Here is a 115343-nt window from a genome sequence, read left to right on the forward strand (position 1 = left end):
GGGTGTGAACGGGGGCGCGGGAAGGCGAAGATGTGCCGTTTGTGAGCGCGGCAAGGGTTCGCTTCGTAGGGCTCCTCACCCCGACCCTTTCCCCGGAGGGGAGAGGGCGAGGGAAAGGGAGAGGGAGAGGAGTGGAAGCGGGTTACGCCAGCCAGATCAACGTGGCGAAACGTCCGCTCCGCGCGGCATCGCGGCGATACGAATAGAAGCGCGCGTCGACCAGCGTGTCGAAGCCGCCGCCATGGATGGCGCACACGCCGGCCCGTTCGAGCCGGCGCCGCGCGAGCCCCGCGAGATCGCACAGCCAATGGCCGGGGCGCGTCGGCTCGAAACAGGCAGCCGCGGCCGCGTCGTCCGCCACGAACGCTTCGCGGACTTCGGCCCCCACTTCATACGAGGCTGCGCCGATGCACGGACCCAGCCAGGCCATCACCTGCGCGGATGGCGCGCGCATGCGGCGCAGCGTGGCTTCCAGCACGCCGTTCGCCAGGCCGCGCCAGCCCGCGTGGGCGGCGGCTACTTCCCCGCCGTCCGCGGCGCAGAACAGCACCGGCAGGCAATCGGCGGTGAGGATCGCCAGCGGCTCGCCGCGGGCGTGCGTGACGGATGCATCGGCTTCGGGCTCGTCTTCGCCCTCGCTGCCGTCGAACGGCGCGACGTCGATGCCGTGTACCTGCCGCAGCCAGCGCGGCGCCCTGGGCAGACCCAGCATCGCCGTGACGGCGGCACGGTTGACCGCGACGGCCTCCGGGACGTCGCCGCAGCGGCTGCCGAGGTTGAAGCGCTCAAACGGGGCCATGGAGACGCCCGCCACCTCGCGCGTGCTCACCGCCGCGCGCACGCCCGCCGGCGCCGGCCAATCCGGCTGCAGCCAGCCCCCGGGCACGAGCCGCGGATCAGGACCAGTCATCGGGCTCCGCCTGGGCGGCATCGGTACGCAGCACGCGGACCAGCTGGTCCAGGTCCGCCGGCCGCGGCGCGGTGAAAGACATCGGCTCGCCGCTGACGGGGTGCGCGAAGGCCAGGCGTTCCGCATGCAGCGCTTGCCGGCGGAAGCCGCGCAACGCGGCCACCAGCTCCGGCGAGGCCCCCTTCGGGAGGCGCAGGCCGCCGCCGTACAACGGGTCGCCGACCAGCGGATGACCGATGTGCGCCATGTGCACGCGGATCTGGTGGGTGCGCCCCGTCTCCAGGTTGCACTGGATCAGCATGTGCGCGCGGAAGCGCTCGCGCAGGCGGTAGTGGGTGACGGCGTGCTTGCCGTCTTCCTCGTCGCGGACGGCCTGCCGCAGGCGGTCGCCCATATGGCGGCCGATCGGCGCATCCACCGTTCCGCCGGCGACCAGCAGGCCCATCACCACGGCCTCGTACTGCCGTTCCACGTCGTGGCGGGACAGCATGTCCACCAGGGCGGTGTGCGCGGCCAGGGAACGGGCCACCACCATCAGGCCGGAGGTGTCCTTGTCCAGGCGATGCACGATGCCGCCGCGCGGCAGCTCGGCCAGCTTCGGATCGTGGTGCAGCAGGGCGTTGAGCAGGGTGCCCGCGGCATTGCCGGCGCCGGGGTGCACGACCAGGCCGGCCGGCTTGTTCAGGACCAGGATGTGGGCGTCCTCGTGGACCACGTCCAGCGCGATGTCCTCCGGCGCCAGTTCGACCTCGGCCTCCAGCTCGGCCTCCAGGCGCACCTGCTCGCCTCCCCGCAGGAGGTGACGGGGCGGCACGGGGGCGCCGTCCAGCGTGACCGCCCCGGCCTTGATCCAGGCCGCCAGGCGGGACCGGGAGTATTCCGGGAACATCTCGGCCAAGGCCCGGTCGAAACGCCATCCCGCGGCCGACAGGGGCACGGCGGCCTCGTGGCGGATGGTCGTCATGGCCGGCCGCCCGGGCGTCCGGCGGTTTCGGCTATCATCCCTTTTCGATCAAACATCTGAACCCTTTCCCATGCGCGTAACCAAGCTGCCGGTCTTCAAAGTACTGATTGTGCTCGCCATCGTCGCCTCGATGAGCGCGTGCTCGATGTTCAGGCACAAGAAGGAGACCATCGACACGATGCCGGTGGACAGGCTGTACGCCAACGCGCACGACTCCCTGGTCCATGCCGACTATGCGGCCGCCACCAAGGCCTACCAGCGGCTGATCGCACGTTTCCCGTCCGGCGACTTCAACGAACAGGCCCAGCTTGACCTGGCCTATTCGCAGTACAAGGACAACCAGCCGGACGACGCCTACTCCACGATCAACCGCTTCATCAAGACGTATCCGACCCACAAACACGTGGATTATGCCTATTACCTGCGCGGCCTGATCAATTTCGATCGCACGGGCGGCTTCATCGAGCGCGTATTCGCGCGCACCGAATCGCAGGCCCGCCGCGACCAGGGCTACAACCTGCAGGCCTTCGACGACTTCTCGGAGCTGACTCGCCGCTTCCCGGACAGCGCCTACTCCGCCGACGCCCGCCAGCGCATGATCTATCTGCGCAACGTGCTGGCCCAGTTCGAGATCAACGTCGCCGAGTTCTACCTGCGCAACAAGGCCTACATCGCCTCGGCCGACCGCGCCCAGTACGTGATCGAGCATTACCAGCAGGCGCCGCAGACCGGCGACGCGCTGGCCATCCTCACCCGCAGCTACCTGGGCCTGGAGCAGAAGAAGCTCGCCGACCAGACCCGCCAGGTGCTGGCCCTGAACTACCCCGACCATCCGTACCTGACCGACGAGAAGTGGCCGCACGCGCCGTCCACGCTGCGCAAGCTGGTGCCGTTCTCCGGCCATCACTGAGCCAGCGCAACCCGGCTCCCGAAAACGCCACGGCCCGCGCCGTGGCGTTTTCGTTTGCGCGGGTGCCGCCGCTCATCGCGTCACGCCGACCAGCTCGCCGAAGCGGCGGAAACCCGCCCGCGCATAGATGCGGTGCTCATTGCCCGCCGCGGTCATCAGGAACGGAAAAGTCACGCCCTGCACGAAGGCGTGGTCGGCGAGCAGCGCGCTCACCGCGCCGCCGATGCCGCGGCCACGTGCGTCCTCGCGGACACCGATCGCCGCGATCTCGGTGACGCCTTCGAGTGGCGGCGAATACAGGCCCGCGCCCAACGCCTCGCCCCCGCCGCGGCGACGGGCCAGCGCGACCGCGCCACCCTTCTCGACCACAGTGGCAAGGCGTTCCACGTCGGCATCGCAGGTGGCGGGCACGCCGTAGGCGGCGTTCTGCACCTGTGCAGCGGCGTGCAGTTCGTGCTCGCGCTCGGCGAGCAGCCACTCGATGCCGTCCAGATCGCCGTCGCCCGCGAGGCTCTCGGGCGTGCAGGTCATCAGCGTGAGCGGTTCCTCGCGGAAGAAGCCGGCCTCCAGCAGGCGCGGCAGCACGGCCGGCGCGAGTTCGTGGATGTACTCCAGGCGCGGCGTGCGGCCCTGGTGCTCGAAGGCGTCGACCAGCGCGGCAACCTCCGTGGCCGTCGGGGTGGCGCCGTCCGTGGGCGTGGCGTAGTTCCAGCCCGGCTCGGCGCTGGCGCGGTCGAACGTGACGTGGAAAGAAGCGAGGCGGCGATGGTCCTTCTGCAGCGCGATGCGGGCGCGCAGATAGGCGGAGACACGGCTCAGCGCCGTGCGGTCATGCATGGTCATGTGTCGGGTACTCAGTCTCGCCCCGACGCGGTCGGCGTCAGGACATGCCGGATCGCCCGAACCGAAGGCTCGGGAACGGATGCGGGGGCCGCGGACGCGGCCGTCAGATCGGACTAGGGAGACAGTCCAGGGCGGGAAAACCGGTGGACAGGATCAGCAGGCGGCGATCTGCGGGGCAGCGGCAGCGGCGAACTTGCGTGAGGCGATGACAATCATGGCGCACCTCCATTACCGGAAGGGCGCGGATCGTTCCAAAGAGTGCAGGCCGCTGTCAAGCGCGATGCGCCAAACCGTGACATCGGTTGGGTGCGAGACGTCAGCGCCACCCGGATGTAATGGGATAGCGACGCTCGCGTCCGAACGCGCGCGTGGTCACGCGCGGGCCCGGCGCCGACTGCCGGCGCTTGAACTCATTGGCCAGCACCAGCCGCACTACCCGTCGCACAGTGTCGATGTGGAAGCCTTGCGCGGCGATCTCCGCCTGCGACTGCTCGCCCTCGATGAAGCGCTCCAGGATGGCGTCCAGCTCGTCGTACGGCGGCAATGAATCCTGGTCGGTCTGGTTGTCGCGCAGCTCGGCCGACGGCGGCCGCTCGATCACCGCAGCCGGAATCACCTCGCCGCCGCCGAAGCGCTCCGCGTGCGCGTTGCGCCAGCGCGAGAGGCGATACACCACGGTCTTGTACACGTCCTTCAGCGGCGCGTAGGCGCCGCACATGTCGCCGTACAGCGTGGCGTAGCCCACGGCCATCTCGCTCTTGTTGCCGGTGGCCAGCAGCAGGCGGCCGTGCTTGTTGCTCAGTGCCATCAGCATCGCGCCGCGCGTGCGCGACTGCAGGTTTTCCTCGGTGATGTCCGCCGGCTTGCCGGCGAACGCCGGGGTCAGCGCCTCGATGAAGCTCTGGAAAGTCTGCTCGATCGGGATGATGTGGTACTCCACGCCCAGCCGCTCGGCCTGCGCGCGGGCGCCGTCCAGCGAAAGCTGCGAGGTGTAGCGCGACGGCATCATCACCGCGGTGACGCGCTCGGGGCCCAGCGCGTCGACCGCGAGCGCCACGGTGAGCGCCGAATCGATGCCGCCGGACAGCCCCAGCAGCACGCCGCCGAAGCCGTTCTTCTCGATGTAGTCGCGGATGCCGCGCACCAGCGCCGCGTACAGCGTCGCTTCCGGCGCCTCGTCCACCGGAGCCGGCCAATTGTCCGCCCGCAGCGTGCGCGAGGCAGCGTCGAAATCGGCCCATAGCAGCACGTCGACGAAGGCCGGCGCGCGTGCGGCGATGCTGCCGTCGCCATTCACCATCAGCGCGCTACCGTCGTAGACCACTTCGTCCTGGCCGCCGATCAGGTTGAGATAGATGATCGCGCAGCCGGTTTCCAATGCGCGGGCGCGCAGCACGGCCTCGCGATCGGCCTGCTTGGCGCGGTCCCAGGGCGAGGCGTTGATCACGACGATGAGCTCGGCGCCGGCCTCGGCGGCATCCGCCGCCGGCTCGGGCTGCCAAATGTCCTCGCAGATGAGCATGCCCACGCGTACGCCATCGATGGTCGCCACGGCGGACTCGTGACCCGGGCGGAAATAGCGCTTGTCATCGAACACGCCGTAGTTGGGCAGCGCCTGCTTGTGCGCGGTCAGTTCGATGCGGCCGCCGCGCAGGAGGCTGGCGGCGTTGTAGACCTCGCCCTCGCTGTGCGGGTGGCCGACCAGCGCGGCTACGCCGTTGGTCGCCGCGGCCAGTGCATGCAGCTCGCTGTCGCAGGCGGCAAGAAAGCTCGGGCGCAGCAGCAGGTCTTCCGGCGGATAGCCGCTGAGCGTCAGTTCGGGAAACACCACCAGGTCGGCGCCGCCTTCGCGCGCCTGGGCCATCACGTCGCCCACGCGGGCCGCGTTGGCGGCGACCGCTCCCACCGGAAAGTCGAACTGGGCCAGGGCGAGTCGCAGCGTGGTCATGCGTGGAGTCCGCGAGGGAAGTGGCCGCCTATGATACCCGCTGGACCGGTGGCATCACGCGCCCGGCGCTACCCCAGCGGCTGCGTCAACAACAGCGCCGCCAGCACGAACATGAAGGCTGCCACCAGCACGTCGAACACCCGCCACGCGACCGGGCTGCGGAATACCGGCAGCAGTACGCGCGCACCGTAGCCCAGCAAGGTGAACCAGAGCACGCTGGCCGTGCACGCGCCGCCGGCGAAGAACCAGCGCCCGCCGCCGTGGTAATGCGTCGACAGGCTGCCCAGCAGCACCACGGTGTCCAGGTACACGTGCGGATTGAGCAGGGTGAACCCCAGGCAGGCCAGCAGCGCGCGCCGGCGGCCGGCGGCGCCGTCTTCGGCCGGCTGCAGGCCGCTTTCGCCACGCCATGCGCGCCGCAGCGCCAGTGCGCCATAGGCAGCGAGAAATGCCGCGCCGGCGTAGCGCAATACCTGCAGCAGGCCCGGCATCTCCTTCACCAGCAGGCCCATGCCCGCCACGCCGAACAGGATCAGGCTCATGTCGGCCAGGATGCACACCAGCACCACCGGCCCGACGTGGCGGCGCTGCAGGCCCTGCCTGAGCACGAAGGCGTTCTGCGCGCCGATGGCGATGATCAGGCCCGCGCCGGCGGCGAGGCCCGCGAGATAAGCGGAGGTCTGCATGGAAGTACCGAAGGTGAGTGATGGAAGCGCGCGAGCACTCGCAAGGCTGAGTCCCGTTCCCCTCCCGGAGAGAAGCGAAGCCCGGCGGAAGCCGATGCACCCACTTCGCCAGGCCCGTGTCCGCCGGGGCCAGGGCATGCCCGGCGCCATCGGCGTCGAGACCGGAGACAGCGGTCAGGATGCGTCACGCCGAGGATTCAGTAAAACTAAATCGACTAACGCAGAATTAGCTAATCTTAAGCGCAGGAGCCTACCCATGACCCTGCTCAATCCGCAGCTCTCCGCCTTCGCCGCGGTACTGGGCGAAGGCAGCTTCGAAGGCGCGGCCCGGCGCCTGTCGGTCACGCCCTCGGCCGTGTCCCAGCGCGTCAAGGCGCTGGAAGACCGCCTGGGCCAGGTGCTGATCCTCCGGCAATCGCCCTGCCGCCCCACGGCCGCCGGCGAGCGCCTGTTGCGCAGCGTGCAGCAGATGCAGTTGCTGGAAGCCGAAACGCTGCAGGCCTTCGCGGTGGAGCGTGCTGCCGATGAAGCTCCCGCCACACTGGCGATCGCGGTGAATGCCGATTCGCTGGCGACCTGGTTCCTCGGTGCGCTCGCGGTGATGCACGAACGCCACGGGTTGCTGTTCGACGTGCGGGTGGAAGACCAGGACCACTCGCTGGACCTGCTACGCGACGGCAGCGTGCTGGGCGCGATCACCGCGGATGCGCGGCCGGTGCAGGGCTGCACGGTGCGCCCCCTGGGCAGCATGCGCTATCTGCCGATCGCTTCGCCGGCGTTCGTCGCCCGCCATTTCGCTGGAGGCGTGGATGCGGCCGCGCTGGGCGCCGCGCCGATGCTGGTGTTCAACCGCAAGGACGCGCTGCAATGGCGCTTCGTGCGCAAGATCACCCGTGCCCGCCTCGCGCCGCCCACCCATTACCTGCCCTCTTCCACCGGCTTCGTGGAAGCGGCGGCCTTGGGGCTGGGCTGGTGCATGGCGCCAGAGTCCATGCTGCACAAGCCGCTGCGCGAGCGTGCGGTGCAGGCCATCGCGCCGGAGCGCTGGCTGGACGTGCCCCTGTACTGGCAACACTGGTCGGTGCGCTCGGCGACACTGGACCGGTTGACCGGCGCCCTGCTCGCGGCGGCAGCCAAGGCGCTGCGGCAGCGCGACTGAGCCCCGCAGACTCAAGAAGGCGCCGGCACCGCCGATGCAGGAAAGGACACCCCGCCCCGCTTCCGCCGCATGTTTCGTCTGCTATCGCTCGCTGCCGCCCTGCTCCTGCCGCTCCATGCCTTCGCCGCCACCGAAACCGTGCCGCTGGATGTCAGCCTCACGGTACGGGAGAGCTGCCGCGTCGAACACGACGAAGGCGTTTCCGCACCACCGGCAGTGAGCTGTGCGCTCGATTCGCCTTATCGCGTGCAGGCCAACGCGGCGGAACGTCCGCGCGTGTCCCGTGCCGCCAACGCGATCCGGCACCCCGCGCCCGCGCAGTGGGAAGTCGAGTTCTGAGCGCTCAGAATTCGATCGTCGCGGTGATCGTGTCGCTGTAGTTGCCCGGCATCGGCGTGCTTTGCGCCGGCACCCGCCCGTACACGTTGACGGCCTGCGCCAGGCCGGTGCCGGTGCCGGTCACGCGGGTGGTGCCGCCGCTGCCATCGCCCCACGGCAAGGTCCGCGCGCTGTCGGTATAGAGCTGGTAGCCGACCGATCCCCCGCCGCCTTGTCGCTGCATCGTCCGCGCGGCGACGTTGCCGCTGCCGCCGCCGTTGAGCGAGACGCGCCACGAATCGCCGTTGGTGCAAGTGATGCTGAGGCTGCCGGCTGCGTTGATGCCCGTGCCGATCACGCCCGCCGTGCCGAAGCTGAGATTGGTCGCGCCGATGGTGCAGTTGTTCGTGACCGTGGCGCTGACGGTGAAGGGAAAAGTGCCGGCGGCGGTGAGCGACGCGCAGCTGGGCGCGACCAGCAGGTAGTACCCGTAGGCGATCGCCGTCGCCGTGGTGAAACTCTGGCTGTACACCGTGCTCGCATCGCCGGTCGTCGGCACCGTCGTCTGGCCGGCGGCGATCTGCCCGTAGAAGTTCACTGTCGCGCCAGCCGTCGTGCCGATCAGCGGTTTGGCGATGGACACCGAGAGCGGCGTGCTGCCGGTGAAACTGGAGCCCCAGGTCTGGGTGTGGCCCGCGTCCTGGTACAGGTCGTACTGCATGGTGTTGGCACCGCTAGTCATCGCGCGCGTTACCGCCGTGCTGAGATTCAGGCAGACCAGCGCGTTGGGCTGCAGCGAGATCAGCGTCCAGTCGCAGGACACGTTGATCGTGCCGCTGCGCGCCACCGCCGTGCCGCTGATCGGGTTGACGTTGCCGAAGTCGAGGTTGCTCGCGGTGGCCGTGCAGGTCTGCGCGTGCACCGCGCCGCCTCCGCACAGCGCGGCGGCGAACAACAGCAAGATGAGCGCGCGCATCATCGGCCCGGCTCCGTCTGCCGCGGACACGCCAGCGGCCCGATGCGCGGCAGCGAACCGTCCGTCGGAGAGCGATAGGCGAATCCGACGCTGCAGTGCCACCCGTCGCCTTCCAGGTCCAGCCGGTTGCGCTCGCGCAGGCCGCTGACGAAGGTGAGCCCGTCGTAGCCCACCACGGTATCGGTGCCGCTTTCCGCATGGCGCACGCGCGTGCCGGGCGGCAACGGCCGGCCGGCTTCATCGACCAGCGCGATCGAGGCCGCCGCATAGCGCGACAGCGGGAACCGCGCGAGCACGCCCGAACGTGCCTGCGGCACGACGTCCCGCGCCACCGTCTCCACGCGCGCATCCGCCGGCAGCGCCAGGCTGTCGATCGACAACCGGTTGGCTTGGTATGCGTTGAGGTCCGGCACCAGCAGGTGGCCGCTCCGGTCGGTGCGGCCGATCGGACGGTTCTCGTGCAGCACGGGCACGTCCGCCACGCCATCGGTGGAGACCAGCGCGAAACCGTCGTAGATGCGGCGCGACGGCTGCAGGCTGCCGTCCATCCAGACCAGCGCGCCGAGCGCGTCCAGCGAGGCGACCTGCCGCCCGGCGGTGTCCTGCGCGAGCCCGGTGAGCTGGCCGGCGCTGCCCAGATACTGCAGCTGCGCCTGGCGGAACCGCAGCCCGCCGCTGCGCCCGTCCTGCACGCCCCAGCCCCAGCCGCCGGCGTAGTCAGCGGGACGCAGCGCCTGCAGGTTGCGGTACGGCTGGCCGCCCTGGCTGCCGGCCAGCGCGCTCGCGGTGGTGCGTCCGTCCAGCGCGAGGTTGAGGCTGAGGAAGGCGCCGTGCGCGGAGGGCCGGGCGAAGTCGCGATAGGCGCTGAGGTTGAGCGATGCGATCCGCCCCATCGACCAGAGCCAGGTCAACGCGCCGATGCGCGAGTCGGAAGCGCCCGCCGCGCGCAGTCCGATATAGCTCAGGGCAAGGTTCTGTCCCGGCGCGAACGGCAGCGACAGGGTCAGCCGCGCCAGCCGGCGCGGCGCCGGCGAACCTTCGCGCGCGGCCAGATCCGCATAACCGGAGCTGCGCTGCGTGAGTTCGGCGTCGATCGCCAGGTCCGGCCGCACCCACTGGTAGCCGAGACTCACTTGCCTGCCCGCATCGCGACCGCCGCTCATTGCCAGCGAACCGCTCAGCACGCCGGCCTGTCCGAGCCTGACCAGCGCACCGCCACCCGCATTGGCCAGGCCGGCAGTGGCTTCGCCGTGCAGCTCCAAGGTCAGCGCATCGTCGACACCATGCCGCCACGACGCGCTGCCGGCCGGATGCGAGGCGTAGTCGAACGACGCCAGGCCATAGCGTCGGCGCACGAAACCCGCTTCCAGCCCATAGCTGTCGAGACCCTGCGCCAGCATGCGCGCATCGATGTACAGCGGCAGCGCGGTGGTCACGGTGCGGCCGAGCGCGTCACGCGTCACCAGCGTCGCCTGGCCGGCGCCGGTGATGCCGGGTGCCTGATTGAGCACGAACGGGCCACTGGGCACGTCCACGCTGGCGCGGCGCACGTTGTTGACGTAGAGGTCCACCGCCGACGGCACCGCCGCGGAACCGCCGAGCGCCGGCAGCGGAAAAGTGATCAGGTCAGGCCGCAGGGCGAAGTCGCTGCGCCATTGCAAGCCGGCGAAACGCACGGGGCGCGACCAGTTCAACGCAGAGGTCACGCCATCGCCGACCTGGAACACGGCGGTCGTGGCCGGATCGGATCGCGTCCAGGCGGTGTCGTAGCGCACGTAGCGGCCGGTGCCGCCGCCGGCGTAGTAGGTGCCGGTGTGGTCGAAGACGCCGGAAGGCGCGAAGTAGCGAAGCTCGGACCACAACGCGAGATGCGCGCCACCGCCGCTCTGCAGGTAGGCGTCGTAGTTCAGCAGCACGCCCCTGTCGCCTTGTGCCGGCGGTACGCCAGACAGCTGCCGCGTGTCCGCGACGAACGGCAGGCGCAGGCTGTCGGGCACGGTCAATTCCACGCGCTGCGCCGCGGCGTCGTAGCGATAGGACAGGCCCGGCACCTCGTCGAGCGGAATCTCGCCGGCGCGCCCGAGTCGCGCGGGGTCCAGCCCCGCCGCCGCCAGCTCGGAGACGTCGCAGGCCAGGCGATCGCCGGTGACGCGGAAGCGCAGGATCCGTCCGCTGGCGTGGCCGTTGAGGATCACTTCGAGAAAGACCTCCTGCGGTTGCGCCATATCGAGCAAGGCCGGCACAGGCAGATCGCTGCCGCGCGCCGGCGCGACCGTGGCCATCGCGCACAGCAGAAAGCAGGCCCCTGGCCGCGGCCGGGCGCGCCGCTCAACCGCTCGCGCCGGTTCGCGGGGGATGCGCGGCGGCCGCATGCGTCATCGCCGGGGCACGACGTCCAGCGCCGCCTCGGCGGGCTGGGCGTTGACGTTGGCTTTCACCTTCAGCGGGCCCTCGGTCGCGAAGCCTTCGCCCAGCGGGACAGTCCATTGCCGCGTCCTCCCTGCCAGCACGTAGCCGAGCAATCCCTGGTTGACCTCGTGCGTCACGCCATCCGCACCCACGATCCGCACGGCCGCGAGCTGCGCGCGGCGTCCACCCGCATTGCTCACCCGCAGACGCCACTGCGTACCGTCGCGCCGCAGTTCCCACGCAAGACGCGGCGAGTCGGGTCGCCCCGCCGGCTCGACGAACACCGGCACGGAGTACCGCAGGCGGATGTTGATGCCGTTGCCCGCGGCAGCCTCGGTGGCAGGAATCTCATCCACCAGTACGCGGTAGCTGCGCTCCTCTCCGACGACGGCAGCATCGCGGCGGACCAGCCGCACCAATTGCTCGCCCTGCGGCTCGACGCGGATCAGCGGCGGGCTGGCCATCAGGTCGTCGCTGGCTTCCAGCGTGTCCTCGTCCGCCGACTGGTCCCAGCGGAACACGCGCACCTGGCCGTAGATCGGCACGCTGCCGGGATTGCGCAAGGTGATGCCGCTGGCAGCCTGGCCGGGCGGCAGCTCCACCGTGATTGGCGAGATCTGCAGCGACGAGGCGTGCGCCCCCACGCCCAGGCCCAAGGCCAGGGCGAGCGCGACCCGCCGCGGCAGCCGCGTCACGAGGCGCTCAGAAGTAGACGGTGGCGGTGACGGTGGCCTGGTAGGTGTCCGGGCGCGGCGTGGCCTGGCTCGGCACCTGGCCGTAGACGGTGATCGACTGCGCCGCGCCGTTGCCGGTGCCCGCCACGGTGTCCGTGCCCTGAGTGTTGCCCCAGACCGTGCCGTGGCCCGCATCCTGATACAGCTGGTAGCCCACCGTGGTGCCGGTGTTGCCGGTCGTGGTGCCGGCCATCAGCCGGCTGGCGACGGTCGAGCCGGTCACGCCGCCGGCATCCAGGCCGACGTTATACGGCGTGGTGTTGGTGCAGGTCACCGCTACCGTGGTCTGCTGGTTGATCGCCGACGAAAGCACGCCGGTGGTGCCGAAGCTGAGCGGATTGGCGGTGATGCTGCAATTGGCCTGCAGCGTCAGCGAGACGGTGAACGTCGCCGTCGCGGTGCCGTTGTTGTAGGTGGCTGCCGGGGCCGCGGACGCGGCTGCGGCGAGGAGGAATGCGGAACACAGCTGCTGCCAACGCTTCATGACGACCCCCTGCGGTCTGCGAGCGATGCGAGTGCTGTCCGGGCCGGATCCGACCGATCGAAGCCGCCGTCCCGGGCGGTGCGCGGGCCTATGTGTAGTCCCGAACCAAACGTTTAGTCAAATGGCCATGCTTGGGGAAAGAGGGGACGGACCGCGCTGTTCGCACCTGGATCGATCCAGGCAGCCGTTTCCCGCCTCCGTCCCCATCCGCCAAAGAAAAAGGCCGCGGAAACCGCGGCCTTTTTCGTGACACCCGTCGAACCCTTACTTCTTGAGCAGGCCCGCCAGGGTCTTGCCCAGGTCGGCCGGGGACTTCACCGTGGTGACGCCCGCCTTTTCCAGCGCGGCGAACTTGGCCGCCGCGGTGCCCTTGCCGCCGGAGATGATGGCGCCGGCGTGGCCCATGCGCTTGCCGGCCGGAGCCGAGGCACCGGCGATGAACGACACCACCGGCTTGGTCACGTACTCGCCGATGAACTCGGCCGCGTCTTCCTCGGCGCTGCCGCCGATCTCGCCGACCATGATGATGCCTTCTGTCTGCGGGTCGTCCTGGAACAGCTTCAGGCAGTCGATGAAGTTCAGGCCGTTGATCGGGTCGCCGCCGATGCCGATGCAGGTGGACTGGCCCAGGCCTTCGTTGGTGGTCTGGAACACGGCTTCATAGGTCAGCGTGCCGGAGCGCGACACGATGCCGACCTTGCCCGGCTTGTGGATGTGGCCCGGCATGATGCCGATCTTGCACTCGCCCGGGGTGATGATGCCGGGGCAGTTCGGGCCGATCAGCACGGTTTCCGGATGCTGCGCCAGCACGTTCTTCACGCGCAGCATGTCCAGCACCGGGATGCCCTCGGTGATCGCCACGATCACCTTGATGCCGGCGTCGATGGCTTCGAGGATCGAGTCGGCCGCGAACGGCGGCGGCACGAAGATGACGGACGCGTCGGCGCCGGTCTCATCGACGGCTTCGGACACGCTATTGAAGACCGGCAGGCCGATGTGCTCGCTGCCGCCCTTGCCCGGGGTGACGCCGCCGACGACCTTGGTGCCGTAATCCAGCGCCTGCTGCGCGTGGAAGGTGCCCTGCTGGCCGGTGAAGCCCTGCACGATCACCTTGGTGTTCTTGTTGACGAGAACGCTCATGCTCGATTGCTCCTCACTTCGCGGCGGCCACGGCTTTCTGCGCCGCGTCGTTGAGATCGTCGGCCGGCGTGATCGCCAGGCCGGAGTTGGCCAGCAGCTCGCGGCCCAGCTCCACGTTGGTGCCCTGCAGGCGCACCACCACCGGAATCTTCAGGCCCACTTCCTTCACCGCGGCGATGATGCCTTCGGCGATGAGGTCGCAGCGCACGATGCCGCCGAAGATGTTGACCAGGATGGCCTTCACCTTGTCGGAGGAAAGGATCAGCTTGAACGCCTCGGTCACGCGCTCCTTGGTGGCGCCGCCGCCGACGTCGAGGAAGTTGGCCGGCTCGCCGCCCGCCAGCTTGATCACGTCCATGGTGGCCATGGCCAGGCCTGCGCCGTTGACCATGCAGCCGATGGTGCCGTCCATCGTCACGTAGTTGAGGTTGTGCTGCACGGCAGCCGCCTCGGCCGCGTCTTCCTGGCTCAGGTCGCGCATGGCGGCCAGGTCGGCGTGGCGGAACTCGGCGTTGTCGTCGGAATTGACCTTGCCGTCGAGCGCGGCGAGGTTGCCGTCCTCGAGGATGGCGAGCGGATTCAGCTCGACCAGCGACAGGTCCTTCTCGTTGAACAGCTTGTACAGGCCCAGCATGATCTTGGTCAGCTGGCCGACCTGCTTGGCGTTGAGGTCCATCGCGAAGCCGAGCTGGCGGCACTGGTACGGCTGCAGACCCTCGACGAAGTCCACCACGATGGTGTGGATGTCTTCCGGGGTGTCCTTGGCGACCTGCTCGATGTCCACGCCGCCGTGCTTGGAGGCAATGAACGAGATGGCCTTGGTGTCGCGGTCCACCAGGATCGACAGGTACAGCTCCTTGGCGATGTTGGTGGCGTCGGTGACCAGCACCAGGTTCACCGGCAGCGCGCGGCCGGCGGACTGGTAGGTCTCCATGTTGGTGCCGAGCATGCCCTTGGCGGCGGCGCGGACGTCATCGAGGCTCTTGCAGAACTTCACGCCGCCGGCCTTGCCGCGGCCACCTGCGTGGATCTGCGCCTTGACCATCCATTGGGAACCGCCAAGCGCCTTGGCGGCGTCGACGGCGGCGTCGGGAGAGTTGGCAACCTTGCCCGGCGGCACGGCGATGCCGTACTTGGCGAACAATTCTTTGGCCTGGTACTCGTGGAAATTCATTCGATACCTCGAGCGAACGGGGAAAAACATGGCGCCCGTGCCGGGAGCGTGCCGGACGGGCGTGAGGGGGACGGACGGCGACGGACACTCGAGTGCAGGCGCTGCCGATGCAATGCGCCGCCATGCCTCGACATGACGAAAACCGCGCAATACGGCCCGGTATTTTCGCGGAAGGCGGGCGGGATGGAAAGGGGCGGCCGCGCGCACCCCCGCCAACCGGCGAGTGACAAACCCGTGACGGGCGGGCTCCGGCGGCACCTTCGACCCCGCGAAAAGCCCGCGCCCCGGCGCTCCCGGCCGGCTCTATACTGCGCCCCACCGCGACCCGCCGAGAGTGCCAGGCCCCGTGCCCCATACCGCGCCGCCCGCCTTCGCTCCCGTCCGCACGGCCACCGAGTCGGTGCGCCACGAACTGTTCTTCCTCAACTACTTCCGGCTGGCCCAGGCCCTGGTTTACGCAGGCCTGGCCTTCAGCCCGCCCGCACTGGGCTGGCCGCATCTGAATGACACGGACACCGCCCGCCTGGTCGCGCTGTGCTTCCTGGCTTTCGCGGTGGTGGTGGCGGGGTTGACCCGCCGCGCCATGCCCTGGACGCGCCTGGTCACCCCGGCCTCGCTGGTGGTGGACATCGTGGCGGCGGTGCTGGCGATCGGCGCGATGCAGGACGCCCGCATCGGCATCTCGATGATGCTGGCGGTGAACCTCGCCGCGGGCGCGCTGCTGCTGCCGCTGCGGCTGGCCCTGTTCTTCGCCGCGCTGGCCACGCTGGGCATCCTCGGCCATTCGCTGCTCAACCCCGGCGGCGAAGTCGCCATCGCCGACCGCCAGCTGCTGGAGGCCGGCCTGTTCGGCCTGGCCTACTTCGCCATCACCATGCTGTGCTACGTGCTCAGCCGGCAATTGCGCGCCACCGAGGCACTGGCCGAGCAACGCAGCATCGACCTGGCCAATCTCGCCCAGGTCAATGAGCTGATCATCCGCCGCATGAAGACCGGCGTGCTGCTGGTCGACGACGCCAACCGCATCCACCAGATCAACGAGTCGGCCTGGATGCTGCTGGGCAATCCCAGCGCCGACCAGCGCGACCTGGGCCGCGTGGCGCCGGAGCTGTCGCGGCGCCTCTATCACTGGATGACCTCCGGCAAGCTCGACGAAACCGCCACGCAACTCGCCGACGGCACGCCGGAAGTGATCCCGCGCTTCAGCCGGCTCGCGCCGAACGACGACGCGCTGGTGCTGATCTTCCTGGACGACACCTCGCTGGTCTCGCGCCGCGCCGAGGAACTCACGCTCAGCTCGCTGGGCCGTCTCTCCGCGTCGATCGCGCACGAGATCCGCAACCCGCTCGCGGCGATCCGCTACTCCGCGCAGTTGCTCGCCGAATCGCACGACCTCGGCGCGACCGATCAGCGCATGGTGGAGATCATCAATAACCACTGCGTGCGCCTGAACGACATCATCGAGAACATCCTGCAGCTCTCGCGGCGCGAGCGCTCGCGCCCGGAGACGCTGGACCTCGGCCGCTGGGCGCAGAACTTCGTGGACGAATATCGCCAGGGCAACGACCTGGGCGGCGACACCCTGCGCGTGATCAGCAACGGCAGCGAGCCGGTGGCCGCGGTGGCCGACCCGCAGCAGTTGCAGCAGGTAGTGTGGAACCTCGTGCAGAACGCGCTGCGCTACGGCCGCATGCCTGGCGAGCCGGCGCGCGTGATGGTGGTGGCAAGGCACGGCGAACACGGCGTGCCCATTCTGGAAGTGATCGACCGCGGCCCCGGCATTGCGCCGAAGGTGGCCGCGCAGATCTTCGAGCCGTTCTACACCACGCACGAATACGGCACCGGCCTAGGTCTTTACCTGGCGCGCCAGATGGCCGAGGCCAACCAGGCTTCGCTGGAATACGTGCGCGTCGCCGGCGGCGGCAGCTGCTTCCGCCTGGTGCTCACGCCGCCGGCGCGGGTGCCGGGGAGCGATGCCGCCGGCACCGCGGTGGCGTAAGCGCGCTGCCGTCAGGTGGCGCGGACGATCAGGTCCACCGGCAGCACTTCGGATGCGGCCGGCTCGTCGTGGATCATCGCCAGCATCTTGCGCGCAAGCAGGCTGCCGCCTTCCTGCCAGTCCTGGCGCACGGAGCTGAGCGGCGGATGGAAGCTGGCCGCCAGCGGCATGTCGTCGTAACCGACGACGGAGACGTCCTGCGGCACGCGGCGCCCGAGCGCCTCTACCGCGCGCACCGCGCCCATCGCGAGCAGGTCGCTGCAGGCGAACAGCGCATCGAACGGCACGTCGCGCGCCGCCAGTGACTGCACGGCATCCATGCCCGAAGCGAGCGTGAACTCGTCGCGCCGGATCAGCAGCGGCTTCACGCCATGCTCGGCCAGCGCATCCACGAAGCCGCTCAGGCGCTCGAAGATCTCCGGATGGCCCGGATTGCCCACGAACACCGGATTACGCCGGCCCTGGGCGACGAAATGCTCGGCCACGACCTTGCCGCCCTGGCGGTTGTCGCTGCCCACCACTACATGACTGTCGTGTTCGCCGCGCGCACCCCACACCACCATCGGCAGGCCCAGCTTGTCGAAGCGGCGCACCGCGTCCTGCCGCACGCCCTGGCCGAGCAGGATCATGCCGTCGGCCGCCTGCACCGCCGCGGCGCTGGCCCCCTGGCGCGTGGTCAGCAGCACGCTGTAGCCGGCGGCCGTCAGCTCCTGCGAGATACCGCCCAGCAGCATCAGCGGGTAGGGATCGAACATGGTGCGGTCGCTGCTCGGCTTCATCTCCACGATCACCGCCACCGTGTGGCTGCGGCGCAGGCGCAGATTGCGCGCGCTGACGTTGAGCTTGTAGCCCTGCTCGCGCGCCAGGTCCTGGATGCGCTCGCGGGTTTCGCGGTTGACCAGCGGGCTGTCGCTGAGCGCCCGCGACACGGTGATCTTGGAGACCCCGGCCAGCTGCGCGAGGTCCGCCATGGTGAGGTTGGCCGGCGCGCCCGGTACGGGCTTTCGTTTGCTTCGACTCAAGACCGGGCCTCGGCCAGTTCCATCGCTTCGCTCCTGGAGTGCGGTGTCCGCGGCGGATGGTTCGCCGCAGCGCGCAGTGTGTCGATTTGCGCCCGAGGCGTCCAACGGACGGCCGAGACGCCCCTCGCGCCTGCTCGTCCGCCGTGCTCCCGGCGAGCCTGCGGCAGCACTCCTCAAAGCCGCGTGATGCCGCGCCGCAGCAAATGATATCGATATCTTGATATCGATATCATTTGCTGCGAAGCTCGCCGCCCAATGGACCGGCCAGCGCACCCCGCGCCCCGCCTAGAACAACCAAAAGATCGACTGGGGATTACATGCTCGACCGTCTCGCCACCGCGCCCGCCGCGGCCGCCGCCGCCGTGCCTTCCGCCGGGAAGGACGCCGAGTCCGTGCCCGCCGGGTCCACGCACGTCGATCCGTGGTCGCTGCTCCGCCACGGCACCGACCCGGCCGGCTTCGCGCAGGACGAGAGCCTGTTCGCCCTCGCCAATGGGGCACTGGGCGTGCGCGGCGGACTGGAAGAAGGCGACAGCCCCAGCCAGGCCAGCTTTCTGTCGGCGGCCTGGGAGCGAGCGCCGATCGAATACCACGAGCGCTTCCCCGGGTTCGCCGCCCACACCGACACGCGCATCCCTGTCGCCGACGCCACCCGCATCCAGCTGCGCCTGGGCGATACCCCCGTGCGGCTGGCCGACGGCGAATGGCTGGCCTTCGAGCGCCGCCTGGACCTGCGCGACGGCTGCTACCGGCGTTTCCTGCGCTGGCGTTCGCCGACGGGCGAAACCCTGGAGATCGAGGCCGAACGCCTCGTAAGCCTGGGTGAGCCGGGCCTGCTCGCGCTGCGTTACCGCGTGCGCTCGGTGGACTACAGCGGCCCGATCACGCTGGAGTCCTCGATCAATACCGCGCGCGACGCCGTCGAACAGGGCGACGACCCGCGCATCGGCACGCGCCTGGACGGCGGCCTGCACACGATCGACGCCGCGGCGGAACCGGACCTCGCCTGGGTCCACCAGCGCACCACCCACAGCGGCATCCGCCTGGTCTGCGCGCAGACGCACGCACCGCGCGACGGCAGCCTGGACGCGCACATGGCCAACCTCGCGCCCCACGGCGTGGTGCAGACCTATACCGGCCAGCTCCTGCCCGGCCAGGCCGTGACGCTGGAGAAATACGCCGCCTACGCCTGGACCGAACCGCACGGCGACGACGCGCAGGAGGCCTTGCTCGACCGCGCCCGCGCCATCCTCGAACAAGCCGCGGAACTGGGTTATGCCGCGCTGCTGGAACGCCAGCGCCAGCATCTGGCGCCGCTGTGGGAAGCCGCCGACCTCGCCATCGACGGCGATCCGGCCACCGAGCAGGCGCTGCGCTTCAACCTGTTCCACCTGTTCCAGTCCAGTTGCCGCGACGGCCACGGCAGCGCCGCGGCCAAGGGCCTCACCGGCGAAGGCTACGAAGGCCACTACTTCTGGGATGCCGAGGCGTTCATCCTGCCGGTGCTCGCCACGACCGCGCCGGAGCTCGCCCGCGGCATGCTGCTGTACCGCCACCGCACGCTGGACCGTTCGCGCCTGCATGCGCGCGAACTGAACCACGCGCGCGGCGCGCTGTTCGCCTGGCGCACCATCAGCGGCGACGAATGCTCGGCCTACTATCCGGGCGGCTCGGCGCAGTACCACATCAACGCCGCGGTGGCCTGGGCGATCCGCCTGTACGTGGACGCCACCGGGGACACCGATTTCCTGCGCGACCACGGCGCGGAAATCCTGTTCGAGACCGCACGCGTGTGGATCGACATCGGCCACTTCAACGCGCGGCGCGGCGACGCCTTCTGCATCCACGAAGTCACCGGCCCCGACGAGTATTCGGCGCTGGTCGACAACAACCACTACACCAACCGCATGGCGCAGCGTCACCTGCGCGATGCCGCTGCCACCGCGGTGTGGATGGCCGGTGCCGCGCCGGTGGAATACGCCGCGCTGTGCTCGCGCATCGGCCTGGGCGAGGACGAAGTCGCGCAATGGCGCCGCGCCGCCGAAGCGATGTATCTGCCGGAGGACCCGCGCCTGGGCATCTTCCCGCAGGACGACGGCTTCCTCGACAAGCCGCGCCTGCCCGACCACCTCGCGGCCAGACCCGGCGAGGGCAAGCATCCGCTGCTGCTGCGCCTGCATCCGCTGACCATCTATCGCCACCAGGTCTGCAAGCAGGCCGATACGCTGCTCGCGCTGATGCTGGCCGGCGAGCGCGTCGACCGCGCGGCGAAGCGGCGCAACTTCGACTACTACGAAAGCGTCACCGTGCACGACTCGACGCTGTCGGCCTCCACCTTCGGCGTGATCGCCGCGGAAGTGGGACTGGCCGGCAAGGCCTACCGCTATTTCCAGGATTCGCTGCGCGTGGACCTGGACGACTCGCACGGCAACGCCGCCCACGGCGTGCACATGGCCGCCATGGCCGGCAGCTGGCTGGGCCTGACCTGGGGCTTCGGCGGCTTCCGCGTGGTGGATGGCCTGCCTGCGCTGGCGCCGCGCCTGCCCGCCGCATGGAACAGCTACCGCTTCGGCCTGCGCTGGGGCAAGGCGCGGCTGCGGGTGGAAGTGGAAAGTGCCGGCGTGCGCTACACGCTCACGGCCGGCGACGGCCTGGCCTTCCGCCACGATGGCCGCGAGCAGTTCATCCGTGCCGGCGAAACGCTGCGACTGCCGCGCGCCGACGCCATCCCAAACCGCCGCGCGCCGCTGCCGCCGCTGCAGGCGGTGATCTTCGACCTGGACGGCGTAATCGCCGACACCGCCGTGGTGCACGACGCGGCATGGCGGCGCCTGGCCGAGGAAGCCGGCCTGCCGTTCGACGCCGCCGTCGGCGAGCGCCTGAAAGGCGTGGACCGCATGGGCTCGCTGGAGATCCTGCTGGAGCGCGCCGGGCGCGCCTACAGCGAGGAAGAGAAGCTCGCGCTCAGCGAGCGCAAGAACGACTACTACCGCGAACAGATCGAGCGTTTCGGGCCCGAACAGCTGCTGCCCGGCGCGCGCGATGCGATCGCCTCCGTGCGCGCCGCCGGCCTGAAGGTCGGGCTGGCCTCGGCCAGCCGCAATGCGCCGCTGCTGCTGGAGCGCATGGGCATCGCCGGTCTGTTCGACTACATCGTGGACGCCGCCCATATCCAGCGCTCCAAGCCGGACCCGGAGATTTTCCTGGCCGCGGCCGCCGGCCTGGGCGTGCCGCCGGCTGCCTGCCTCGGCGTGGAGGACGCCGCGGCAGGCATCGCCAGCATCCATGCCGCCGGCATGGCCGCCGTCGGCATCGGGCAGCCGTCCGCGCTGGCCCAGGCCGAGACCGTGCTGTCCGGACTGGGGGCATTCCGCATCGAGGATTTCGTCAGCAGTGAAGAACCATCGCTTGCCGCGGCAGGGGAAGCGGCCAGCGATATCACCACATAAAAGCCCGATACCACGGGTGGGGAGGTTTTGACCATGCAACGCCAACGCATCGCTCGACAATTGCTCGCCGCGGCCATCGCCGCATCGCTCGCGCTGGGCACGGCCCACGCGCAGGACAGCACGCAGGCCGCCGGCACCCAGACGCCGGCGCCGCCCGCGCCGGCTCCGGCCCAGGACAACGCGCCGAAGGGCAAGCCCCAGACGCTCGAACAGGTGGTGGTCACCGGTACACCCACTGTCGGCGGCATCCGCAAGATCGACGCCTCGTACAGCATCACCGCGGCCGACGCCGAGGCGATCAAGCAGGCCAACCCGAAGAGCACGGCGGACCTGCTGAAGATCTCGCCCGGCCTGTGGCCGGAATCCACCGGCGGCCAGACCGGCGCCAATATCGAAATCGCCGGCTTCCCGGGTGGCGGCGACGCGCCCTACTTCACCACGCAGATCATGGGCTCGCCGCTGTACGGCATGCCCACGCTGTCGTTCATGGAGACCACCTCGATGTTCCGCCTCGACGACACGGTCGAGCGCGTGGAGATCCTGCAGGGCGGCCCGTCCGTGGTGTTCGGCGACGGCCAGATCGGCGCCACCGCCAACTTCATGCTCAAGCAGGGCACGGCCAAGCCATCCGGCAGCATCGGCGTCACCTACGGCAACGAAGGCCTGTGGCGTACCGACGGCTTCCTCGGCTTCAAGGTGGCGGACGACTGGTTCGGCAGCGTCGGCGGCTTCTGGCGCAAGTCCGATGGCGTGCGCGACCCGCAGTTCACTGCCGATAAGGGCGGCCAGTTCACCGCCACCCTGTCGCACACCATGGACAAGGGTTCGCTGGTGCTGTGGACGCGCGTGCTCAACGACCGCAACCAGTTCATCACTCCGATCCCGCTGATCCAGCACGGCAGCGACAGCTTCTCTTCGTATCCCGGCTTCGACCCGCTCACCGACACGTACTACAGCAAGTACATCCAGCACGTGAACCTGCCGGGCTACCCGGGCGGCGGCACCAGCGCCAACCTGGCCAACGGCCGCGGCGCGAAGATGCGCTTCTTCGGCGGCAACTTCGACTACGACCTGAGCGACGGCTGGACCATCTCCGACAAGTTCCTGATCGACCAGGGCGACATGGATACCAATGCCCTGTTCTCGGGCTCCAACCCGTCGTCGCTCAACGACATGCTCTACAACACCTCGACCGACCTCGGTGGCCTCGGACTTGCGCCCGGCGCGACCGCCACCTACGTCAACGGCGGCGGCGTGGTGGATCCGAACCAAAGCGTGATCCACCAGGGCTGGTGGTTCATCCACAAGAAGCTGAAGAACATCAACAACGATTTCCGCATCAGCAAGGAACTGTTCGACGGCAACACGCTCACCGCCGGCCTGTACCTGGCGCACTACACCATGAACGACAAGTGGGCGCTGGGTAACCAGATGCTCATGACCAATACGCCGAACGCGCGCCCGATCCAGGTGGTCAACGCGGCCGGCCAGGCCGTCACCGACTACCAGGGTTTCCTGGATTACGGCGCGTACAACATCGCGCAGAACGGCAAGTCGACGAACAAGGCGTTCTACCTCTCCGATTCGTGGAAGATCGACCGCTGGCTGTTCGACATCTCCGCCCGCGTGGAGAACCAGGACTCGACGCTGCACGTGTGCAACCTGCACAACGTCAACCTGGACGGCAACGACAACACGCTGTACGACAACGCCGTGCCGGTGTGCGACGGCACCTTCGCCACCACCAAGTACGACAAGACCCACACCTCCTGGACCGTCGGCGCGAACTACGAGCTGGCCGACAACATGAGCGTGTACCTGCGCGCGAACAAGGGCGCGCACTTCGGCGACTTCGATAATGCGCTGCGCGGCAACACCACGGGCAACACGCCGCCGCTGCAGAAGGTCCAGAACTTCGAAGGCGGCTTCAAGTACCAGTCCAAGCTGCTGTACGCGGACATCAGCATCTACCACCGCCAGTTCAGCGGCCTGCCGTACCAGCCGACCAACGCGGCCGGCGCGCCGGTGGGCAGCCCGCTGCTCTACGGCTCGGACTCGAAGGGCATCAACCTCAGCGGTGCGCTGATGCCGATCGACAACCTGAAGCTGCAGCTGGTGGCGAACTACCTCGACGGCCACTACTCGCACTACTCCGCCTGTGTGCCCTACACCAACCAGGTGGTGGGCGACGGCTGCGCCTTCATCAACGGCAAGCAGCTGCAGCGCCAGCCGAAGGTGCGCTACATGTTCACCCCGAGCTACCGCTTCCTGTTCCCGTGGGGCGACATCACGGCCTTCGTGACCTACACCCACGTCGGCGCGCACACGCAGGACCAGTCGGCGCTGCAGCAGCTCGGCTCGTACGACACCATCGACTTCGGCGTGGTGGCGAACGTGGAGGAGAACTGGGAGCTGCGCCTGCAGGGCACCAACATGACCAACGAGCTGGGCCTGACCGAAAGCAACTCGCGTATCTTCGGCTCGGCGGCCGGCGCGGGCGGCGTGATCCTGGCCCGTCCGCTGGAAGGCCGCGAGGTCAATTTCCAGGTCAAGTACAAGTTCTAAGCTGCACCGGCTTTTCCCCAAAGGCGGTCCGGGCCCGCGACAGCCCGGACCGCCGCTTTTTGGCGCGTGACCCCGAACCGTCGGACGACGCAGACCGTCCGAAGACCCGATCCGTTAGCGAGGTGGCCGTGAACCGTTTCCGCATGATCGCCGCCCTGGCGCTGATCTACATGGTGTTCGCCATCCTGCTCAACAGCGTCGGCACGGTGATCCTGCAGACGATCCACACCTTCGGCATCGACAAGCCGCAGGCCAGCCTGCTGGAGCTGTTCAAGGACCTGCCGATCGCCGTCACGTCGTTCCTGGTCGCCTCCTTCCTGCCCCTGCTCGGCTACCGCCGGGCGATGATGATCGCGCTGGCGATCGTCGGCAGTGCCTGCGCGCTGATGCCGCTCTACCCCTCTTTCCACACCACCGAGCTGTTGTTCACCTGCGTGGGCATCGCCTTCGCCTTGACCAAGGTCTCGGTGTATTCCTCGATCGGCCTGCTGACCCGCGGACGGGCCGAGCACGGCCGGCTCACCAACACCATCGAAGGCCTGTTCATGCTGGGCGTGCTGCTCAGCGGCTGGATCTTCAGCGCCTTCATCGACCACGCGAATCCCTCCAATCCGGTGTGGTTCCGCGTGTACTGGCTGCTCTCGGCGCTGTGCGTGCTGGTCTTCATCCTGCTGGCCGGCGCGAAACTGGACGAGTCAGCGGCCCACAGTGCGGGTACGGAATCGCTCGGCGGCTCGGTCGCGGCAATGTTCCGCCTGCTGCTGCGCCCGCTGGTCTACGTGTTCCTGCTCTCGGCCTTCCTGTACGTGCTGATCGAGCAGAGCTTCGGCACCTGGCTGCCGACCTTCAACAACGAGATCCTGCATCTGCCCAACGCGATGAGCATCCAGCTCGCCAGCATCCTCGCCGGCGCCACCGCGCTGGGGCGCATCGCGGCGGGCCAGGTGCTGCGGAGGATGTCGTGGCACACTCTCCTGAACCTGTGCGTGGTGGGCATGGGCGTGCTGGTGCTGCTGGTGCTGCCGCTGGCCCAGCATGCCGCGCCCAAGCCGGATGCCGGCTGGTTCAATGCGCCGCTGGCCGCTTATCTGCTCCCGCTGATCGGCCTGTTGATGGCGCCGATCTATCCGGTGATCAATTCGGTGGCGCTCAGCTCGCTGCCCAAGCCGCTGCATGCATCGATGACCGGCCTGATCGTGATCTTTTCCGCGCTGGGCGGCACGCTGGGCTCGCGCATCACCGCGGTGGTGTTCGCCAGCTTCGGCGGCATCCACGCCTTCTATTTCTCGCTGGTGCCGATGACCCTGGTGCTGGTGACCCTGTTCTTCTTCAAGCGCGAAGCCGACCGCGCGGGCGCTCTGCCCGGGCCGTCCGATTTCGCGCCGGAATGACGCATGCGGCGGCATGACGCCGCCGGTAGCCACACAAGGAACCGCTGATGGGAGCAGTCATGAAACACCGCTGTCGCCGCCTGGGCCTCGCCGGCCTTTTCATTCTCGCCGCAGGCTTGGCCGGACCGGCCGCCGCGCAGGGCCCGACGAGCGACCCGAGCTTCGTGCTCACCGGCACCTCGGCGGATTTCGACAGCTACTTCCCCGGCTACCTCGCCAACGGCTACTTCTCCACCATGACCTCGCCGCGCGGCACCGAGCCGGCGATGGGCTACATGGTCGCCTTCATGGATTACGCCAAGGACGACATCGCCCGCCCCGCCGCCGTGCCGGGATGGAGCGAGATCGACTACAACCCCGGCGGCGGCTGGCTCAATTCCACGCGCCTGGGCAAGGAGATCTTCACCGACTACGCGCAGACGCTGGACATGCACGACGCCACGCTCAGCACGCGCTACCGCTTCGTCTACGCCAACAAGTCCACCGACGTGAAGGTCGACACCTTCGTCAGCCAGGACGCCGGCCATGTCGCCGCGACGCGGCTGTCGATCACCCCACAGTTCGACGGCAGCGTGCTGCTCACCTTCCCGATCCGCCTGTGGTCCGAGCACCAGCCGCGCTTTCCGATCGCCAAGCTCACCGGCGACCAGATGATCGAGGCGGTGATCGCCAGCGGCCAGAACCTCAACAACAAGCCGATTCCCACGCCCGACCGCGCCGCCGTGTGGTACCACGGCGTGACGCGCATCCTCGCCAATGACGGTGACACGAAGGACCTCACGCTCTGGCTGGACGGCCGCGCCGAACAAGGCCTGGACATGGCCGAAGCCGTGGCCGTGAGCCTGCCGGACGGCTTGAAGATCGAGGACGTGCAGCTGGAGAAGACGCCTTATCGCCTCTCGCTCAACGTCAAGGCGCGCGTGCAGAAGGGCCGCACCTACGCGTTCACCAAGTACGCCGCGCTGTCGCGCCAGGGCTGGGGCGGCGATGCGAAGGCCACGCTGGCGCTGGCGAAGGAAGCGCGCAAGAGCGGCTTCGACACGCTGCTGGCCGCGCACAAGGCCGCGTGGCATGAACTGTGGAAGTCCGACATCGTGGTCGACGGCGACCCGGCCGTGCAGAAGGCCGTGCATTCGGACCTCTATTACCTGCTGGCCAATTCCACCGTCGGCACCGCCTGGCCGATGGGCGCCTGCGCCTTGACGCCCGGCTACGCCGGCCATGCGTTCTGGGACAGCGATTCGTGGGTGTTCCCCGCGCTGCTGCTGCTGCACCCGGAACGCGCCAAGCCGATCGTGATGTTCCGTCACCGCACCATGCAGCCGGCGCGCGATCGCGCGAAGCAGTACGGCGTGAGCGGCACCATGTACCCATGGGAGGCCGATCCCGAGACCGGCGTGGACCACACGCCGCACTTCGCCTACGACGTGTACCGCGAGATTCACGTCAATGCGGACGTGGCGATCGCGCAGTGGCAGTACTACCAGGTCACCGGTGACGACGCGTGGCTCAAGCAATACGGCTGGCCGGTGATTCGCGAGGTCGCCGAGTTCTGGACCAGCCGCGTCACCTATGACAAGGCGCACGACCGCTACGAAATCCACCACGTGACCTCGCCCGACGAGGCCTACAACGACGTGCCCAACGACTCGTTTACCAACGCCGCGGCGCGCAAGGCGCTGCGCATCGCGGAGGAAGCGGCCAGGAAGGTGGGCGAAACGCCGGACCCGAAGTGGGCCGACATCATTGCCAAGATGTACATCCCCTTCGACGAGAAGAACCAGCGCCACCTGGACTTCGACGAGACGGTGCCGCACGACAAGATCACCTGGATGGGCTCCTCGCTGATCTGGCTGATGTACCCCAACCTCGACCTGCCGATGACGCCGCAGGTGCGCCGCAACAACTTCGACTTCCAGCTGCACGAGCTGAAGGTCCATGGCGACGATCCCAACGAAATGATGATGGTGATGCTCGCCGTCGGCGCCGCGGAGCTGGGCGACGGCAAGACGGCAGGCGAGTGGATCCACCGCAACCTAGCCGGCTTCCTGAAGCCGCCGTTCAACGTGCGCACGGAAACGGTGGCGAACAACGCCGGCTACATCCTGTCCACCTCCGCCGGTTTCGTGCAGAGCTTCGTCTACGGCCTGAGCGGCCTGCGCATCGACGACCAGGGCCTGAGCGAGGCCTATGCGCCGGTGCTGCCGCCGGCATGGAAGTCCCTCAAGCTGCAGGGCGTGCACTACCGCGGCAAGCAGTACGACATCACCATCGACCACGGCGCCGACGGCAAGGCGAAACTCACCCGCACGGCGCGCTAGCGCGCCGCGCCACCGGCGCGGGACACGACATGAGGCAAGCACATCGCACACGCGGCCTGGCCTTCCTCGTTGTGACGGGGATGCTGGCCGCGGGCGCTGCGCAGGCCAGCGACGATGGTTTCGTGCTCGAAGCCGGCTGGAAGGACCTGGAGGCCTATTTCCCCGGCCAGCTCGGCAACGGCTACGTCTCCACGCTCACTTCGCCGCGCGGTACCGAAGGCAGCGTGGCCTATATGACGGCGTTCGTGGACCGCGCGCCCGGCGACGTCTCGCGTCCGGCCGCCATTCCCGGTTGGACCGGCATCGACTACAGCGCCGGCCCGTCGCGCGACGGCACGCACTGGCTGAACCGGGTCGGCATGAGCACCGCGCGTTTCGCCGACTACTCGCAACGCCTGGACATGCGCGAAGGCACATTGACCACCCGGTACCGCTACCGGGACGGCGAACGCACCACCGGCGTGGAAGTGACGACGCTGGTCAGCATGGCCGCGCCGCACCTGGCCGCCAGCCGGCTGGTGATCGCGCCGGCGTTCGATGGCGAGGTGCGTCTCTCCTTCGCGCTCGACCTGTGGGCGCCCAGCGCGCCACGCTTCGCACTGGGCGAGCTGGATGGGCCGCAGTTCGAGGACGCGCTGTTCGCGCACAACCTCAAGCTCGCCGCGGCGCCGCCGGACGTGCCCGACCGCGCCGCCATCTGGTACCACGGCGACACGCGGGTGCAGCACGCCGACGGCGACGTCCAGACCATGACGCTCTGGCTCGACGGCCGCGCCGAGCATGGCGCGCGCATGGCGCAGGCCGTCGCCGTCGCGTTGCCGCCGGGACTGCACCCGAACCGCGCCTGGCTTCGCCACGACGACTACAAGCTGTCGCTCGAACTGGCCGTGCCCGTGCAGCGCGGACAGCGCTACGCCTTTACCAAGTTCGTCGCCGTCTCGCGCGACGGCTGGGGCGGCGACGCAAAGGCGGACCGCGCGCTCGCCACGGCGGCACGCGACGCCGGCTTCGATGCCTTGCTGGCGGCGCAGCGCGACGCGTGGCGCGGGCTGTGGCGGTCGGACATCGTGATCGATGGCGATCCGCAGGCCCAGCGCCTGGTGCGCTCCGACCTGTACTACCTGCTGATCAACGCCGCGCCGGGCACATCCTGGCCGATCGGCGCCTGCGGCATGACGCCGGGCTATACCGGCCACGTCTTCTGGGACAGCGATGCCTGGGTGTTCCCCGCGCTGCTCCTGCTGCATCCCGCGCACGCGCGTCCACTCGTGCAGTTCCGCAGCCGCACGCTGCCTCAGGCGCTCAGGCGCGCGGGCGAACGCGGCCTCGCCGGCGCGATGTACCCGTGGGAGGCGGACCCCGACGACGGCAGCTCGCAGACGCCGCATTTCGCCCAGGTGCTGGATGAGCGCGAGATCCACGTCAACGCGGACGTCGCCATCGCGCAATGGCAGTACTACCTGGCGACGGGCGACGCCGATTGGCTGAAGCGCGACGGCTGGCCGGTGATCCGCGCCGTCGCGGCGTTCTGGGCCAGCCGCGCGACGGCCGTGCCGAGCACCTCGGCGTATGCGATCGAGCACGTCACCTCCGTCGATGAGGATTACAACGACGTGCCGAACGACACGTTCACCAATGCCGCCGCGGCCAAGGCGCTGCGCATCGCCACGCGCGCGGCGGCGCTCGTCGGCGAACCGGCCGATCCGCGCTGGAACGCGATCGCCGATGGCCTCGTGCTGCCGTTCGACCAGCGCGCAGGGCATCACCTCGACTTCGACGCTTCGGTCCCGCATGACCGCGATACCTGGGGCGGCAGCTCGCTGCCGATGCTGAGCCTGCCCTTGCTGGACCTGCCGATGGACGCCACCGTGCGCCAGCGCAACTACGACTACGCCATGCGTTCGATCGAACGCTCCAGCCACGATGCCAACAGCATGGGCTTCGCTCCGCTCTCCATCGCGGCGGCCACGGCGGGCGACGGCCGCACCGCATCCGAGTGGTTCCTGCGCAATCTGCACACCGGCGTGGCGAAGCCGCCGTTCAACGTGCGCAGCGAGACGGCCAGCAACAACACCGGTTATTTCGCCGCCGCCAGCGGCGGCATGCTGCAGAACATCGTGTTCGGCTTCACCGGCCTGCGCATCCGGGACGACGGGCTGGTGGCCGCGTACCCGCCGATGCTCCCTTCCGGATGGCGCCGCTTCACCCTGAAGAACGTTTCCTTCCGCGGCGAACACATGGACGTCACCGTGGAGCCGGATGCTCAGGGCAAGCCGCGCCTGCTGCGCCGCCCTAGCGCCACCGGCGCCAACGACTCCCCCGAAGCGAGGACCCTGCCATGACCCATCCCTCCCGTCTCCGCCTTCCGCTGCGCCTCACCGCGCTCTTCACCGCCCTCGCCGTGGCCGCTTCCGCCCATGCGGCCACGCCGGACCCCGCGAAGACGCGCGCGTACATCGACAAGGCCTGGACCACGCTCACCCGCACGCAGGACCAATGCAGCGCGCTGGGCGATCCGAAGATTGCAACGCATCCGGTGCTCTACGTGCCGGCGCGCATGGCCGTGCCGGCGGCACTAGTGGAGACCGGCAAGCGCTGTGGCGTGGAGATCCGCCCGCTGCCGCGCGCGATCGAGCGGCTGGGCGACATCGACGCGACGAAGCTGCCCGCGCAGGGCCTGCTCTACCTGCCGCATCCCTACGTGGTGCCCGGCGGTTTCTTCAACGAGATGTACGGCTGGGACAGCTACTTCATCGTGCTGGGCCTGGCCGCCGATCAGCGCGGCAAGCTGGCGCGCGACATGGTGGACAACGCGCTGTTCGAGGTCGAGTACTACGGCGCGGTGCTCAACGCCAACCGCACGTACTACCTCAGCCGCTCGCAGCCGCCCTTCCTCACGGCGATGATGAAGACGGTGCTCGACGATCCCGACGCCTTCGCGGGCGATGCGCAGCGCAACGAGTGGCTGACGCACGCCTATCCGCTGGCCGTGCGCAACCACGACATCTGGACGCGCGAGGAGCACCAAGCCGGCGACACCGGCCTGGCACGCTACTACGACCTGGGCGACGGACCGGTGCTGGAGGCGCAGAACAGCGAGGACTTCTACCTCAAGGTGATCAAGTGGCTGCGCGCCCACCCCAAGGACGACCCCGGCTATCTGCTGAAGGGCGCGAAGGAACCCGACGACGCGGAAGCCGCACGCCTGAAGAAGGCAAGCTGCGACGTGCGCGCCTCCAAGGTGTGCCTGGGCAACTGGTACGACGGCTATCGCCTGACCGCCGACTACTACCATGGCGACCGCGCCATGCGCGAATCCGGCTACGACACCAACTTCCACTTCGGCCCCTTCGGCGGCTCGACCCATCACTACGCCTCGGTGGACCTCAACAGCCTGCTCTACCGCTACGAGCTGGACCTGGCGGAGTTCGCCAAGCGCCTGGGCAAGAACGACGAGGCGCAGCGCTGGACGCAAGCCGCCGCTGCGCGCAAGGCGGCGATGGACAAATACCTGTGGCAGCCCGAGGAAGGGATGTACCGCGACTACGATTTCGTCGCGAAGAAGCCTTCGCCTTATCCGTACATCAACACGTTCTATCCGCTATGGGCCGGCGCCGCCTCGCCGCAGCAGGCCGCGGCGGTGCGCGGCAAGCTCGCCATCTTCGAGCGCCGCGGCGGCCTGTCCATGGACAACCAGCCCAGCGGCGTGCAGTGGAACGATCCATTCGGCTGGGCGCCGACCAACTGGCTGGCGGTGAAGGGCCTGGACGACTACGGCTTCCACGACGACGCGCGCCGCCTTGCCGGCAAGTTCGCCGCGACGGTCGACCGCGGTCTCGCCGACGACGGCACCATCCGCGAGAAATACAACATGGCTACCGGCAACGCCGACGTGAAAGTCACCGCCGGCTATACCGAGAACGTGATCGGCTTCGGCTGGACCAACGGCGTGTACCTGAAACTGCAGGAGATCCTGCAGAAGCAAGGCACGACGCCGGCGAAGAAGCCGCGCGCCACCGAAACCGCGAAGTGACCCGCCGCCGCCGGCCTCGCGCCGCCGGCCTCTTGCCGAGGATTCCCGCCATGCGCATCGCCCGCTTCGTCCGCACTGTCGCGCCGCTGCTGTTTCTCGTGGGGCTTGCCGCCGCCCAGTCCGCCCCGCCCGATCCCGGTGCCGGGCCAGACGGCAGCGTGCCCATCGGCAGCGCAAGCGTGCCGTACTCGCGCTTCGCCTCGCCGGAGGCGCGCGCGTTCTTTCCGAAGATGCTCGCCGAAGGCGCCAAAGCGCCGCCGATCACCGCACCGATCGAGCAGAGCCGCGTCTTCTACGACCGCATGAACAGCGATCGTGCGGCGCGCATGGAGAAGCTCTATCCCGTGAAGATCGCCAGCACCCGGATCGCCGGGGTGCCCGTGGACGTGGTCGAACCCGCGCAGGGCATCGTCGCCGCCAACCGGCAGCGCGTGCTGATCAATCTTCACGGCGGCGCCTTCCTATGGGGCGCGCACAGCGGCGGACTGGTCGAAGCGATCCCGATCGCCGGCGTGGGCCGCGTAAAGGTCATCACGGTGGATTACCGGCAGGGCCCGGAACACGTGTTCCCCGCCGCCAGCGACGACGTGGTGGCGGTATATCGCGAACTGCTCAAGCAGTACAAACCCGCGAATGTCGGCATCTACGGCTGTTCGGCCGGCGGCGTGCTCACCGGCGAGACGGTGGCCAGGCTGATCCGCGACAAGCTGCCGGTGCCCGGCGCGATCGGCATGTTCTGCGCCGGGCTGACCCCGTTGGAGGGCGATTCGGCGTACATCGCGCCACCGCTCAACGGCAAAGCGATTCCTCAGGCGCCGCTGAAGCTGGAAGACCTGCCCTACTTCAAGGGCGCGAGCGTCGCCGATCCCATGGTATTTCCGGCCAACTCGCCGCAAATCCTGGCGAAGTTCCCGCCCACGCTGCTGGTCTCCGGCACCCGGGACATGCTCATGAGCGCGGCGATTCAGAGCCAGACGCTGCTGGACCAGGCCGGCGTGGCCGTGGAACTGCGCCTGTGGGATGGCATGTGGCATTCCTTCTTTTCGGACCCGGAATTGCCCGAGTCGAAGGACGCCTACCGGGTGATTTGGCGCTTCTTCGACCGTCACCTGGGACACTGACGCCAGCGGCGCCGATGCCAACCATGCTGCGGCGCCTTTGCCCCCTGGAGAAGCGACGGGTATCCTAGCTCGAACCTGAAGCCTCGCTTGACGACATGACCCAACAGACCGTCCTCGTCATCGACGACGAGCGCGACATCCGCGAACTGCTGACCATCACCCTGGGCCGCATGGACCTGCAGGTGGATGCGGTCGGCACGGTGTCGGACGCGCGCCGCGCCCTGGAAGAGCGCACCTACGACCTCTGCTTCACCGACATGCGCCTGCCGGACGGCAACGGCCACGAGGTGATCGAGCTCATCGCATCCAAATACCCGGACATGCCGGTGGCGATGATCACCGCCTACGGCAACGTCGACGCGGCGGTGAGCGCGCTGAAGGCCGGCGCGTTCGACTTCGTGTCCAAGCCGGTGGACATCCAGATGCTGCGCCAGCTGGTGCGCACCGCGCTGCGCCTGGCCGAGGAGAAGCGCGCCGGCGGCGCAACGAAGACGGCCAGCTCCAGCGACCGCCTGATCGGCGACTCGCCGGCCATGCAGCAGGTCCGCGCCACTATCGGCAAACTGGCGCGCAACCAGGCGCCGGTCTACATCGCGGGCGAATCCGGCGTCGGCAAGGAACTGGTCGCCCGCCTCATCCATGAGCAGGGGCCGCGCGCAGCCGGTCCGTTCGTGCCGGTGAACTGCGGTGCGATCCCGTCGGAACTGATGGAGAGCGAGTTCTTCGGCCACCGCAAGGGCAGCTTCACCGGCGCCGTGAGCGACAAGGAAGGCCTGTTCCAGGCCGCCAACGGCGGCACGCTGTTCCTCGACGAAGTGGCCGAGCTGCCCCTGCACATGCAGGTGAAGCTGTTGCGCGCGATCCAGGAAAAGGCCGTGCGCCCGATCGGTGCGCGCGAGGAGATCCCGGTCGACGTGCGCATCCTGTCGGCCACGCACAAGAATCTTGCCGCGCTGGTCGAACAGGGCCAGTTCCGCCAGGACCTGTTCTACCGCATCAACGTGATCGAACTGCGCGTGCCGCCGCTGCGCGAACGCCGCGGCGACGTACCGCTGCTGGCCGGCTACATCCTGCGCCAGCTCGCCACCAAGAGCGGCGGCAGCCCCGGCCGCCTGCTACCCGGCGCGCAGCAGGCGCTGGAGAGCTACGACTTCCCCGGCAACGTGCGCGAGCTGGAGAACATCCTCGAGCGCTCGATGGCGATGTGCGAAGGCGACCAGATCGACGTCGCCGACCTGATGCTGCCCCAGCGCACCCCACGCACCGAACCCGCCACCCCCGGCACACCCCCACCTCCCACCGCCGCCCCTCAGACCGCCGCCGCGCCGACCGCAGACGGAGGCCTGGACGACTACATCAGCAATATCGAACGCACTGCCATCATCAAGGCGCTGGAAGAGTCCCGCTACAACAAGACCGCCGCCGCCAAGAAACTCGGCATCACCTTCCGGGCGCTGCGATACAAGCTGAAAAAGCTGGGGATCGACTGAGCTACATGGGGCCGGCTTTCGCCGGCCCTTTTGTTTTGGCGGCGCCTTAGCAAGCAGTTGGCCGATTTTTAGCAGCGTCTCCGCAAGCCCCGTCCCCTCATCCCGCCTTCTCCCCGGAGGGGAGAAGGAGAAGTGCTGTACCGAGGCAAGGACAAACAAGAGCGAGGCGAAGCCGATGCTCCGTCGTGCTCTTGATCTTCCGGGTTCCCTTCGCGGCGGTGAGGGCTGGACGATCAGGCCCGCGAAGCGGGGCGGGGGCAGGACGCCCCCGCCTTTTCGATCAGGGCAGGGATGCCCTGTCGAAAAGCCCGGCCAGCCCTCAACGCACCCGGAGCAGCGAAGGCTGCGGAGGGCGCCGCGCAGGGGGCCTTTTCTTCTTGGTTACTTCTTCTTTGGGCAAGCAAAGAAGAAGTAACTCGCTCTCCGGCAGGAGAGCGAAACCCTCGCCCCGCAGGGGCGAGACAAGGCTGGCGACCACGTCGCACCGGTTCCCGGCCTGCGCCGGAATGACGAGGATGGGAGCGCGAGGCGATCGTCAGCGCCCGACGTTGGGGTTCGCGAGCTCACCCCAACCTACGTAGGTAACCGCGGCGCCAGCGCCGCCAACCTAGCCGTGGCGCCGGAAATACAACCATGCCGCCACAGCAAGCAACACCGCCGGCAGCAAATTCGCCATCAAGGGCGGCACCCCATACACCGTGCCGAAATTCACCATCGCCTTCTGCAAGAAATACCAACCGATCGCCAGCAGAATACCGATGAACATCCGCTTCCCGAGGCCACCCGAGCGCAACGCGCCGAACGCAAACGGCATCGCGCACAACACCAGCACCAGCACGTTCAACGGATACAGCGCACGCGTCCAGAACGCCACCGCGTACACGCCCGGGTTCTGATTGTTGGCTTCGAGATAGCGGATATTGCGCCGCAGATCGCGCATCGGCAGGTACTGCGGCTGGATCACCGACTGCTCCAGCACCTGCGGATTGAGGCTGGAATCCCATTGCTCCGTCGGGCTGACCTTGCTGTGCGTGCCGGCGTCGTCCAGCGTGGTGCTGCGCACCTCGCTCATGATCCAGTGGCGCCCGTCGTGCTCGGCGGTCTTGGCCCAGTCGAAGCGCGTGAGCTGGCCGTCCTTGCTCAGGGTGAACACGCGCACGTCCGCCAGCTGCACCGTACTGCGCTCGCCGCGCTGCTTGGCCATGGCGGCCTTGGCATTGATCACGCGATCGCCGTCGCGCGCCCACAGGCCGGTGTTGCCGGCCATGCCGATGTTGCTGGACTTCATGCGCAGCTGCATGGCCTGCGCCTGGCGGTCGCCCCAGGGCGCGGCCGTCTCGCCAAGAATCACCACGCCCACGATCAATACCGCGACCACGCCGGCCGCGGAGGCGCCGATGCGCAATTTGGACATGCCGGCCGCGCGCAACGCAGTGAGTTCGCCGCTGGCGGCCAGGCCGCCGAGGCCGAGCAGGCCGCCGATCAGCGCCGAATGGCCGAACATCTCGTACATGCGGCGCGGGAAGGTGACCAGGATGTAGACCACCGCGTTGTTGAGCGTGTAGCCGTTCTTGCCCACCGCACCGAGCTGGCGCAGGAACTGCAGCACGGCGTCGAGGCCGGTCAGCAGCAGCCACACGGTGAGCAGCGAGCCGAGGACCGTGGTGCCGATCAGCCAGTCGACGCGCTTGGGCCGAAGCGACAAGGCCATCAGGCTTTACCCTTGCGCGGGGCGCGCGCCGTGTACTGGTTGCGGAACATCCAGGCCGCACCGGCGAACACCAGCAGGCTCACCAGCCACATCGGCCCGGCGTTGTGCCAGTGACCCTTGACGATCTGGCTGCGGCACAGCGCGAGCAGGTTGAAATAGAGGAAGAACGCGGCCACGGCCAGCAGCATGCGCCCGTAGCGCGGCTCGCGCGGACTCTGCCGCGACATCGGCAGCGACAGCATCATCAGCACCACGGCCATCAGCGGCACGGTGACGCGCCAGGCGAATTCCGCGCGCGCGTCGGCGCTGGTGGCCTGCGCGAGCGAAAGCGTATCCAGCGTGTGGGCGGGATCTTCGTCGCTGTCGTCGGACTGCACGTTCGACAGCGACGCGTCGTTGCGCGCGTACTGCATCTTGCGCCAGTTGTCGGCGCCCAGCGGCACCTCGTACTGCCAGCCGTCGTGCAGCGACAGATAACGGCCGTCGCCGCTGGTGTCCTGGTACAGCTGGCCGCCCTTGCCGGTCACCAGCTTGATCACCGGCGGGCCGTTTTCCTTGCCGGGACGCTCGGTGACCATCAGGGTGTTGCCCAGCACGCTGCCGTCGCGGCTGAGGCTTTCGACGAAGATGATGCCGCCCTTGCCCGGCAACGGGGTGAAGCGGCCCGCATCGAGGCCGGCGGCGATCACCGAGCGGTTGGCGTCGGCCACCAGCGCATCGGACGTGCGCGCGGCCCACGGCCCCAGCCACATCGAGACCATGCCCACCAGCAGCGCGAGCACCGCCGCCAGGATGCCCACCGGGCGCAGCAGGCCGGTCGGGCCCATGCCGGAGGAAGCGAGCACGTGCATCTCGCTCTCGCGGTACATCCGGCCCAGCGCCCAGAACACGCCCAGGAAGCCTGCCAGCGGCAGCAGGTTGGACAGGCCGTCGAGCATGTTCAGGCCCAGCACCTGGAACATCACGCTGGCCGGGAAGCTGCCGTTCGCCACCTGCTGAAGCACGCGCGCGAACGCCGAGCCGGCCATGATCACCAGCAGCACCACGGCCACGGCGGCGACGGTCTGGGCCAGCTCGCGCAGGAAGTATCGGTCGAGGATGCTCAGCATGAGGTAAAGTGAAAGGCTCCGTGCCTCGCCCCGCTCGGGCCCGGCAAACCCCAAGTCTAGCCTGTCCGCCCCCTGGGCAGGACCTCCGCAGGATCTTATCGATGACGCTCCAGTTCAGCCTTGGCCCCGTCGCCCCCGAAACCGTCGACACCCCTTGCATCGTGGTGGGCGTGTACGAGAACGGCGTGTTCAGCAGCGCGGCCGCCCGCGTGGACACCGCCGCCAAGGGTGCGATCAAGCGGCAGGTGGAAAGCGGCGACATCAGCGGCAAGGCCGGCAGCACCACCGTGCTGTTCGCGCCGGAAGGGGTGACGGCGCGGCGCGTCCTGGTGGTGGGCCTGGGCAGCCAGAAGTCGTTCGACGGCGCGCGTTACCAGAAGGTGTGCCTGGAGGCCGTCCGCGCCCTGGGCCGGCTGCCGATCGACGCGGCCGTGTCCTGCCTCACCGAGATCGACGTGCCCGGCCGCGACGCCGCCTGGCGCGTGCGCACCGCCGCGCTCGCCGCGGACCACGCGGCCTACCGCTACACCGCTACCTTCAAACCGCGCGAAAAGAGCGCGCAGCCCGAACTGGGCGCCATCGCCTTCGCCGGCGGCGACGACGGCCAGGCTGGGCTGATGCAGGCCGCGGCCATCGCCGAAGGCGTGCGCTTCGCCCGCGAGCTGGCCAATCTGCCGCCGAACATCTGCAACCCCGCCTACATTGCCAACCAGGCGCAGTCGTTCGCCGAGGCGCACGACAAGGTGACGTGCCGCGTGCTCGACCACGTCGAGATGGAAAAGCTCGGCTTCGGTTCGCTGCTGGCCGTGGGCCGCGGCTCGGCCAACAAGCCCAAGCTGGTGGTGCTCGAATACCAGGGCGGCGCCGAGGGCGACAAGCCGTACGCCTTCGTCGGCAAGGGCATCACCTTCGACACCGGTGGCATCAGCCTCAAGCCCGGCGCGGGCATGGAGGAGATGAAATACGACATGGGCGGCGCGGCGGGCGTGCTCGGTACCTTCGTCGCCGCGGTGAAGATGGGCCTGGCGCTCAACCTGGTTTGCGTGGTGCCGGCGGTGGAGAACATGCCCGACGGCGACGCGTACCGCCCCAGCGACGTGCTGACCAGCCTGTCCGGCCTAACTATCGAAGTGCTCAACACCGACGCGGAAGGCCGCCTGATCCTGTGCGACGCGCTGACCTACACGGCGCAGACCTTCCAGCCGAAGACGCTGATCGACGCGGCCACGCTCACCGGTGCCTGCCTGATCGCACTGGGCAAGCACGCCAGCGGCCTGATGAGCAAGCACGACGACCTGGCCGCCGAACTGCTCGCCGCCGGCGAGGCTGCGCTCGACCGCGCATGGCGCCTGCCGCTGTGGGACGACTACCAGGTGCAGCTCGATTCGGGCTTCGCCGACGTCGCCAACATCGGCGGCAAGAACGCCGGCGCCATCACCGCCGGCTGCTTCCTGGCCCGCTTCACCGAAGGCCAGCGCTGGGCGCACCTGGACATCGCCGGCACTGCCTGGGACGAAGGCCGCAAGGGCATGGCTACCGGCCGTCCTGTGCCGCTGCTCGCCCAGTGGCTGATCGACCGCGCCGCGGAGTAAGCACGAGACCGCAAGGGGCGGCGGCCCGCCGCTCCTTCCGTTCCCCCTTCCCTGTTCCCGTCCTCGATTCCATGCCACGCGCCGACTTCTACCTGATCGACAAGCCGCGCTTCCGCGAACAGCCGCTGCTGCTGGTGTGCGAACTGGCCAAGCGGGCGTATGCGGCACAGCAGCCGACGCTGATCCTGACGCGCGACTTCGCGCAGGCCGAAGCCATTGACGAGCTGCTGTGGGATTTCGACGCAGACGCCTATATCCCGCACCAGATCGCCGGCGACGACGACGACCAGCACACTGCCGTGCTGGTCGTGCCGCCCGGCGTCGATACGCCGGACCGCCCGCTGCTGATCAACCTGCGCGAGACCTGCCCCAACGGCCGCTTCGAACGCGTACTGGAAGTGGTGGCGGCCGAGCCGTCCGAGCGCGAGGGTTCGCGCACGCGCTGGGCGGAATACAAGCGGCTGGGCATGGACGTCGCGAAGTTCGACATGTAAGCAGCGAGCGACGGCGGCCGGGACGCAAAGCAGCCCGGTTGCGATCATCCGCCAGCCTCAGGTCCCCGCCAGGGTCGGCGCGTCGTGCGTCGCCTCGGCCTGCACTCCGTCCTGGACGTCTTGCGTCGACGCCGCGCGCCGCACACCGAGCAACGCCTCGGCCAACTGCTCGCCGGTCAGCGGCTTGCGCAGGAAGCCGTCCATGCCGGCGGCCTTCGCACGCTCTTCCTCGTCGCCGCCGGAGCGCGCGGTGATGGCGATGATCGGCAGGTGCGCCGCCGCATCCTCGCGCTGGCGGATCAGTCGCGCGATCTGGAAGCCATCGACGCCGGGCAGATCGAGGTCCAGCAGCATCGCGTGGTATTCGCCCTGCGCCAGCTCGGTCATCGCCGCCAGGCCGTTGCCGACGTAGCTGACGTGATGGCCCTGCTGCTCGAGCAGGCCGCGCACCACGGCGGCGACGATGGTGTCGTCCTCCACCAGCAGCACGTGCAGTCCGCCGCCGTCGGGCGCGCGTACCGCCGGCGGTGCATCGTCGCCTTCCTCGCGCACCACTTCGAGCGGCAAGTGCAGGTGGAAGCTGCTGCCGTGCGCCACCTTCGACTCCAGCTCGATGTGTCCGCCCATGAGCGCGACGAGTTCGCGGCAGATCGCCAGGCCCAGCCCGCTGCCCGCGCGGCGCTGCGGGCTGCTGGCCTGTTCGAACCGCTGGAACAGGCGCGCCTGGCTGGCCTCCGGAATGCCCGGGCCGGTGTCGATCACGCTGAAGCGCAGCTCCCCGGCTTCGCGCGTGGCGCGCAGGGTGACGCTGCCGCGCTCGGTGAACTTCAGCGCGTTGTTGGCCAGATTGAGCAGGATCTGCTGCACGCGCAGCGCGTCGCCCATCACGCGCGCCGGCAAGTCGTCGGCGATCTCCAGGTGGAAGGCGAGGCCCTTGGCCTTCGCCTGCCCCTGCTCCAACGCGGCCACGTCGCGTACCAGCGCGCGCGGATCGAACGGCGCCGGTTCGAGCGAGAACTTGCCGGCCTCGATGCGCGCCAGGTCCAGCGCATCGTTGAGCAGCTTCAGCAGCATCTTGCCGGAGCGCTGGATCGCTTCGGCGTACTCGTGCTGCTGCAGACCCAGACCGCTGTTGAGCAGCAGTTCGGCCATGCCGAGCACGCCCGTCATCGGCGTGCGGATCTCATGGCTGAGCGTGGCGAGGAACTGCGTCTTGGCCGCGCTGGCCTGCTCGGCCAGGCGGCTGCGCTGTTCGGCCAGCTGCATCTGGTGACGCTGCGCCAGGCGGCGGCGCCATACCTGCAACGCCATCAAGACCATCGCCACCACCGCCAGCACGTACAAGCCCCAGGCCCACCAGCGCTCCCACGGTGGCGCCAGCACGTGGATGTGCAGCGGCTCCGCCACGCGGCCCCACACGCCATCGGCACCCGCGCCCATCACGGTGAGCGTGTAATCGCCCGAGGGCAGGCTGGCGAACTCGCGCTCGCCGCGCGTCTCGGTGTCCACCCATTCGGTGTCCAGGCCGTCGAGATGGAAGCGGTAGCGGTTCGCCGCCGGGTCGATGTATGAGAACACGCGCGCCTCGATGTTGAGGCCGCGGGCGCGCCAGTCCAGTTCGAGCGGCCCCTTTCCCAGGGGCACGGACTGCAGGCCGTTGCGTCCGCGCACGCCGATGCCGGTGAACGCCACCGGCGGGGCCGGCGGTTCGAACTCGTCCTGGTCGGGGTTGAACGCCACCACGCCGCCCATGGTGGCGGCGTAGATGTAGCCGCTCGGCATCACCGCATAGCCGCGCATGAACTCGCCGTTGGTCAGGCCGTCCTGCAGCCCGAACTTGCGGAACGCGCCGCGCTCCGGGTCGTAGCGCCACATGCCGTCGCGTCCGAGCACCCAGACGCGGCCACGCTTGTCCAGCGCCATGTCCGTTACGTTCACCGCGGGCCAGCCGGCGCGCGCGTCCACCTTGCGTTCCAGCACCAGTCCGTTGGCGTCGCGGCGATAGCGTTCCAGACCGTCCGGGCGGGCCAGCCAGGCCGTCTTGCCGTCCGCGGTGAATACGAAGGCATCTACTTTGCGATCGCCGCGCACGCCCGGCACAGGCTCGAAGTGGTCGTGCGTGGCATCCAGCCGCCACAGGCCACCGTCGCTGGCATACCAGAACGCGCCCGCGGTCAAGGTCAGCTGCGCGCCCCAGCGCGTCTTCTCCTCCGCGGGAAGGAAAGTCACCGGCGTCACTTTCAGCGTGTCCTGGTCCACGCGATACAAGCCTTCGGCGAAGGTGCGTGCATAGAGCTTGCCGTCGGGACCGAGCTCCACCTCCAGCGGGTGCACCATCGTGTTGCCGGTGGTGGGCACGCGATCGAACTTGCCGTCCGCATAGCGGTAGAGACTGCCCTGCGTGGCCACCCACAGGCGGCCCTGAGCGTCCTCGGTCATGCCGATCACATCGCCACGCATGCCGGTGATCACGGGCTCGGCCTTGCCGGTGGCCGGGTCGAGCTTGTCCACGCGGCCGCCGCGCTGGCCTACCCATACGCGACCGTCGCTGAGCCCGCGTGCCATGGTCGTGGCCACCGAGTCGCGCAGGCTGTTCTTGTCTTCGGGGATGTGGGTGAAGCGGCTGATGCTGTTCCAGCCGGGCGCCAGGTAGCCGACGCCGCCATCGAACAGCGTCACCCACAGGCCGCCTTCGCGGTCCTGCAGGATCTTCCACACCCACGTGCCCGGCAGGCTGCCGTAGAGCAGCGGCTGGTTGAGCACCGGCTCGACCGGCCCGCCGCGGTGCATCTGCAGATACAGGCCGCGCTGGGTGCCGATCCACAGGCGGCCGGCGCTATCGCGCGCGCTGCTGAGCACGTTGAAGTCGGCAATGTCCTTGCAGAATTGCCGGGCCACACCGTCGGCGCCGACGACCAGCAGGCCATGCGCGTCGGCGATGCGCACTTCATCGCCTTCGCCCTCGATGTTCCAGGGCGAGAAAATCTGCTCGGGATTCTCGCGCGGCACCTTGCGGAACGTGCCGTCCGTCTCGCGCACGTAGACCGAGTCGTCGGTGCCGATCCACAACCGGCCCTTGGGATCGAAGTACAGCGCGCCGACGGCGCCGAAGCCGCTCGGGTCGTTGCTCGGCGGCGGCGCGGCGATATGGTCGAAACCGCTGCCGTCCGGGCGCATGCGGTCCAGGCCGTGCTGGGTGCCGATCCACAGCGCGCCGTCCGGGGCCTCGGCGAAGCTCCAGACCTTGTCGCTGCTGATGCTGTCGGGGTTGGCCGGATCGTGCGGCCAGTGTTCGAAGCTTTGCGTGACCGGATCGAAGCGGTTGAGGCCCGCTTCCAGCCCCGCCACCCACAGGCGGCCATGGCGGTCGAACAACAGGGAAGCGACGCCGTTGTCGCCGACCGAGCGCGGATCCTCCGCCACGTGCCGGTAGACCTTGAACGACACGCCGTCGTAGCGGGCCAGGCCGCCCTTGGTGCCGAACCACATGGCGCCGTCGGGTGCCTGGGCCACGGCATACACCGTGCTGCTGGGCAGGCCATTGGCCGTGCCGTACCGGCGGAACTGGGGCGTGGGCAACACGTCGGTTGCCGGCGCCGCGGCGCGGGCCTCCGTCGGCGCCGCGGCCGCATGGGCAGCAGGCGCCTGGGGCGCGAGCAGGGCCAGGCCCAACAGCAGTGAAGACAACATGAATATCCCCCCGATCCGGGCGATCATGCCAAATCGGGAAGGCGGGTTCGAGAACGAAAGTGTGAAAATCGTCTTCACGAGGACGGCTCCATAAGAAGCCTACGCACGAAGCCTCCCCCGGAACCCTCCAACTAGAATGTCCGCCATGCCCCGTCGCTTCCGCCTGCTGTTGGCCGCGCTCGCCCTGGCCGCCCTCGCCTGGCTGCTGTTCGCCGCAGCCGAACGCGCCCTGGCCCTGGCCCAGCGCTTCCTGCAGCTGCCGGCGTGGCTGCAATGGACGCTGGGCACGGCGCTCGGCCTGTTTGCCTTGGCGGGGCTCTCGGTGCTGTGGTGGCTGCTGCGGCCGCGCCGCGCACGCCGACCGGTGCCGGCCCCGGATCGCTCGACGCTGGAACGCCGCATCGATCAACTGCAGGAACGCGGCGCCGACACCGGCGCGCTTTCGGCCGAACTGAGCGAGCTGGATCGTCGGCGCACGACGGCGCGGGTCTACATGTCCCTGTTCGGCGAGATCTCCACCGGCAAGTCCACCCTGGTCCGCGCGCTCGCGCCGCATGCCGCCGCGCCGAGCGACGTGCGCGGCGGCACCACGCGTCAGGTCGTGCACGTCGACGCCGCCTTGCCTGACGGCCGCGCGCTCACCGTCGCCGACGTGCCCGGCAGCCGCGAAGCCGGCGGCGAGAAGCGCGAGGCGATGGCGCGCGAGGAGGCCTTGCGCTCGCACGTCGTCGTCTACGTGTGCGCCGGCGATCTCACCCGCACCCAGGCCGAGGAGGTGCGCTGGCTGGCGGCCTTCGGCAAGCCGTTGCTGGTGGTCCTCAACAAGGCCGACCAGTGGAGCGAAGCCGAGCGAACGCTGCTGCTCGAGCGCCTCCGCCACCAGGCCGGCGAGGAAGCCGCGGACGTCGTCGCGGTGAGCGCCGGTGGCGGCGAGCGCTTCCTGCGCCAGTTGCCGGACGGTTCCACCGAACAGGTCGAACGCCAGCGCAAGCCCGCCATCGAACCGCTGCTCAAGGCCATCGCGCGCCTCGCCGCACCCGGCGCCGCCGGCCTGGAGCCGCAGCGCGAACGCGCTGTGCTCGCCGGCCTGCACGAGCGGGTCGGCTCGCTGGAAACGCAGACCCGCGCCGCCGAGGCCGAGCGCATCGTGCGCCGCTACGCGCGGCGGGCGGTGGTCGGCGCGCTGGCGGCGATCGCGCCAGGCAGCGATCTGGTGATCCAGGGCGCCCTGGCCGCCGCGCTGACCCGCGAACTGGCGCAGTTGTACGGCGTGCCCGCCAGCGACGTGCAGGTCGACGATTTCGTGCGCCAGGCCAGGCTCACGCTGCGCACCGGCAGTTCCCTCGTACTCGCCATCGCCGGCAATGCGTTGAAGGCATTCCCTGGCCTGGGCACCCTGGGCGGCGGCGTGCTGCACGCGTTTGCGTACGCGCTGATCTTCGACAGCCTCGGCCGCGCGCTGGCGGCCTCGCTAGCCGAACGCAAGACGCTGGACCAGGCCGACGCGGCGGCGAAGCTCAAAGGTTTGCTGGCCGACGGCAACGGCGCTCGGGTCAAAGAGCTGGCCGTGCTGACGATGGAGGCTTGGAAGGAGCGCGAGACGTAAGGAAGGGCAGCGCGGACAAGGCGAAACTGAAAAAGCGAGCGCCGAGGTAAGGCATGAAAACGAAACAATCCGTTCCCGACGAAGCCGCTGGCGCCACTCCGATCGATCGTCCAGACTTCCCCGCCATGTCCACCGTACGCGCCACCGTCCGAGCTTTCGCCCTAGCGTTCGCGCTGGCTGCCGGTGCCGTGCAAGCCGCGCCGGCCACATACCGCTACGACACCACGCATAGCCAGATCGTCTTCAGCATCGATCACAACGGCTTCTCCCGGCCGTTCGGGCGGCTGCACATCGCCAAGGGTTGGCTGCGCTTCGATCCCGACGACTGGAGCCGCTCGGCTACCGAGCTGGATATCGACCTCGCTTCGCTCGACATGGGCGACGAGGAATGGAACAAGGCCGTGCTCGGCCGCGCCTACCTCGACGGTGCGGGGTCGCGCTATGCGCATTTCGTCTCCACCGCAGTCGAACGCAAGGACGCCGGCAGCGGCGTGCTGCGCGGGCAGCTGACCCTGCGCGGCGTGACGCGCGAGGTGGAGCTGCCATTCACTGTCAACCGCAACGGCAACACCATCTACGGATTGCATACGGTGGCGGGTTTTTCGGCCCGTACCACACTGGACCGCAACGACTTCGGCATCACCGCCACCCCTAATTCCATCGGCCGCACCGTCACGGTGTGGCTGGAACTGGAAGCCATCCTGGACAGCGACAAGCCGGGCAACGGCAAGTCGGACGACACCGGCAAGACCGACAAGGAGATGCCATGACCCTGCGTAGCAACGACCGCCAGTGGGGCTCGGTCGCCAAGTTTTTCCATTGGACGATGGCTCTGCTGATCGTCGGCAACGGCATCTTCGGCCTGTCGATGGACCTGGCCGGCAGCAAGATGCAGCAGATCACCTGGCTGGCGCTGCACAAGTCGATCGGTTTGACCGTGCTGGCGCTGTTCCTGCTGCGCCTCCTGTGGCGCTGGCGCGACGGCCGGCCGGCGGAGGATCCGGCACCGCCCTGGCAGCACCGCGCCGCCCATGTCACGCACGGCCTGCTTTACCTGCTGATCGCAGCCATGCCGCTCAGCGGCTGGTGGTTCAACTCCGTGGTGGGCAAGCCGCTGCAGTTCTTCAAGCTGTTCAACCTGCCGGCGATCGGCACGGCAGACCAGGAAGGGGTCGGCTTTGCGCACGCCGTGCACGAATACCTGTTCTGGTTCCTGGTGCTGGTGCTGGTCGCCCACGTCGGCGGCGCGCTGAAGCACCATGTGTTCGATCGAGACAACACCCTGCTGCGCATGCTGCCTTTCCGCCGCCCGCGCGCCACTGACGGCCAAGGAGACCGCTCATGAAACGTTCCGCCATCCTCCGCTTCGCTCCGCTGCTGCTTGCCCTCGCGCTGCCCGGCATCGCCGGCGCCGCGGACTACACCGTGCAGCCCGGGGGCAGCACGCTCGGCTTCACCGGGAAATTCCAGGGCGAGGCGTTCCAAGGCACGTTCGGCAAGTGGACCGCCGCCATCAGCTACGACGCGGCCAAGCTGGCCACTTCCAAGTTCGACGTCGAGGTGGACCTTGCCAGCGTGAAGACCGGTGACAAGGATCGCGACGGCGCGCTGCCGGGCGCTGACTTCTTCAACGTCGCCAAATTTCCGAAGGCGCATTTCGTCACCACCGGCTTCCGCCAGAACGGCGCGCAGGTGATCGCGGACGGTAATCTCACCTTGCGCGGCGTGACCAAGCCGGTGAGCCTCAACGTCACCTTCAAGCCCGCGGGCGCCGGTGCCACCCTCGATGTGTCCGGCACGCTCAAGCGCCTGGACTTCGGCGTGGGCGGCGGCGAATACGCCGACACCTCGGTGATCGATGGCGACGTGAAGGTGAACGCGCACCTCGTGCTCGCCGCGAAGTAAGCGCGCATGGCCGATCTTCCGCTGTGGCGGCGCCTGCGCGGCTGGCTGGGCCGGCCGGAGGCGAACGCCGCGCCGGCGCCGGCTTCGCAGCACGCGCGGGAGCGGATGGTCGACAGCCTCAGACGCCTGCTGGACGATCCGGGTATTCCGCCGGCCATCCGCGAGGAACTGGCCGGCGATTTCAGTCGCGTCGAAGGCATGCTCGACCGGCTGGAACGCGGCGAACTGCACGTGGCCGTGTTCGGCCGCGTGTCGGCCGGCAAGTCCGCGCTGGGCAATGCGCTGCTCGGACGCGAGGCATTCACCGTCGGCGTGCTGCACGGCACGACCACGCAGGCCGAACAGGCGGCGCTCGACGAAGCGCGCGAAGAAGGCCTGGTGCTGATCGACACGCCCGGCATCAATGAACTGGACGGCGAGGCGCGCGAGCGCCTTGCCTTCGACGTCGCCGAGGTCAGCGACCTGGTGGTGTTCGTCGCCGACGGCGACCTCACCCGCGACGAGCTGGATGCGCTGAAGACGCTCGCCGCCACGCAGCGCCCTGTGCTGCTGGCGCTCAACAAGGCCGACCGCTACGCACACGCCGAACGCGACGCCCTGCTCGCGCAGCTGCGCGAACGCGCACGCGGGCTCGTGCGCGAGGAAGACGTGGTCGCCGTGGCCGCCCGCCCCACGCCGGCACGGCGGGTGGACGTGGATGAACGCGGCCACGAACGAACGCACGAACAGACCGCACCGCCCGACGTCGCCGCGCTGCGCGAACGCCTGCTCGCCATCGCGCGGCGCGAGGGCAAGACGCTCTCCGCGCTCAACGCCGGCCTTTACGCGAGCCGGCTCACTGACCAGGTCAGCGCGCGCATCGCGGAAAGCCGGCGGCGCCTGGCCGACCGTCTGATCCGCAACTACTGCCTCGCCAAGGGCGTGGCCGTCGCGCTCAATCCCATTCCCGTGGCCGATCTGTTGGCCGCGGCCGGCATGGACGCGGCGATGGTGCTGCAGCTCTCCCGCGTGTACGGCCTGCCGCTGACGCGCGCCGAATCCGGGCGACTGGTTGCGGTGATCTCCGCGCAGCTCGCCGCCCTGGTGGGCGCGGTGTGGGGCATGCAGTTGGCGGCGTCCGCGCTGAAAGGCGTGAGCGCTGGCCTGTCAGTACTGGTCACCGCGGCGGCGCAGGGCGCGCTGGCCTGGTACGCCACGGTGCTGATCGGGCGCGCGGCCGAGCATTATCTGGTGGCAGGCAAGTCCTGGGGCGAGCTGGGCGCCAAGCGCGCGGTGGCGGACATCGTGGCGGGGCTGGACCGCGATTCGATCCTGCGCGAGGCGCGCGAGGAAATCCTGCGCCGGCTCAGGTCCCGCTGACCGCCGGCGCGGACGCCAGGAAGGCGCGCACCGCCGCAGCATCGAACGGCCAGTCCAGCTCGCGTCCGTCGCACAGGTGCCGCAGCACGGGCACGCGGGTGCCGTAGCGTTCCTCCAGCGCCGGATCGTCGTCTACCCACAGGCTGTCGAAGTCCGGTGCACGCGCCTCGGCCATGACTGCCAGGGCCTGGTCGCACAGGTGGCAGTAATCGCGCTGGTAGAGGATCAGGTCGGCCATGGGAACAGACGGCGGCGTACGGACTGCCAGGGGACGGGGGCGTGCGTAGAATAGCGGGTTCCCCCTTCCAGCCCCGCATCCCGCCATGGCCGTCAGCGTATTCGACCTCTTCAAGATCGGCATCGGGCCGTCCTCTTCCCATACGGTGGGTCCGATGCGCGCCGCCGCCCGCTTCGCCGAGCGCTGGCTGGAGGAAAAGGGCGTGCTGGACCGCGTCGCGCGGTTGCGCGCGGAGCTCTACGGCTCGCTGGCGATGACCGGGCGTGGCCACGGCACCGACAAGGCGGTGTTGCTGGGCTTCGAAGGCGAACATCCCGACACCGTCGATCCGGACCGCATCCCCGAAGTGCTCGCGCGCATCCGAAGCACCAAGCGCCTGCGCGTGCTCGGCCGGCACGAGATCGAATTCGACGAGAAGCGCGACCTGGTGTTCAACAAGCGCCAGAAGCTGCCGTTCCACACCAACGGCATGCGTTTCACTGCCTATGACGCCGAGGGGCATGAGCTGGGCACGCGCGACTATTACTCGGTAGGCGGCGGCTTCGTCGTCAATCAGGACGAGGCTGCCGAAGACCGCATCGTCGCCGACACCACCGCCCTGCCCTACCCCTTCTCCACCGGCGACGAGATGCTCGCGCTGTGCGCGCAGCACGGCATGACCATCGCGCAGCTGATGATGGAGAACGAAAAGGTGTGGCGCAGCGAGGCGGAAACGCGCGCCGGCCTGCTCAACATCTGGAAGGCCATGCAGGACTGCGTCACGCGCGGCCTGCGCTCGCCCGGCGTGCTGCCCGGCGGCCTGAAAGTGGCCCGCCGCGCACCCGCCATGGCGCAGGACCTGCGCGGCCAGCCGGAGGCGGCGCTCAAGGATCCCCTGACCATCCTCGACTGGGTGAACCTCTACGCGCTGGCGGTGAACGAGGAGAACGCCGCCGGCGGCCGCGTGGTGACCGCACCTACCAACGGCGCGGCCGGCATCGTGCCGGCGGTGCTGCACTACTACTTCCGTTTCTGTCCGAAGTCGAACGACGACGGCGTGATCGAATTCCTGCTCACCGCGGCGGCGATCGGCATTCTCTACAAGGAGAACGCCTCGATCTCCGGCGCCGAGGTCGGCTGCCAGGGCGAAGTCGGCGTGGCCTGCTCGATGGCCGCCGGCGGCCTCACCGCCGCGCTGGGCGGCAACGTACTGCAGGTGGAGAACGCCGCCGAGATCGGTATGGAACACAACCTCGGCCTGACCTGCGACCCGATCGGCGGCCTGGTGCAGATTCCCTGCATCGAGCGCAACGCGATGGGTTCGGTCAAGGCGATCAACGCCAGCCGCATGGCGCTCAAGAGCGACGGCAAGCATCGCGTGTCGCTCGACAAGGTAATCGCCACCATGCGCGACACCGGCCGCGACATGAAGGACAAGTACAAGGAAACCTCGCGCGGCGGCCTGGCGGTGAACGTCATCGAGTGCTGATGCGCTCGGCGCGCGGCGGAAGTCACGCCGCCGTCACCTAGGGAAACCCCTTATTGCAGCTCCATGACGGCGAGCGCTGAATGCGCCGGTCTTTTTCGCCCTTGGAGCTCGCGCCATGTTTCCCGTCGACGCAGGAACTTCCGTCCGCTACACACCGCCCGCCGCGCCGCCTGCGCCGCCTCCGCACGTGGTGAAGCCGCAAGACACGGTCGCGAGTGTCGCAAAAACTTATCAGGTCACGCCGGAAGAACTTGCGCGCACCAACCACATCACAGTGGATGCGACGCTCACGCCCGGGCAGCAGCTGCAGCTGCCGCCGAACGCAGTGCAGCCGGTCAAGGACGATACGCAGACCGCCAAGGCGCCGGCCACGCCTGCGGAGAAGACCGACGCGGCGATCGCCGCGTACGAGAAGGCGGTGAAGGATCGCGATGATGCGATCCGCAATGCGCCTCGCAACGGCGCGCTGCGCTCTGAGATCCGCCAGGACGCCGACGACACGGTGGACAAAGCGAAGACGGCGATGAACCAGGCGATCCACGACGAGATCGCCGGCGAGGTCGCGTCGCGCAACCAGGGCGTGCCCGGCCCGTTCCGCACGCCCACCGACCAGATCGCCAAGAGCGCCGGCGACGCGATCCTCGCGCGCCACCAGGGGGACGCCACCGCCACGGGCCTGATCAAGGACGGCGTGCACGACTATCAGGTCAAGGCCAAGGCCGATTCGCTGATCCCCGGTTACTACGGCGACTGGAGCGCAGCGGACAAGCTCAAAGGCATCAACCTGCAGGGCCAGCCCAAGGAAGTCGTCGACGCGGTGCTCGCCGATCCGCGCGTCAAGCAATGGGTGGCCGACGCGGCGCACGATGCCGCGGGCAAGTCCGCGGCCGACTGCGCGAAGTACCTCGCCGATCTCTCGCGCCAGTCGCCCGATCTGGGCCGCGCGGTCACCACGCAGTGGTGGAACGCGCAGGACGACCGCTCCTGGCTGTCGAGCAACAGCGAAGTGCTGAGCGCCATGTCCGATCCGGCGATCTACCGCGACCTGGGCGTGGTCTATCGCAATCTCGGCGGCAGCGATGCGGGCCAGGCGATGCAGCGCGACTTCGCCAGCGACGTGGCGAAGTACCTGGAGAAGAACTCCATGCTCGCCAACCGCACGGACGTGGCGCAGGCGATCTCCGACGGCGGCGATCCCGCGCTGGCGATCGCGGTGGCGAGCGACCTGCAGGCCGACGGCAAGCAGGACCTCGCCTTGCAGATGGTCGGTTCAGTGAAGGCCGGCATGGCCACTCTGCAAAAAGTGACGCTGAAGCAGGACATGGAGGCCTACGCCAAGCAGACCGAGGAGCTCAACAACCTGATCAAGGATCTGGGTCCGGGTCTCACCGACGAGCAGAAGCAGAAGGCCATCAAGAGTTACATCGACGGCAAAGGCAAGGACTGGCAGGACCAGCTGAAGGCACACAAGGACAAGCTGGTCGCCGACGTGCGCGCGCTGGACCTCGACGTCACCTCGCTCACGGACGTGCCGGACAACCTCAAGGCCTACGGTCTCTCGAAGGAAGGCGCCGCCAAGCTCCTCGACGATGAGACCACCAAGCAGTCGATCGAATTCGCGGCCACCCAGGACCCCAGCGTGTTCGAAGGCAAGGAAGGCGGCGAGGCGGCCAAGCTCTATATCGAACTGGGTCACAAGGACAAGGATTTCACCGCTGCCATCGGCAAAGCCTACGTGGTGAGCAACCTGATGCCCGCGCTCGGCGAGATGAATCCCTCCGACGACGCCAGCATCGCCAAGGTGAAGCAGACGCTGGAATCGTTCCGCGGTATCGGCGCCAAGATGCTGGGCATTCCCCAGGGCGAGGTCGACAAGGGCATCGACAAGCTGGAAGACGTCGTCAACTCGCTGCGCACGGAAACGCTCGAAGACGCCAAGCAAGGCAAGGCGGTCAACGAGTTCGCGGCAACGCAGAAGGAGTTGAATGAGCTGAAGGAACTCCCCTTCAGCGACGCGAAGGCCGGCATGCTGTTCCGCACGATGGCGCTGGGCATCACCGGCGCGGCCTTCATCAGCCAGACCGGCAAGACCATCGACGACCCCAGCGTGCAGAACGTCATCGGCTCGCTGGCCTTCGGCCTCGACCTGGCGCCGGCCAAGAACGCGATGATCGGCACCATCCAGGCGCTGGACAAGAACAACGTGCTCCAGCAATGGGGGCACGAGGCGCCGGAACTCACCGAAAAGTTCATCGGCGCGCTCAACGTCGCGTACTTCGCGGCGGGCGCGATCAAAGGCGTCGCGGACCACGACTATCCCACCGCGATCTTCTCCGGCGTGGGCGCGGGCGGCGCGGCGCTGGCGGCCTTCGGCGGCGAGGAAATGCTGGGCGGCTTCGCGGGCCCCATCGGGATTGCGGTCGCCACCGTCGCGGTGGTCGCGCTGCACTTCGTCGAGCAGCACCACAAAGAGCAGGAATACAAGGAAGCCCAGAACAAGTTCCTGGAGGGCGCGGGCATCGAGAACAAGGACGAGCGCGAAGCGCTGATCGGTGCCGGGCCCGACCAGCTCAACGCCATGCGCGCACGCGGCATCGAGCCGGAGCGCATCCAGGAGATCGCCGACACCGACCCGCAACTGCTGCATATCGCATACGGCACAGACCCGCAGGGCCGGCCTTACTGAGCCGGGCGCGCTGCCGCGGCATGGAAGGGGCGCCTGTGGCGCCCCTTTTTCTGCGGCCCGGGCTCGCAGGCGCCACCGTACCCTGCCGAAGGTAGCCGCGCCTCGTGGTGTCGGGGGGAAATGTTGCGGCGCGCCATGCATTTGGCGCGCCCTTTCCGAGGGCGAGTCACCGCGCCGGTCATGTCTTCCGCAGGCTGACAGCCGGGCTGGGGGCTGTCATCATCCCGCCCTTGTGCCGTCCGAGGGGGCGGCCGTTCGAGATCCATACCTGCGGGAGTCTGCATGTCCTCTTCCAGCTCGATCCGGCGCGAAGTCGGTCCCTTCGCGCTCATGCTCACCGGCCTGGGCTCCATCATCGGCTCGGGCTGGCTGTTCGGCGCATGGCGCGCGGCAGGCCTGGCCGGTCCCGGCGCCATCTGGGCCTGGGTGCTCGGCGCGGCGATCATCATGACCATCGCCCTGACCTACGCGGAACTGGGCTCGATGTTCCCCGAGTCCGGCGGCATGGTGCGCTACAGCCACTATTCGCACGGTTCTCTGGTGGGCTTCATCGGCGCATGGGCCAACTGGATCGCGATCGTGTCGGTGATCCCGGTCGAGGCGGAGGCTTCGGTGCAGTACATGGCCTCCTGGCCGTGGCAGTGGGCGCAGGACCTGTACGTGCACATGCCGGACGGCCACGGCGAGCTGACCCCGCCGGGCCTGGGAATCGCTGCCGTGCTGGTGATCGTGTACTTCCTGCTGAACTTCTGGAGCGTGAAGCTGTTCGCCCGCTCCAACACGGCCATCACCGTGTTCAAGCTGATCGTGCCGGCCGCGACCGGCCTGGCGCTGATCGCCAGCGGCTTCCACAGCGAGAACCTCTCGGTGGGCGTGCATGGCGATTCGCACGCCATCGACTTCGCCGCCGTGCTCACCGCCGTGGCCACTGCGGGCATCGTCTTCAGCTTCAACGGTTTCCAGAGCCCGGTGAACCTCGCCGGCGAGGCGCACAACCCAGGCAAGAGCATCCCGTTCGCGGTGATCGGCTCGATCGTGCTGGCCACCATCGTCTACGTGATCCTGCAGGTGGCCTACCTGGGCGCGGTGCCGCCGGAGATGCTGGCCAAGGCCGGCTGGCACGGCATCGACTTCCGCTCGCCGTTCGCCGAGCTGGCGATCATCGTCAACCTGCATTGGCTGGCGATGCTGCTGTACGTCGATGCCTTCATCAGCCCCAGCGGCACCGGCATCACCTACACGGCCACCACGGCACGCATGATCTATGGCATGGAGCGCAACGGCACGATGCCGAAGATGCTCGGCCGCATCCATCCGAAGTGGGGTATCCCGCGGCCGGCGATGTGGTTCAACCTGGCGGTGTCGTTCCTGTTCCTGTTCTTCTTCCGCGGCTGGGGCACGCTGGCGGCGGTGATCTCGGTGGCGACGATCATCTCCTACCTCACCGGCCCGGTCAGCGCGATGACCCTGCGCCGCACCGCGCCGAATCTGCACCGGCCGCTGCGCATCGTTGGTCTCCCGGTGCTCGCTGGCGTGGCCTTCATCATGGCGACGGAACTGCTGTACTGGGCCAAGTGGCCGCTGACGGGCGAGATCATCCTGCTGATGGTCGTGGCGCTGCCGGTGTACTTCTATTACCAGGCCAAGAATGGCTGGGAGGACTTCGGCCGCCAGCTCAAGGGCGCGTGGTGGATGATCTTCTACCTTCCCACCTTGGCCCTGGTGTCCTGGGCAGGCAGCACGATGTTCGGCGGCAAGGGCTATCTCAGCTACGGCACCGACCTTGCCGTTGTCGCGGTGGTCGGCCTGGTGTTCTACGTATGGGGCGTGAAGTCCGGCTGGCGCACGCCGTCGGTCGATGCAGCCGAGCGCGAGGCGAGCGCGCATCCGGGCGAACCCCTGGTGCCGCCGGATGAGTACGAAGCGGAACGAATCACGCGGCGCTGATGGGTACCCTGCTCCAAAAAAAAGCGCGGCATGTCCGCGCTTTTTTTCATCCCGTTATCGGGCTCACCAGTAACCCGTGATGCGATAGCATGCAGGCTAGGCCAGCCGGCCCGGCCAATATCAAGGAGGATGGCATGACACCTTATCTGTGGTTCGGCGTCGCGCTGCGCGCGATTGGGGCATGGGCCATCGTCTCGGGTCTTGAGCTGGGCGTGTCGGGATTCAACATCGTGCGCGGTCTCAGCGGCGCCACGGAATACATGGCCTGGGCCTACTTCAATCAGCTGATCGCGCACGTAGCCATCGGCCTGGTGCTCATCCGGTTTGCGCCCATGCTGGCGCAATGGGCGTATCCGCGTTCTCGCACGTCCGCCATTGAAGAAGAGAACGCCGAAGCCTGACCCGTCGGCGTTCCTCTCCCTCAGGCGAGGGCCAGCACGTCACCCAGCAAAGCCTGCGCCGTCACTTCCGGCCCCGCGCCCGGCCCTTGGATCACCAGCGGCTGGGCGTGGTAGCGCGTGGTGGTGAGCGCGAACTGGTTGTCGGTGCCGTACAGGCGGGCCGCCGGATGCGTGGCGGGGACTTCGACCAGGCCGACGCGCGCCTTGCCGCGCTGGTTGAGGCGCGCCAGGAAACGCAGCGCGCCGCCGCGCGCCTTGGCCTCGGCATGGCGCTGCGCCAGGGGTTCGTCGAGTTCCTCCAGGCGTGCGAGGAAGGTTTCCGTGTCCACCGCGCGAAGCGATTCGGGCACCAGGCTTTCCACTTCCACTTCGTCCGTTCCCAAGGCGAAGCCCGCATTACGGGCGATGATCAGCAGCTTGCGCGCCACGTCTTCGCCGGAGAGGTCCGAGCGCGGGTCGGGTTCGGTGTAGCCGAGCTTGCGCGCTTCGCGCAGCAGCGCAGAGAACGGCTGGCTGCCGTCGTACTGGTTGAACAGGTAGGACAGCGAGCCGGAGAACACGCCCTCCAGGGTGAGCAATGCATCGCCACAGGCGCGCAGGCGGCGCAGGGTGGAAAGCACCGGAAGGCCCGCGCCGACCGTGGCCGAGTCGCCATAGCGGCCGCCTTCGGCCACGGCCGCCTGCAGTGCGCGCCAGCCCGGAAGCTCGCCGCCGGCCAGAGCCTTGTTGGCCGTGACGACGTGATAACCGCGCGCCAGCCAGTCGGCGTGGCGCGCCGCGAGCCCGGCATTGGCGGTGGCGTCGATGATGACCTTCGCAGCCGCACCGCTGGCGTCGAGCGCCTGCAGCAATGCCGCATCGTCGCGAGGTTCGCCGTGGCTGCGAAGCTTCTCCCGCAACGCGCGATCGGCCAGCTTTTCCGGCTCGGTCTGCTGCCGGCGCGAGTTGGCCGCGCCGACCAGGCGCAGCGAAGCCGCCGCCGGCGTGTTGAGCAACTTGAGCAACGCACCGCCGACCACGCCGGTGCCCAGCAGCACGATGGCCGTGCCCGACGCGGCGAATGCGGGACGTTCGGCCGTCTCGACGGCTTCGGCCAGCACCGCGCTCATGCGATCACCCGGCGTTTGGCGGCCAGCGAAGCGAAGGCACGCGCAAGTGCGGCGTCGATGTCGCGCACGAGATCGTCGCCATCTTCGATACCGACCGAAAGGCGCAGCAGCGTATCGGCGATACCGGCGTTGCGGCGCGCCTCGGGCGCCATCGAAGCGTGCGTCATCGAAGCCGGGTGCGCGACCAGGCTCTCCACGCCGCCCAGCGACTCGGCCAGCGAGAAGAACTGCAGGCCATCGACGAAAGCCTCGATCTGCGGCACGTCGCCTTCCAGCTCGAAGCTGAGCATGGCGCCGAAACCGGACTGCTGGCGCGCAGCCAGCGCGTGGCCCGGGTGCGCTTCCAGGCCCGGGTAGTAGACCTTGCGCACGGCCGCATGACCGTCCAGCACCTCGGCGATGCGCTGCGCGTTCTCCTGGTGCTGACGCAGGCGCACGCTGAGCGTGCGCAGCCCGCGCAGGGTCAGGAAGCTGTCGAACGGCGCACCGGTCAGGCCGTTGCAATTGCCCCACCACTTGAGCTGCTCGGCGACCGCGGCATCGCGCGCGATCACGGCGCCGCCTACGACGTCGCTATGGCCGTTGATGTACTTGGTGGTCGAATGCACGACCACGTCGGCGCCCAGCAACAGCGGCTGCTGCAGCGCAGGCGACAGGAAGGTGTTGTCCACCACCACGAGCGCTCCGACCGCGTGGGCGGCCTGCGCCACGTGGCGCACGTCGGTGATGCGCAACAGCGGATTGGACGGGGTCTCCACCCACACCAGCGTAGGCTTGGCGGCAAGCCCGGCCGCCAACGCGACGCTGTCGGTGAGGTCCACGAACTCGACGCTGAAGCGTCCCTTCTTCGCCCATGCATCGAGCAGGCGCCAGGTACCGCCGTAGCAATCGTGGGCGGCCAGCACGCGGCCGCCCGCCGGCACCAGCTCCAGCGCCAGCGCCACCGCGGCCATGCCGCTGGCCGTCACCACGGCACCGGCGCCCTGCTCCAGCTCCGCCAGCGCGTTGCCGAGCTGGTCGCGCGTCGGGTTGCCGCTGCGCGAGTAGTCGTAGGCGCGCTTGCCGCCGAGGCCGTTGAAGGCGTAGTTCGTCGACAGATGCAGCGGCGGCACCACCGCGCCGTGCTGAGTATCGGTCTCGATGCCGGCGCGCACCGCGCGGGTGAGGGTGCTACAGGGGGCGGTAGTGTCGCTCATGGCAGTGTTCCTTAGCTTCTTGTCCGGTGCGGCGATGGTGTGACGGAAAAAGTTCAGGCCAGCGCTTCGCGCAGCAGCGGCGCGAGGCGATGGGTTTCCTTGAGGAAGGCGTCGTGGCCGTACGGCGACTCGAGCACTTCGAGCGTGGCCGGGCCATGCAGGCGACGCTGCAGTTCGCATAGGTCGGACAGCGGCACCAGGCGGTCGGACGGAAAACCGATCAGCGTGGCGGGCGCGGCGATGCGCTCCGGCGTCACGTCGTGCAGGTCGATCGACTCGGACAGCGCCAGGAAGCGCTCGACGTCGAAGCGCTCGACGAAGCGGCGGCCGGCATGTTCGAGGTAATCCTCGACGGGGAAATGGAAACGTCCCTCGCGGAATTCCGGCGCGGCGGTGAAGCGACGCGCGAACTCCTCGCTGCCGCGATAGGTGGTCATGGCCAGCTGGCGCGCCAACGAAAGGGCCTGCTCCGGCTGCCCGGCTTCCAGGCCCAGGCGCACGATGCCGCGCTGCACGGCGCGCTGCGCGGTGGACAGCGGGTGCGGGCGGTGCGCACCGGCAAGCAGCACCAGGCGGTCCAGCGCGTAGGGATGGCGGGCGGCGAAGGCCAGGCCGGTCATGGCGCCATAGGAGGAGCCGACGAAGGCGTGCACGCGGCCGATGCCCAGCGCCTCGACCAGGGCGGCCAGGGCGTCGGCCTGGTCCTCGCTGGAGACGGCGGAGGCGCCGTCGAAGTCCGCTGGGGTAAGCCAGTCGATCGACAGGACGCGGTAGCGGTCCAGATCGATCGGCCGCCCGGCACCGACGGCCTCCTGCCACCAGCCGGGCGCGGTCTCGTCGTCCAGTGCCACCACGTCGCGGTGGGCGGAGATGCCGCCCTGCACGATGACGGTGGGCGCGTCGGGCGCACCGCACCACAGGTAGCGCACATCGACTTCGCAGGGGAGGCTGCCGTACTTGGGGGTGAAGCGGATGCGGCGGGAGCTGCGCTGCGTGGTGAGGTCCGCGCGGACGGCACCCGCCGGGGTACAGGGCGTGGCGGCGGTGGTGGCGGACAAGGGCTGGCTGGACATCTCGCTCTCCGGTTCGGGCATCGCCCTGCGGATCCGGAGAGGTCGCCACGCGAACCGGCACGATTGCCGGCACGAAGCTCGCCCATCTCTCGGCGGCGCTTCAGCGCCTCCGCAGGAGTTGGCACCGTCGCGGGCGGATCCCGCAGGTTGCCCCGGCTTCAAAGGGCCTGTCCCTCAGCCGGTCTCGATGAGTGACGGGCACTCTATCGGCGCATGGAAGGCGATGTCAATAGTTTGGACGTCTAAACGTCTACACATCCACACGTCCGATCGTCGATCGGCTTTGGACGTCCGAACGGTCCCAGCCCTTGCAGGGCAAGGGATCCGCGCGCCACCGGGCGCTCCCGCCCGCCATGCCGCGCCCCCTCGGCGGCGCTATGCTTGGCCGCTTTCCCACTCCCCCCGGGACACTCATGACCGACCCCGACCACCAGGCCGCCTCCCCCCAGGCCCTGCGCGGGCTGCTCCGCGCCGACGGCTTCGCCTTCGTCGCCCACCGCGCCATGCAGGACCTGCTCGGGGGCATGGCGGACTGGGCCGCCTTCGCGGCCAGCTGGAATGACCTGGGACCCGACGACTACCTGGCCGCGAAAGGCCGCCAGCGGCGGCGGCGGCACGCCGTCTTCGCTGCCGGGCCGGAGGGGCCGTTCGAGCGGCGCGAGCACCAGCCGCACTACCAGAGCCTGGACTACAACCGCTTGCAAGGGGGTATCGAGCGCTGGTTCGAGCCGATCCTGCCGGAGGTCGCCGAAGGGGCCAGCCTGCAGGGCATCCTGCGTTTCGCCCGCGATTTCTTCACCCCCCTGGCGCCCCAGGTCGCCCGCTGGCATGTGGAGGTGCACCAGTTCCGCATCGAGGCCCGGGCCGGCCTGGCAGGCGAGCCCACGCCGGAAGGCGTGCATCGGGACGGCGTGGACTATGTACTGGTGCTGCTGGTGGACCGGGAGAACATCGAAAGCGGCACCACCACCATCCACGGCCCGGACGGCCGCCTGCTGGGCAGCTTCACCCTCACCCACCCGCTGGACGCCGCGCTCGTCGACGACGCCCGGGTCTTCCACGGCGTCACGCCGGTGACGCCGCGCGACCCGTCGCGGGCGGCGCACCGGGACGTGCTGGTGGTGACGCTCCGGAGGCATGAATGAGGCGGAGCATTCTCTGGTGAAAGGTGCTGTCGACACGATGCCCGTCCTTGCGCCAAGCTGTTGTATTCCGTCATCGCCAAGCTGCCATGTCCGTCGCCGCCGTCATCGTCATCGCCCTGGTCGCCCTGCTCCACGCGTGGTTCCTGGTCCTTGAGATGTTCCTGTGGGAGAAGCCCTCCGGCCGCCGGGCGTTCGGGACCACGGCGGAGTTCGCCGCCCAATCGAAGGTGCTGGCCGCCAACCAGGGCCTGTACAACGGCTTTCTGGCCGCGGGGCTGCTGTGGGCGCTATGGCTGGGCGCGGACGGCGTGGCCGTCGCCCGCTTCTTCCTCGGCTGCGTGCTGGTGGCCGGCGTGTACGGCGGCTTCACGGCGGCCCGCCGCATCCTGCTCTTCCAGGCCGCGCCCGCCGCGCTGGGCCTGATCCTGCTCGGGTTTTGACCGCATGAACGCTGCCACCGACCACACGCGCCTCGCCTCCTCGTCTCGCGAGGCGGTCGGGCCGGCCTTCGATCCCGCGCTGATGCTGCGCGCCCGCGAGCGCAGCTGGGCCGCCCTGCGCGGCATCCGCGAACGGATGCGGCCGGGCATCAGCGAGGACGAAGCCCGGGCCGAGGCGGCCGAGGTGTTCCGCTCCCTGGGCATGGAACGCCTGTGGCATCCGGTGGTGATCCGCATCGGCGAGAACACCACCAGGACCTTCCGCGAGCGCTCCAACCCAGACGTGAGGCTGGGCGAGGACGACATCTACTTCATCGACCTGGGCCTGGTGTTCGATGGCCACGAGGGCGACGTAGGCGACACCTTCAGCACCGGCACCGATCCGGCGAAGCAGGCCTGTGCCGCGGCCGCGCGCACGCTGTTCGACGAGGTGGCCGGTGCCTGGCGCACACAGGGGCTGAGCGGCGAGGCGCTGTACGCTTTCGCCGCCGAACGGGCGGAAGCCATGGGCTGGCGCCTCAACCACGCCATCAAGGGGCACCGGGTGAGCGACTTTCCGCACGCCATCCACAAGGCCGGCGACCTCGGTACGCTCGACTGCGCGCCTTCCGGCGGCCTGTGGATCCTGGAGATCCAGATCGCCCACCCGACCGAGCCCTACGGCGCCTTCTACGAGGACCTGCTGGTCCAGGAGTAGGCTGCCCCAAATCAACGTCGCCGGAGCCTGTCGATGCCCGTCGAGTTCCTGCCCATGGACGGCGGCTGCACCTGCGGCAAAGTCCGCTACCGCCTGCTGAGCAAGCCGCTGATCGTGCAGTGCTGCCATTGCCGCTGGTGCCAGCGCGAGAGCGGCGCCGCGTTCGCGCTGAACGCGATGATAGAAACCGACCGGGTCCAGCCGTTGCGCGGCCGACCGCTGCTGGAAACCATCCCCAGCTTCAGCGGCAAGGGCCAGGAGGTCGCGCGCTGTCCGGACTGCATGGTGGCACTCTGGAGCCACTACGCCGGCGGCGGCGCCACCTTCGCCTACGTTCGCGTGGGCACACTGGACGACCCCGACCGCCTGCCGCCGGACATCCACGTCTTCACCGCCAGCAAGCAGCCCTGGGTGGTGATTCCCGAGGGCTCCCGGGCGGTGCCGGCGTTCTATCGCCGCAGCGAGGTCTGGACCGCGGAGAGCCTGGAGCGGCGCCGGATCGCGCTCGAAGGGGCCGGAGGGGCCTAGGCGCAGTACAATCGCGGGTTTGCAATCGACGTCCCGGCCCGCCAGCATGTCCACCCATCTCGACGAAACCCGCCGCCGCCGCACCTTCGCCATTGTCAGCCATCCTGACGCGGGCAAGACCACGCTGACCGAAAAGTTGCTGCTGTTCGGCGGCGCGATCCAGATGGCCGGCTCGGTGAAGGGCCGCAAGGCCGCGCGCCACGCCACCTCGGACTGGATGGCGCTGGAAAAGGAGCGCGGCATCTCGGTGACCTCGTCGGTGATGCAGTTCCCCTACGAGGGGAAGATCGTCAACCTGCTCGACACCCCCGGCCACGCTGACTTCTCGGAAGACACCTATCGCGTGCTCACCGCGGTGGACTCGGCGCTGATGGTGATCGACTGCGCCAAGGGCGTGGAGGAGCGCACTATCAAGCTGATGGAGGTGTGTCGCCTGCGCGACACGCCGATCATGACCTTCATCAACAAGCTCGACCGCGAGGGCCGCTCGCCGATCGAGCTGCTGGACGAAGTGGAGTCGGTGCTAGGCATCGCCTGCGCGCCGCTCACCTGGCCGATCGGCATGGGCAAGCGCCTCAAGGGCGTGTACCACCTGGTGCTGGACGAAGTGCACGTGTTCGAGCCAGGCAAGAACTTCACGCGGCAGGACTCGACCATCTTCAAGGGCCTGGACGCGCCGGGTCTGGAAGCGGCGATCGGCGCCGAGGCGCTGGCCGAGCTGCGCGACGAGCTGGAGCTGGTGCTGGGCGCGTCCAATCCGTTCGACCCGGAGCAGTACCTGGCCGGCAAGCTCACGCCGGTGTTCTTCGGCTCGGCGGTGAACAACTTCGGCGTGCAGCTGCTGCTGGACTTCTTCGTCGAGCACGCGCCCTCGCCCAAGCCGCGCGCCACGCTCACGCGCGAGATCGATCCGGATGAGGAAAAGCTCACCGGCTTCGTGTTCAAGATCCAGGCGAACATGGACCCGGCGCACCGCGACCGCGTCGCCTTCATGCGCGTGTGCTCAGGCACCTATACGGCCGGCATGAAGATGATCCAGACGCGCACCGGCAAGGAAGTGCGCATCGCCAACGCGCTGACCTTCATGGCCAGCGACCGCGAGATCGTGGAGAGCGCCTACCCCGGCGACGTGATCGGCCTGCACAACCACGGCACGATCAGCATCGGCGACACCTTCACCGAGGGCGAGCCGGTCTCGTTCACCGGCATCCCGAACTTCGCGCCGGAACTGTTCCGCCGTGCGCGCCTGCGCGACCCGCTGAAGATGAAGGCGCTGCAGAAGGGCCTGGCGCAGCTGTCCGAGGAAGGCGCCACGCAGTTCTTCCGCCCGTTGATGAGCAACGATCTGGTGCTGGGCGCAGTCGGCGTGCTGCAGTTCGACGTGGTGGCGTATCGCCTCAAGGACGAATACGGCGTGGACGCGGCCTTCGAGCCCGTCGGCGTGGCGACCGCGCGCTGGGTGCATTGCGACGACGCGAAGAAGCTGGAAGAGTTCCGCGAGAAGAACGCGATGAATCTGGCCGTGGACGCCGCCGGCGAACTGGTCTATCTCGCGCCGTCGCGCGTGAACCTGCAGCTGGCACAGGAGCGCTGGCCGCAGGTGCGCTTCTCGGCCACGCGCGAGCACGCGGCTTCGGTCGAGGTGTGATCCCGGGCGGCGCGGACCCGCGCCGCCTTCACGACAGCTGGAGGTCTTCATGCGGAACGCCCCCTCGCCCGCCTTCGTCGCGCCGGCCTTTGCCACCCCCGCCGACGCGACGGCCCGGCAGCGCTGGCTGGTGTTCTCACCAGTGGCGCGCATCGTCAACTTTGCCGTGACGATGATCGCCGCCAACCTGCTGCTCGGCTCGCTCATGCACATGCTCGGTTGGTCCCGCGCCGAAGCCGATCCGCTGCTGCGTGCGTTCGCCATGCTGCTCGGCCAGGTCATCGCGCCGCTGCTTGCCTACGTCGTGCTGGTCCGCGCCGTCGAGCGCCGCCCGCTCGCGGAGCTGTCGCTGCGCCGGCTGCCCGCACAGGGCGGTCTCGGCCTGCTGGTCGGCACCGCGCTGATGGGCGCGACGGTGACCTTGCTCTGGCTGCTGGGCAGCTATCACGTCATCGGCACGAACCCTTCCGCCGACTGGGTGCCCGCCGTGCTGGTCGTGGGGCTGGGTGCCGGCCTGGGCGAGGAGATCATTTCCCGCGGCGTGCTGTTTCGCATCATCGAGGAAGGCCTCGGCACCTGGTGGGCACTCGGCATCTCGGCGGTGTTCTTTGGCGCCGCGCATATTGGCAACCCGGGCGCGACGCCGTGGAGTTCCGCGGCGATCGCCATCGAGGCAGGCATCCTGCTGGGGCTGCTGTATCACGTGACCCGTTCGCTGTGGGTGTGCGCCGGCATGCACCTGGCGTGGAACGTCATGCAGGGCACGGTGTTCGGCATCGCGGTATCCGGCCATCCGGCGGACGGCTTCCTGGTCGCTTCGCTGAGCGGGCCGGACTGGCTCAGCGGCGGCGCCTTCGGGGCCGAAGCCTCGGTGGTCGCCCTGCTGGCCTGCAGTTCGGTCAGCGTCGGCCTGCTGGGCATCGCCCTGCGCCGGCGCTCCATCGTGCCGCCGGCCTGGAAACGGCAGGCGCCGCCCCTGCCCGCCACGCCCGGCTGACGTCCGCTGGGTTACCCTGCGCGCACCGCAGGCCGGACCGCCCCGGCCGTCGACAGGGAAAACCGCATGGCCACCGCCGCACCCCGCCGCTACTCCTGGCTTGCGCATCAGCCGATCCAGCACAAGATCTTGCTGGCCATCGGCAGCATGGCGCTGCTGTTCGTGGTCGGCGGGGCGGTGACGCTGACCGCGCTGGCCCGCCAGGAGGACAGCGCGCGCTGGACGCGGCATACGCTCGCGGTTCTCAGCTCGCTGGACGACGTGGCGCAGGAGCTCCTGCATGGCCGTGCGTCTCTGCGCGGCTACCTGCTCGCGCCGAACCCGCAGGAGCTGGCGAACTTCGAACGCGCCAACCTCGTGCTGGTCAGGGATATCGACACCCTGCGCAAGCTCACGGCCGACAACCCCATCCAGCAGGCCCGCCTGGACCGCCTGCATACGATGGCCACCCAATGGCACAAGGAAGTGCGGCGCGACGGCATCGATGCCATGGACGGCATCCATGAAACCGAGCCGGCGGCAGCCGCGCTGGAGCGTGCCCGCATCCAGCAGGACTACCTCAATCACAGCGCGCTGCGGATCGACGACCTGCTGGTCGTCGTCAAGCAAATGCAGGACGCCGAAGAAGCATTGCTCGAAGCCCGGGAAACGGCGCAGCGCCACGACGTAGCGCTCGTTCGGGCCGTGACCTGGGCTGCCATCGTGCTGAGCCTGCTATTCGGCTACTGGGTCATCGTGCTCACCTCCCGGTTGATCACCCGGCCTATCCAGCGCATGGCCAGCCAGATGACCCAGCTGGCCGCGCACGACCACACCGTGGAGATTCGCCAGACCGAGCGCCGCGACGAGATCGGCGAGATCGCCCGCGCCTTGCAGGTGTTCAAGCAGATGGCGATCGAGACCAGCGAACAGGCCTGGGTCAAGGGCAACGCCACCACGATCGCCGGCGAACTGCAGAAAGCGGCCGACCAGCGCGAGTTCGGCGACCGCCTCACGGGCTCCCTGACCCCGCTGCTGGAAGCGGGCGTGGGCGTGTTCTACGCCTACGACGAGGAACAGTGCAGCCTCGAACTGCAAGGCAGCTACGGCTACCGCGAACGCCGCCACCTGAGCACGCGCTACGCGCTGGGCGAGGGTCTGGCCGGTCAGTGCGCGCTGGAACGCAAGCCGATCACCCTGCAGAACGTGCCGCCCGATTACGTGCGCATCCACTCGGCCACGGGCGAGGCGTCGCCGAGCAGTATCACCGTGCTGCCGCTGCTGTCCCGGGACAAGCTGGTGGGCGTGCTGGAGCTGGCCAGCTTCGGCCACCTCACCTATGCCCAGGAGAACCTGCTCGACGAGCTGTTGCCGATCGCCGCGCTGTCGCTGGAGAACCTGGGCCGCGCAATGCGTACACAGGAACTGCTGCGCCAGACCCGCGAGCAGGCCGACGAACTGCGCGCGTCCGAGGAGGCGCTGCGCGCCCAGCAGCACGAGCTGCGCGCCAGCAACGAGGAACTGAACCAGAAGACGCACGAACTGCAGGAGCAATCGCAGCGGCTGCTCGCCTCCGAAGAGGAGCTGCGCGTGCAGACTGAGGAATTGCAGGCCAGCAACGAAGAGTTGCGCCAGAAGACCGACACGCTCAACGAGCAGAAGCGGATGCTGGAAGCACTGCAGCACGAGACTGCGCAGAAGGCCGAGGAGCTGGCGCGGGCCAGCCAGTACAAGTCGGAATTCCTTGCCAACATGTCGCACGAGCTGCGCACGCCGCTCAACAGCCTGCTGATCCTGTCGCGCAGCCTGGCGGAGAACCGCGAAGCCAACCTCAACGAGGAACAGGTCGAGTCGGCACGCATCATCCACGACTCCGGCAGCAACCTGCTGCGCCTGATCAACGACATCCTCGACCTGTCCAAGGTGGAGGCGGGCCGGATGGAACTGGTCCTGGGCGAGCTGCCGCTGACCGATCTGGAGCGCGCGCTGAAGCGGACCTTCAGCCACGTCGCGCAGGAGAAGAAGCTGGAGTTCCGGGTGGAGGTCGAGCCGGGCCTGCCCGCCAGCATCGTCACCGACGCGGCCAAGCTGGAGCAGGTGGCGAACAACCTGGTCGGCAATGCGTTCAAGTTCACCCACCAGGGCGGGGTCACGGTGCGCGTCGCGCGTCCGCCGCAAGGCCTGGCGCTGCCGGAACGGCTGCGGGGACTGGCGGCCATCGCCATCACGGTGAGAGATACCGGCATCGGCGTTCCACGCGCCAAGCTGGAAAAGGTGTTCCACGCCTTCGAGCAGGTCGACGCCAGCACCAGCCGCCAGTACGGCGGCACGGGACTGGGCCTGGCGATCTCCCGCCGGCTGGCGGAACTGCTTGGCGGCGACATCGTGCTGGAAAGCGAGGAAGGCAAGGGCAGCGCATTCACCGTGCTGCTGCCCGAGCGCCTGGAAGCCGCGGAAGGTACGGCTCCGGCGCCTGCGTACGTCGCCACTGAAGCGCGCCCTGCCGCGGCCAGCGCCCTCCTGCCGGACACCATCGAGGACGACCGCGATGCGCTTGCCGCCGGCGACACGGCGATCCTCATCATCGAGGACGATCCGGTGTTCGCGCGTATCCTGGCCGACATGGTGCGCCGCAAGGGCTATCGCGTGCTGGCCGCGGGAGACGGCGAATCCGGCCTGCTGCTCGCCCAGCGCTTCCGCCCCACCGGCATCCTGCTCGACGTGATGCTGCCGGGCATGGACGGCTGGACGGTGATCGCGCGGCTGAAGGAGAACGCCGCGACGCGGCACATCCCCGTGCATTTCATCTCCGCGGTGGACGAAGCCGGTCGTGGCCGCGACCTGGGCGCCGTGGGCTTCCTCACCAAGCCGGTGAGCCGGGAGGCCATCAACGGCGCGTTCGACCGGCTGCTCCACTTCGCCGAGGGGCAGGCCCGCCATTTGCTGATCGTCGACGACGACGTCGATTCCCGGGCGGCCATGCGCACGCTGCTGCGCGGCGACGACGTCGCCATCGACGAGGCCGGCAGCGCCGAAGAAGCGCTGCAGCGCGTGGACGAAGTGACCTACGACTGCGTGGTGCTCGACCTCGGCCTGCCGGGCATGGACGGCATGGAGTTCCTCGAACGCCTGTCCGCCACCGGGCGCGTCCCGCCGGTGGTGATCTATTCCGGCCGCGACCTCAGCCGGGAAGAGAGCCTGAAGCTCCGCCAGTACACCGACAGTATCGTGATCAAGGGCGCGCGCTCGCCCGAGCGCCTGATGGACGAGGTCAGCCTGTTCTTGCACAGCATCCGCGAAGGCGGCCGGCGTGCCGGACCAGCCGTGGCGCCCGCCGCCGGCGACATGGAAGAACTGGTCGGCCGCAAAGTGCTGCTGGTCGACGACGACATGCGCAACCTGTTCGCGCTGTCCAAGGTGCTGCGCGGCTGGGGCATGCAGGTGAGCATGGCGCAAGACGGCCAGAAGGCACTGAAGGCGCTGGCCGAGCAGGAGGGCATCGAACTGGTACTGATGGACATCATGATGCCGGTGATGGACGGCTACGACACCATCCGCGAGGTACGTGCGCAGCCGCGCTTCGGCAAGCTGCCGATCATCGCGCTCACCGCCAAGGCCATGCGCGGCGACCGCGAGAAATGTCTCGAAGCCGGCGCCAACGACTATCTTTCCAAGCCGATCGACATCGACAAGCTGTCGTCGATGCTGCGGGTGTGGCTGCACCGATGAAGGAACGCGGCGGCAAGGCACGCGACACCGAGCTCGAAGACATCGAGGTCGAGCTGTTCGTGCGCGCACTACAGCTGCGCCACGGCTACGACTTCAGCCAGTACGCACCGGCCTCGCTCAAGCGGCGCATACGGCAGCTGGCCCAGGCGCACCAGAGCGGCACCATCAGCGCGCTGACCGCGCGCGTGCTGCACGAGCCGGGATTCCTGTCGGCGGTACTGGAGGGTCTGTCGGTACCGGTCTCCGAAATGTTCCGCGACCCCGAGGTATTCCGCGCGTTGCGCGAGAAGGTCTTCCCCGTGCTGGCCTCGTATCCGCAGATCAACATCTGGCAGGCGGGCTGCGCACATGGGCAGGAGGTGTATTCGCTGGCCATCCTGCTGGAGGAGGCCGGGCTGTACGAGCGCACGCAGATCTACGCCACCGATTTCAACGAAGCTGCGTTGCGGCACGCCCAGGAAGGCATCTATCCGGCCAAGGAGGCCCAGCTCTGGTCGCGCAACTACCAGGCCGCCGGCGGCAGCCATTCGCTGGCCGACTATTACAGCGCACGCTATGAGCTGCTGAAACTGGACGGGCGGCTGCGCCGTCATGTGATCTTCGCCAATCACAACCTGGTAGCCGACGAAGTGTTCTGCGAGGCGCACCTGATCCTGTGCCGCAACGTGCTGATCTATTTCTCCGACCCGCTGCAGGACCGCACGCTGGCCCTGTTCCGCGACAGTCTGGTGCGCGGCGGCTTCCTTTGCCTGGGCACCCGCGAGAGCCTGGACTTCGCGCCGTCCGCGGCCGATTTCGTGCCGGTGGATGCGGGCCTGCGTATCTACCGCCTCGCGCAGAAGGCGGTGGAGTGAGATGGGCGCACCGAAGGCCGTCGTCATCGGTTGTTCCGCCGGCGGGCTGGCCGCGCTGGAGAAACTCTTCGGCGGCATCCTGCCCGGCCTGCCGCAACCGTTCCTGGTGTGTTGCCATACCGGTTCGTCCACCGTGGACATGCTGTGCGAACTGCTGGCGCGCCATGCCGCGATGCCAGTCGAGGAAGCGCGCGAACGCGAGGCCCCGCGCGGCGGCCACGTGTACGTGGCACCCAGCGGCTATCACCTGCTGGTGGAAGCCGACGGCCGTTTCGCGCTCAGCGTGGACCCGCGCGTGAGCTTCGCGCGCCCCTCCATCGACGTGCTGTTCGCGTCTGCCGCCGAAGCCTACGGCCCGGGATTGGCCGGCATGATACTGACCGGTGCCAACAGCGACGGCGCGGCCGGATTGGCCGCGCTGCGCGCGCGCGGCGGATTGGCCATCGTGCAGCAGCCGGACGACGCGGAATCCCCTGCCATGCCGCAGGCCGCGCTCGAGCGCGCCGGTGCGGACCATTGCCTGCCCCTGGCGGCCATCGCGCCGCTGCTCAACCGAATCTGTCTGTCATGACTGCCGAACGCCCCAAGATCCTCGTCGTCGACGATACCCACGCCAACCTCGTGGCCATGCGCCGGCTGCTCGCCGACTGCGGCGCCGAGCTGCACGAAGCCGGCAGCGGCAACGAGGCGCTCGCGATGTGCCTGGACCACGATTTCGCGCTGATCCTGCTCGATGTGAACATGCCGGACATGGACGGCTTCGAGGTCGCGTCGCTGCTGGGCGAATCCGGCCAGCTGCTTGAGACGCCGATCATCTTCGTCACCGCGGCGTATGCGGACGACATCAACCGGCTCAAGGGTTACCGCTTCGGCGCGGTGGACTACATCGCCAAACCAGTGAACGACGTGATCCTGCAATCGAAGGTACGCGTGTTCCTGGAGCTCTACGCGGCACGTGCCCAGTTGCGCTCCACCCTGCACGAACTGTCGGAACGCAATCGCCAGCTCGACCTGGAAATCGCCGAGCGCAAGCGCATCGAGGCACAGATCCGCCATCAGGCCACGCACGACCTGCTGACCGGGCTGCCCAACCGCATGCTGTTCCGCGATCGCCTGACCACCGCCATGCAGCGAATGCCCCGGCATGGCCAGCCGTTCGCGCTGGTCATGCTGGACATCGATGGCTTCAAGGGCGTCAACGACAATCACGGGCATCCCGCCGGCGACGCCCTGCTGCGCGCCATCGCCACGCGCCTCAACGAGCTGCTGCGCGCCAGCGATACGGTGGCGCGGCTGGGCGGCGACGAGTTCGCATTGATCCTGGAGGAAGTGACGGATCAACCCGCACTGATCGAGCGTTGCCGCAGCATCGGCGCCGCGCTGGCGGCACCTTATCCGCTGGAGGGCCGGCACGGGCCGTTCGTTGCCCAGGTGAGCGCCAGCCAGGGCATCGCGGTGTGGGACGGCGATGCGCGCAACGACGAGGACCTGATCCAGGCTGCCGACCGCGCTCTGTACAAGGCAAAAGAGGAAGGCAAGAACCGGTGCGTGGTCGCGCCCTGAGGACGGGCCGGCTCGTCGGGGGCATCAACGCAGGGAGAGCGGCTCGGCCCATAGCGCCGCACCGAGCACGAACGCCGCCGTAAGGCCGTGGACGAGCAAGGGGTCGTAGCGGAGGAGAACACGGCGAAACCCAGGCTGTGCGCTCCGCGGAGGCACAGCGGGGTTCGCCGCGCAGTCCGCCGTCAGGCGGCGTCGGCCAGTTTCTTGGCGTCTTCCCGGGTCTTGGCCGCGCCCAGCTCCGCGGGGTCGAAGTCGTCCACGGAGATGAACTCGAACACGCCTTCGCGCACGCGCTTGAGCAGCGCGGCTTCGGCGCTGTCGATCACGCCGGCCTTCTCCGCCTCGGCCAGCTGGCCGACGTAGTCGTGCGACTTGAACTGGCCGGCCTTCTGCGCCTTGAGGAACTTGCGCTCCACCGGCTCGGCGGCGATCACGTCCGGCAGCAGCGCGTTCATGCGGCCGACCGTGTTGTTCGCCGTCGGGGTGAGGTACACCCATTCGAGCAGGCGGTCGCGTGCCTCGCCCGGCGCGGTGATGATCGCGGCGACGCGGCGGCCCAAGCGGTCGGACGGCGGGACTTCGCGGCGGCCGAACGGGAACACGAGCGCGCGCAGCAGCCAGGACACGGGCTTCACCGGGAAATTGCGGATCGCGCCGTCCAGCGCCATCTGCGTGCGCCACATGCACTCGTGGAACGCCCAGGCCAGCAGCGGACGATCCGCTTCCGGACGGCCCGTGTCCTCGTAGCGCTTGAGCATAGCGCTGGCGATGTACAGGTAGCTCAGCACGTCGCCCAGGCGGGCCGACAGCTTTTCCTTGAACTTCAGCTTGCCGCCGAGCACGCCCATGAATGTGTCGGCGCACAGCGCCAGCGCAGCCGAATAGCGGTCGAGCTTGCGGTAGTAGCGGCGGGTGTACGCATCGCCCGCGGCCTCGCCGATGCGCGAACCGGTAAGTCCGAGGGTGAAGGCGCGTACCGCGTTGGAAATGCCGAAGCCGATGTGGCTGAACAGCAGGCGGTCGAAGGTCCGCAGGCGGTCGCCGTAGTCGGCGATGGACAACGCCTGCATTTCCTTCAGCACGTAGGGATGGCAGCGGATGGCGCCCTGGCCGAAGATCATCAGGCTGCGCGTCATGATGTTCGCGCCTTCCACCGTGATGGCGATCGGCACGCCCTGCCAGGCGCGGCCGGCATAGTTCTTCGGGCCCAGCTGCACCGCCTTGCCGCCGTGCACGTCCATGGCGTCGCCGGCAATCACGCGGCCCCATTCCGTGGCGTGATACTTGGCGATGGCCGACGGCACCGCCGGCTTTTCGCCGCGGTCCACCGCGGCCGCCGTGGCGCGCGACAGCGCGGCCGTGGCGTAGGTCAGTCCGCCGATGCGGGCCAGCGCCTCTTCCACACCTTCGAACCGGGCGATCGAAAGACCGAACTGCTTGCGCATGCGCGCATAGGCGCCGGTCGCCGCGACCGCGGCGCGCACGCCGCCGGTGGCGTTGGACGGCAGCGAGATGGCGCGGCCGACCGACAGGCATTCCACCAGCATGCGCCAGCCGTGGCCGGCCATGTGCGGGCCGCCGATCAGCACCGACAGCGGCACGAACATGTCCTTGCCGTGCACGGGGCCGTTCTGGAACGGAACGTTCAGCGGGAAATGACGGCGGCCGATCTGCAGGCCGGGCGTCGAGCGCGGAATCAGGGCCAGGGTGATGCCGAGGTCTTCCTTGTCGCCCAGCAGTTTTTCCGGGTCATACATGCGGAAGGCCAGGCCGACGACCGTGGCGATCGGCGCCAGCGTGATGTAGCGCTTGTCGAAGGTGAGGCGGATGCCCACGGTCTCGACACCGTCCACCGTCTGCTTGCAGACGATGCCGTAGTCGGTGATCGAGGTGGCATCGGAGCCGGCATACGGGCCGGTGAGGGCGAAGCACGGGATTTCTTCGCCCACCGCGAGGCGCGGCAGGTAATAGTTCTTCTGCTCGTCGCTGCCGTAGTGCAGCAGCAGTTCCGCCGGGCCGAGCGAATTGGGCACGGCGACGGTGGAAGCGACGGTGGCCGACATGGTGGCCAGCTTCTGCAGCACCGCCGAGTGCGCCAGCGCGGAAAAGCCCAGGCCGCCGTACTGCTTCGGGATGATCATGCCGAAGAACTTGTTCTTCTTGACGAAGGTCCAGACCTCCGGCGGCAGGTCGGCCAGCTCGTGGGTGATCTGCCAGTCGTCGAGCATGCCGCAAAGCTGCTCTACCGGGCCGTCCATGAAGGCCTGCTCTTCGGTGCTCAGCTCCGGCTTCGGCTGCCTGATCAGCTCGTGCCAGTCCGGCTTGCCGGAGAACAGCTGGCCTTCGAAACCGACGGTGCCGGCTTCCAGCGCGGTCTGTTCGGTCTCTGACAGCTTGGGCGTGACCTTGGCGAATAGCTTGAGCAGCGGCGCGCTGATCTTCTTGCGGCGGAAATCCACCATCAGCAGCGGCAGTGCGACGAGCAGCTCGAGGATGACCAGCACGGCCGTGGTGACCGGCGCGCCGACGATCAGCCCGACCACCAGCGTCGCCGCGACGGTCACGATCGACCAGGTCCGGAGGCTGCTGCGGTGGTAGGCACAGGCGCCGGTGGCAATGAGTGCCGCCAGCAGGGTGAGGATCACGGACATGGAAGCACCTCGTCGCAAATGGCGTTGTTGCAGAAGACAGGCATAAGCACTACTCGATCGGTCCGCGTCCGTGCGGTCTATGTCAGGTTCCGCTGCCCAGCGCCCGCACGAATCGTGCGATCTGCCGGGTGAAAGCGTCGTTGGCGTCGCCGGCGACCATGTGCGTGGCGCGCGGCAGTTCCACATGCTCGGCCTGGGGCACGAGCCGGAGAAATTCGTCGACGGTGTCGCGCGAGACCACGTCGCTGCGCCCGCCCGAGAGCAGCAGCACCGGCACGCGCACCTGGGCGGCGGCGCTCATCAGGCGCGGCTGGTAGCGCTCGCTCTCGCGCACCAGATCGCCGCCCAGCAGGACCGGATCCCAATGCCAGCGCAGGCGGCCGTCGGTGCCTTCGCGCAGCAAGGGGCGAAGCTGGTCCTCGCTCTTGCGGCCCGCGCGGTGCGGCAGGTAGGCGGCGATCTGCTCGGCGGCCTCGGCGTAATCGGCGAAACCGTCCGGATGGGCCTGCATGAAGGCCAGGATGCGCTCGACCCCGGCGGTCTCCCAGCGCGGCGTGATGTCGACCAGCACCAGCGCGCGGAACAGCGCGGGGTCCAGCTCCCCAGCCACGACCAGGCCGAGCAGACCGCCCATGGACGCGCCTACGAGGACGGGTGGCGTGGGCTGCGACCGCGCCAGCCCGACCAGATCGGAAGCGAACTGCTCCATGTGGTAGTCACCGCCGGCCACGCGCCCGCTCTCGCCGTGGCCGCGGCTGTCGAACGTGACGCAGCGATAGCCTTCGTCGGCCAGCGCGCTCGCAGTCGCCGTCCAGGCATGGCGCGTCTGGCCGAAGCCATGGGCGAACAGCAGGGTGGGAGCGCCGTTCTCTCCGCGTACGTCGACGGCCAACCGCACGCCATCGGCGGCGGCAAAGGAGGTTTGAAGGGGCGCCGAGGGCGGGACGATAACCATACGGACGAGTATGGATTGCCGTCCGAGCCGCCGTCAACAACCGGTTGGCATCGCCGTGTCGCGCCCGGCGGCCGTACCGCTCGGATTACAAAGCACCGCGCTGGGGCTACCATGCGCGGATGAATGTCAGCGCAAAAACCGAACGGACCCGCCTCTCCGCCGAGGACTGGGAAGACGCCGCCCTCAAGCTGATCGCCGACCAGGGCGTCGGCGCCCTCGCCGTCGAGGCCCTCGCCCGCCAGCTCGGCGTGACCAAGGGCAGCTTCTACTGGCACTTCCGCACCCGCGAAGCCTTGCTGCAGGCCGCGCTGGAGCGCTGGGAGCAGTACGGCGAGCGCGAGGTGATCAGCCAGATCGAGGCCATGCCCGATCCGCGCGCTCGCCTGCCGGAACTGTTCCGGCGCGTGGCCCACGAAATCGCCCCGCACCGCGTCTATGCGGCCCTGCTCAAGGCGTTGGACCACCCGCAGGTGGTGCCGGTGATGGCCCGCGTCTCGCAGCGGCGCATGGACTTCCTCACCACGATCTACCGCGAAGCGGGGCTGGAACCGACCGAGGCCCTCAATCGCGCGCGGCTCACCTACGCGGCCTACGTCGGCTTCCTGCAGCTGAACTTCACGCTGGGTCTACCGCGCATCAGCCATGAAGAGTTCGATGCCTACGTCGAGCACATGATCCGGACACTTACGCCGGCCTGAAAGCCAAGCCGCATCAGCGGCTTGGGGGCCTTGCGGGGTGGCTTTGCTGCACCCCGCCTTGCAAAGGCCAGTTCACGCAAACTACCGTTTCTACTCTTTTTTGTCCTAAGACCAGAGTGAGGAACGCATGGCGAGCAAGCTGGAGGCGCTGCAGCGCTGGGTCGACGAGGTGGCGGCGCTGACCCGCCCCGCCCGCATCCATTGGTGCGACGGCTCTGATGCCGAATACCAGGAACTGGTGCAGCAGATGGTGCGCAGCGGCGACCTGGTGGAACTGAACCAGCAGACCCACCCGGGCTGCTATCTGCACCGCTCCCACCCTTCCGACGTGGCCCGCGTGGAACACCTCACCTTCGTCTGCACGAAGGACCGCGAGGACGCCGGCCCGAACAACCACTGGATGGCGCCGGCCGAAGCGCACGAGAAGATGGACGAGCTGTTCGCCGGCTGCATGGAAGGCCGGACCATGTACGTCATCCCGTACTGCATGGGCCCGATCGATTCGCCGCTGGCGCGCTGCGGCGTGGAGATCACCGACAGCCCCTACGTGGTGGCCAATATGCGCACCATGACGCGCATGGGCGCCGCGGCACTGGCGCGCATCGAGAGCGAGGGCAGCTTCGTGCGTGGCCTTCATTCCGTTGGCGAGCTGGATCCGGAACGCCGTTTCATCATGCATTTCCCCGAAGAGCTGACCATCAAGTCGTACGGCTCCGGCTACGGCGGCAATGCGCTGCTCGGCAAGAAATGCCATGCGCTGCGCATCGCCAGCTGGCAGGCGCGCGACGAGGGCTGGCTGGCCGAGCACATGCTGATCGTGGGCATCGAGAATCCGCAGGGCCAGACGCACTACATCGCTGCGGCGTTTCCCTCGGCCTGTGGCAAGACCAATCTCGCCATGCTCATCCCGCCCGAAGGCTATCGCCAGGATGGCTGGAAGGTATGGACGGTGGGTGACGACATCTGTTGGATGCGCCCCGGCGCGGACGGCCGACTGTATGCGATCAATCCGGAAGCCGGCTTCTTCGGCGTCGCGCCGGGCACCAGCGCGAACAGCAACCCGAACGCGCTGGCCAGCATCGCGCGCGACACCATCTTCACCAACGTCGCCGTCACCGCCGACAACCAGCCCTGGTGGGAAGGCCTGCCGGGCGAGCCCGCGCTGGACTGGCAGGGCCGGCCGTACGACCCTGCCAATGGCCCGGCCGCGCACCCGAATGCCCGCTTCACGGTGAGCGCGAAGCAGTGCCCGACCTGGTCGCCCAAGGCCGAGGACGCCCAGGGCGTGCCGATCAGCGCGATCGTGTTCGGTGGCCGCCGGCCGTCGCTGGTGCCGCTGGTGTTCGAGGCCCGTGACTGGGCGCACGGCGTGCTGGTGGGCGGCGCGATGGGCTCGGAGACCACCGCCGCCGCGACCGGCGCCGTGGGCGTGCTGCGGCGCGACTCGATGGCGATGAAGCCGTTCTGCGGCTATCACTACGGCGATTACTTCGGCCATTGGCTGTCGTTCGACAAGCCGGGCGCGCAGCTGCCGAAGATCTTCCACGTGAACTGGTTCCGCAAAGGCAAGGACGGCAAGTTCCTCTGGCCCGGCTTCGGCGACAACCTGCGCGTGCTCGAATGGATGATCGCGCGCGTGGAAGGCAAGGCCGAGGGCATCGATTCCCCCATCGGCACGCTGCCGGCGCGGCACGAACTCCGCACCGCGGGCTTGAACGTCGACGACGCGGCACTGGACGAGTTGCTGGACGTCGACCATGCCGGTTGGCAGGCCGAAGCCGCCGCGATCGGCGAGTACCTGCGCGAGTTCGGACAGCGCATGCCGCAGCGCCTGCACGACGAACTGCAGCGCGTGGCGGACGCGCTCGCCGGTGAGCCCCGCGCCCAGGCCGTCGCTTCCTGAGCGGCCATGCGGCCGCGGCGCACGCGCCCGGCCGCCCTTTCTCTAAACCCTGCCGCACCGGGCCGCATCCAAGCTGGCAAGATGATCAGCGCCTGCCCCGCCACCGGAAGTCCCATGCCACCTGCCGCCGTCGCAGCGCCCGACGATGACGCCGCCGACGTGCGCGCGGCAGCGGACGGCGACCGCGCGGCGTTCCAGCGCTTGTACCGGCGGCACGCCGATCGCGTGTACGGGGCCGTGTACCGCCTGGCCGGCTACGACCACGCCCGCGCCGAAGACCTGACCCAGGACGCCTTCATACGCGCCTGGCAGAAACTTGCCGGCTTCCGGCACGAAAGCGCGTTCGGCACCTGGCTGTACCGCCTGGCGGTGAACGTAGCGCTGATGGATATCCGCTCGCGCGGCTCGGACCCCGTGAGCACGATGGACGACGACGACCTGCCCGATCACGGCGAAACGCCGTTCTGTGCCGCCGAACGCGACGAATTGGAACGCGCCATCGGCAAACTGCCGCCCCGGGCGCGCGCCGTGCTGGTACTGCACGACGTCGAAGGCTGGCGGCACGAAGAAATCGGTGCCGAGCTGGGCATGGCCGTCGGCTCGTCGAAAGCGCAGCTGCACCGCGCACGCGGGTTGCTGCGAAAGGTTCTTGGAGAAGCGTCATGAACGAACTCGAATGGCATCGCCAGATGCGTGCCCTGCGCCAGCCGGTCAATCCGCGGCGCGATCTCTGGGCCGACATCGAAACCAGGCTGGATGCCGACAGCCCCGTGGCGCGAAGCACGCAGCCGCGCGCGCCGCGCCGCCAGGCCTGGCTGCTCGCCGCGAGCTTCGCCGGTCTCTCGCTGCTCGCCGTGGCGCTCAATCACCAGCTACGCGTGGCCGAGGCTCCCATGGCGATCGAAGCCCGTACGGCCGATACCTGGAAGCCCACCGACCCGCGCCTCGCCGGCGCGGCGGTGGAACTGGATGCGGCACGCATCGAACTGCAGCAGGCCATCCAGCAGGCGCCTCATTCGCCCTCGCTGCAGCGTTTGCTGGACCGTACCGAGAAACGACAATCGCAGTTGCGCCAGCTGGAACGGCAGGCAGGCTGAGTCAACCGGAGCAAGCTCATGAAAACCTTCCGCTATCTTCCCGTTCTGCTGGCGCTGTCGATCGGCCAGGCACTCGCCGATACGCCCATCAATCTCAGCCATGACGCCAACCCGAACGTGCGGTTGGAGATCAGCAACATCAAAGGCGCGGTCACCGTGACGGCCTGGGATCGCAACCAGGTGCAGGTGAGCGGACGCCTCGGCGAGGGCGCGAAGCCCCTGGCCATCGAGGGCAATAACAGCCATCTCGAAATCAAGGTGGAGCCGCAGAGCCGGTCGGGCTGGTTCAACTGGAACAGCGACACTTCCATGGGCAATACCTCGCTCGACGTGCGCGTGCCCAAGGGGGCTTCGCTGGACGTCGAAGTGGTCAGCGCGCCCATGGGCATCGACGGTATCGACGGCGGCCAGATCAAGGTCAATTCGGTGAGCGGCAAGGTGCGCATCAACGCGCGCTCGCCTTCGGTGGATGCCGAGAGCGTCAGCGGCAGCCTGGAGTTGGCCGGCCATGCAGAGAAGGTGAATCTGCAGACCGTCAGCGGCGACATCCTTGCCCCGTCGGTAGGACACGAAGCGGAACTGCAGACCGTCTCCGGCCGCATTCACGTGAACGGCGGGCCATGGAAGCGACTCAACCTGAGCACCGTCTCCGGCGACGTGCAGATCGGCGGCGGCATGGCGCCCGGCGGCGACATGAGCGTGGACAGCATGAGCGGCGACGTGCAGGTGCAGACGCCGTCCAATCTCGCCGCCCAGATCCACGCCAATACGTTCAGCGGCGACCTGCGCAGCGACTTCGGCACGCCGCGCAAGGTGGAACACGGCCCCGGCACCGAGCTGGACGCCACCGCCGGCGGCGGCGGCTCGCGGATCAAGATCGAGACATTCAGCGGCGACCTGCGTATCCGCCGGCAGGACTGAAGCGCGCTCGCGCGGGCCGCGCAAACGAAGACGCCGTCGCTGGCTGGCGACGGCGTCTTTTTTTATGCGGAGACTTCGTGGATCGGAACCGAAGCGCTTCAGAGATCCTGGTGGTACTGCACATACGGCGTACGCGACTGGTCCGGTTCGGGACCGGCCGGCGTATTCACGGCGTTGCCCGACGACCACACGTTCTGCGCGCCGATGCTCAGTTCGCCCTGCCAGGGCAGGCGCAGGGTCACGCCCAGGTCGATGCTGCTCCAGCGGCGGTCGCTGTTGTAGCCAGCGCCAGGCAGTGCAGGCTGCATCACGCGCCCCACCACGCCGCCGCTCAGCGGGCCGCGATCGACGCCGAAGCTCAGCGCCTTCTGGTCCAGCAGGTTGACGCCCAGCACGTTGCCCGGCAGCAGCCGGACGCGTCCCACGCTGGCGCCGAGATCGATGCCGCTCTTGCTGTCCAGCGCCACGCGCCCGCGGGCATTGAGCTGGGCGCTGCTGTCGAAGGCACTCAGCCCGTTCACGCCCGCCGGAGCGCCAGGCAGCAGGCGCGGCAGCACGGACGTGTTGTTCGGCGTGCTGTTGGCGCCGAGGCTGAGGCCGACGCTGTAGCGGCCGCTGGTGTAGGTCGCCCCCACCTCGCTGCCGATCACGCGCGGCGCGCGGTTGTTGGCCCAGCTGTGTTCACTGACGCCGACGTGGGCCTGCAGATTGGAACCCAGGCCATAGGTCAGGTCGGTGGAGACGGCGCGCGAAGCGTCCACCACGCTGAACTGCAGCGGGGCATCATTGCGCTGTGCGGCGCCGAAGGTGCCGCTGTCGGCCTTGAGCGCAAGCCACCGGCCATCGCTTCCCCGCCACAACGGCACGGCCGTGCCGGGTCCGACCTGGACCACCTGGTCGGGTTGCTGGGTCAGGAGACGATTGGCCAGATCATGCGTATCGCCGGCCAGCGACTGCCCTGCCGCGGCGAGCGGCATCAGCAGAACGGGCACGGACAGCAACAGACGACGCATGGAAATCGACCGACAAGGCTCTTGTGAATGGAACCCACACCCTCCCCAGGGATCGGGTGAGCGGAGCTTACCACAATTTAACTTTTACATGCACCCTTTTTCCCCGGCTAATTGGGTGACGGGGACCGCAAAATCCCGCCGGGGCGAGTCCCGGCAGAGAGCGGCCGACCCCGCCCGCTCCGCTCAGCGACAACGCTGAACAGAGACGATATAAAGGCGCATGTGACCTAAGCATGGACCGGTCCACGCCGGATGAGTTCAGTACCCAACAATCCCGCCCCGATGCCCCCGCGAGCGGAGCCCGGCTCCGCGGCGGCGCATGCAGCCGTGGAAGGGCTGTTCCGGGTGACCGACGTCGCCGGCGTGCTGGACGTCTGCGCGGAGATGGTCCGCGCCCTGGGCGTGCGGGCCGCCGTGGCCTGGCGGCCGCTGGACGTCGCCGCGGCGCCCTCCGCGCATGGCTTGGTGGACCTGGCCGAGGACCCCCAGACCCAGCGCATGCTGAGCCTGACCCCTGAGGCCCCGTTGCCGCCCGGGGCCGCCGAGCAGATTGCCTGGCTGGGCCGCATGGCTGCCTCGCGACTCCGCCAGCTCGCCGAGACTTCGCGGCTGTACGAGGCGATCTCCAGGCTCGCCATGGCCGAGCGCCTGCAGCGGGCGCTGTACGCCATCGCCGACCAGGCCAGCACCGAGCACAACATGACCGAGATGATGCATGCCCTGCACGGCATCCTCGGCAGCCTGATGTACGCGGAAAACTTCTACGTCGCTCTCTACGATCCGGCTACGGACAGTGTGCGCTTTCCGTACTACGTGGACACGATGGACAAGGACCCGCCCTCGCCCGACCAGAGCGTGCCGCTGCAGGACATGCGCCACAGCCTGACCTGGAACCTGCTGCAGAGCGGCCAGCCGATCATGGGCTCGATGGACGAACTCTCGCGCCAGCTCGACGGCCGCTTCGTCCTGCTCGGCCCGGTGTGCGAACACTGGCTCGGCGTTCCCCTGCAGCGCGACGGACGCGTGGTCGGCGGCATCGTGGTGCAAAGCTATCGCGAGGATACGCACTACTCCGAGCACGACCGCGAACTGCTCAGCTACGTCGCCAAGCACGTGCAGACCGCGCTGGAACGGCGCGAGGCGCATGCCGAGCTGGAACGACGGGTGGCTAGCCGCACGGCAGCGTTGCGCGAGGCCAATCGCGTGCTGCGCCAGCAGGTGCTGCAGCGCCAGCGCGGCGAACGCCTGCAGGCGGCGCTGTTCCGCATCGCGGAGCTGGCCAACGCCTCGGAGAGCCTGGAGAACTTCTACGCGGCAGTGCACCGGGTGATCGGTGGTCTGCTGTACGCGCGCAACTTCTACATCGCGCTGCTGGACGAGGAACCCAACCAGCTCACGTTCCCCTATTCCGTCGACGAGTTCGACACCGTGCGCCTGCCGCGCTCGCACGGCCGTGGCCTCACCGAGTACGTCCTGCGCCACGGCAAACCGCTGCTTGCCTCGCCCGAGGACATCGACCGGTTGTCCCGCCAGGGCGAGATCGGGCAGCACGGCTCGCGGTCCGTCTGCTGGCTGGGCGTGCCGCTGATCTGGGGCGAGCGTGCCATGGGCGTGCTGGCGGTGCAGAGCTATTCGCCGGAACACACCTACGACGTGCGCGACCAGGAGTTGCTGACCTTCGTCAGCTACCACGTCGCCAACGCGCTGCAGCGCAAGCACACCACCGAATCGCTGAAGCAGGCCTACGCCAGCCTGGAACGCCGCGTCACCGAGCGCACGCGCGCCCTGGCCCTGGCCAACCGCGACCTGCGCGAACAGATCGCTGAGCGCGAACGCGTCGAGCGCCGACTCAAGTACGAGACCCTGCACGATTCGCTTACCGGCCTGCCCAACCGCACGCTTCTGCTGCAGCGCCTGGAACAGGCCCTGCAGCGCTACCACGGCAACCCGCAAGACATGTTCGCCGTGCTGTTCATCGACCTGGACCGCTTCAAGGTGATCAACGACTCGGTGGGCCACCTGGTTGGCGACGACTTGCTGTTCCAGGTGGGCGGCCGCATCCGCGCCTGCCTGAAGACGCGCGACGTGGTCGCGCGACTCGGCGGCGACGAGTTCGCCGTGCTCGCCGAAGGCATTACCGACTACCGGATGGCGCTGGTCATCGCCGAGCGCATCATCGCCGAGCTGCAGACGCCGTTCCGGCTCGGCGCCAAGGAGATCTTCACTTCCGCGTCCATCGGCATCGCCCTGCCCGGCCCGCACTACCAGCGTCCGGAAGAACTGCTCCGCGACGCCGATGCCGCGATGTACCGCGCCAAGGACGAAGGTCGGCATCGCGCCGCCGTGTTCGACGACCGACTGCGCCGCGAGGCGCTCTCCCTGCTGGAAATGGAAGGCGACCTGCGCCGCGCGCTGGGCCGCAACGAGTTCGTGCCGTTCTACCAGCCGATCGTGTCGCTCGAAGACGGGCGTACGGTGGGCTACGAAGCGCTGCTGCGCTGGCGTCACCCGGACCGGGGCCTGCTCACGCCCAGTGATTTCCTGGCGGTAGCCGAGGAAAGCGGTTGCTCGGAAAGCATCGACTGGCAGATCTTCGAACAGGTCTGCGCGCAGGCCGAAGCGCTGACCGGCAGCGACGGCTTCATCAGCATCAACGTGTCGGGCCGCCATTTCCGCTCGCCGGACCTGGACCGCCGCCTGCTCGACCTGCTCGCCGCGCACAAGTTGCCGCCGCGCTGCCTGCGCATCGAGGTCACCGAGCGTGCGCTGCTGGAAAACGCTTCGCAGGTGAAGCGCATCCTGGACAACCTGCGCCAACACGACGTCGGCATCGCGCTGGACGATTTCGGCACCGGCTATTCCTCGCTCAGCTACCTGCACCAGTATCCGATCAGCACGCTGAAGGTGGACCGCTCCTTCATCACCGAACTGCCCCGCGAAGGCGGGCACAGTCTCGCGGTGGTGCGCGCCATCCAGGTGCTGGCCGATTCCCTGCAGATGCAGGTCATCGCCGAAGGCATCGAAGAAGAGGCGCAGCGCGATGCCTTGCTGCGCGTGGGCTGCCGCTATGGCCAGGGCTTCCTGTTCGCCATGCCCCGCGCGGCCGACGTGTGGCTGCAGCGCGAATACCATTTCGCGCTGCCTTGAACCGCCAGGGGATGCTTTTTCCCCCGCGCGCTTATTGCGCAGTGTCGGGTGCGCTGACGCTCGCGTGATTGAGCAGGTGCTCGACGTCGATGCGGTCGAAGGTATAGCGCCTGGCGCAGAACTCGCAGGTCACCTCGATCTCGCCCTCGCGCGCTTCGAGCGCCGCTTCCGCTTCTTCGCGCCCCAGCGAGCGCAGCATCGATTCCACGCGTTCGCGCGAGCAGCTGCAGCCGAAGGCCAGGGGACGCGGCGCGAACAGACGCACCGATTCCTCATGGAACAGCCGGTACAGCAGCTCCTCCGGCGCAGTGGCAAGCATCTCCGCGCCACCCAGCGTCTCGGCCAGATGCACGACACGGGGCCAGGCGTCCGCGTCGTGCGCGGCATCGTGCCCACCTTCGCCCGGAAGGCGCTGCAGCATCAGGCCGACCGCGTGCTCGCCGTCCGCAGCCAGTAGCACCTTCGCCGGCAGCTGCTCGGACTGGCTGAAGTAGTTCTCCAGCGCCTGGCCCAGCTCCGCGTGCTGCAGATCGACCAGGCCCTGGTAGCGTTGGCCGCGATCGGCATGGCCGATGGTGATCGCCATGATGGCGTCGGGCAGATCGGCCAGCGACAGCGGGGCGGGCACCTCGCCATCCCACCGGGCGAGGCCGCGCAGCTTGCCCTGGTCGCTGCATTCGGCGAACAGCAGGCGCAACGGCCCCTGGCTCTTGAGTTCGATGGAAAGCGAGCCTTCCAGTTTGATGTTCCCCGTCAGCAGGGCGCTGGCGGCCAGCGATTCGCCCAGCAGCGAGCGCAGCACGGGCGGGTAGTCGGCCCGGCCGGCCACCTCGCGCCAGGCGGCGCCCAGCCGCACCAGCACGCCGCGCACACCGGCACGCTCCAGCAGGAAGCGGTGCAGCACATCTTCGACAAGAACGGTTTCCACGGATTCGGACCTCTCAGGACAGCCCCGCTAGATGGGGTCGGGCACCGGCCATGCAAGCGGGCTGAGGCACCTCGCGCCGTGCGGGCTGGACGCCCCGAGTGTATGCCACCCGCCATGCCGTGCCGGCCTCCCGCCTGGGGCAGCCTCTTATACTGCCGCGTCCTTCCTGACCCGCCGCCATGACGCCACGCCGCCCCCTGACTGCCCGCCTGCTCCGTTCGATGGCCATTCTCGCGGTCGCCTGGCTGACGCTGAGCTGGTTCATGGTGCTGGTCCTGCGCTTTGTGCCGCCGTGGACATCGGCCGTGATGATGGAGCGCCGCCTCGGCGCGCTCGTCCGCGGCGAACGGGATTTCCACCTGCGCCATCGCTGGGTGCCCTGGTCCGAGGTATCGCCCTACGTGCCCATGGCGATGGTCGCCGGCGAGGACCAGAAATTTCCCTACCACCATGGCTTCGACTTCGATTCGATCCAGGACGCCATGGACGCCGCCGAGGATGGCAAACGCCTGCGCGGCGCCAGCACCATCAGCCAGCAGACCGCGAAGAACCTGTTCCTGTGGAACGGCCGCAGCTTCGTCCGCAAGGGACTGGAGGCGTATTTCACGGTGCTGATCGAGCTGACCTGGCCGAAACAGCGCATCCTCGAGGTGTACATGAACATCGCCGAGCTCGGCGACGGCGTCTACGGCGTAGGCGCGGCGAGCGATCAGTTCTTCAGGACGACGCCCTCGCGCCTGGGGCCCGCGCAGGCGGCACGACTCGCGGCGGTGCTGCCCAACCCCCGCCGCTTCAAGGCGGATCAGCCCAGCGCCTATGTCCTCAGCCGGGCTGGCTGGATCCAGCAGCAGATGGCGCAGCTGGGCGGCCCTGGCTACCTCCGCGGCGAGACACCGCCGGCGCGGCGCGGCCGTTGAGCATTCGGCGCTCGCCGGAAAGGTCAGCTAGCATGCGCGCACTTCCCGAACGGATCCGTTCATGCTGCGCCTGACCGTCGTCGTCCCCGCCTATAACGAGGCTGCCGTGCTGGAAACCTTCCACGCGCGCCTGTCGGACGTACTGGACGTACTCCCGCTCGAAGGGCGCGCGCTCTACGTAGACGACGGCAGCGCCGACAGTACCTGGGACATCATCGCGTCGCTGGCTGCACGCGACGCCCGGGTGGAGGCGCTCAAGCTCTCGCGCAATTTCGGCAAGGAGGCGGCGATGACCGCGGGCCTGGACGAGGCCGATGGCGACGCCGTGGTGGTGATCGATGCGGATCTGCAGGACCCGCCGGAGCTGATCCCGGCCCTGGTCGAGCAATGGCGAGCCGGCTATGACGTGGTGTACGCCACCCGCAGCGCGCGGGCCGGAGAGACCGGTTTCAAACGTTTCACCTCAGCTGCGTTCTACCGCACGATGGAGAAGCTCTCCGACACGCCGGTACCGCGCGACACCGGCGATTTCCGCCTGCTGTCCCGCCGCGCCCTGGACGCGCTGCGCCAGCTGCGAGAGCGCCAGCGGTTCATGAAGGGGCTGTTCGCCTGGATCGGCTACCGCCAGACCGCCGTCCGCTACGAGCGCGATCCGCGCCACGCCGGACGGACCAAGTGGAACTACTGGCGCCTGACCCAGCTGGCCATGGAGGGCATCACCTCGTTCTCCACCGCGCCCCTGCGCCTGGCTACCTGGACCGGCCTGAGCGCCTCGCTCCTGGCCTTCGTCTACGGTCTGTGGGTACTGACCAAGGCGCTGCTGTACGGCGATCCGGTGCGGGGCTATCCCACCCTGATGCTGGTGATCCTGTTCCTGGGCGGCGTGCAGTTGCTGGCGCTGGGGGTGATCGGCGAGTACCTGGGCCGCAACTATGCCGAGAGCAAGCAGCGGCCGCTGTACTTCGTGGAGGAACGGCGCTCTGCGGGCGGTCGCTGAGGCCTGAGGCGCGGCTTCACGCTCTTGCTACACCTCCGTGGTGCCGCGGCGTTAGACTGGCCCTGCGATCGTCCACCTACCCTCGGAGGCTCGGCATGCGCCAGGTCAGGTATCTGCTGGACAGCAAGGGACACGATGTTTTCAGCATCGGCGAGGACGCCACCGTACTGGATGCGATCAAGCACATGGCCGAACGACGGGTCGGCGCCTTGCTGGTCATGCGCGGCGACAATCTCGTGGGGATCATTTCCGAGCGCGACTACGCGCGCAAAGTGATCCTCGCGGGCCGCTCCTCCGCCGAGACTCCGGTGACCACGATCATGAGCAGCCCGGTGCTCACCGTCGCTCCCGACACCGACGTCGAATACTGCATGCGCCTGTGCACCGACAGCCGCATCCGCCACCTGCCGGTGGTGCACGACAGCCGCGTGGTTGGCGTGATCTCGATCGGCGACCTGGTGAAGGCGGTGATCGAGGAACAGGCCGAACAGATCGATCATCTCGAGCAGTACATCGCCGGACGCTGACGCGGCGGATCGTCAGGCTTTGGCCGGGCCTTGCGCCGCCGTGCCCGTCGCTGGCGACTCCGGCGCGAGATCCGGGGCATGCCCAGCGCGGCGCGCGATCAAGGCGGCGAGCGCGGAAATGGCGACGCCGATGGACGCCATGCCGGCCATCGTCGCGCCGAGCATTCCCAATAGGTTGACGCCGCCGGTAACCACGAAGTCCCCGAAGCGCCACACCGCCGTCTCCACGAAGTTCTTGCCCTTGTAGCGCGTCTCCCGCGGCACGCGCGTGTAGAGCGCGTCCTGCGCCGGCTTCGTCATGCCGTAAGCGAAGGCGCGCGATCCCACCATCGTCACGGCCAGCATCGGTACCGCATAGCCGAACAGCTCGACCTGCCCCGACCCTACCAGCGCGAGCCCCAGCAGCAGGACCAGATTTACCAGTGCGGGCACGACCAGGCCCCAGCCAGCGCCGTGGCGCGTCATCAGCCAGCGGGTCACCGTGAGCTGCAAGACCGCGCCGATGAGATTGGTATAGAGATCGATGTCGTTGTAGAACGCTGTGCGTGCGATCTTGTCCGCGATATGGGCCTTCGTGTAGTCGGCCATCAACGCGTAGGCCAGCGTGCCGATGCCGTCGCCCAGCAGCATCAATACCGCCATGTAGCGCAGGAATGGCCGTGACCACAGCTCCCTGACGCCGGCCCACAGCGAACCGCCCACCGGTTCGCCGTCCTCCTGCCGCCAGCCTTGCTGGCCGGAGAGGAACAGCAACAGCGCCAGCGCCAGCAACAAGGCGACCGCCGACACCACCAGCAGCGGAGCGACCCCCAGCCACTGGACCAGGTACTTGGTGAGGATAGGCCCCACTACCGCGCCGGCCATGCCGCCCAGCGCGATCAGCGAGAACACCTGCCGCGCCTGGCTGCTGTCGAAGATGTCCGCCATGAAGCTCCAGAACAGCGACACCACGAACAGGTTGAACACGCTGACCCACACGTAGAACACCACGCCCAGCTCGCGTGCACCGATCTGGTCCTGCGCGACGAACGCCGGCACGAAAGCGAACAGGCAAAGCGCAAAGAAGCAATAGCTCCAGCCCAGCAGTCGCTTGCGCGGAAACCGCGCCACCAGCATGCCGAACACGGGGGTGAGCAGGAGCATTACCAGGAACACGGCGCCGTAGAACAGCGGCAGCGACTGCGATCCGACCGCCCCGCTGAGCTGGTCCCGGACCGGCCGGATGATGTAGTAAGCCGCCATCACGAAGAAGAACGCCAGCGCCGACAACGCGGGGGCATGGGCCTGACCGGTCTGGGCATCTCGGGATGGATTCACGGGGAGCGATCCTGCTGAGGTCGCGCGAAGACTAACATGTGCCCATGACCCGTCTTGGCGCGAGGGGGAGCGCATGGGCTATGACTACGTCATCGTCGGCGGCGGCTCGGCCGGCTGCGTACTGGCCAACCGGCTCAGCGCCCGTCCCGGCAAGCGCGTCCTGCTGCTGGAAGCCGGGCCGCGCGACTGGAATCCGCTGATCCATATGCCGGCGGGCATTGCCAAGCTGGTCGGCGACCATCGCGGCCTCGCGCGGCTTTATGGCAGCCATCGCATCAACTGGGGTTACCGCACCGAGCCGGAACCACAATTAATGCATCGCCGCCTCTGGTGGCCGCGCGGCAAGACCCTGGGCGGCTCCAGCGCGATCAACGCGATGTGCTACATCCGGGGCGTCCCCGCGGACTACGACAGTTGGGCGACCGCCACCGGCGACGACCGCTGGCGCTGGGACGCGGTACTGCCGTGGTTCCTGCGCAGCGAAGACAACCATCGAGGCGCCGGCCCATGGCATGGCGTCGGCGGACCGCTGGGCGTCGACGACCTGCGCTTCCACAGCGAACTCTCGGACGCGTTCGTCGCTGCCGGTGTCGAGGCGGGCTACCCCCGCAACACGGATTTCAACGGCGAGCGCCAGGACGGCTTCGGGCTCTATCAAGTCACTCAGCGCGACGGCGCACGCTGCTCCGCCGCCGCCGCTTATCTCCGGCCCGTGATGACACGCCCCAACCTGCGGGTGCGCACGGGCGCCCTGGTTCAGCGCATCCTGATCGAAGGCGGCCGGGCGACGGGCGTACAGGTGGGTCGCGAACGCATCGAGGCGGGCGAAATCATCGTCGCCGCGGGCGCCGTCAACACGCCGCAGCTGCTGATGCTCTCGGGCATCGGCCCGGCGGACCACTTGCGCGACCACGGCATCGCGGTCGTCCTCGATCAGCCTCACGTCGGCGCGCATCTGCAGGACCATCTGGACATCTGCACAGTAGTCGGCACGAGCAGCCGCGCCACCTTCGACCATCTCAACGACCTCGCCGTGGCCTGGCGCTACGCGCGCCGCCGCGACGGCATCGGCACCTCGAACGCGGCCGAGGCGGGCGGCTTCGTACGCAGCCGCTTCGCGCCCGATGCGCGCTGCGACATCCAGTTCCATTTCATCCCGGCGCAGCTGGACGATCACGGCGCCCGCGCCCTGCCCGGCCGCGGCTACACGGTCCACGCTTGCTACCTGCATCCGCACAGCCGCGGCAGGCTGCGGCTGCGCTCCGCGAACCCGGCCGCACCGGTCGCCATCCATGCCAACTATCTTGGGGACCCCGCCGGTCACGATCTGCGGATGATGATCGAGGCCGCGCGGCTGTCCCGGGAGATTCTCGCCCAGCCATCCTTCGACGCATTCCGCGGCGAGCCGGTGCAGCCGGCCCGTGTGCTGCAAAGCGACGACGAATACGCGGACTTCGTCCGCCGCCGCGCCGAAACCATTTACCACCCCGTGGGTACCTGCCGCATGGGGCGCGCAGGCGAAGGCGTGGTGGACAGCGAGCTACGGGTGCAGGGCGTGGCAGGTCTGCGCGTGGTGGATGCCTCGGTGATGCCTGCGCTCGTCACGGGCAACACCAATGCGCCGACCATCATGATCGCCGAGCGCGCCGCCGCGCTGATGCTCGGTGACGGCTGATCACGCCACCGCCGGCTCCGTCGGCAACGTGCAATGCAGGCTGGCGCTGATCAGCCGCAGCAGCTGGGCTTCGTCACTGGTCACCGTGCCGTCGGCCCGGGCTGCACGCAACAGCCCCTGTACGACGAGCTCCTTGCCCGTCGGGTCGAGGCGATCCAGTTCGTCCAGGGCGCGATCGAACATGTCCTGCCACAGCGCCGGAACGGCGGGCCAGACCAGCGTTTCGCCAGGCAGGGCTTCCTGCATGGCCAGCCACCACGCCTGCCGCGCCTGCGCTTCGCTGGTGCTGCCGTGGCAGGCCAGCACGGCGCAGACCAGCGCATAACTCTCGCGGCAGGCATGGAGCTTGAGCGCTTCCATCGGTGCCGCTGGCGTCCCGACTGCCGGCTCGCGCAACTGCGCGCGCAGCAGGCGCATGAGGGCGTACTCCTGGAGTTCCATGCGCCCGTCCGCCCGCACCAGTTGATCAGCGGCATGCACGAGCGCTCCGCGGCGCGCCGGCGGCAGCTTCCGCAGCGAGGGCATGGCGAGCGCGAGCAGCAGCTGGCGAAGCTTCAACGGCAGCCCGCCGACGGTGTCGGCCGTCGTCTTTGCCTGCGCGGCCACGGCGTCGCCCAGGATCGCCGCGACGAGCGCTCCCTGCCTGTCGCGCAGCGCCCATTCCGGCGAGAGCGCATAGGCCAGTACCAAGCCCTGCGCGGCCTCGGGGTCGCGGGCCGCGTCCACGAGTTCGGGCGGGAGCGTCTCCTTGGAGAGGGCGCGGAGAGACGGGGCGGTCCCTGCCGAGGGCGCGGCGCCGAAGCGCGTGTAGAGGCCGAGGCTTTCCGGCGGCGCCATGCTTCTGGGCGACGCCGAGCGGAGGTTGTCGTCGCCCGACTCGTCGTGCGCGGAAAGGCTGGCGGCATAGCGGGCGGCGAACCGTTTCAGTGCGGTCGCACTGAAGCCGGGCTCGAGCGCACGGACGCGCTCCAGCAGCGGCGGATGGGTGGCGAACCATCGGCGAGGCTCGTCACCCTCGGCGAACAGCATGTGCGCGAGCTCGCCCCGGCGGCCCGAACACAGGTAGGAGCCCTCCTGGATCGACGCCACTTTCTTCAGCGCCCCGGCAAGGCCATCGCTTTGCCGCGTGAATTGCAACGCCGAGGCGTCGGCGAGCGACTCGCGCGAACGGCTCAGCGCCGCCTGGATCATCCGACCGGCGAGGAGGCCCACGTAGCCGATCGCCATCAGCGCGGCCCCCAAGGCCAGGAAGTGGACGCCCGGGCGGACATCGCGGCGACGACCCAGGTCGTCCGTATCCTCATACGCGTCGAGCATGCGCCGCCCCAGGATGCCCAGCGCCTGGATGCCGAAGAGCAGGCCCATGATGCGGATGTTCATCCGCATGTCGCCGTTGAGCACGTGGCTCAACTCGTGCCCGATCACACCTTGCAGTTCGTCGCGGTTGAGGTGGTCCAGGCAGCCCTGGGTCACGCAGATCGCGGCGTCCCGTGGTTCCAGACCGGCCGCGAACGCATTGATGCCGGCCTCGTCGGGCATGAGATAGATGGCCGGTGCCGGCACGCCCGCGGCAATGGCCATTTCCTCGACGACGTTGCGGAGGCGGCGCAGCCGCGGATCGTCGGGTTCGGCCGGCACACGCTCAGCGTCCACTGAGGCGGCGACGGCCCGGCCGCCGGCGGAGAGGCTGCGCATGCGATGGAACGAGCAGGCCAGGATGCCGCCGGCCACGACCGCGGTCACGACGACCAGCAGCTTTCCCCCGAGGTGAGGCGTTCCGATGAGGAACGCCGAGTGGACGCACCACAGCATCCAGACCACCGCATCGACCAGCGCGACGATCACCAGCAAGGCGAGCGCGAACAGCAGCGCCAGCTTGCGGCTGGCCTCGCGCTGCCGTGCCTGCTCTGCGAAGAAGTCCACGCTTCAGTCCTGGCGAGCGGCGCCGATAGAACGACTCAGGCGAACGAAACCTTGGGCGCTTCGCGCGCAGCCGCTTTTTCGAGCTGCAGCGGTTCGGCGGCCACGAAGCCGTAACGGCCGGCGATCAGCGAACCGGGGAACATTTCGCGCTTGTTGTTGTAAAGCATGACGGCATCGTTGAACGCCTGCCGTGCGAAGGCCACGCGGTTCTCGGTGGAACTCAGTTCCTCCGAAAGCTGCGCCATCGTCTGGTTGGCCTTGAGGTCGGGATAGGACTCGCTCACCGCGAACAGCCGCCCGAGGCTCTGGGTCAGCGCGTTCTCCGCGCCGGACAGTTGTTGCATGGCGGCACCGTCGCCGGGGCTCGCCTTGGCGCCGGCCAGACCGTCGACGGCGGCCTGGCGGGCTCGGATCACGGCCTCGAGCGTCTCGCGTTCGTGAGCGAGGTACGCCTTGGCGGTCTCGACCAGGTTCGGGATGAGGTCGTGCCGCCGGGTGAGCTGTACGTCGATCTGCGCGAAGGCATTCTTGAAGCCGTTCCGCCCGGCTACCAGTCCGTTGTAGACCGACACGAAGTACACGACAATCAGAACGGCTACGGCCAGAAGCACCAGCAAGCCCATCGTCATTCCCCTGTTCCCGGCGCCGCCGGCGCCGATACCACGCCAGAGTAACATGCAGTTTCGCAAGATCTCCCTGTCGGTCGTCGGTGCACTGGGATTCGCCGCCGGGCCGCTTTTCGCGCAGACGGCGCCCACGCCGACACCTGCGACGCCGGTGCCGACGCAATCCCAGGTATCCATGCAAAGCGCCAGTTCCGCGGCGCAGCACCTGCCCGACGACCGCGTGAAAGCCACGCTCGCCGCCTACAAGGACTGGCTCGAGAAACTGGACCAGCGGCATGCCGTGGCCGGTCTGGCGACGGCCGTCGTGGTGGACAACAAGGTGGTGTTCGAACACACCCTCGGCTATGCCAATGCCACCACGCAGGAGCCGGTGACGCCGGAGACGGTATTCCGTCTGGCCTCGCTATCGAAGGCGTTCGCCACCGCGGTCGCCGGCGTGCTCGTCAACGACGGCCGCTTCAGCTGGGACACCAAGCTCGCCGACGTGCTGCCGTTCTTCAAGCTCAAGGACGCCGCGGCTGCCGAGAAGGCCACCGTGCGCGACATCCTCGGGCAGCGGCTCGGCCTTCCGCGCAATACCTACGACAACATGCTCGAAGGCGACGTCTCCTACGAGGAGCTCGTCCGCAAGCTCGACGAAGTGAACATGACCTGCGGCGTCGGTCAGTGCTATGGCTATCAGAACGTGGCCTTCAGCATGATCGGCGACGTCATTTATTCGATGACCGGCGATTTCTTCTACCGGCAGGTGGACAAGCGCATCTTCTTCCCGCTGGGCATGAAGACCGCGAGCTACGGCCGCGAAGGACTGGAATCCAGCGCAAGCTGGGCACGCCCGCACCGTCCCGCCGGTGCCGGCAACTGGCGCCCGTTCGAGCCGAAGGAAGCGTATTACCGCGTCGCGCCCGCCGCCGGCGTCAACGCCAGCCTGCGCGACATGGAGCAGTGGCTGATCGCGCAGATGGGCGGACGCCCGGACGTGCTCCCGCCCGCACTGTTGGAGACGCTGCACACCCCCGAAGTGACGACGCCGGTCGAGCTGCGCTCCACCCCGTGGCGCCGCGAACGGCTTACCTCGGCGTCCTACGCGCTGGGCTGGCGCGTCTTCCAGTACGGCGGCGAGACGCTGATCTTCCACGCCGGCGCAGTCGAGGGCTATCGCACCATGATCGGCTTCTTCCCCAAGTACCGCACCGGTGTGGTGACCATGTGGAATTCGGCCAGCCCCATGCCCTCGGGCCTGATGCCGATGGTGTTCGACAGCATGCTCGGCCTGGAACACGTGGACTGGGCCGGCGTGGAAAGCGAAGCGCCCGCCGTCGCGAGCACCAAGCCCGCGGCCAAGGGCAAGGCCCGGCGCAGCGGGGGCTCGAAGGCCGCCTCGAGCAAACGCGGGCACCGGCGCTGAGCCGGGAACGCCTGGCCCATCGAGGGCGCCGCCTGGCGCCCTTTTCTTCAGCCCTCGAACAGCGTTTTCGCGCCAGCGCCCGCAAATGAAAAGGCGCCGCAAATGCGGCGCCTTTTCTAAGCGGTTCGGCAATACGCCCGGCTTAGAGCTTGAACTCGATGCGCTGGCGCTTGATCGACGCCACCGGCGCACCGTCCTGGGTGGCCGGCTGATACTTCCAGCGGCTCACGGCATCGATCGCGGCGCGGTCGAATACGTGACGGGGCTGTGCATCGAGCACCTTCACGTCGCTCACGTCGCCGCCGGGGGTGATGGTGAAGGACAACTCCACCCAACCCTCCTGGTTCGCACGCATCGCCGCCGTCGGATAGCGCGGCGCCGTGTTCTTGACCAGCACCGCGGCATGGGTGCCGCCCGTCTCGGCCGCCGGCGTGGCCGCCGCGGTCGTCGCCTGCTGTTGCTGACGCGCGGATTCGGCCGCCTGCTGTTGCTGCGCCTGACGCTGCTGAGCCAGGCGTTGCTGCTCGGCCGCCGCCTGCTGCGCTTTCAGTTCCGCCTGGCGATCGGCTTCGACCTTGTCGGCCGCCGCCTTCTGCGCCGCGAGCTGCGCCTGCTTTTCCTTGTCCGCCGCCAGCTGCTGCTCGCGGTCGGCGAGCTTGCGCCCGGCATCCAGCTTGGAACGCAGGATGGTCAAGGTGTAGTTCGCAGGGTCGGCCTTGGCGAGCAGGTCGATCTGCCGTTGCGCATCGTTGAAGTCACGCTGGTTGATGGCCTGCTCGGCCGCGGTCGCGGCGAACGGGAAGGTCTCGCGCAGGGCATCGGTCGCGACCTGGTTGCCCGGCTGCTTCTGCAGCACCTTCAGATAGAACTCGAAGGCGTTGTTGCCGGACGGCGCCAGCAGGCGCTGTTCGTTCATCGCGCGGCGGGCCTCGGACAGCAGCTGGTTGAGGCTCATCGCCTCCACGTTCGCGGGCGGGGCCGCTGCCTCGTGTCCGGCCGCCACCGGCGTGGACGGATGTCCGCCGTTGTCGGCCTGCATCAGGTCCTGATGCGGTTTGATGATGAGGAACCAGGCCGCCGCCGCCAACACGGCGATGACTACCAGGACGGCTATGGCAACGGGCTGGATAGCCCCGCGCGCGTGCGTGCGCGCATGACGGATATATCGGGTATCCATGGTCTCTCGCTGAGTGTCATCAGATACCCGCGCTTTTTCCCCCTGTACACCCAGGAGCGGCGGACCCCCCGGCCTGCCGCGGCGCGGATGCGGGAAAGGTAACCGCAATGCAGCACTACGGCAAATCGCGCGTAGCTTCACGGTGCCGGCCCGGGGAGTGCGCTAGCCACGCCGGCGCCGGAAGGGACCTGGATACCGTTTTCCGGACCCCGGAAACGAAGCGTCCCGGCATGGGCCGGGACGAAACTTTCGAAGTGCCCCTCCCTGCGCTGGGCACCGCAGGGAGAGAAAATCGATGTACGGCTTAGTTGTAGTAGTGCTTACTTCTTGGCGGTCTTGGCCTTGGCCGTCTTGGTGGCCTTGACCACCTTGGCAGCTGCAGCCTTCTTCACGGTCTTCTTGGCGGCCTTCTTGGCCACCTTCTTCACGGCGACCTTCTTGACGGACGCCTTCTTGGCGGCGGCCGGACGCTTGCGGGCGGCGGCCTTCTTCGCGGTCTTCTTCACGGCCTTCTTGGCGGCCGGCTTCTTGGCGACCGGACGCTTGGTAGCGGCCTTCTTCGCGGTGGTCTTCTTGGCAGCCTTCTTGGCGGCGGGTTTCTTAGCAGCTTTCTTGGCAGTGGCCATAGTTCGTCTCAGCTCCTCATCAGTTGGCAGTGGTTGCCCAGTAAAAGCGTGGAGGAACGCCTCGACCAGCAGGTCGCTGTTCGTGGCGTGCCTCAAATTGTTCACTTGACGACGGGTGCGCTCGTCCGACAGAAGCCGCAGTACGTGCACTGGAATGGAGACCGTGATCTTGCGTACTGCTCCGGCCTTCTCGCCGTGCTCGACATACGGCTTGATGTACTTCTGTGATGCCATAACGCCTGTTCCCCGTTATCTGGTGCGAAAACTATTCCCGATTATTTCGGCTGTCAATTGATTTCAACCAGGAAATCAATCCGCCCGCCCCGCCCCATCCACCCCGGAAGCCCTGTCCCACAAGGCTCCACGGGGAGGAAGGCGGTTATCCGTTTGGACGTCCATACGTCCGTACGAGAAAATCGGCGGAAATCAAAAAACCGCCTAAATCCCGCATAAAAACCGCTATTCCCGTCTCACTCGCACATAATCGCGCAAACAAATGGGAATGCCACGTAACCCCTTGCCGACCAAGGGCTTACCCCCTTCGGCAGCACCCTTTCGGGCGGATGAACGAAATTCGACCGGAGACACCCTCGACCGGCCTCAGCGCCCCCGCCGATGGCTCGTGGCGGGGGCGGCGGCGCGACGGACCATCGGCCAACCACCATCGCTGCGGGTGGCGCTCGCCCAACTCCTTCGTGGAAAAAACATCACGCCGAGGCGGCCGCTTCCTCACAAACCGACGGCCGCTTGCGCGGCCGTCGTTCGATCCTGCTCCGCAACGAAGCGCGATCAGTGGTCTTCGTTTTCGAGCTGTTCGGCGTAGGCGTCTGCGTCGAGAAGTTCGTCGAGTTCGGCGCGATCGCTCGGCTTGACCACGAAGAGCCAACCCTCGCCATAGGCATCGCCATTGATGGTCTCGGGCTTGTCGGCCAGGATTTCGTTGACCTCGACGATCTCGCCGGTCACCGGCGAGTAGATGTCGGAAGCGGCCTTGACCGACTCGACGGTCGCCACGCCATTGCCGGCCACCACACTGGCGCCGATTTCCGGCAGCTCGACGTACACCACGTCACCCAACTGTTCCTGGGCATGATTGGAGATGCCCACACGGACCAGGCCATTGTCTTCGACTCGGGCCCATTCATGGGACTTGAGGAACTTCAGATCGCCGGGAATCTCGCTCATGTTGGGGTCCAGTCTTCGGGTTGGAGAATGCGCGGCATTCTAGCCGCTTCGCCGCGGAGGCAACACTCGTCCGCGGTTCAAATACCTTCGCAGGGCTTGCCGTCGCGCACGAACGGGTACTTCACCACGCGCACCGGCACCTCGCGACCGCGGATGTCCACCCGCACTTCTCCCGGCTCGCCCACCGGAATGCGCGCGAACGCCACCGCCTTGTTGAGGGTGGGCGCGAAGCTGCCGGAAAGAATCTCGCCTTCGCCGTGGGCGGTCAGCACCTTCTGGCCATGGCGCAGTACGCCCTTCTCGTCCAGCACCAGGCCGACCATCACCCGCTTCACGCCGGCCGCTTTCTGCGCCTCGAGCGCCTTGCGGCCGATGAAGTCGCGGCCCTCGTCCAGCGCGATGGTCCAACCGAGGTTGGCCTCCCACGGGCTGACGGTCTCGTCCATATCCTGGCCGTAGAGGTTCATGCCCGCCTCCAGGCGCAGCGTGTCGCGCGCGCCGAGGCCAGCTGGCTTTACGCCCGCCGCTGCCAGGGCCTCCCACAGAGCCACGGCGTGCTCTTCCGGCACGATGATTTCGAAGCCGTCCTCACCGGTGTAGCCGGTGCGGGCGATGAAGAGCGGCATGCCGTGCGGCCCCTGAGCGGCGGCCGCGACGAACTTGCCCAGCTTGCGGATGCGGTCGCGGTCCACCTCGTGCAGCAGGCCGATCACCTTGTCGCGGGCGTTCGGCCCCTGCACGGCGATCATCGCGAAATCCGGGCGCTCCTTGATCTCGACGCCGAAGTGCGCGGCCTGCTTTTCGATCCACGCGAGGTCCTTGGCGCGGGTGGCGGCGTTGACCACCAGGCGGAAATGGCGGTCATCGAAGAAATAGACGATGAGATCGTCGATTACCCCCGCCTGCTCGTCGAGCATGCAGGAATACAGCGCCTTGCCCTGCACCTTGAGCTTGTCGACGCTGTTGGCCAGCAGGTGCCGCAGGAAGTCCCGGGTGCGCTCGCCGTGCAGGTCGATCACGGTCATGTGCGAGACGTCGAACATGCCGGCGTCCTGCCGCACGGCGTGATGCTCTTCGATCTGAGAGCCGTAGTTGATGGGCATGTCCCAGCCGCCGAAGTCGACCATGCGCGCGCCGAGCGCGCGGTGGGTGGCGTTGAGTACGGTCTTCTCGGTCATCGCGGTTGGCGCCTGGGGAAAACCCGCATTATCGCCGCGCGCCCGGCCTCATTCCAAGCCACGCCCATGTTGCGATGCGGCGGCGAACGCGTACGCCGCCGCCCGGCCGGCAACAGAAATCACCTACTTGCTGCTTCCCGCTGCAGGAGATAAGCGACCACCTGCTCGGCAAGCTGCTCGGCGCGTGCCTCGCCGGAACGCAGATGCAGCTCCGGTTTCTCGGGCGCCTCGTAAGGCGAATCGATGCCGGTAAAGTTCCGGATCATCCCCGCCCTCGCTTTCCGGTACAGCCCTTTCACGTCGCGCCGCTCGCATTCTTCCAGCGGCGTATCCACGAAGACCTCGATGAACTCGCCTTCCGCGAACCGCTCGCGGGCGAACTGCCGCTCGCCACGGAAGGGCGAAATGACGCAGGCCAGGACAACCAGGCCCGCATCTACCATCAGGTGCGCGACCTCGGCGACGCGCCGCACGTTCTCCACCCGCGCTTCGGCCGTGAACCCCAGGTCCTTGTTGAGCCCGAGCCGGAGATTGTCGCCGTCGAGCAGATAGGTATGGCGCCCCATCGCATGGAGCCGCCGCTCGACCAGGTTGGCAATGGTCGACTTGCCTGCGCCGGAAAGCCCGGTGAACCACAGGCACAGCGGCGCCTGGCCCTTGCTGAGGCTGCGCGCCTGCTTGTCGATGTCCACGTGCTGCCAGTGGACATTCGTGGCGCGTCGCAGTCCGAAGTCGAGCATGCCGCAGGCGACCGTGGCATGGGTCTGCCGGTCGATGAGGATGAAGCCGCCCAGGGTGCGGTTGTCGGCATAAGCCTCGAAGGCGACCGGATGATCCAGGTCGAGATTGCAGTAACCGACCTCGTTGAGCTCCAGCCGGCGCGCCGCGAGTTCCGCCTGCGTGTTCACGTCCACCTTGTGCTTGATGGAGGTCACCCGCGCGTTGACGGTACGGGCGCCGAGCTTGAGCCAGTAGGTGCGGTTGGGCAGCAGGGCTTCGTCGCCCATCCACAAGAGATGGGCGGCGAACTGGTCGGAGACCGGCGCCGGACGTGCCGCAGCGGCGAGCACGTCGCCGCGGCTGACGTCGATCTCGCGGTCCAGCGTCAGGATGACGGCCTGGCCCTGGACGGCACGATCCAGGTCGCCATTGGCGGTGACGATGCGTGCCACGCGCGCCCGCTGCATCGCCGGCTCGATCACAATCTCGTCGCCCGGGGCGACGCTTCCGCCACAGATGGTGCCCGCATAGCCCCGGAAGAAAGCGTCCGGCCGGTTGACGTACTGCACGGGCATCCGGAAATCCGGCGCTGCGGCGGTGCCGGCATCCGCTGCCTCCAGCAGCTCCAGCAGGCAGGGACCGTCGTACCACGACATCCGCGAGGAGCGTCTACCCACGTTGTCGCCATCCGGCGCGACGACCGGCAGGCCGTGCACGGAAGCCATACCTAGACTGGAGGCCAGTTCGCGGTACTGGCCCAGGATGGACTCATAGACGTCCTGCCGGCCATCCACCAGATCCATCTTGTTCACGGCCAGCACGACCTGTCGCACGCCAAGCAAGGCGCAGATGTAGGTATGCCGGCGGGTCTGGGGCAGCAGCCCCTTGCTGGCATCGACCAGCACGACAGCCAGGTTCGCGGTGGATGCGCCGGTCGCCATGTTGCGCGTGTACTGCTCGTGCCCGGGGCAGTCCGCCACGATGAACGCCCGCCTGGCCGTGTGGAAGTAGCGGTAGGCGACGTCGATCGTGATGCCTTGCTGGCGCTCGGCATCGAGGCCGTCGGTGAGCAGGGAGAAATCGAGGTGTCCGGGCGAGCCTGCATGCCGCCGGTGGCTATCCCGTACCAAGGCCTCCAGCTGGTCGTCCGGCACCATGCCCGCGTCGTAGAGCAGCCGCCCCAGCAGCGTGCTCTTGCCATCGTCCACGCTGCCGCAGGTGATGAAACGCAGCAGGCCGGCACGGCCCGCTTGATTCGAAGAGGCGACGGCCATCAGAAGTAGCCCTCCTGCTTCTTCTTCTCCATGGAGGCGGCGGCATCGCGATCGATGACGCGCCCTTGGCGCTCGGAGCTGCGGGAACCGGCCATTTCGTCGATGATCTGATCCAGTGTGGCGGCCGACGATTCGATCGCGCCGGTCAGCGGATAGCATCCAAGCGTGCGGAACCTCACCCTGAGCATCTGGACCGCTTCACCAGGCCGCGGTACCAGCCGATCGTCGTCCACCATGATCAGCGCGCCCTCCCGCCGGATCACCGGCCGGGGCTTGGCGAAATAGAGCGGCACTACCTCGATGCCCTCGCGCCGGATGTAGCGCCACACGTCCAGCTCCGTCCAGTTGGAGAGCGGAAAGACGCGGACGCTTTCGCCTTCGCGGATGCAAGTGTTGTAGTTGTCCCACAGCTCCGCCCGCTGCGCGCGGGCGTCCCAGCGGTGGCGATCGCCGCGGAACGAGAACACGCGCTCCTTGGCACGGGATTTCTCCTCATCGCGCCGCGCGCCGCCGATGGCCGCGTCGAAGCCATGACGATCCAGCGCCTGCCGCAGCGCGGCGGTCTTCATCACATCGGTATGCACGGTCGGACCGTGCACCAGTGGAGAGATGCCTTGCCGCAAGCCTTCCTCGTTGATGTGGACCAGCATCCGGATACCAGGCTGTGCAGCGAGCCGGTCACGGCAGGCGATCATCTCCCGGAACTTCCAGGTGGTGTCCACGTGCAACAGCGCCATGGGCAGCGGCGCCGGGTGGAAGGCCTTGCGCAGCAGATGCAGAAGCACCGCCGAATCCTTCCCGATGGAATACAGCAGCACCGGATGGCGAAAGCTCGCTACGGTCTCGCGCAGGATATGGATGCTCTCCGCCTCCAGGGCGTCCAACCACGATGACGGCCAAGGGGAATGTTCGCTCATGACGTTTCCGTTTCAGGGCGCCGGGCCGCCCGATTGGCATCGCAAACGCGGTAACCGCCGTTTGGAGGACAGGCCCGGAACAGGAATACGCCCGCCGATGCACATCCCGTCGCCTACCTTCTTCTCGCATCCGACACGATGTCTCGCATACAAAAGCGGGACGTGCCTATAAGATCGCCCTCATGAGCCCATCGACCGCGACAGGAAGCGCCGAACTCGATGCCGGTGCGCGGCCGCCGACGCTGCGCATCGCGGGCGATTGGACCCTGGCGCACTACGCCGATCTCGAACGCCGCGTGGATGCCCTGGGCAGCCCCCTGCCGGAAAACACCGAGGTGGACCTCACCGGCCTGTCCGAACTGGACACGGCGGGCGCGTCCCTCCTCGTGCGCATGCTGGGCACGGACCGGCTTGCCGACCTCGCCCGCGCGGGCGACGGATTGCCGCCCGCACGGCGCGCCTTGCTCGAGACCGTGGGCAAGGCGCTCGACGCCTATCAGCGCCCCAAAGTCGCCCGGCGTCCGCCGGCGATCATGGAGGTGCTCGCCCGCATCGGCAAGGCGATGGAAGGAGTCTGGCGCCAGCAGCTGCAGCTGCTGGGCTTCATCGGGCTGACGCTGGAAACGCTTACCCGCGGCCTGCTCCGCCCGCGGCGATGGCGCATCACCTCACTGGTTTCGCACGTGGAGCAGACCGGCCTCGACGCCGTGCCCATCGTCGCCCTGCTGACCTTCATGGTCGGCGCGGTGGTCGCCTTCCTTGGTTCCACGGTGCTGGCCGACTTCGGCGCCACCATCTATACGGTGGACCTGATCGCCTTCTCCTTCCTGCGCGAGTTCGGCGTGCTGCTCACGGCCATTCTCATGGCCGGCCGCACGGCGAGCGCCTTCACGGCGCAGATCGGCTCCATGAAAGCGAACGAGGAAATCGACGCGATCCGCGCGCTAGGGCTGGACCCGGTGGAACTGCTAGTGTTGCCGCGCGTGGTGGCCTTGCTCGTCTCGCTGCCATTGCTCACCTTCCTGGCCATGATTGCCGGCCTGGCCGGCGGCGCGGTGGTCTGCGCCCTTACGCTGGACATCTCGCCGACCATGTTCATGACGCTGTTCAAGGCCGACATCGGCGTGCGGCACTTCCTGGTCGGCCTCTCCAAGGCGCCGGTCTTCGCCTTCCTGATCGCGGTGATCGGCTGCCTGGAAGGCTTCAAGGTCAGCGGCAGCGCCCAGTCGGTCGGCGAACACACTACCTCCAGCGTGGTGCAGTCGATCTTCGTGGTCATCCTGATCGATGCCCTGGCGGCGCTGTTCTTCATGGAGATGGGCTGGTGAGCGCGGTGCCCGTGGAACACCCTGACGAGGCCATCATCCAGGTGCGCGGCCTGGTCAACCGTTTCGGCACGCAGGCGGTGCATGAGCACCTCGACCTGGATGTCCGCCGCGGCGAGATCCTGGGCGTGGTCGGCGGCTCCGGCACGGGCAAGTCGGTCCTGCTGCGCACGATCGTCGGCCTGCGGCGCCCCACGTCCGGGCGCGTGCAGGTGTTCGGCCAGGACCTGCTCGACCTTCCGCCGGAACGCCGCTCGCGGATCGAACGCCGCTTCGGCGTGCTGTTCCAGAACGGCGCGCTGTTTTCCTCGCAGAATGTCGTGGAGAACGTCGCCATGCCGCTGATCGAGCATGCCGGTCTGAAGCGTCCGGATGCCGAAGCACTGGCCGAGGTGAAGCTTGCGCTGGCCGGATTGCCGCAGGGTACTGGCGCGAAGTACCCGTCCGAACTCTCCGGCGGCATGGTGAAGCGCGCCGCGCTCGCGCGTGCCCTCGCGCTGGATCCGGAGATCCTGTTCCTCGACGAGCCGACCGCCGGCCTGGATCCGATCGGCGCGGCGGCATTCGACCAGTTGATTCTGACCCTGCGCGACGCGCTCGGCCTGACGGTCTTCCTGGTCACGCACGACCTCGACACGCTCTACACGATCTGCGACCGCGTCGCCGTGCTGTCGCAAAAGAAAGTGCTGGTCTGCGACCGCCTGGACGTCGTCGCGGAAACCGACGACCCCTGGGTCCGATCCTACTTCCACGGCCCCCGCGGCCGCGCGGCCCTGCAGGCCTCGGAAGCAACGCGAGAGGTGAAGTGAGATGGAAACGCGCGCCCATCATGTGCTGATCGGCCTGTTCACGGTGGTGGTCGTGACGGCTGCCCTGCTGTTCGGGCTGTGGCTGGCCAAATCCAGCACGGACCGCCAGTTCGCCGAGTACCAGGTGGTCTTCAACGAGGCGGTCACCGGACTCTCCCAGGGCGGAGCCGTGCAGTACAACGGCATCAAGGTGGGTGACGTCGCCCAGCTCAAGCTCGATCCGCAGGATCCGCGCCGCGTACTGGCCCGCATCCGGGTCGGCGCGGACACGCCCATCAAGCAGGACACCCACGCCAAGCTTGCGCTGACCGGCGTCACCGGCATGGCGGTGATCCAGCTCAGCGGCGGTTCGCCGAACAGCCCGCCGCTGACCTCGCCGACCGGCGGACTGCCGGTGATCGTCGCCGACCCATCGCCGCTCAGCAAACTGCTCGCCAACGGCGAGGACGTGATTACCAACATCAATGAGGTCGTCTCGCGCGCCAGCCAGCTGATGTCCGAGGAGAACGTCGCGCGCATCAGCCGCACGCTGGATCATCTGGACAAGGCCACGGGCGCAGTCGCCGACCAGCGCGAGGACATCCGCGCCCTGATCAGCCAGCTGGCGGTGGCCAGCAAGCAGGCCAGCGCCACGCTCGCGCAGACCGAACAGCTCGCGCGCAGCGCCAATGGCCTGGTCGACCAGCAGGGCCGGGCGACTCTGGAAAGCGCGCGCAACGCGATGGCCTCGCTGGAGCGCTCCACCGCCGCCATCGATCGCCTGCTCAACGACAACCGCGCTGCCCTCAACGGCGGCATGCAGGGCCTGGGCGAGCTGGGCCCGGCCGTGCGCGAACTGCGCGATGCCGCAGGCTCGCTGCGCGGCATCACCCGCAAGCTCGACGACAACCCGGCCGGCTTCCTGCTCGGCCGCGACCGCAGCAAGGAGTTCGTGCCATGACGACCACCGCCCGCCGCGCGCTGCTTCTGGCGGCCATGCTCGCCACCGCCGCCTGCTCGGTGTTGCCCAAAGCCGAGTCGCCGGACATCTACCGCCTGCCGTCCGCGCCGCTGCCCCAGGCACCGGCTGGCGCGGTGAACTGGTCCCTGCGCGTGGATACGCCGCAGGCCGAACGCATGCTCGACAGCGCCCGCATCGCCGTCTTCCCGCAGGGGGATGTGGTGAGCGTGTACAAGGGCGCGCGCTGGAGCGACCGCGTGCCGGTACTGCTGCGCAACCGCCTCCTGGAAGCATTCCGGAACGATGGCCGCGTCACCGCGCTCAGCAGCGACGACACGAACCTGCAGGCCGATTACGTGCTGAGCGCGGACCTCACCTCCTTCCAATCGGAGTACCGCGGCAAAGAACCTGTGGTCGTAGTGCGGTATGACGCGCGACTGGTGCGCAACACCGGCCTGAAGATCGTCGCGGCCAAGCGCTTCGAGGTCGTGCAACCGGTGAGCGGCACCGCCGTACCGCAGGTGGTGGCGGCCTTCGGCCAGGCCGGCGACGCGCTTGCGGCCCAGGTCGTGAGCTGGACGCTGGAGCAACGCGCGGAACTGCAAGGCTCGCGCTAATGAAGACGCCGCGGCCCGCTCAGCGGCGCGGTGCGATCCAGCGGAATGTCAGGTTGATCCGCGGCCCCGCGGGCGCCTTGGTGCGGGGCAGCGCGTGCTGATAGTGGCGCTGTGTTTCACCCGCCATGCGCAGCAGGCTTCCATGAGGCAGCTCGATGCCTTGCACTGAGCGCCGGACCGCGTCCTTCGCGCGGGGGCGCAGGCAGAAGCGGCGTTCCGCGCCAAGGCTCACCGAGGCGATCACGGGCCGGGGGCCGAGCTCGGGTTCGTCGTCGCTGTGCCAGCCCATCGCGTCCTGGCCATCGCGATAGAGATTGGCCAGCACACTATTGAACCGTGCGTCGCAAGCCTGCTCGGCGCGCTGGCGCAGATCAGCCAGGGCATCGGTCCACGGGCGAGGCTCGAAGCGGGTGCGCGAGTAAACATAGGTGGCGTCGGGATCGCCGACCCAGCAGCTCAGGCGCGGCGAATCCACCTCGTGCCCGAAGATACGGATGCGGTGTACTTCCCAAGGTATCGAGCGCCGCAGTTCCTCCAGGAGCGCGTCCGCCTCGGCGGCGGCCAGCCATTGCGGCAGCAGGCGCAGATCCGCGCCCGGCAAAGAAAAGCTCTGCCACTCCGCCGGCGATCCACCGAAGAGGCTCATGCCGGCGCCGACGGCTCCACGGGATAGGCCGGGTCCGCATCCAGAGTCGCCGCGCAGACTTCCGCCAGTTCCAGCAGGCGCAGATCGGAACCGCGCGCGCCGACGAACTGCATGCCGATCGGCATGCCGTCCGGCAAGGTGCCCATCGGAATGCTGACGGCTGGGCAGCCTGCCAGGCTGGCGAAGCTGGTGAGGTCCGCCTGCGAATCCGGTACCGCGCCGCCCAGCGGGAAAGTGCCCTGGGGCGTGGTGGGCATGACCAGGACGTCCACCTGGGCGAACAGGCGCCGCATCTTGAGCGTGGCCGCATCGAGCACACGGTCGGCCACGGCGTAGTCAGCGGCGCTCTTGGTCGAGGCGTACGAGAGCATGCGGCGGAAACGGTCAGAGACCGGGTGTGCGGTATCCGCCAGGTCGGCGGCAAAGGTGCTCAGCATCTCCGCCTCCATCAGGAGCAGGCCGGCGCGGCGCGTGCGCGCGAAGTCCCAATCCGTGAAGTCCACGGCGCGGCGTTCGCCGAGCTCGCGGGGCAATCTGGCCAGTGCGGTTTCGAAGGCTTCGATCACCGCGGGCTCCACGCCTACCGCCGCCAGGTCCGGCAGCAATCCGCAACGGAGGTTGCCCGGCTCCCAGTCCGGCGGCGCGAAAGCCACACGGCGACGGCGCGAGCGCGCGTCGTCGGCGTCATAGCCGGCCAACACCTGCAGCAGCACCGTCAGGTCGTTCGCGCTGCGCGCCAGCAGGCCCACCGCGTCAAGCCGGCGCGCGGCGGGCACCAGCCCGCGGGCGGAAATTTCCCCGTGCGTGGGCTTGAGCGCGTACACGCCGCAGTAGCTGGCGGGAATGCGGATCGAGCCCAGACTGTCGGAACCGACCGCCGCCACGGCCAGCCCGGCCGCCACCGCGGCCGCGGCACCGCCCGACGATCCGCCAGCGGTGTAGCCATGGCGGTGCGGATTGTGCGTCGGCCCGAAGTGAGGATTGTCGGTGGCCGCGCCCAGCGCGCCTTCGTCCATATTCGTCTTGCCCACCAGGACGGCGCCGGACGCGCGCAGGCGGGCCACCACGTGGGCATCCTCGACCGCCGCCTGGCTGCGACCCGGCAGGCCGGCCCGCGTCGCCCAGCCGGCCACGTCGAAGTTGTCCTTGATCGCGATCGGCAGCCCGTCCAGGCGCCCGAGCACGCCGTCGCGGCGGCGATGCTGCGCTGCCCGCGCCTGCTCCTGCAGCAACCCCGGACTCAGGCCCACGAAGGCATTGAGCTGGGGATTCAGCCGCTCGATCGCCTCCTGGTACACATCGGCCAGCCCCTGCGGCTGGGCCCGCCCGGCGGCCAGCCAGTGCAGCAATTGACAGAGCGTGGCGCGACGCAGGTCACGGTCGGAGATCGGCGGTAGCTGGTTCATGAACTCTCCCTTTCTACGGCCCGATTATCGATGCGAGCCGTGAAGCGTTTGCAAGCGGTGTTGCACCATGCGTTGCCGCACGGTGCGCGAAAACGGACAATGGCGCGCTGGGATGGCCACGACCATTCTTGCCGCCGCGTCGCTGGCGCGGCGCACAAGCCAGCGAAAACAGCCAGCCGGGCATCACTTGGAGCAGCCGATGAGCGAACGCGAAATCATGGAATACGACGTCGTCGTCGTGGGCGCGGGCCCCGCCGGCCTGTCGTTCGCGATCCGGCTCAAGCAGCTCAAGCCCGATGTCACGGTGTGCGTGATCGAAAAAGCCTCCACCATCGGCGCCCAGATCCTGTCCGGCGCGGTGATCGAGCCGCAGCCGCTGGACACGCTGCTGCCCGGCTGGCGCGACAACCCGCCGCCGGTCTGCGTGCCGGCCACCGAGGACGAGTTCTGGCTGCTGACCAAGACCGGCGGCCGCAAGCTGCCGGTGCCGCCGGGCATGAACAACCACGGCAACTTCATCGTCTCGCTCGGCGCCATGTGCGCCTGGCTGGCCCCGCAGGCCGAGGCGCTGGGCGTGGATGTGTTCCCCGGTTTCGCCGCCGCTGACAACATCTTCGACGAGCACGGCGCCGTCGCCGGCGTGCGCATCGGCGACATGGGCGTGGCGAAGGATGGCTCGCACAAGGCCGGCTACACGCAGGGCATCGACATCAAGGCCAAGGTCACGGTGCTCGCCGAAGGCGCGCGCGGCAGCCTGACCAAGCAGCTGATCAAGCGCTTCGCGCTGGACAAAGACAGTGATCCGCAGGGCTATTCCATCGGCATCAAGGAGCTGTGGCAGGTGCCCGCGGGCCGCGTGCAGCCGGGCAAGATCGTGCACAGCTTCGGCTGGCCGGCCGACAGCCACACCTACGGCGGCAGCTTCCTGTACCACCTGGACAAGGACCGCATCGCCCTGGGCTACGTCAGCGGCCTGGATTACAGCGATCCGAACTACCAGCCGTGGGAGGCCTTCCAGCAGTGGAAGAACCATCCGTCGGTGAAATCGCTGCTGGAGGGCGGCAGCATTCTGTCCGCGGGCGCGCGCGCGATCGTTACGGGCGGCTATCAGTCGCTGCCGAAGACGGAGATGCCTGGCGCGCTGCTCATCGGCGACACGGCCGGCCTGCTCAACGTGCCGAAGATCAAGGGCACCCACCAGGCCATCCGCAGCGGCATGCTGGCGGCGGAGCACCTGGCCGAATCCGGCCTGAACCCAGCCGGCTTCGACGCCAAGCTGCGCGGTTCGGAGGTGATGGCGGAGCTCAAGAAGGTCCGCAACATCAAGCCCGCCTTCAAGAAGGGCCTGTGGTTCGGCATGCTCAACGCCGCCTGGGAAACCGCCGTCGGCGGCGCCTCGCCCTGGACGCTGAAGAACAAGGCCGACTGGTCGTCCCTGCACAAGCTGGGACAGCAGGAGGAACCCAAACGCGACTACGTGCAGCGCGAACTGGCCCCGCGCGACCGCCTCGCCGGCGTCTACTTCGCCGCCACCGAACACGACGAGGACCAGCCCGTGCACCTGCACGTGCTCGACACCTCCGTCTGCGTCACCAAGTGCGCCGAGGAATACGGCAACCCCTGCCAGCGCTTCTGCCCGGCCAACGTCTACGAGGTCGTGCAGGACGAAGCCGGCAAGCGGCTGCAGATCAATGCCGCCAACTGCGTGCATTGCAAGACGTGTGACATCAAGGACCCGTACCAGATCATCAACTGGGTCACCCCGGAAGGTGGGTCGGGCCCGAACTACCAGAACCTGTGATGCATCTCGGCTGGAAGCTGCTGCGTCTCTCGCACCTGGCGCATCGCGTGGCCGGGAGCATCGCGATGCGCGGATGGCGTGGTACGGTGCGCCGGGCGCTGCATGAACGACCCCGCGTCACCGACGTCACCACACTGATCGAGGTGCGCGCGCCGGCGGGAACCGCGCCGTACCGGCGCATCCTGATCGTCGATAGCATGACGCCCGATCCCTCGCGCGACTCCGGCTCGATGCGGCTATGCCAGATCTTCGCGCTGCTGCATGCCGACGGCTGGGCGATCGACTTTCTGGCCGACGACGGCGACACCTCGCCCGCCGATGCCGCGCGCTTGGCCGAACTCGGCGTGCGCATCGTGACCGAACCACCGCTGCCCTGGCTGGCGCGCGAAGGCCGGCAGCTGGAAGCGGTGATGCTGTGCCGCCTGCCGGTGGCCGACCAGTACCACGGCGTGGTCAGGCGCTATGCGCCACATGCCAAGCTGCTGTTCGATACGGTCGACCTGCACTTCATCCGCGAGCAGCGCGCGGCCGAGCTGGCCGGCACCGCAGCGCTGGTGCGGCGGGCGCGCCGCTCGGAGCGTCGCGAGCTGGACATGGTGCATCGCTCGGACATCGTATTCGTGGTCAGCGGCGAAGAACGCGCTGTGCTCAGCACCAAGGCGCCGTCCTCGCAGGTGGAAGTGGTGAGCAATATCCACGCCGCGCGTGGCCGTACCGGCGGCTTCCAGGGCCGCAGCGGCCTGCTGTTCGTCGGCGGTTTCGGCCATCCGCCGAATGAGGACGCGGTGCGCTGGTTTGTCGACGAAGTGCTGCCGCTGCTGCTCGCCCGGGATCCGTCGATCGTGCTGCATGTGGTCGGCGATATCGATCTGGCCGCGCGGCGGCGCATCGAGCGCGAAGGCGTGGTCGTCCACGGCCGCGTGCCCGATCTCACCCCACTGCTCGACCGTAGCCTGGTCTCGGTGGCGCCGCTGCGCTTCGGCGCGGGTGTCAAAGGCAAGGTCAACCAGGCCATGAGCCACGGCCTGCCGGTGGTGCTCACGCGCATCGCGGCCGAAGGCATGCATCTGCAGGACGGCGTCAACGCGATGATCGCCGATCACGCGGCGGAGATGGCCGCGGCCATCCTGCGCCTGCATCACGACGAAGCGCTGTGGCTGCAGCTGTCCGATGCCGGCCTGAACAATATCCGCCAGTACTTTTCCGCGGAGCAGGCGCTGGCCGCGCTGCGCCGCGCGCTCGGCACGCGTCCATCATGAAGGGCCTGCTGCGACATGCGACGGTAACGCTGCTCGAAGCGGTGTCGCGCTACCCGCGCCTCAAGCGCTGGCTCACCGGCGTGGTCTATCGCATTCCCGCGCTGGATGCCGGCCTGCGTACCGCGGCACGGCGCGCAGCCTATCCCGAAGCGCGGCTGGACGTTGACCCCACACAGCTGCCCGAGGGAAGCCGGCGCAGTTTCGAGCGCATGCGCACGAGAAGCTTCCGTTGAAGATCCGCATCGATATGCAGGGCGTGCAAACGCCGAGCCGCCATCGCGGCATCGGGCGCTATACGCAGCATCTGACCGAAGCTTTTCTGCGCATCGCCGCGGAACGCCATGAGGTCGGCCTGCTGTTCAACGCCGCGCTAGGTGGCATCGACGACTGCATCGCCTCGCTGCGCCGGGCCGGGCTGGCCGCGCCGCGCTCCAGCTATGGCCCAATCCGGCGCACCTCGTCGGACAACCCAGGACACCAGCCGCTGCGCGAAGCGGCCGAGCGAGTCATGACGCATGTGCTCGACGCCAGCGGCGCCGATGCCGTGTGGCTCAGCAGCGTGATGGAGGGTTTCCATGAGGACGCACTCGCTCCGCACGGTTCGCCATCGGCCTGCATGGTCGCCACCCTGTATGACCTGATTCCGTTGCACGATGCCGAGCAGCTCGGGCGCTCCCGCGCACGCGACTGGTATCTGTCGCGGCTGGAACAGCTCAAGCGCTGCGATCTGCTGCTGGCGATTTCCAGCTGGGTGCGCGATGACGCGGTGGCGCGCCTGGGCATCGCGGCCGAACGCATCGCGGTGATCGGCGCGGGCGTCGATCCGCGCTTTACGCCGGCGGCGGCCGGCGTCGATGCGTTGAGCTGGGCGCGCCAGCGTTTCGGCATCGATCGCCCGTTCGTGTTCTACAGCGGCGGTTTCGACGAGCGCAAGAATGTTCCCGCGCTGCTCAGCGCGTTCGCTGCCTTGCCGGCGCCGCTGCGCGAAGCGCATCGCCTGGTGATCGCGGGCCGGCTTGATGGCGCCGATCGCGCGCGGCTAGGGCAGGTGGCCAGGCAGGCAGGGCTAGCGCGCCAGGAAGTCGTGTTCACTGGCTTCGTATCGGATGAAGAGCTGATCGGCCTGTATCAGGCCTGCGCGCTGTTCGTGTTTCCTTCCGCGCAGGAAGGCTTCGGTCTGCCGCCACTGGAAGCAATGGCCTGCGGCGCCTGCGTGCTCGCGAACGATAGCAGCAGCCTGCCGGAAGTCGTCGGCGCCCCCGAGCATCTATTCGACAGCGCCGTGTCAGGTGCGATGACGCAAGCGATGCAGGCCGCATTGCAGGACGAAGATCTGCGGCAGCGCTTGCGTGAGAACGGTCTGCGCCGCGCCGCGCACTTCAGCTGGAACCAGGTCGCCGAGCGCGCCCTCGCTGCGATCGAAACGCGTACGGCGCAGGTGCCGCGGCGGAGGCCTGCATCGGTGATGCCGGCGCCCGCCATTCGCCGTGCGGCGGAAGCGGCCGAACTCGCCGGCACCGCTGTGCTGCCGCTCTATCGTGTCGACACCGACAGCGTTTGTGAACTGCTTCCGCTGATCCGGCAGTGGCCGGGTTGTGTGGAATGGAGCGGACCCTGGCCCGCGCCGGGTCGCATGCAAGCCGCGGACAAGTATCGTCTGCGCGGCTATGCCGGATTGACCGCTACCGAACAGCCCGGCGACTGGCGCAAGCTGCTCGAACAGGACGCGGTGGCCGTGCGCGAAGCGCAAGACCCGTCATGGGACAGCGCCATCATGGATCACGCCTGGACCCGGCAACGGTTGATGGAAGACGACATTGCCCAGGCCTGCGCGGCACGCCTGAAGGATGGCGAGCTGGCCCAGGTCGCCGATGCGCTCGACCGCGCCCGCCCGCGCGCGAACCGGCGCTGGCTGATCGACGTCACCCATATCGCGCACGGCGATCTGCGCACCGGCGTGCAGCGCGTGGTGCGCTCCATCCTCGGCGCCTGGCTGCGCGATCCGCCGGATGGAGTGCGGATCGAGCCGGTGATGTTCCGCGACGGGCGGTATCGCCACGCGCATGCCTATGCCTGCGAGCTGCTGGGGATCGCAGTGCCCGCCGATCTTCCCGGCGACATAGTGGGTGTGAGCGCCGACGAAGTATTCGTCGGCCTGGACTGGAGCATGGAGAGCCTGCCGTCCAGCGCACCGCTGCTGCGCCGCTGGCGCGAGGCGGGGGTGGCGATGCATTTCATCGTCCACGACATCCTGCCGGTAACGCTGCCAGAGGCCTTCCATGCGCAGACGCGCGCCAGCTTCCGGCAATGGCTGGAACTGATCACCACATTGAGCGATGTAGTGCACTGCGTGTCGCGAAGTACAGCCGAGGAACTATCCCGCTGGCTCGCCACGCATGATGCGCGCGAGTGGCCCCAGATCGCTCACTTTCTTCTTGGGGCCGATCCGCAGGCACCGCGTGGCACCGGTGAACTCGATGCCGGTCTATCCGCGGCTATGAAGACGCGACCATCGCTGCTGATGGTCGGCACGCTGGAGCCACGCAAAGGCCACGGGCTGGCGCTGGAGGCATTCGAGCTACTGTGGAGTGCAGGCGTGGACGCCAACCTGGTAATTGTGGGCAGGCAAGGTTGGCTGGTCGGCGAGCTGGTCTCCAGACTTGATCGGCACGAAGAGCGCGGGAAGCGCCTGTTCTGGCTGGACAACGTAGACGATGATGTGCTGCATGCCATCTATACCCAGGCCACCGCTCTACTGGCGCCATCGCTAGGCGAAGGCTTTGGTCTGCCACTTATCGAGGCGGCCCAGCGAGGCAAACCCATCATTGCGCGCGCATTGCCCGTTTTTCGCGAAGTTGCTGGTGACTACCCTTCATACTTCGAAGGCAGATCGGCGGCCCAGCTGGCTACACATATAACCCGGTGGCTGATCGACCGCCCCCGCCCCGGCGCGCATCCCACATGGTTCAACTGGAAGGAAAGTGCGGACATGCTGGCACGGTCCATCATGCAAGCCTAGCGGCGCTCCGAAGGGGGCGACCAGGTGTAGCTCGCAGTCACCGTTCGATGGCGGCGTTTCCTACTCGTTCCCCTTGGACATCTAGCAAAGCAATTCCAAGTATGCGCTGGTCAGCGCTTCCCATCAGTCTCGCTGGTGATGTGGCTTCGGGCACACTTACGCGGAAACGGCGAAGCGCCGCACCGCTTTCAAGCGGCAAAGCGATCGATACGGCTTCGCCGGACGTCACTATGATTTCTTCGTGCCATGCCGAAGCGCTCCCCGATGAGGACCACACTACCTTGACTGGCCGCGCCGCACTCGCGCCAAAAGCGATGAAATGGACTACGGCCTTGCAAGTCTCTGCCACGCAGTTCTCCGGCACGGGCAGGTCAATCTGCGCGACGGCTCCCGACCATACCAAATTTGCCTCTGGCTCGTGCCAACCGTCACGAAGTGCGAGACGCTGCAACCCGGACATCGGCAGTATCGGATATCCAGCGGAATAGCCGCCCCCGTCCATAGACGAGGGAACATCAGGTTGCCGCAACGACACGAAGACGAAATACGGATGATCTCTCACCTCCAAGAAAGGAGATCGAGCGAGTACCCGCAACCTAAAGGCTAGCGCCTCGCGGGCCACTTGCACGCAATCGCTCGAAGGCAGACCTTGGCGGTGCGTCGTGCTCGCATCCAATGGCGCTATCGATGGGCAAGGCCAGAAATGCGCGGCATCAAGGAGATTCACATAAGGGACTACTACACCGGCACCAACACCATCGGCAAGGAAAGCCACAATGCGATCCCCCCCCCGGAACCGGGGGAACATCGAGTGCCTTCATGCTCGCCGGCCAGGTCCGCTCGGCCATCGCCAGACCTTTGTCACCACCGATATTGAACGTAGGTATGCGCCCGCGTGCTGCGGCATAAGCTGCAAGGAAATCGTTGCCATAAGGCACGAACGCCACGGGCTTGCCGTGAGTGGGGGGCAATTGCGCGACGAAATCCCGATCGATTGCTTGCAGCATGCGTCGATACTGGACGCCATCACGCAGACGGTCCAAGGGATGCGGGAGGTCGCACACCACTATGACAGCAAGCAACGGCCATAGCCATGCTGGACGCGTACCTGATGCCCAAGCCAGCAACAACCAGCCGGCGAGCAGTCCCAACGCGGCCCATCGATATGCGGCCCGCATGAGCGACAACGCAGGTACATGCCGGTACAACAAGGCCGCGCCCGTCGGCACAAGATCCGGGCTCGCCGGCATCGTAAGGTCAGCCGCATTCGTTAGTGGGACGCTCCGGCGCGCGTCGACCTTCAGCGAGGGACCAAGAGAAAGATAGAACCCGGCCAGCATGACCAGAAGCAGTATCGTTCGTTGCCGATCGCGGAGCCGAAATGCTGCTAGCAGCACCGATATCAAGAATGGCAGGCAGAACGTGGTGGTCCAGGTGGAGGCATCGCCGAAGAAGGTACGACCGCTTCGCGCGACGCCCATGCCCAGCAGATCCCATAGCCAGTATTCGCCGCGGGTGGGCACCATCACATAGGAGATATCCAAGCCCCAAGCTCGGAAGAAATCCATCGAGGCAACATCATATTGGTCGGGATGGGCATATTGGCGGTACAGCGCGTAGGCGGTGCCCAATGCGAACACATGGCAACCCCACCCATATGCCAACCTGTTTATACGCCTGCCCGACGTCATCCAAGCGTCGGCGACCACCAGCGCCAGCGCCATCACGGCATACATGATGAAGGTATAGCCGTCCATGAAAACGGCAACAAGCGATGCCACAAAGGGCAGGACCAACCAAACCCCACCTCTGCGCAAGGCCAGGAGCGAACACTGTATATAAGCCGGTAATAACGCGATACCGAGCGACAGCATGCTGTAGTCGGCATGCTCCCAGACCATGGGCAAGGTCAACCAAACCGTTGCCAGAAGGGTGGCGACGCAGGATCCACCACCGACGCCCCTCACCAACGAATATGCCCCTGCAAAGGCCATGGCTAACCAGAAGGCGACCATGGCCGCATAGGCATCAGCCGGATGCAGTCCGATAAGTATGAACCAGCCGCATGGAAGCGCGCCTGCTAATCCAAAAGGTATCGGTGCCGGCGCTGGCAAGCCGAAATCCCTCGCGTATATCGCCAGACCATGCTGGTTGGCGATCGACTGGCCAAAGCTAGCGGTCCATATGCCCTGCCCCAACGTAGGCATAGCTACGCCAGGAACCGCTCCATGAACCAGCAATACCAGCGCGAAGGCCATCAAAGCGAGACCCCAGCTCGCCCATCGCTGCGCAACGGCTGCATCCTTCATGCTCTGCCCCCCCGTTCGGCATTAGGCCGCATCACTGCAGCCAGGACGAAACAGAACACGTCCGCAAGCACGGCGAGTACCCTCGTCATCAGCACCGAAAACAACAAGAGATCACCATCCACCTGGCCACGCAGCAGAACCAGAAGCACCATTTCGCGTACCCCGAGCCCGGCAGGCGCACCAGGCGTCACCACACCGACCAGCCATCCGACCACATATGCTCCGCCAAGGGCTATCCATTCCCCGTGTATCGAGCCCGGGGGCGCGTGCAAGAACAAGATACCCAAGAACACCAACGCCGAAAGCGCCATATAGGCCAGGTACGCAAGGAAGGCCTGCATGACGACCTTCCCAGACATGCGCCACAGCACCGAAGCTACGATGGGGATCGTGAGAAAGGCGGCCATCGTGACCAAGGAAGGCGCCCACGTCGCATACAGGGGGGCCGCCAGCCCACCCAGCAAACACCCGGAGGTGACCAGCAATGCCAGCTCGGTCGCGGAAGCCTTGATCAATGCGCCCGCCGGAATACCACATGACATGCCGATCAACTGCCGCCCGGCGAAATGGAATATGTTGCCCGGCACATAGCGCGCAAGCTGGGTTCTACCATAGGTCGCCAAAGCCCAACGCGGCGAGACTTCCGCCCCCCAACCGAGCAGCGCCTGCCGCCACCCGATGGCGAGCAGAGCCAACATCGCCACGTTAACGATCAACAGTGTAGCTAGCCCCCACCATTGCGACGTGCTGATGCGCGAAAGATCAAGAGCTCCCGCCTGCTCGTGCAGGCGCATCAACATGAACGCGCCGCCACCGGCGGCCAGCAAACCACCCGCAATATGTGCCGCCCGCTTCCAGTCCCTCACATCGCCGCCCTCAGTGGCGGCGACGGGCTAACACCATGGTCCAAGGCAACGGTGTGCGGATTTCCACCACATCGAATACCTCGGACACCATGGAAATGAATGCACTGGCGGACCAGTGCTGTACATGCCCAGGCGTGTTGCCGAACTGCCCCAGATACTTTCCGCGCGCCATGTTGAGCAATCGCCAGATTGGCTCACGCGGCACACTCAACAATACATAGCCACCGGCAATCGAGGCCAACCTGGCAAGTGCGCGGCGCGGATTGTCCACGTGCTCCAACACTTCGCAGCACACGATCAATTCAGCGGGGTCAGGCTTACGATCGAGGTCATATATGCTCCGCACCTCGAATACTCTGGCCGTCACTTCTGCTGCGGCCGCATTTTGCCTGGCAATATCGATGACATAAGCCGACACGTCGCAACCGCTCGCCGGGATGCCTTGCGCGAGCCAATGCAGGACCCAGTAACCCTCGCCACAACCTACTTCGTGGATCCTCTCTGGCGCAGCACGCCGCACCAGAGCAGACAGCGCTTCTTCGAAGCCGCGCATCAGGTAGCGAACGACCGGATTTTTCGAGCCGTACTTGTCGTAGGCATTGCCCACAACCAATCCAGTGTCATCATTGGTCCCGCCGGCGATCTTCACGCCCATCGTGGTGCCTTGGAGGGCCCGGCGTCCCTCATAGATTCCACTACCTTCGCGCAGTCTCCTGGAGGGTTCTCAGCACGCTGGGCGGTATGGACGTCAGATGCGCTCAATATGCGGAACCGTACCTCTTCCAGCAGCTTTCGATTGGCCGCGAGCAGATCCGCGACGAAAGCGATAAGCATGGTCTGGAAGCCCATGCCCAGCAGAATGGCAGCCAGGATCAATGACTGCACATGCCCATCGCCGTCTCCCGACATGTACTTCAGGAGAAAGCGCCCTCCAGGGATCAAACCGGCAAGAAACAGAAACGCCCCGATGCCAGCGAAAAACCGGAATGGTCGGTACACGACGAAAATCCGCACGATGGTGGCGATGCTTCGAGTCACATATGACACGGTGCTGCGCACGAGTCGGGATGGCCTCAGATCGCCATTGACACGAATCGGGACGGCGACTACCGCCATATCCTTCTGGCCTGCCTGGATAATGGTCTCCAGTGTGTAGGTGTAATTGCTGAATACCACCAGGCGCTGCGCGGCCGAACGCGCGATCGCGCGGAACCCGCTCGGGGCATCGGGCACGTTCGAACCGCTGGCCAAGCGCACCACTGCACTGCCAAGTCGTTGCAGCCATTTCTTCAGGGGCGAGAAATGCTCGATGCCATGGATCGGGCGGGCGCCGATCACCAACTCTGCCTGGCCCTC

90 protein-coding genes, 1 pseudogene and 1 riboswitch (1 of these 92 running past the window's edge) are annotated in these 115343 nt (G+C 68.1%); of the genes and pseudogenes, 53 read left to right on the forward strand and 38 right to left on the reverse strand.

Features of this window, described 5'->3' with window-relative positions; translation table 11 throughout:
• Window positions 1-142: 142 nt before the first annotated feature.
• Together pgeF and rluD are read right to left on the reverse strand one after the other, a co-directional pair.
• Window positions 143-910: a peptidoglycan editing factor PgeF gene (gene pgeF, locus RKE25_RS18850; protein WP_311839622.1), complete on the reverse strand. Its 768-nt coding sequence runs from the start codon at window positions 908-910 to the stop codon at window positions 143-145.
• On the reverse strand, window positions 897-1874 hold the full coding sequence (rluD, locus tag RKE25_RS18855; RefSeq protein ID WP_311839623.1) for a 23S rRNA pseudouridine(1911/1915/1917) synthase RluD: 978 nt from the start codon (window positions 1872-1874) through the stop codon (window positions 897-899). The genes pgeF and rluD overlap by 14 nt, the downstream gene beginning before the upstream one ends.
• Before the next feature lie 70 nt (window positions 1875-1944).
• Between rluD and RKE25_RS18860 the strand changes: the two genes are divergently transcribed.
• Complete coding sequence (locus RKE25_RS18860) at window positions 1945-2784, forward strand: outer membrane protein assembly factor BamD (RefSeq protein ID WP_311839624.1); 840 nt, start codon at window positions 1945-1947, stop codon at window positions 2782-2784.
• A 72-nt stretch (window positions 2785-2856) separates the two neighbouring features.
• Here the strand turns inward: RKE25_RS18860 and RKE25_RS18865 are convergent, their stop codons facing one another.
• The 3 genes from RKE25_RS18865 to RKE25_RS18875 form a co-directional block, all read right to left on the reverse strand.
• Entirely contained in the window at window positions 2857-3627 is a 771-nt protein-coding gene (locus RKE25_RS18865; protein ID WP_311839625.1) for a GNAT family N-acetyltransferase, read from the reverse strand.
• A gap of 316 nt (window positions 3628-3943) precedes the next feature.
• Window positions 3944-5575 carry an NAD+ synthase gene (locus RKE25_RS18870; protein ID WP_311839626.1) on the reverse strand — a complete coding sequence of 544 codons (1632 nt, stop codon included), beginning with the start codon at window positions 5573-5575 and terminating at the stop codon, window positions 3944-3946.
• A 68-nt stretch (window positions 5576-5643) separates the two neighbouring features.
• The gene (locus RKE25_RS18875; RefSeq protein ID WP_311839627.1) at window positions 5644-6261 is read right to left on the reverse strand and encodes a LysE/ArgO family amino acid transporter; all 618 of its coding nucleotides are present in this window, start codon (window positions 6259-6261) and stop codon (window positions 5644-5646) included.
• A 256-nt stretch (window positions 6262-6517) separates the two neighbouring features.
• Between RKE25_RS18875 and RKE25_RS18880 the strand changes: the two genes are divergently transcribed.
• Both RKE25_RS18880 and RKE25_RS18885 read left to right on the forward strand, forming a co-directional pair.
• A complete protein-coding gene (locus RKE25_RS18880) occupies window positions 6518-7420 on the forward strand; it encodes a LysR family transcriptional regulator ArgP (RefSeq protein ID WP_311839628.1) in 903 nt (300 codons plus the stop codon).
• Between the two features lie 69 nt (window positions 7421-7489).
• Window positions 7490-7759: a hypothetical protein gene (locus RKE25_RS18885; protein WP_311839629.1), complete on the forward strand. Its 270-nt coding sequence runs from the start codon at window positions 7490-7492 to the stop codon at window positions 7757-7759.
• Window positions 7760-7763: 4 nt separating this feature from the next.
• Here the strand turns inward: RKE25_RS18885 and RKE25_RS18890 are convergent, their stop codons facing one another.
• The 6 genes from RKE25_RS18890 to sucC form a co-directional block, all read right to left on the reverse strand.
• Window positions 7764-8717, reverse strand: a complete 954-nt coding sequence (locus RKE25_RS18890) for a spore coat U domain-containing protein (RefSeq protein ID WP_311839630.1) — start codon at window positions 8715-8717, stop codon at window positions 7764-7766.
• On the reverse strand, window positions 8714-10996 hold the full coding sequence (locus RKE25_RS18895; protein WP_311839631.1) for a fimbria/pilus outer membrane usher protein: 2283 nt from the start codon (window positions 10994-10996) through the stop codon (window positions 8714-8716). The genes RKE25_RS18890 and RKE25_RS18895 overlap by 4 nt, the downstream gene beginning before the upstream one ends.
• A 93-nt stretch (window positions 10997-11089) precedes the next feature.
• Window positions 11090-11818 (reverse strand): molecular chaperone, encoded by a 729-nt coding sequence (locus tag RKE25_RS18900; RefSeq protein ID WP_311839632.1) that lies wholly within the window; start codon window positions 11816-11818, stop codon window positions 11090-11092.
• Window positions 11819-11825: 7 nt separating this feature from the next.
• The gene (locus RKE25_RS18905) at window positions 11826-12341 is read right to left on the reverse strand and encodes a spore coat U domain-containing protein (RefSeq protein WP_311839633.1); all 516 of its coding nucleotides are present in this window, start codon (window positions 12339-12341) and stop codon (window positions 11826-11828) included.
• 264 nt (window positions 12342-12605) lie between these two features.
• Window positions 12606-13481, reverse strand: a complete 876-nt coding sequence (sucD, locus tag RKE25_RS18910; RefSeq protein ID WP_311839634.1) for a succinate--CoA ligase subunit alpha — start codon at window positions 13479-13481, stop codon at window positions 12606-12608.
• A 13-nt stretch (window positions 13482-13494) separates the two neighbouring features.
• Window positions 13495-14655 carry an ADP-forming succinate--CoA ligase subunit beta gene (gene sucC, locus RKE25_RS18915; protein WP_311839635.1) on the reverse strand — a complete coding sequence of 387 codons (1161 nt, stop codon included), beginning with the start codon at window positions 14653-14655 and terminating at the stop codon, window positions 13495-13497.
• Between the two features lie 346 nt (window positions 14656-15001).
• Between sucC and RKE25_RS18920 the strand changes: the two genes are divergently transcribed.
• Window positions 15002-16654, forward strand: a complete 1653-nt coding sequence (locus RKE25_RS18920) for a HAMP domain-containing sensor histidine kinase (RefSeq protein ID WP_311839636.1) — start codon at window positions 15002-15004, stop codon at window positions 16652-16654.
• An 11-nt stretch (window positions 16655-16665) separates the two neighbouring features.
• On the opposite strand, the gene RKE25_RS18925 is transcribed toward RKE25_RS18920, so the two are convergent.
• Window positions 16666-17625, reverse strand: a complete 960-nt coding sequence (locus tag RKE25_RS18925; RefSeq protein WP_311842435.1) for a LacI family DNA-binding transcriptional regulator — start codon at window positions 17623-17625, stop codon at window positions 16666-16668.
• A 368-nt stretch (window positions 17626-17993) separates the two neighbouring features.
• On the opposite strand from RKE25_RS18925, the gene pgmB reads away from it, so the two are divergent.
• The 8 genes from pgmB to RKE25_RS18965 all read left to right on the forward strand — a co-directional run bounded on the left by pgmB (window position 17994) and on the right by RKE25_RS18965 (window position 34046).
• Window positions 17994-21125 (forward strand): beta-phosphoglucomutase, encoded by a 3132-nt coding sequence (pgmB, locus tag RKE25_RS18930; RefSeq protein WP_311839637.1) that lies wholly within the window; start codon window positions 17994-17996, stop codon window positions 21123-21125.
• 33 nt (window positions 21126-21158) lie between these two features.
• On the forward strand, window positions 21159-23690 hold the full coding sequence (locus tag RKE25_RS18935) for a TonB-dependent receptor (protein ID WP_311839638.1): 2532 nt from the start codon (window positions 21159-21161) through the stop codon (window positions 23688-23690).
• A gap of 143 nt (window positions 23691-23833) precedes the next feature.
• Window positions 23834-25081 (forward strand): MFS transporter, encoded by a 1248-nt coding sequence (locus RKE25_RS18940; RefSeq protein ID WP_311842436.1) that lies wholly within the window; start codon window positions 23834-23836, stop codon window positions 25079-25081.
• Window positions 25082-25140: 59 nt separating this feature from the next.
• Window positions 25141-27402, forward strand: coding sequence for a glycosyl hydrolase family 65 protein (locus RKE25_RS18945; protein WP_311839639.1), 2262 nt, complete (start codon window positions 25141-25143; stop codon window positions 27400-27402).
• Between the two features lie 29 nt (window positions 27403-27431).
• Window positions 27432-29744, forward strand: a complete 2313-nt coding sequence (locus RKE25_RS18950) for a glycosyl hydrolase family 65 protein (protein WP_311839640.1) — start codon at window positions 27432-27434, stop codon at window positions 29742-29744.
• Window positions 29741-31435: a trehalase family glycosidase gene (locus RKE25_RS18955; protein ID WP_311839641.1), complete on the forward strand. Its 1695-nt coding sequence runs from the start codon at window positions 29741-29743 to the stop codon at window positions 31433-31435. The genes RKE25_RS18950 and RKE25_RS18955 overlap by 4 nt, the downstream gene beginning before the upstream one ends.
• Before the next feature lie 50 nt (window positions 31436-31485).
• Complete coding sequence (locus tag RKE25_RS18960) at window positions 31486-32556, forward strand: alpha/beta hydrolase fold domain-containing protein (RefSeq protein ID WP_311839642.1); 1071 nt, start codon at window positions 31486-31488, stop codon at window positions 32554-32556.
• A gap of 95 nt (window positions 32557-32651) precedes the next feature.
• Window positions 32652-34046 carry a sigma-54 dependent transcriptional regulator gene (locus RKE25_RS18965; protein ID WP_311839643.1) on the forward strand — a complete coding sequence of 465 codons (1395 nt, stop codon included), beginning with the start codon at window positions 32652-32654 and terminating at the stop codon, window positions 34044-34046.
• A 607-nt stretch (window positions 34047-34653) separates the two neighbouring features.
• Here the strand turns inward: RKE25_RS18965 and lptG are convergent.
• Entirely contained in the window at window positions 34654-35757 is a 1104-nt protein-coding gene (lptG, locus tag RKE25_RS18970; RefSeq protein ID WP_311839644.1) for an LPS export ABC transporter permease LptG, read from the reverse strand.
• On the reverse strand, window positions 35757-36866 hold the full coding sequence (gene lptF, locus RKE25_RS18975) for an LPS export ABC transporter permease LptF (RefSeq protein WP_311839645.1): 1110 nt from the start codon (window positions 36864-36866) through the stop codon (window positions 35757-35759). Before lptF ends, lptG begins: the two co-directional genes overlap by 1 nt.
• Before the next feature lie 101 nt (window positions 36867-36967).
• Here lptF and RKE25_RS18980 point away from each other — a divergent pair, with 101 nt between their 5' ends.
• Together RKE25_RS18980 and RKE25_RS18985 are read left to right on the forward strand one after the other, a co-directional pair.
• The gene (locus RKE25_RS18980) at window positions 36968-38458 is read left to right on the forward strand and encodes a leucyl aminopeptidase (protein WP_311839646.1); all 1491 of its coding nucleotides are present in this window, start codon (window positions 36968-36970) and stop codon (window positions 38456-38458) included.
• Between the two features lie 71 nt (window positions 38459-38529).
• Window positions 38530-38952: a DNA polymerase III subunit chi gene (locus tag RKE25_RS18985; protein WP_311839647.1), complete on the forward strand. Its 423-nt coding sequence runs from the start codon at window positions 38530-38532 to the stop codon at window positions 38950-38952.
• A gap of 57 nt (window positions 38953-39009) precedes the next feature.
• On the opposite strand, the gene RKE25_RS18990 is transcribed toward RKE25_RS18985, so the two are convergent.
• The gene (locus RKE25_RS18990; protein WP_311839648.1) at window positions 39010-42642 is read right to left on the reverse strand and encodes a two-component regulator propeller domain-containing protein; all 3633 of its coding nucleotides are present in this window, start codon (window positions 42640-42642) and stop codon (window positions 39010-39012) included.
• Window positions 42643-42787: 145 nt separating this feature from the next.
• On the opposite strand from RKE25_RS18990, the gene RKE25_RS18995 reads away from it, so the two are divergent.
• The 5 genes from RKE25_RS18995 (at window position 42788) to RKE25_RS19015 (ending at window position 47512) form a co-directional block, all read left to right on the forward strand.
• Window positions 42788-44248 carry a GTPase gene (locus RKE25_RS18995; protein ID WP_311839649.1) on the forward strand — a complete coding sequence of 487 codons (1461 nt, stop codon included), beginning with the start codon at window positions 42788-42790 and terminating at the stop codon, window positions 44246-44248.
• Between the two features lie 125 nt (window positions 44249-44373).
• The gene (locus RKE25_RS19000) at window positions 44374-45018 is read left to right on the forward strand and encodes a YceI family protein (RefSeq protein WP_311842437.1); all 645 of its coding nucleotides are present in this window, start codon (window positions 44374-44376) and stop codon (window positions 45016-45018) included.
• The gene (locus RKE25_RS19005; RefSeq protein WP_311839650.1) at window positions 45015-45593 is read left to right on the forward strand and encodes a cytochrome b; all 579 of its coding nucleotides are present in this window, start codon (window positions 45015-45017) and stop codon (window positions 45591-45593) included. The genes RKE25_RS19000 and RKE25_RS19005 overlap by 4 nt, the downstream gene beginning before the upstream one ends.
• A complete protein-coding gene (locus RKE25_RS19010) occupies window positions 45590-46153 on the forward strand; it encodes a YceI family protein (RefSeq protein ID WP_311839651.1) in 564 nt (187 codons plus the stop codon). Before RKE25_RS19005 ends, RKE25_RS19010 begins: the two co-directional genes overlap by 4 nt.
• 6 nt (window positions 46154-46159) lie before the next feature.
• Window positions 46160-47512 carry a GTP-binding protein gene (locus RKE25_RS19015; protein WP_311839652.1) on the forward strand — a complete coding sequence of 451 codons (1353 nt, stop codon included), beginning with the start codon at window positions 46160-46162 and terminating at the stop codon, window positions 47510-47512.
• Here the strand turns inward: RKE25_RS19015 and RKE25_RS19020 are convergent.
• The gene (locus tag RKE25_RS19020) at window positions 47499-47750 is read right to left on the reverse strand and encodes a glutaredoxin family protein (protein WP_311839653.1); all 252 of its coding nucleotides are present in this window, start codon (window positions 47748-47750) and stop codon (window positions 47499-47501) included. The two genes, RKE25_RS19015 and RKE25_RS19020, sit on opposite strands and share 14 nt — an antisense overlap.
• 85 nt (window positions 47751-47835) lie before the next feature.
• On the opposite strand from RKE25_RS19020, the gene RKE25_RS19025 reads away from it, so the two are divergent.
• The 4 genes from RKE25_RS19025 (at window position 47836) to RKE25_RS19040 (ending at window position 54252) form a co-directional block, all read left to right on the forward strand.
• Window positions 47836-49218, forward strand: coding sequence for an L-serine ammonia-lyase (locus RKE25_RS19025; protein WP_311839654.1), 1383 nt, complete (start codon window positions 47836-47838; stop codon window positions 49216-49218).
• A gap of 115 nt (window positions 49219-49333) precedes the next feature.
• Entirely contained in the window at window positions 49334-51904 is a 2571-nt protein-coding gene (locus RKE25_RS19030; protein ID WP_311839655.1) for a LysM peptidoglycan-binding domain-containing protein, read from the forward strand.
• Window positions 51905-52186: 282 nt separating this feature from the next.
• A complete protein-coding gene (locus tag RKE25_RS19035) occupies window positions 52187-53851 on the forward strand; it encodes an APC family permease (RefSeq protein WP_311839656.1) in 1665 nt (554 codons plus the stop codon).
• A gap of 134 nt (window positions 53852-53985) precedes the next feature.
• The gene (locus RKE25_RS19040) at window positions 53986-54252 is read left to right on the forward strand and encodes a hypothetical protein (RefSeq protein WP_311839657.1); all 267 of its coding nucleotides are present in this window, start codon (window positions 53986-53988) and stop codon (window positions 54250-54252) included.
• Window positions 54253-54272: 20 nt separating this feature from the next.
• Here the strand turns inward: RKE25_RS19040 and RKE25_RS19045 are convergent, their stop codons facing one another.
• The 3 genes from RKE25_RS19045 to RKE25_RS19055 are packed head-to-tail and all read right to left on the reverse strand — an operon-like array spanning window position 54273 to window position 57630.
• Window positions 54273-55361, reverse strand: a complete 1089-nt coding sequence (locus RKE25_RS19045) for a homoserine dehydrogenase (RefSeq protein WP_311839658.1) — start codon at window positions 55359-55361, stop codon at window positions 54273-54275.
• Window positions 55358-56557: a cystathionine gamma-synthase gene (gene metB / locus RKE25_RS19050; RefSeq protein WP_311839659.1), complete on the reverse strand. Its 1200-nt coding sequence runs from the start codon at window positions 56555-56557 to the stop codon at window positions 55358-55360. The genes RKE25_RS19045 and metB overlap by 4 nt, the downstream gene beginning before the upstream one ends.
• A 53-nt stretch (window positions 56558-56610) precedes the next feature.
• The gene (locus RKE25_RS19055) at window positions 56611-57630 is read right to left on the reverse strand and encodes a homoserine O-succinyltransferase (protein ID WP_311839660.1); all 1020 of its coding nucleotides are present in this window, start codon (window positions 57628-57630) and stop codon (window positions 56611-56613) included.
• Window positions 57631-57709: 79 nt separating this feature from the next.
• Window positions 57710-57824: riboswitch (SAM riboswitch) on the reverse strand.
• Between the two features lie 219 nt (window positions 57825-58043).
• On the opposite strand from RKE25_RS19055, the gene RKE25_RS19060 reads away from it, so the two are divergent.
• From RKE25_RS19060 to RKE25_RS19105, 10 genes are all read left to right on the forward strand, one after another.
• Window positions 58044-58775 (forward strand): 2OG-Fe dioxygenase family protein, encoded by a 732-nt coding sequence (locus RKE25_RS19060; protein ID WP_311839661.1) that lies wholly within the window; start codon window positions 58044-58046, stop codon window positions 58773-58775.
• An 86-nt stretch (window positions 58776-58861) separates the two neighbouring features.
• A complete protein-coding gene (locus tag RKE25_RS19065) occupies window positions 58862-59215 on the forward strand; it encodes a DUF1304 domain-containing protein (protein ID WP_311839662.1) in 354 nt (117 codons plus the stop codon).
• Window positions 59216-59219: 4 nt separating this feature from the next.
• Window positions 59220-59912: a M24 family metallopeptidase gene (locus tag RKE25_RS19070; RefSeq protein ID WP_311839663.1), complete on the forward strand. Its 693-nt coding sequence runs from the start codon at window positions 59220-59222 to the stop codon at window positions 59910-59912.
• 33 nt (window positions 59913-59945) lie between these two features.
• Entirely contained in the window at window positions 59946-60440 is a 495-nt protein-coding gene (locus RKE25_RS19075; RefSeq protein WP_311839664.1) for a GFA family protein, read from the forward strand.
• Window positions 60441-60486: 46 nt separating this feature from the next.
• Window positions 60487-62088 (forward strand): peptide chain release factor 3, encoded by a 1602-nt coding sequence (locus tag RKE25_RS19080; RefSeq protein ID WP_311839665.1) that lies wholly within the window; start codon window positions 60487-60489, stop codon window positions 62086-62088.
• 49 nt (window positions 62089-62137) lie between these two features.
• Complete coding sequence (locus RKE25_RS19085; protein ID WP_311839666.1) at window positions 62138-63085, forward strand: CPBP family intramembrane glutamic endopeptidase; 948 nt, start codon at window positions 62138-62140, stop codon at window positions 63083-63085.
• Window positions 63086-63151: 66 nt separating this feature from the next.
• On the forward strand, window positions 63152-66793 hold the full coding sequence (locus RKE25_RS19090) for a response regulator (RefSeq protein ID WP_311839667.1): 3642 nt from the start codon (window positions 63152-63154) through the stop codon (window positions 66791-66793).
• Entirely contained in the window at window positions 66790-67647 is an 858-nt protein-coding gene (locus tag RKE25_RS19095) for a protein-glutamate O-methyltransferase CheR (RefSeq protein ID WP_311839668.1), read from the forward strand. Before RKE25_RS19090 ends, RKE25_RS19095 begins: the two co-directional genes overlap by 4 nt.
• Before the next feature lies 1 nt (window position 67648).
• Window positions 67649-68218: a chemotaxis protein CheB gene (locus RKE25_RS19100; protein ID WP_311839669.1), complete on the forward strand. Its 570-nt coding sequence runs from the start codon at window positions 67649-67651 to the stop codon at window positions 68216-68218.
• Window positions 68215-69210, forward strand: coding sequence for a diguanylate cyclase (locus RKE25_RS19105; RefSeq protein ID WP_311839670.1), 996 nt, complete (start codon window positions 68215-68217; stop codon window positions 69208-69210). The genes RKE25_RS19100 and RKE25_RS19105 overlap by 4 nt, the downstream gene beginning before the upstream one ends.
• A gap of 182 nt (window positions 69211-69392) precedes the next feature.
• Here RKE25_RS19105 and RKE25_RS19110 read toward each other — a convergent pair whose 3' ends face one another.
• On the reverse strand, window positions 69393-71861 hold the full coding sequence (locus RKE25_RS19110; protein WP_311839671.1) for an acyl-CoA dehydrogenase: 2469 nt from the start codon (window positions 71859-71861) through the stop codon (window positions 69393-69395).
• An 82-nt stretch (window positions 71862-71943) separates the two neighbouring features.
• Window positions 71944-72816 carry an alpha/beta hydrolase gene (locus RKE25_RS19115; RefSeq protein WP_311839672.1) on the reverse strand — a complete coding sequence of 291 codons (873 nt, stop codon included), beginning with the start codon at window positions 72814-72816 and terminating at the stop codon, window positions 71944-71946.
• A gap of 119 nt (window positions 72817-72935) precedes the next feature.
• Between RKE25_RS19115 and RKE25_RS19120 the strand changes: the two genes are divergently transcribed.
• The 5 genes from RKE25_RS19120 (at window position 72936) to RKE25_RS19140 (ending at window position 77435) form a co-directional block, all read left to right on the forward strand.
• The gene (locus RKE25_RS19120) at window positions 72936-73514 is read left to right on the forward strand and encodes a helix-turn-helix domain-containing protein (protein ID WP_311839673.1); all 579 of its coding nucleotides are present in this window, start codon (window positions 72936-72938) and stop codon (window positions 73512-73514) included.
• Window positions 73515-73641: 127 nt separating this feature from the next.
• Window positions 73642-75417: a phosphoenolpyruvate carboxykinase (GTP) gene (locus RKE25_RS19125; protein ID WP_311839674.1), complete on the forward strand. Its 1776-nt coding sequence runs from the start codon at window positions 73642-73644 to the stop codon at window positions 75415-75417.
• Window positions 75418-75531: 114 nt separating this feature from the next.
• The gene (locus tag RKE25_RS19130) at window positions 75532-76083 is read left to right on the forward strand and encodes a sigma-70 family RNA polymerase sigma factor (RefSeq protein ID WP_311839675.1); all 552 of its coding nucleotides are present in this window, start codon (window positions 75532-75534) and stop codon (window positions 76081-76083) included.
• A complete protein-coding gene (locus tag RKE25_RS19135) occupies window positions 76080-76514 on the forward strand; it encodes a hypothetical protein (RefSeq protein ID WP_311839676.1) in 435 nt (144 codons plus the stop codon). The genes RKE25_RS19130 and RKE25_RS19135 overlap by 4 nt, the downstream gene beginning before the upstream one ends.
• 18 nt (window positions 76515-76532) lie before the next feature.
• The gene (locus RKE25_RS19140) at window positions 76533-77435 is read left to right on the forward strand and encodes a DUF4097 family beta strand repeat-containing protein (RefSeq protein WP_311839677.1); all 903 of its coding nucleotides are present in this window, start codon (window positions 76533-76535) and stop codon (window positions 77433-77435) included.
• 98 nt (window positions 77436-77533) lie between these two features.
• Here RKE25_RS19140 and RKE25_RS19145 read toward each other — a convergent pair whose 3' ends face one another.
• Complete coding sequence (locus RKE25_RS19145) at window positions 77534-78448, reverse strand: hypothetical protein (protein ID WP_311839678.1); 915 nt, start codon at window positions 78446-78448, stop codon at window positions 77534-77536.
• A 282-nt stretch (window positions 78449-78730) separates the two neighbouring features.
• Here RKE25_RS19145 and RKE25_RS19150 point away from each other — a divergent pair, with 282 nt between their 5' ends.
• Window positions 78731-81595 carry an EAL domain-containing protein gene (locus RKE25_RS19150; RefSeq protein WP_311839679.1) on the forward strand — a complete coding sequence of 955 codons (2865 nt, stop codon included), beginning with the start codon at window positions 78731-78733 and terminating at the stop codon, window positions 81593-81595.
• Window positions 81596-81626: 31 nt separating this feature from the next.
• Here the strand turns inward: RKE25_RS19150 and RKE25_RS19155 are convergent, their stop codons facing one another.
• Entirely contained in the window at window positions 81627-82523 is an 897-nt protein-coding gene (locus tag RKE25_RS19155; RefSeq protein ID WP_311839680.1) for an Hsp33 family molecular chaperone HslO, read from the reverse strand.
• A 179-nt stretch (window positions 82524-82702) separates the two neighbouring features.
• Here RKE25_RS19155 and mtgA point away from each other — a divergent pair, with 179 nt between their 5' ends.
• The 3 genes from mtgA (at window position 82703) to RKE25_RS19170 (ending at window position 84964) form a co-directional block, all read left to right on the forward strand.
• Entirely contained in the window at window positions 82703-83440 is a 738-nt protein-coding gene (gene mtgA / locus RKE25_RS19160) for a monofunctional biosynthetic peptidoglycan transglycosylase (protein WP_311839681.1), read from the forward strand.
• A 61-nt stretch (window positions 83441-83501) separates the two neighbouring features.
• A complete protein-coding gene (locus tag RKE25_RS19165; RefSeq protein ID WP_311839682.1) occupies window positions 83502-84437 on the forward strand; it encodes a glycosyltransferase family 2 protein in 936 nt (311 codons plus the stop codon).
• 95 nt (window positions 84438-84532) lie between these two features.
• A complete protein-coding gene (locus RKE25_RS19170) occupies window positions 84533-84964 on the forward strand; it encodes a CBS domain-containing protein (RefSeq protein WP_311839683.1) in 432 nt (143 codons plus the stop codon).
• A 12-nt stretch (window positions 84965-84976) separates the two neighbouring features.
• Here the strand turns inward: RKE25_RS19170 and RKE25_RS19175 are convergent, their stop codons facing one another.
• Complete coding sequence (locus tag RKE25_RS19175; protein WP_311842438.1) at window positions 84977-86206, reverse strand: MFS transporter; 1230 nt, start codon at window positions 86204-86206, stop codon at window positions 84977-84979.
• A gap of 148 nt (window positions 86207-86354) precedes the next feature.
• Between RKE25_RS19175 and RKE25_RS19180 the strand changes: the two genes are divergently transcribed.
• Window positions 86355-87956 (forward strand): GMC family oxidoreductase N-terminal domain-containing protein, encoded by a 1602-nt coding sequence (locus RKE25_RS19180; protein WP_311839684.1) that lies wholly within the window; start codon window positions 86355-86357, stop codon window positions 87954-87956.
• Here the strand turns inward: RKE25_RS19180 and RKE25_RS19185 are convergent, their stop codons facing one another.
• Both RKE25_RS19185 and RKE25_RS19190 read right to left on the reverse strand, forming a co-directional pair.
• Complete coding sequence (locus RKE25_RS19185; protein WP_311842439.1) at window positions 87957-89801, reverse strand: M48 family metallopeptidase; 1845 nt, start codon at window positions 89799-89801, stop codon at window positions 87957-87959.
• Between the two features lie 113 nt (window positions 89802-89914).
• On the reverse strand, window positions 89915-90682 hold the full coding sequence (locus RKE25_RS19190) for a LemA family protein (RefSeq protein WP_311839685.1): 768 nt from the start codon (window positions 90680-90682) through the stop codon (window positions 89915-89917).
• On the opposite strand from RKE25_RS19190, the gene RKE25_RS19195 reads away from it, so the two are divergent.
• Window positions 90681-91913, forward strand: coding sequence for a serine hydrolase domain-containing protein (locus RKE25_RS19195; protein WP_311839686.1), 1233 nt, complete (start codon window positions 90681-90683; stop codon window positions 91911-91913). The two genes, RKE25_RS19190 and RKE25_RS19195, sit on opposite strands and share 2 nt — an antisense overlap.
• A gap of 142 nt (window positions 91914-92055) precedes the next feature.
• On the opposite strand, the gene RKE25_RS19200 is transcribed toward RKE25_RS19195, so the two are convergent.
• Window positions 92056-93090, reverse strand: a complete 1035-nt coding sequence (locus tag RKE25_RS19200) for an energy transducer TonB (RefSeq protein ID WP_311839687.1) — start codon at window positions 93088-93090, stop codon at window positions 92056-92058.
• A gap of 336 nt (window positions 93091-93426) precedes the next feature.
• Between RKE25_RS19200 and RKE25_RS19205 the strand changes: the two genes are divergently transcribed.
• Window positions 93427-93825: a hypothetical protein gene (locus RKE25_RS19205; protein ID WP_311842440.1), complete on the forward strand. Its 399-nt coding sequence runs from the start codon at window positions 93427-93429 to the stop codon at window positions 93823-93825.
• On the opposite strand, the pseudogene metJ reads toward RKE25_RS19205, so the two are convergent.
• From metJ to cysD, 5 genes and pseudogenes are all read right to left on the reverse strand, one after another.
• Window positions 93756-93950 (reverse strand): annotated as a pseudogene (gene metJ / locus RKE25_RS19210) (met regulon transcriptional regulator MetJ); the annotation flags it as partial. The gene RKE25_RS19205 and the pseudogene metJ sit on opposite strands and share 70 nt — an antisense overlap.
• A 555-nt stretch (window positions 93951-94505) precedes the next feature.
• Window positions 94506-94901, reverse strand: coding sequence for a glycine cleavage system protein GcvH (gene gcvH, locus RKE25_RS19215; RefSeq protein ID WP_311839688.1), 396 nt, complete (start codon window positions 94899-94901; stop codon window positions 94506-94508).
• A gap of 77 nt (window positions 94902-94978) precedes the next feature.
• Entirely contained in the window at window positions 94979-96079 is a 1101-nt protein-coding gene (gcvT, locus tag RKE25_RS19220; protein ID WP_311839689.1) for a glycine cleavage system aminomethyltransferase GcvT, read from the reverse strand.
• A gap of 119 nt (window positions 96080-96198) precedes the next feature.
• Window positions 96199-98073 (reverse strand): adenylyl-sulfate kinase, encoded by a 1875-nt coding sequence (cysC, locus tag RKE25_RS19225; RefSeq protein ID WP_311839690.1) that lies wholly within the window; start codon window positions 98071-98073, stop codon window positions 96199-96201.
• Window positions 98073-98990, reverse strand: coding sequence for a sulfate adenylyltransferase subunit CysD (gene cysD, locus RKE25_RS19230; RefSeq protein ID WP_311839691.1), 918 nt, complete (start codon window positions 98988-98990; stop codon window positions 98073-98075). Before cysD ends, cysC begins: the two co-directional genes overlap by 1 nt.
• A 182-nt stretch (window positions 98991-99172) precedes the next feature.
• Here cysD and RKE25_RS19235 point away from each other — a divergent pair, with 182 nt between their 5' ends.
• Genes RKE25_RS19235 through RKE25_RS19250 form a run of 4 tightly spaced genes read left to right on the forward strand, consistent with a single transcriptional unit; the run spans window position 99173 to window position 102681 of the window.
• On the forward strand, window positions 99173-100318 hold the full coding sequence (locus RKE25_RS19235) for an ABC transporter permease (protein ID WP_311839692.1): 1146 nt from the start codon (window positions 99173-99175) through the stop codon (window positions 100316-100318).
• A complete protein-coding gene (locus tag RKE25_RS19240; protein ID WP_311839693.1) occupies window positions 100315-101124 on the forward strand; it encodes an ATP-binding cassette domain-containing protein in 810 nt (269 codons plus the stop codon). The genes RKE25_RS19235 and RKE25_RS19240 overlap by 4 nt, the downstream gene beginning before the upstream one ends.
• 1 nt (window position 101125) lies before the next feature.
• The gene (locus RKE25_RS19245) at window positions 101126-102064 is read left to right on the forward strand and encodes an MlaD family protein (protein ID WP_311839694.1); all 939 of its coding nucleotides are present in this window, start codon (window positions 101126-101128) and stop codon (window positions 102062-102064) included.
• On the forward strand, window positions 102061-102681 hold the full coding sequence (locus tag RKE25_RS19250) for an ABC-type transport auxiliary lipoprotein family protein (RefSeq protein WP_311839695.1): 621 nt from the start codon (window positions 102061-102063) through the stop codon (window positions 102679-102681). The genes RKE25_RS19245 and RKE25_RS19250 overlap by 4 nt, the downstream gene beginning before the upstream one ends.
• A 19-nt stretch (window positions 102682-102700) precedes the next feature.
• Here the strand turns inward: RKE25_RS19250 and RKE25_RS19255 are convergent, their stop codons facing one another.
• Together RKE25_RS19255 and RKE25_RS19260 are read right to left on the reverse strand one after the other, a co-directional pair.
• A complete protein-coding gene (locus RKE25_RS19255; protein WP_311839696.1) occupies window positions 102701-103327 on the reverse strand; it encodes an alpha-ketoglutarate-dependent dioxygenase AlkB in 627 nt (208 codons plus the stop codon).
• Window positions 103324-104733, reverse strand: coding sequence for an amidase (locus RKE25_RS19260; RefSeq protein WP_311839697.1), 1410 nt, complete (start codon window positions 104731-104733; stop codon window positions 103324-103326). The genes RKE25_RS19255 and RKE25_RS19260 overlap by 4 nt, the downstream gene beginning before the upstream one ends.
• 199 nt (window positions 104734-104932) lie before the next feature.
• Between RKE25_RS19260 and RKE25_RS19265 the strand changes: the two genes are divergently transcribed.
• The 4 genes from RKE25_RS19265 to RKE25_RS19280 are packed head-to-tail and all read left to right on the forward strand — an operon-like array spanning window position 104933 to window position 110812.
• The gene (locus RKE25_RS19265) at window positions 104933-106534 is read left to right on the forward strand and encodes an electron transfer flavoprotein-ubiquinone oxidoreductase (protein WP_311839698.1); all 1602 of its coding nucleotides are present in this window, start codon (window positions 104933-104935) and stop codon (window positions 106532-106534) included.
• On the forward strand, window positions 106534-107793 hold the full coding sequence (locus RKE25_RS19270; protein ID WP_311839699.1) for a glycosyltransferase: 1260 nt from the start codon (window positions 106534-106536) through the stop codon (window positions 107791-107793). Before RKE25_RS19265 ends, RKE25_RS19270 begins: the two co-directional genes overlap by 1 nt.
• Window positions 107790-108026 carry a hypothetical protein gene (locus RKE25_RS19275; protein WP_311839700.1) on the forward strand — a complete coding sequence of 79 codons (237 nt, stop codon included), beginning with the start codon at window positions 107790-107792 and terminating at the stop codon, window positions 108024-108026. Before RKE25_RS19270 ends, RKE25_RS19275 begins: the two co-directional genes overlap by 4 nt.
• A complete protein-coding gene (locus tag RKE25_RS19280; protein WP_311839701.1) occupies window positions 108023-110812 on the forward strand; it encodes a glycosyltransferase family 1 protein in 2790 nt (929 codons plus the stop codon). Before RKE25_RS19275 ends, RKE25_RS19280 begins: the two co-directional genes overlap by 4 nt.
• Before the next feature lie 713 nt (window positions 110813-111525).
• Here RKE25_RS19280 and RKE25_RS19285 read toward each other — a convergent pair.
• The 4 genes in view from RKE25_RS19285 to RKE25_RS19300 are tightly spaced (at most 10 nt apart) and all read right to left on the reverse strand, a layout consistent with a single transcriptional unit that may run on beyond the window.
• Window positions 111526-113121, reverse strand: coding sequence for a hypothetical protein (locus RKE25_RS19285; protein WP_311839702.1), 1596 nt, complete (start codon window positions 113119-113121; stop codon window positions 111526-111528).
• Window positions 113118-113987: a hypothetical protein gene (locus RKE25_RS19290; RefSeq protein WP_311839703.1), complete on the reverse strand. Its 870-nt coding sequence runs from the start codon at window positions 113985-113987 to the stop codon at window positions 113118-113120. Before RKE25_RS19290 ends, RKE25_RS19285 begins: the two co-directional genes overlap by 4 nt.
• Before the next feature lie 10 nt (window positions 113988-113997).
• On the reverse strand, window positions 113998-114642 hold the full coding sequence (locus tag RKE25_RS19295) for a class I SAM-dependent methyltransferase (protein WP_311839704.1): 645 nt from the start codon (window positions 114640-114642) through the stop codon (window positions 113998-114000).
• Window positions 114633-115343 carry the 3' portion of a glycosyltransferase family 2 protein gene (locus tag RKE25_RS19300; RefSeq protein ID WP_311839705.1) on the reverse strand. 324 nt of this gene lie beyond the right edge of the window, so 711 of the gene's 1035 nt are visible here — the last part of the coding sequence; the start codon falls outside the window, past its right edge; it ends in the stop codon at window positions 114633-114635. Before RKE25_RS19300 ends, RKE25_RS19295 begins: the two co-directional genes overlap by 10 nt.

The organism is Dyella sp. BiH032 (assembly GCF_031954525.1).
Lineage (GTDB): Bacteria > Pseudomonadota > Gammaproteobacteria > Xanthomonadales > Rhodanobacteraceae > Dyella_D.

Bases quoted from the DNA above. Each gene is read 5' to 3' on its own strand.
- pgeF (WP_311839622.1), bottom strand. From the start codon at position 910: ATGACTGGTCCTGATCCGCGGCTCGTGCCCGGGGGCTGGCTGCAGCCG.
- rluD (WP_311839623.1), bottom strand. From the start codon at position 1,874: ATGACGACCATCCGCCACGAGGCCGCCGTGCCCCTGTCGGCCGCGGGA.
- RKE25_RS18860 (WP_311839624.1), top strand. From the start codon at position 1,945: ATGCGCGTAACCAAGCTGCCGGTCTTCAAAGTACTGATTGTGCTCGCC.
- RKE25_RS18865 (WP_311839625.1), bottom strand. From the start codon at position 3,627: ATGACCATGCATGACCGCACGGCGCTGAGCCGTGTCTCCGCCTATCTG.
- RKE25_RS18870 (WP_311839626.1), bottom strand. From the start codon at position 5,575: ATGACCACGCTGCGACTCGCCCTGGCCCAGTTCGACTTTCCGGTGGGA.
- RKE25_RS18875 (WP_311839627.1), bottom strand. From the start codon at position 6,261: ATGCAGACCTCCGCTTATCTCGCGGGCCTCGCCGCCGGCGCGGGCCTG.
- RKE25_RS18880 (WP_311839628.1), top strand. From the start codon at position 6,518: ATGACCCTGCTCAATCCGCAGCTCTCCGCCTTCGCCGCGGTACTGGGC.
- RKE25_RS18885 (WP_311839629.1), top strand. From the start codon at position 7,490: ATGTTTCGTCTGCTATCGCTCGCTGCCGCCCTGCTCCTGCCGCTCCAT.
- RKE25_RS18890 (WP_311839630.1), bottom strand. From the start codon at position 8,717: ATGATGCGCGCGCTCATCTTGCTGTTGTTCGCCGCCGCGCTGTGCGGA.
- RKE25_RS18895 (WP_311839631.1), bottom strand. From the start codon at position 10,996: ATGGCCACGGTCGCGCCGGCGCGCGGCAGCGATCTGCCTGTGCCGGCC.
- RKE25_RS18905 (WP_311839633.1), bottom strand. From the start codon at position 12,341: ATGAAGCGTTGGCAGCAGCTGTGTTCCGCATTCCTCCTCGCCGCAGCC.
- sucD (WP_311839634.1), bottom strand. From the start codon at position 13,481: ATGAGCGTTCTCGTCAACAAGAACACCAAGGTGATCGTGCAGGGCTTC.
- sucC (WP_311839635.1), bottom strand. From the start codon at position 14,655: ATGAATTTCCACGAGTACCAGGCCAAAGAATTGTTCGCCAAGTACGGC.
- RKE25_RS18925 (WP_311842435.1), bottom strand. From the start codon at position 17,625: ATGGCGGACCTCGCGCAGCTGGCCGGGGTCTCCAAGATCACCGTGTCG.
- pgmB (WP_311839637.1), top strand. From the start codon at position 17,994: ATGCTCGACCGTCTCGCCACCGCGCCCGCCGCGGCCGCCGCCGCCGTG.
- RKE25_RS18935 (WP_311839638.1), top strand. From the start codon at position 21,159: ATGCAACGCCAACGCATCGCTCGACAATTGCTCGCCGCGGCCATCGCC.
- RKE25_RS18940 (WP_311842436.1), top strand. From the start codon at position 23,834: ATGATCGCCGCCCTGGCGCTGATCTACATGGTGTTCGCCATCCTGCTC.
- RKE25_RS18945 (WP_311839639.1), top strand. From the start codon at position 25,141: ATGAAACACCGCTGTCGCCGCCTGGGCCTCGCCGGCCTTTTCATTCTC.
- RKE25_RS18950 (WP_311839640.1), top strand. From the start codon at position 27,432: ATGAGGCAAGCACATCGCACACGCGGCCTGGCCTTCCTCGTTGTGACG.
- RKE25_RS18955 (WP_311839641.1), top strand. From the start codon at position 29,741: ATGACCCATCCCTCCCGTCTCCGCCTTCCGCTGCGCCTCACCGCGCTC.
- RKE25_RS18960 (WP_311839642.1), top strand. From the start codon at position 31,486: ATGCGCATCGCCCGCTTCGTCCGCACTGTCGCGCCGCTGCTGTTTCTC.
- RKE25_RS18965 (WP_311839643.1), top strand. From the start codon at position 32,652: ATGACCCAACAGACCGTCCTCGTCATCGACGACGAGCGCGACATCCGC.
- lptG (WP_311839644.1), bottom strand. From the start codon at position 35,757: ATGGCCTTGTCGCTTCGGCCCAAGCGCGTCGACTGGCTGATCGGCACC.
- lptF (WP_311839645.1), bottom strand. From the start codon at position 36,866: ATGCTGAGCATCCTCGACCGATACTTCCTGCGCGAGCTGGCCCAGACC.
- RKE25_RS18980 (WP_311839646.1), top strand. From the start codon at position 36,968: ATGACGCTCCAGTTCAGCCTTGGCCCCGTCGCCCCCGAAACCGTCGAC.
- RKE25_RS18985 (WP_311839647.1), top strand. From the start codon at position 38,530: ATGCCACGCGCCGACTTCTACCTGATCGACAAGCCGCGCTTCCGCGAA.
- RKE25_RS18990 (WP_311839648.1), bottom strand. From the start codon at position 42,642: ATGTTGTCTTCACTGCTGTTGGGCCTGGCCCTGCTCGCGCCCCAGGCG.
- RKE25_RS18995 (WP_311839649.1), top strand. From the start codon at position 42,788: ATGCCCCGTCGCTTCCGCCTGCTGTTGGCCGCGCTCGCCCTGGCCGCC.
- RKE25_RS19000 (WP_311842437.1), top strand. From the start codon at position 44,374: ATGTCCACCGTACGCGCCACCGTCCGAGCTTTCGCCCTAGCGTTCGCG.
- RKE25_RS19005 (WP_311839650.1), top strand. From the start codon at position 45,015: ATGACCCTGCGTAGCAACGACCGCCAGTGGGGCTCGGTCGCCAAGTTT.
- RKE25_RS19010 (WP_311839651.1), top strand. From the start codon at position 45,590: ATGAAACGTTCCGCCATCCTCCGCTTCGCTCCGCTGCTGCTTGCCCTC.
- RKE25_RS19015 (WP_311839652.1), top strand. From the start codon at position 46,160: ATGGCCGATCTTCCGCTGTGGCGGCGCCTGCGCGGCTGGCTGGGCCGG.
- RKE25_RS19020 (WP_311839653.1), bottom strand. From the start codon at position 47,750: ATGGCCGACCTGATCCTCTACCAGCGCGATTACTGCCACCTGTGCGAC.
- RKE25_RS19025 (WP_311839654.1), top strand. From the start codon at position 47,836: ATGGCCGTCAGCGTATTCGACCTCTTCAAGATCGGCATCGGGCCGTCC.
- RKE25_RS19030 (WP_311839655.1), top strand. From the start codon at position 49,334: ATGTTTCCCGTCGACGCAGGAACTTCCGTCCGCTACACACCGCCCGCC.
- RKE25_RS19035 (WP_311839656.1), top strand. From the start codon at position 52,187: ATGTCCTCTTCCAGCTCGATCCGGCGCGAAGTCGGTCCCTTCGCGCTC.
- RKE25_RS19040 (WP_311839657.1), top strand. From the start codon at position 53,986: ATGACACCTTATCTGTGGTTCGGCGTCGCGCTGCGCGCGATTGGGGCA.
- RKE25_RS19045 (WP_311839658.1), bottom strand. From the start codon at position 55,361: ATGAGCGCGGTGCTGGCCGAAGCCGTCGAGACGGCCGAACGTCCCGCA.
- metB (WP_311839659.1), bottom strand. From the start codon at position 56,557: ATGAGCGACACTACCGCCCCCTGTAGCACCCTCACCCGCGCGGTGCGC.
- RKE25_RS19055 (WP_311839660.1), bottom strand. From the start codon at position 57,630: ATGTCCAGCCAGCCCTTGTCCGCCACCACCGCCGCCACGCCCTGTACC.
- RKE25_RS19060 (WP_311839661.1), top strand. From the start codon at position 58,044: ATGACCGACCCCGACCACCAGGCCGCCTCCCCCCAGGCCCTGCGCGGG.
- RKE25_RS19065 (WP_311839662.1), top strand. From the start codon at position 58,862: ATGTCCGTCGCCGCCGTCATCGTCATCGCCCTGGTCGCCCTGCTCCAC.
- RKE25_RS19070 (WP_311839663.1), top strand. From the start codon at position 59,220: ATGAACGCTGCCACCGACCACACGCGCCTCGCCTCCTCGTCTCGCGAG.
- RKE25_RS19075 (WP_311839664.1), top strand. From the start codon at position 59,946: ATGCCCGTCGAGTTCCTGCCCATGGACGGCGGCTGCACCTGCGGCAAA.
- RKE25_RS19080 (WP_311839665.1), top strand. From the start codon at position 60,487: ATGTCCACCCATCTCGACGAAACCCGCCGCCGCCGCACCTTCGCCATT.
- RKE25_RS19085 (WP_311839666.1), top strand. From the start codon at position 62,138: ATGCGGAACGCCCCCTCGCCCGCCTTCGTCGCGCCGGCCTTTGCCACC.
- RKE25_RS19090 (WP_311839667.1), top strand. From the start codon at position 63,152: ATGGCCACCGCCGCACCCCGCCGCTACTCCTGGCTTGCGCATCAGCCG.
- RKE25_RS19095 (WP_311839668.1), top strand. From the start codon at position 66,790: ATGAAGGAACGCGGCGGCAAGGCACGCGACACCGAGCTCGAAGACATC.
- RKE25_RS19100 (WP_311839669.1), top strand. From the start codon at position 67,649: ATGGGCGCACCGAAGGCCGTCGTCATCGGTTGTTCCGCCGGCGGGCTG.
- RKE25_RS19105 (WP_311839670.1), top strand. From the start codon at position 68,215: ATGACTGCCGAACGCCCCAAGATCCTCGTCGTCGACGATACCCACGCC.
- RKE25_RS19110 (WP_311839671.1), bottom strand. From the start codon at position 71,861: ATGTCCGTGATCCTCACCCTGCTGGCGGCACTCATTGCCACCGGCGCC.
- RKE25_RS19115 (WP_311839672.1), bottom strand. From the start codon at position 72,816: ATGGTTATCGTCCCGCCCTCGGCGCCCCTTCAAACCTCCTTTGCCGCC.
- RKE25_RS19120 (WP_311839673.1), top strand. From the start codon at position 72,936: ATGAATGTCAGCGCAAAAACCGAACGGACCCGCCTCTCCGCCGAGGAC.
- RKE25_RS19125 (WP_311839674.1), top strand. From the start codon at position 73,642: ATGGCGAGCAAGCTGGAGGCGCTGCAGCGCTGGGTCGACGAGGTGGCG.
- RKE25_RS19130 (WP_311839675.1), top strand. From the start codon at position 75,532: ATGCCACCTGCCGCCGTCGCAGCGCCCGACGATGACGCCGCCGACGTG.
- RKE25_RS19135 (WP_311839676.1), top strand. From the start codon at position 76,080: ATGAACGAACTCGAATGGCATCGCCAGATGCGTGCCCTGCGCCAGCCG.
- RKE25_RS19140 (WP_311839677.1), top strand. From the start codon at position 76,533: ATGAAAACCTTCCGCTATCTTCCCGTTCTGCTGGCGCTGTCGATCGGC.
- RKE25_RS19145 (WP_311839678.1), bottom strand. From the start codon at position 78,448: ATGCGTCGTCTGTTGCTGTCCGTGCCCGTTCTGCTGATGCCGCTCGCC.
- RKE25_RS19150 (WP_311839679.1), top strand. From the start codon at position 78,731: ATGCCCCCGCGAGCGGAGCCCGGCTCCGCGGCGGCGCATGCAGCCGTG.
- mtgA (WP_311839681.1), top strand. From the start codon at position 82,703: ATGACGCCACGCCGCCCCCTGACTGCCCGCCTGCTCCGTTCGATGGCC.
- RKE25_RS19165 (WP_311839682.1), top strand. From the start codon at position 83,502: ATGCTGCGCCTGACCGTCGTCGTCCCCGCCTATAACGAGGCTGCCGTG.
- RKE25_RS19170 (WP_311839683.1), top strand. From the start codon at position 84,533: ATGCGCCAGGTCAGGTATCTGCTGGACAGCAAGGGACACGATGTTTTC.
- RKE25_RS19175 (WP_311842438.1), bottom strand. From the start codon at position 86,206: ATGGCGGCTTACTACATCATCCGGCCGGTCCGGGACCAGCTCAGCGGG.
- RKE25_RS19180 (WP_311839684.1), top strand. From the start codon at position 86,355: ATGGGCTATGACTACGTCATCGTCGGCGGCGGCTCGGCCGGCTGCGTA.
- RKE25_RS19195 (WP_311839686.1), top strand. From the start codon at position 90,681: ATGCAAAGCGCCAGTTCCGCGGCGCAGCACCTGCCCGACGACCGCGTG.
- RKE25_RS19190 (WP_311839685.1), bottom strand. From the start codon at position 90,682: ATGGATACCTGGGATTGCGTCGGCACCGGCGTCGCAGGTGTCGGCGTG.
- RKE25_RS19200 (WP_311839687.1), bottom strand. From the start codon at position 93,090: ATGGATACCCGATATATCCGTCATGCGCGCACGCACGCGCGCGGGGCT.
- gcvH (WP_311839688.1), bottom strand. From the start codon at position 94,901: ATGAGCGAGATTCCCGGCGATCTGAAGTTCCTCAAGTCCCATGAATGG.
- gcvT (WP_311839689.1), bottom strand. From the start codon at position 96,079: ATGACCGAGAAGACCGTACTCAACGCCACCCACCGCGCGCTCGGCGCG.
- cysC (WP_311839690.1), bottom strand. From the start codon at position 98,073: ATGGCCGTCGCCTCTTCGAATCAAGCGGGCCGTGCCGGCCTGCTGCGT.
- cysD (WP_311839691.1), bottom strand. From the start codon at position 98,990: ATGAGCGAACATTCCCCTTGGCCGTCATCGTGGTTGGACGCCCTGGAG.
- RKE25_RS19235 (WP_311839692.1), top strand. From the start codon at position 99,173: ATGAGCCCATCGACCGCGACAGGAAGCGCCGAACTCGATGCCGGTGCG.
- RKE25_RS19245 (WP_311839694.1), top strand. From the start codon at position 101,126: ATGGAAACGCGCGCCCATCATGTGCTGATCGGCCTGTTCACGGTGGTG.
- RKE25_RS19250 (WP_311839695.1), top strand. From the start codon at position 102,061: ATGACGACCACCGCCCGCCGCGCGCTGCTTCTGGCGGCCATGCTCGCC.
- RKE25_RS19255 (WP_311839696.1), bottom strand. From the start codon at position 103,327: ATGAGCCTCTTCGGTGGATCGCCGGCGGAGTGGCAGAGCTTTTCTTTG.
- RKE25_RS19260 (WP_311839697.1), bottom strand. From the start codon at position 104,733: ATGAACCAGCTACCGCCGATCTCCGACCGTGACCTGCGTCGCGCCACG.
- RKE25_RS19265 (WP_311839698.1), top strand. From the start codon at position 104,933: ATGAGCGAACGCGAAATCATGGAATACGACGTCGTCGTCGTGGGCGCG.
- RKE25_RS19270 (WP_311839699.1), top strand. From the start codon at position 106,534: ATGCATCTCGGCTGGAAGCTGCTGCGTCTCTCGCACCTGGCGCATCGC.
- RKE25_RS19275 (WP_311839700.1), top strand. From the start codon at position 107,790: ATGAAGGGCCTGCTGCGACATGCGACGGTAACGCTGCTCGAAGCGGTG.
- RKE25_RS19285 (WP_311839702.1), bottom strand. From the start codon at position 113,121: ATGAAGGATGCAGCCGTTGCGCAGCGATGGGCGAGCTGGGGTCTCGCT.
- RKE25_RS19295 (WP_311839704.1), bottom strand. From the start codon at position 114,642: ATGGGCGTGAAGATCGCCGGCGGGACCAATGATGACACTGGATTGGTT.